Source organism: Proteus hauseri (assembly GCF_040139125.1).
Lineage (GTDB): Bacteria > Pseudomonadota > Gammaproteobacteria > Enterobacterales > Enterobacteriaceae > Proteus > Proteus hauseri_B.
The window spans coordinates 57,672-173,014 of record NZ_JBEEUB010000005.1 but is presented as its reverse complement, the minus strand read 5'-3'; the positions used below and the strand labels follow the sequence as shown (position 1 = coordinate 173,014).

Here is a 115,343-nt window from a genome sequence, read left to right as displayed (position 1 = left end):
TAGTTTCCTACGCCTGACAAATAAAGGTAAACAAAGACAAACAAAACTTAGTATTCTGAGTTGATAACAACTTCTTCACCAAACTGACCCGCTTTAGGCAGTGGTTGGTAAGATGAGTTAGCAGCACGTAAAATACGAATACCACGGATATTCAGTTCATCTGCTGCTGCGATATCAGCATCAGCATCACCATAGTAAATTTTCAGTTTATGATCACGCATCCAGCTTACTTTGTTATTTGCGCCAGGTTGGTCACCAGCAAAAATAACAGCCTGCATTTTATCAGCAGGAATATTCAAGCCTTCTTGAACATATTTGGTCACTGTCTCAGTTTTAGTTTGAGTACGACCAGTAATGAAATAAACAGTGTCGCCACGTTTTAAGTGCATCTGAACAAGATCGATACCGACTTGTTTAGGCATACTAAATTTATCCCACTCGTTGTTCATTTTTTCCCAGAATTCTGGGTTTTTCAGGTAGCTGAAATCGTTTGGAGAATATTCCAGTTTACCACGGAAGAAGCCTGGGCTTGAGAACAGAACGGTATCATCGATATCAAAACCAACAGCCATTGGTGGTTGACCTACTAAGCTTTTTTCGATATCTGCAACAGACACCCAATTAATTGGTTGTTGCTGTGCTAATTCAGTAACAGTAACACCTGGGCTTACTACTTCTGGCATATGAACTTTTGCCATTGCTGCGCCATTTAGGCTTAACGCTAAAGCAATCGCACTTAAAGTTAACGTGACTTTACGCATTCTCTTTCCTTTAAATTTTATGTTAATCACATACGGAAACAATCATAGACATCACTATTACATTTAAATGAGATGCAGCGCACGTTATGCCATTTAAGTTTTCGATTATTTGTTAATTTACTTTCATTTTTTGATCTATCTAACACTTTGAAAAAAGAAGGCGCTATTGGAATAACCCAGTAGCGCCTTTCTTATCATCACTTTTTATTCAATAACGAAGTTATTTTATTCTGCTGTTTCTGTTATTTCAGTAACATTTGATGATGCAATTTTATCTTTTTCACTCTGTTGACCAAAACCTTTCAGCCCAACAACATGTACGTGCTCAGTTCCATTAGAAACCTTACGTACTAATTTATAGGTTGTGCCTTTTTCAGGGCTAATATTTTCTGGTGCTGCAATGATAAGTTGCATATCTAATCTATCGCATAATTCAAACAGTGTAGCGATAGATTTCGCATCTAAACGAGCCGCTTCATCAAGGAATAATAGACGACAAGGTGAAATATCTTTGCCTCGTAAACGACGAGACTCCTCTTCCCAGCTCTGTACAACCATCACCAGAATCGACATACCTGTACCTATCGCTTCACCGGTAGATAAAGCACCACTTTCTGCTTTTAACCAACCTTCTGGTCCGCGATTAACTTCGACATCCATTTCAAGGTAGTTACGATAATCTAGTAGCTCTTCACCCACCGTTTGTGGCATACGTTGCCCAATATCTACTTGTGGATTTAAGCGCTGATAGAGTTTTGCCATCGCTTCTGAGAAGGTCAGATTTTGGTTTTTGAACAAGTCTTGGTATTGGTTATCTTCTTCTGATAACACATCAAGTAAAATTTGATGGCTTTCACGAATATTAACGTTTAAGCGAACACCGCGTACCTGACCAAATGACACCGCTTGTAACCCTTGGTTAAGCATACGAATTCGATTTTGTTCACGCTGAATAGTTTTACGAATAATATTCGCGACACTTCGTGAACTGATCGCCAGTTTTTGCTCGCGATTTGTCAATTCTTCAGTTAAACGTGCAAGCTCAATTTCCATTTGCTCAATGGCATCAATTGGATCATCCGTTTTGATAATATCTTGTCGGATACGTTCTCTTAGATGTTGATAGACAGCAATAAAGAACTGAACTTTGCGATCTGGGAATTTTGCATCCTCAGAGCGACGTAACGCATCACGCAAATATTCATTATCGGCAACCGCTTGACGCAACGCACCTAACGCTTTATCCGACATTGAACGCAACTCATCGGCAGAAAGATAAGCAAAATCTCGACGATGCAAACGTCGTTCCATGCCATTTTCTTTCACCAAACGCATTACCGCACACCAACCAGCTTTCGCACTAACAACCTGTTCGCGAATTTGCAGATAGTCACGTTCAAGCTTACGAATTTTCTTCGTCATATTATCGCGCTCAGCTTCACTCAAGGCGATATCACGCTCAAGTTGACTGATACGGGTGCGATTGATACTTACCGCAGAATAGCGTTGATCACGCAGCTCTTTCGCGCGAGTTTCAGCACTGGCATCAATATGAATGCCAGTTTCTTTCATCTCTTGCTCAAGCTCTCTTAATAATTCAGATTTGGTATCAAAAGAACTTTTTAATGATGCCAGAACTTGATTAAATTGCGCATATTGCGCTTGTTGCTGACGATACAACTCACGTGCTGTTGTACGCTCAGTTTCTGCCATCTCTAAACGATGACGCAGTTTTTCATTGAGATCACTATTTTCACTCACAATTTCGACGGCGTCGCTATAGCTAAAGTGTGCACGACGCTGCACAACTTCCACCAGCAAGAAAGCATGTTGTTGATACCGCTGTTGCTCTGCTTTAGCTTGTTCGTAATCTTTAGTTAGTTGCTCATGTTCTTGCGGATCACTTTGTAAAATAGCAGCTATCGGCTCTAATGTTGCCAAGGCTTTTTCATGACGTTGTAGATAACGCATTGACTCTTCAGCAACATAAAGCTCTTCACGTAGCTCTTCAACACGATCAATTAACGTCTCATCCATCAAGATATTGACTTGCGGGATCAGTTTATTCAGTAGTGTTAGTGACTCTTTCGCCTGTGCATAGTGCTGACGTTGTTGTTGAGTACTCTCTTCATATTGAGTGAGTGCTCTCTCTATTTCATTACGGCGTTGATTTAGCTGACGAATATCTTCTTCAGGATCCGCTTCAAATGCCACTGAAATATGTTGCCCAACAAATTGGCTAAAAGCGTGATGCGCACGTTGGATTTTTTGCACATCAAAAGCTTGTGTTGCATACAGCTCAGATAATTCATCACGTTGATGCGTTAAAATATCTAACTGGCTTTCACGAGCAGCACGACCAAAGAGTGGAATTTCAGGGTAACGTGAATAGCGCCATTGTCTGTCTGATGTTTTTATCAGAACCGCTTTATCCATCTCTTGTGCATTAAATACGCTATCATCAAAAGATTGTGGATCACCTTCAATAAAATAGAGATCTTCAGGGCAATCTTCTAATGTTGCTAACTGTTCCTGCACAGGAGCAAGATCTTGCACTACAATAGCATGACGAGCAGGACCATAAAGTGCAGAGAAATAAGGTGCATCTTCCAGTGTAATGTCATCATAAATCTCTGATAATAAAACACCGTTAAAACGTTCAGCTAATGTAATAAGTCGGCTATCTTCAGCACCACTTGGCTGACTTAAGCGCTCAATTTGTGCTTCAATTTGTTGTTTACGTGATGCAGTTTCATCTCGTAATACAGTAGCTTCACGTTCTTTTTCAAGTAACTGCTGCATATATTCAGTTACTTGGTGCCCAGTTTCAAAAGATTGATTTGTTTGTTCACATAATTGAGTTAATGCATCTTGTGCCGCAATCCAAGCTGGTGCTTGTTTGGTTAGCTTTTGGATTTGCTGTTTTAACTGATCAAGCTCTTGTCGCATTTGCATGCGTTGTTCGCCAGATTCATTTACGTAATCACTTAACTCTTCAATTTTTGCTTCTAATTCATCTTGTAAAATAAGTAAATCATCTGGCTCCATTGCTTTGCCATGATGTTTATTAAATTCTTCAAGTTGTCTTTGTGCATTATCTCGTTGCTGCAAGCGTTGTTCTAATTCTGCTAATTGCATTCTAATAGGATGAGCCCTATCAGCTTGGTGACGATGTGAAGACCATTCACGTAGGGCATTTTTTGCTGCACCCCATGCATCTTGACGATTAACTTCACCGACAATAGCGCTAATTAGCTTATAAGCTTGGTCAAACTGTGTTTTAGCTGCATCAGAAACATTAAGTTTCTGCTCCATAGAGAGCAGTTTATGAGTAATGGCTTGTATTTTTTCTTGAATACGATCAGCCCACTCTTGCGCATTTTTTTCATCTAAATCATCGATACCACACTGTGCTTTCGCTCGCTCTAATGCTTGCACAGCTTGGCGATATTGAATTGCTCGTGTTTGTTGTACATCTAGTGCTTGTTGATAATCTGCTAACTGATTTTTCAGTTCATCGACTTCTTCTTCTGCTGATTCAACTCTTGCTTCTAACTCTTCTTTTTTTGATGCTGCTTCTTCGACAACTTCACTTTGCTCTTCTAAACGGAATGTTATCTCTTCAACATCAGCAATATAGCGATCAATTTTTTCTTGTTGGCGAACCGCATTTTGCACCAAGTTTAACCTATCACTTGCCGCTTGATAGTCTGCTTCAAGATCAGAAGATAAGGCTTGCTGCTCTTCAAGCTCTTTTCCCATTTCAACAAAGCGATAATCTTCGCTATTGATCGATTTACGCTGACTCCACAGCTCTCGGCGAACATTAAGTGCTTCATCAAGGTGAACGCGTCTTTCATTAGCGTGGCGCATATAGTCAGCAGCAACATATGAGGTTGCTTCAGTGATTAAGTGCTTAAATAAATCACGATCTGACTGAGTGACGCGAATAGCTTCAAGTGTCATGCGGTTTTCACGCAGAGCCCCTTCCATATCTTGGAACGCTTTTCTAACACCACTATTTTCAGGTAATAAATAGTCACGTAAAGAACGGGTGATGGCACTAGAAATACCACCATATAAGGAAGCTTCAATTAAACGATAATATTTTGCACGATCGCTGGCTGATCGCAGACGTTTAGGAATAACCCCTAAATCAAACATTACCGCATGGAAATCTGTAATAGAGTTAAATTGTCTAAATACAACGCCATCTATTGCTTCGACTCTCTCTTTTAACTCATTTAACGGTAAAACACGTGCTTGGCGCTCAGCAACAACTTCAGTTAAGATTTCCGTTGGGTTCTCTGCCATTGGCAACCCTTGGATCATAAAGGGTTTTATATCAACTTTTTTATCTCGTCCTGCAATTTGCTGTAAACGTACACCCACAACAGCACGTAAATGACGAGAGTTAATGACATCTAATACCGCATAACAGACCCCAGGACGCAATTTACCGTATAAGCCTTTATCGCGAGAGCCACTAGTAGAGCCAGCTTCTGTGGTATTACGGAAATGAAGTAAGGTGAGATCTGGGATCATCGCAGTAATAAACGCTGCCATGGTGGTTGATTTTCCTGCACCATTACCACCTGATAGTGTGGTAACTAACTCATCTAAATCAAAAGTACGGGCAAAAAAACCATTCCAGTTGATTAGTGTTAATGAGCGAAATTTTCCCCGTTCAATCATTTATTTTCTTCCTCCGCATCATCCTCACTGGAGTGCAATTGCTCATCTTCATCTTCATTTTCGTCATCATCATTAGATAATTCTGGCTCACTCTCTAGCGCCATTGCCTCTCCATCACGGATCATGCGCATTTGAGCCTCAATAGGAGAGTCGCCACTACGAACATCGGCACCAAAACGAAACACTGATTCAGTAATTGAAAAACGTTGCAGATCATTTTGCAAAAACGCAATCATTCCTAAACGACGTAAGCGGTTTAGAGATGTTCTCATTTTTTCTTGTAATTTTTGCAAGTCTAAGTCAGAACCTGTAGAACGCTGGTTTACTAAACGAAGTAGTTTTGATTCATCAGCAAGCGTGCGCAATTCATCAAACAGCTCTTGTACCGTGAAAATACCCTGATTTGCTAATCGTTCAGGGCTAAGATAGAGGTAACACAAAATTTTACCCACTAGCATATCCATTTCAGAGAGTACTGAACGAGGGATAAGTGTGGTTGAACGTGGACGAAGATAGAAAAATCCTTCAGGTGCTCGAATTAGTTCGACGTTATAACGCGCATAAAAATCGGATAACTCATCTTGAAAATCCATCAAGAAAGCATGGTCATCCAGAGAGTCTATACCAATATGCCGACCTGCACGTAACTGACTATCCAGTTCAGGAAAAAGTGAGTTCGCTAACGCCTGTGCCAGTTTTGCTGGCATAAATTGCTCAGTATGTATCGATGACATGCGCCTGTACCTTAGCTCCATATTCGTTAATTTCTGACCATTTTGCAGGTAGTCCTGCAAGTTCAGCTTGTGCTACACCCAATCGTACTGCCTGATCAATGACAATACGCGCCACATCAAAATGTTTTTGTTGTGGATAATGGTGAAGAAATTCAACTAGCACTGAACCAAGATCTAATGCTCTTTGTTCTGATTTATAAGAGGCGAGCTCTTGTTCAACCCATTGGGTTATTTGCTCATTAACTTCACTGAACATTTGATATTCTAGTTCTTCAGGTAATTCACCGGTGACTTCTTCATCTCGCAATGTCAGTTCTTCATCACGCATATCAAAAAGTCTATCCGCGTTTGCATAAGTTAATGCCCACGGGCTATCAAAATAATTTTGTACTGATTGGCGTAATCGACGGGAGAAAATGCGATTTTTATCCATATCAATAGCTGTACGAATAAATTTATGGACATGCCTATCATAACCAATCCATAAATCAATAGATTGCTGACCCCAGCTGATGATTCGGTCTAGCTTACTTTGCAATTCAAAAATCAGGGTATCAATTTGCTCTACATGACCTGAATTCATATTTGCTTCTTGAATACGCAATAAGTTAGCTTGTAGTTTGTCACCTGCGGCTTCAAGGGTATCTTGTAACTCTCTTAACGTACCTGATGTTTCTGATAACAGTTGTTCACAACTTGAAATCGCTGCTTGCCAATCTTGATTTAATAGCTCGGCAATATCTTCTTTTACTGTGTTTTGCTGCTCATCCATAATACGTTGCGAAAGATCGATACTATCGAATATTTCAGCAACTGAATATTTTAATGGGGCGAATACATTACGGTGCCAATGATATTCATCACCACCTTCTTCTGCTGAACTTGCAGCAGAATCTAATTCTCCCGCAACGATAGAAAGCTGCATTGATAACCGTAATGATGAAAATTCACGTTGGCGAATATAATAATCACTAATACCAATGCCTAATGGTGTTAAACGATAAATCGCATTACCTTCTACCAGTTCACTGGTAAAACGGTTAAAGAGGCGCTGTTTAACCATATCATTAATGGCATTGTTAGCACGTACCTGAATAGCTTCTGCGGGTTGTTCAAAGCCTTTACAGACTTCTCTAAAGGCGTCAATCAACTCACCTTCACTCATCTCGCCATCAAGGCGTTCGCTGTTTAATACAGCAACTGCCATCAAAAAAGCTAATCTTTCAGGTGGCAGTGAAATCGAGAAATCATTTTTTCTCGCCCAAGACACTAACTCAGGAACGGTCTGGGTAAAATCACTCATAGTACATCCTTAATTTACACGCTTTTGTGCCATGACATGAATATAACGCCCCAGACTGATATAGGGCTCTTGCCTACAATAACGCTGCTCTAAAGCAAGCAACGCTGGGAAATCTTTAGTTTGTAACTGACGACTTTGCAAATAATCATGGAAGACACGCACACCCGTTTTCCCTAGTATGTTCATCGAAAACTCAGACAGCCATTGATAAACATCTTCAGGTTGTAATGGATTTTGGGGCGACAAAGAGCGTTTTCTTCTACGCGGAATTTCAGGGGCAGCTAAATGAAAATTCCCCAAAATAGCGTTTCTCATTACAATTGCGTTAGCATTGTAAAACATCAGCGATAAGATACCATTAGGCAGTAGTATATCGGTAAGAACATTTACGGCATCTTTCTGATCCGTGATCCATTCTAATACGGCATGGAATAAAATTAAGTCAAATTTTTCATCTACATGCTGTTTAATATCTTGAGCTGCACAACAAATAAATGTCATATTTTGCACAACGCCATCTTCCGTTGCCGCTTCTTCTGCTCGGTTAAGCATCTCTTGAGATAAATCACATAAAATGATTTGATGCCCAAGTTGGGCAAGCTTACGAGAAAAATAACCTTCTCCTCCACCAGCATCTAAAATGCGTAAAGGGCGATTAGGAAGTTGAGTCAGTAGTTGTTGTAAATCTTGCCAAATGACTGCCTGACGGATTTTACCCTTTGTTGTGCCATAGATATTGCGAGAGAATTTATCAGCAATATCGTCAAAATTACGATCTGACATTAAAACGCCTCATGATAACGACCTGTTACTTGCGCTCTTTGCATTCTGATAAATTCAAAAATATGAGACACTGTGCATAAAATGAAAGATAACAATTTTACCAGTGTTCTATGATACTGACTGTTTTCTATAAAGAAATAAGTCATGAATCAGACTATTCGCAAAGCGCTGTATAAATATAACGCTTATTAATGAAAAAATTAACGTTCAAACGTTTATCGTTTTATAAATTATTGACTGTTCTTTATTTCTATCGGTTCAGATTTTAGATAGATAAAGTGTTGTAGTCTATTTTGACACAGCGCTTCTGAAATCCCCTAGTTTTCACTAAATTTTTGCTATCAATTGCATGCATTTCACTCAACTCAGGATAATTTATGCTATTTTTGCTCAAAAAATATATTGGTGGCTTATTAATGCCTTTTCCTTTGCTACTAATTATTGCCTTTTTTGCCCTTGCTTTACTCTGGTTTACTCGTTGGCAAAAAACAGGAAAAAGTATGCTCACTATAGCATTATTTTTATTAGCTATTTTAGGGATACAACCTATTGCTGATACATTATTAATGCCAAGTGAAAAAAACTATCAAACACGTTATGAATTAAGAGAAACATCACCACAAGAGATTAACTATATTGTGGTTTTAGGTGGCGGATTTACTTATAACCCTGAGTGGTCACCAAGTTCTAACTTATTAAATAATAGCCTATTTCGTGTCGCAGAAGCGGTACGCCTTTATTATCGCAATCCTAACGTAACACTGATATTTACAGGTGGTACTGGCGCAAATAAGATAAGTAGCGCTGAAGTTGCCGCTCAAGTAGCGCAATCGTTAGGCGTTCCAGCAGAGAAAACTATTGCGTTATCAATACCGAAAGATACCGAAGAAGAGGCTTATGAAGTTGATAAATTAATTGGTAAGCAACCTTTTTTATTAGTCACTTCAGCTAACCATTTAGCTCGTGCTGAACGTTTCTTTTTAGCACGTGGCATGCAGCCAATTGCGGCTCCTGCAAATCAGTTAGCCATCACAACACCACTACATCCTTGGGAAAAATATATTCCTTCAGCGAGTTATTTTCAGCACACTGAACGTGCATGGTATGAGTTTTTAGGATCAATATGGCAATCAATAAAGCCAGATAGTCATCCTGAATTATTACCTGAGAATAAACAGAGTGAAGATACGATTAGCAATACAAAAAGCTAACGATATTTGCTGAGATAGATTTCAAAAAACAGATCAAAAAAGGCATGTAATTGACTTACATGCCTTTGAGATTTCAACGAATTTTAGCTGCGCGTAATGATAAGGTATTATTTTTATTTGCTTGATCGTAAGAGGACTTAAGCTGACGCATGGCTTCTATTTTACGTTCCATTACACCCATTTTTTTTAACTTAGAAATATCGTGTTTTAATAACATAACCACTCCCCATATCCCCCAGATCTCTCATAATGATAGATATTACGTCAATATGTAATTTCTGTAAAATTCGGTCATAATAACGCTTCAATTTATGATTTTCTGCAAAAAATAAGTATGCTTTGGATTTATAGGTCTTACAATGCAATTCAATTATTGTTTTTAGTGCCTCGGCTAATTCATTTTGAAAACAAAATTTACGAGAACATTCTCCTTTAAGAGGTCGCCTATAGTAAGTTTCATTGAAAAAACTTTCTTGCCTATCAAATTTTAAATCATAACACTGATCTATAATTTTAAATCCAACCTCTTCACTTCTATAACAAATATACTCTTCATCAGTAATATTTATTTGGCTAAAAAATAGAATAAATTTGAATTCATCTACAAAAAAATCGTAAGTATGTGCAGTAAAATTATGATTAGGAAATTCTTTAAATTCACCAGAGTATTGTATTGTCATATTAAACAGTAAGCCAATTAACCAGCTCAAATTTTAACATAAAAAATCACGAAAACGTCTTTCATCCTGTAATTTAAGATAAACTTTATTCATTACTATCATATAGTTAGCTTATTAATCATCAATACATACACATTAAAAAAGGCATGTAATTGACTTACATGCCTTTGAAATTTCAGTTTGTTTTTACTAAAGAATTAGAATTCTTGATTTAATGCTCTAAATGCCGCTCTCGCTGCAATTAAATCATCTTGTGTATCAACACCTACACCAGGCACTTCTAATGCTTTTGCAACGTGGATTTTTTCGCCATACCACAACACGCGCAGCTGCTCTAACATTTCGATAGATTCCAGCGGACTTGGTGCCCAATTGATATAACGACGCACAAAACCAGCACGATAAGCGTAAATACCAATATGGCGTAGATAATGCTCGCCAATTTCATCATGCGATAAATTGAAGCGATCACGCTCCCAAGGAATAGTGGCACGAGAAAAATAGAGGGCAAAACCTTTAGCGTCCATAACGACTTTAACCGCATTTGGATTAAAGGCTTCTTTTGAGTCAACGATAGGCACAGCAAGTGTCGCCATTCCTGCGCCACAGTTAGCTAAGTTCTCTGCAACTTGGCTAATAATCGCAGGGGGAATAAGAGGTTCATCACCCTGAACGTTAACAATTATTTCATCATCTGCAAATTGGTATTTTTCAATCACTTCAGCTAAGCGTTCTGTACCTGAATGGTGATCTTCACGGGTCATACACGCTTCACCACCCGCTTTTTCGACTGCGGCAACCACATCTAAATTATCTGTAGCCACAATCACACGCTGCGCGCCAGAGCGCTTTGCTTGTTCCATTACGCGCACAATCATGGGTTTACCATGAATATCTGCTAATGGTTTGCCGGGTAAACGAGTCGATGCATATCGACCAGGGATAATGACCGTAAACATGAAATTATCTTTCCTCTTCTAGTGACAATTCTCTTGCTTCATTTTCTAGAAGAACGGGGATATTGTCACGAACAGGATAAGCTAAATGATCAATTTTGCAGATAAGCTCTGAATTTTCTTTATCAAAGATAAGTTTGCCATGACAAACTGGGCAAGCGATTATTTCGAGTAAACGGTGATCCATGTGTCCCTCACAAGGGTTAATCATTTATATGCCAAAAGGATATCATAAGGAAGGATCTGCGTTAATACTCTAACTCGCTCGTTTAGTCATTATTATGCAATTATTTTTTGCTATTAATGATTTTATTATTTTCTTTTTCACTATCAGCAACAAAAAAGCCACATTAATGTGGCTTTTTATCGTTTAGTATACAATATCATTAATAAAGAATTACATTCAGCTTTTATTGATAATAATTTGACCATTTTATTATCTTTATTGCATTCTAATTAACTTAGCCGCTTTTATATTATCTTCTGAACATGCCGATGATGTTCCTCATTAAGCCTTGTTCAAAAGATAACGAGAACTATAATTTAAATAACAGCTCAAACAAGAAGTTAAACATACGCCAACTACTTGTTTTATATCTAGATTTAAAAAACCATTAATTAAAAGCCGATAACATCAGCAGCTTCTAGACCTGCTGCTGTTCTGATAACAGAAAATTCAACATGCTGACCTTCTGTTAAGGCTTTATTTTTTGTATTGGCTATCGCTTTTTTATTGACGTAAATTTCTTGTTCAATATCAGTTGAAACAATAAGGCCATAACCTTTATTATTATCGAACCATTTAACGCGACCCATAACTAATTGTAATGTCATGATAGATAAACTCCTTTTGTTCTTTGTATAGTTTTATTTCACTACACAAATGCATCCTACTTTTTATTAAGTCTTCTTATATAAAACCCCAATTAAATTCTGAACACATTAATTTAAGTAGTGCATTTTATTATTCATATATAAATGTTCAAAATCGTGATAGCTAGCTTAACGAGATATCTATAGGCTCAATGAAATATTTACAGCATCACCATGACAATTAGATGACATGATGAAAAATATTTCATTGCGTATCTATAAATAGAGTAACTCGAAGTAGAGTAACCCCAAATAAATGATTAATAGTATCTATATAAAATAGTTTCCATAACCAATAGTCCGCAAAGCCAACCAATATCTACAGCACAAAAGTATTAACCCAACACTAAAGATCCACAAATAACCCACACAAGGCTTTTGAGTAGATAGGGTATTAGCGAGTTAAATTGGACTACGACAAAAGCGATATGCGATTAGTGGGTAGGTAATCTTTTATGTAACGCTATCCTGATTTCCAATATAAATATCATTGTTTCAGATCAGATACAAGTTTTTTTCGAGCTGTAAATTAAATTAGTCACTTGTTTTAGCACAGTTTGACTATTTAAAGTGGCAGAGACTGGTAAATACCACCAATTATCTTGAGCAAAATGATGACATTTAACAGCATCTTTTTCTGTCATAATTAACGGTTCATTATGTGGGGTCAATTGTTGTAATTCTTGCGCACTATAATCGCTATGATCACTAAACGCTTTAGTTGCTATTAGTTGAATGCCTTTATCACTTAATGAATTAAAAAAGCGAGGAGGATGTCCTATTCCCGCCATAGCTACCGCTTTATTTAATTGATTTACAGGTTTTTTCTCACCTGTTTTTAGATTAATGGCGATTTCCCCCTCTAATGTCATGCCAATCTCATTGTCTTGGCTTATTCCACCATTAACAATTATGGCATCCACTGAGTCTAAACGCCCTGCACGTTCACGCATAGGACCCGCTGGTAACCACCAACCATTACCAAAGCGGCGTTGCCCATCAATAACAACGATTTCATAATCTCGCTGTAGTGCATAATGCTGTAAACCATCATCAGTAATAATGACATCTAGAGAGTGCTTATCTAACAGCGCTTTTACTGCATCTCGTCGAACTGGAGCTACAGCAACAGGCGCGCCAGTTCGATGATAAATTAATACAGGTTCATCACCCGCCATTGCGGGTGTGATTTTATCAGAAAGTAATAAAGGATAATGGTCTGATTTCCCGCCATAACCACGGGAAACAACGCCTGGTTTAAAACCTTGAGCAATGAGTTGCTCTACAAGCCAAATAACAACGGGTGTTTTTCCATTACCACCAGCGGTTAAGTTACCAACAACGACCACGGGAACAGGCGATTTCCATGATGGAAACCATCCTTTTTGATATGCGATACGCCTTAGCGTTGCTATAACACCATAGAGCCATGAAAATGGCAGTAAGAGAATATAACACCAAGATTTACCAGACCAAATCCGTTCAATCATTTGCCAAATTGCATCCTATGAAGCTGAGCATAGATACCTTCTTTCTCTAACAGATTAAGGTGGGCACCACGTTCAACAATTTCGCCATCTTCAATAACCAGAATTTCATCTGCTTTTTCAATCGTAGACAAACGGTGAGCAATAACCAAAGAGGTTCTATTTTTTTGTAGCTCATCAAGTGCAGATTGAATAGCTCGTTCTGATTCTGTATCAAGTGCTGATGTTGCTTCATCCAATATTAAAATGGGTGAATCACGTAATAGTGCCCTTGCGATAGCAATACGTTGACGTTGTCCACCAGAAAGAAGTACACCATTTTCGCCAATTTCAGTATCAAGCCCATTGTCTAACTTTTGAATGAAGTCCATGGCATGCGCCATTTTAGCGGCTTTCTCGACATCTTCTCGGCTATATTTATCTTCACAAGCATAAACAATATTATTCGCTACAGTTTCATTAAATAAATGAACATTTTGTGAAACCAATGCCACTTGGTTACGCAGTGATTTTAAGGTGTAGTCACGAATATCATGACCATTTATCAATATCTCACCTTCATTAATATCGTAAAAGCGTGTTAGCAGATTTGCTATCGTTGATTTACCTGAGCCAGAGCGTCCAACTAAAGCAACCGTTTTTCCAGCAGGAATAGTAAACGAGAGGTTCTTCAGTGCTGGCGTATCTTTAGTTGCGTATTGAAAAGTTACATTACGAAATTCAATATCACCAGTTGGTTTTTTCAGCTCTAATTTACCGTTGTCTTTTTCCTGTTCTAGATCCAATATCGCAAATAATGTTTGGCAAGCTGCCATACCACGTTGGAATTGAGCATTAACATTGGTTAATGATTTTAATGGGCGCATCAATGCAACCATTGAAGAGAAAACAACAGTAATAGTCCCTGCAGTTAATGTATCCATAATTTCAGGGAAACTTGCAGCATATAAAACAAAGGCTAACGCAAAAGAGGCAATCAGCTGAATAATGGGATCAGAAATTGAGGATGCAACCACCATACGCATGCCTTGACGGCGAATATGGTTACTTACATGATTAAAACGCTTATTTTCTACGTCTTGACCATTAAAAATAAGCACTTCTTTATGCCCTTTAAGCATCTGCTCTGCGCTGGTTGTTACTTGCCCCATACTATTTTGAATACGCTTACTTATTGTTCTAAACCGCGTAGACACGACTCGAATAACAATAGCCACAATAGGCGCGATAACGATCAAGATGAGAGAGAGATGCCAGCTATAATAGAACATCAGTGCAAACAGACCGATGATATAGGCACCTTCACGCACGACAGTAATTAAGGCACCAGAAGAAGATGAAGCGACTTGCTCTGAATCATAGGTGATACGAGAAAGCAGCGTTCCTGTTGATTGCTGATCAAAAAAGCTTACCGGCATTCCCATAATATGAGAAAACAACCGACGTCGCATATTCATAACGACCTTTCCTGAAACCCATGAAAGGCAGTAACTTGATATAAAGTTAGATATACCACGTAGAACTATCAATCCGATAATGGCAAAAGGCATCCATTTTAATACGTCATTGCTCGCCTTACCAAAACCCTCATCAAGCAGTGGTTTTAATAAAGAGATCATAAATGCATCAACGCCCGCATTTATAATCAATGCGACTGCTGCGACTAACAAACCAGCTTTAAAGACACGAATCATCGGCCATAAGCGTCGGAAAGTTTGCCACGTTGATAGGTCTATATCATTCATATGTATTACCAAACTTTTAATAAATAGCGGGTTATTCTACTCGTTAATAGGCAAAACACCAAACCACTGATGATACCAACGAGGCAATATATCTTGCCTATAGGTCAATACATCACGCTTATTTTGCTTAAACTCAATAGAAATCTGTCCACTAATAGGTGTAGTTAGCCAATTTATGGCTTCATTTTTATAACGGCGATGTACTTTACCAGAAGGTAAACGCCAAGGGCTATAACGAGCAGCAGAAACAAGTGCAATATTTGGTGAAACTGCTTGAATAAACGACAATGTTGAAGATGTTTGGCTGCCGTGATGCGGAACTTGTAAAATATCCGCCTTTAGTTGATTATTTTTTAACCTTACTAGTTGGGCTTCGCTCTCTTTTTCTATATCACCAGTAAGTAAGATACTCTGCCTTCCATCACTAACACTAATAACACATGATTCATTATTTTTTGGTGAGGTATGTAGATTAATTGGCCATAAAGCATGAAAAAAAAGCCCTTTCCACCGCCATGATTGCCCTTGTAAACAAGGCAAGTGATGAGATTGATTAAAGCTACTACGAACCGTCAATTGAGGATAAGCTGCTAATAAATCGCTAACTCCACCGGTATGATCCAGATGATCATGACTAATTATCAACGTGCTAGGGGTTATTTTACGGTTTTTTAGATAGGGAATAATGACACTTTTTGCAATAGAACCGCCGCTTTTCCAGCGCATTCCTGTATCATAAATAATCGCCTCCCCTTCTTTTTCAATGATAATAGCCAAGCCATGACCAACATCTAGCATTGTCATTCGCCATTGATAACGCTCTGAAAAATAGATTTCACAATATAAAATTACACCTACTGCAATTACTAATACAAAATGATGACACCACCATTTCATTTTAATGACGAGAATGCCCACAATACCGCTTAAGCTTAATAAAAAGGGTATTGCGCCACTATTATGCCAATAAGAGACAATATAAGGGAGAAATCCAAATGCATAACTAATAGAGAGATCTACCCAATGCCATAAAAAAGGCTGAAACAGTGGTATAAATGAAGTAAACAACCCAAGCATAATCAATGGGACAGTAATAAACGAAATAATAGGTACAGCCCATAAATTAGCAAAGAAACTAAAAAGATTACCGCCACCAAATAAATAGTACTGAAAAGGTAACAAAATAATCATTAGCCCAAGTTGTAAATGGATTAATCGAAGAATAAACCATCGTTTCTGGTAACTAAATTTTCCTGATAATGGATACATCCAGTACCAAAAAATAATCGCAAATACAGCAGAAAATGAAAGCCAAAAACTTGCGGATAAAATAGAAAGAGGCTCAAAAATTAAAATCAGTGCCGCACTCCAAAGTGCCCACTGCCAAGGTAAAAATAGTCGGCTACGCCAATGCAATAGAACCCATACACTTAGCCCAATGAGCGCTCTTGTTGCTGGGATCCCCCATCCTGATAAAGCTGCATAAGTAACCGCCGTGATCCATCCTATAATTAATGGAAATAGTGCTCCAATCCATTTAGCAGGAAGAAACAACTGAATACCTCTCGCAATAAACCAACCAAAAAATGCTGATAAACCAATATGTAGCCCAGAAATAACAATAAGGTGAGCGACACCTGTTTTCATATAGATCTCTTTCTGTTCTGCCTTTATCAGTCGTTTATCACCAAGAACTAATGCCGTGATTTCACCTTTATTTTTTGTGGCTTCCCAGTACGTTGATATATATTGAATAAATTGGCTACGTAGCGAAGTATTTGCATCAACTAAAGTTGCATGCATTACTTTTCCTGCAAGCGTCTCTTTTAGCGAGACACTATATTTTTGACTATCAAAGCCCCCTTCATTTAAATAACTATGCACAGCCCGAAACTGTATTTTAAATTGCCAATATTGCCCGATAACATTACTTTTAGGAGGGTTACGCCAATAGACATTGGCATAAATTGCAGATGAAAAGATGCTTTCTTTAGGAATGGCAATTTTTATAATAATATTGCCATCTTGTAGCTGACGATATTCAATAACTTTAGTTTGGATTGTTGCGATATTATCAACTAACTGGTCTGTTCTGGTAATTAATGACTGTGCAATACTATTTGAATATCCCCAAAATAATAATATGAGTGCTAAAAAGCGAATAGTAGCATGTGGAACAAGAAGTAATAACAAAGAGAGGATAATCACAACATATCCCCCTTTGCTATTAATAATATCTGATTGAACTAATAGCGGAAGAGATCCCAAGATTACTGCAAAAGCAGCTTTATCAATATTGAGTTGATTAAAATAGAGTAATTTTAAATGTCTTTGCAATAAGCAAATCAATTTTATATATGATGCTTTAAAACTATAAATATATCTTATTTTTTGTAGAAAAATCATCATTTCCCATCCATGGTATTAATTTATTTCTTTTAATATCATATCGTTAAATGACGTTTTAATATCTAATTCACTTGAATAGTTTTGAACTTCTTCGTAAGAAAAAAATGTATTCTTTTATGAGATACAATTTTTTGCGAGATCGTTCTAAATAAGAATACTTGATCAATATTTTAAAATTTTATTAAGGAAATAACTGAAAAAAACACTTAGAGTAATTACAAGAAAAAGTAAAAAGAGAAAAGAGAAAAGAGAAAATATGAATAGATAAGTAGAATCGGAAATAAGTAACCAAACTAAGGGTTGTTATGTTAAGCGTTAAATATGTAATGCTAAGAATTTAATAGATAAAAAAACTCAAATTAAAACATTATAAAATCTAGCAATAAAAAAACGGCACCGAAGTGCCGTTTTTGAGAAAGTTAACTAACTTTGTGCCTTTTCGACAGGAAGTTGTTTATTCCGTATAAATATTTACACGGTCACGTAACTCTTTACCTGGTTTAAAGTGTGGAACGTATTTACCTTCCAGATCTACTTTATCACCAGTTTTCGGGTTACGACCCGTACGCGGCGCACGGTAGTGTAGAGAAAAACTGCCGAATCCGCGGACTTCGATACGCTCACCATCAGCCAATGTGTCAGCCATATGATCAAGCATTTCTTTTACAGCATCTTCAACTGTTTTAGCCGAAAGATGAGATTGTAGGCCTGCAAGTCTCTCAATTAACTCAGACTTGGTCATATTACCTCCCTAGACTACCGATAAATAGGCAACGATAACGTTGCCTCTCGTTAATAACTTAAATTATTCGCCTTTAGCTGCTTTGAAAGCTTCAGCCATAGCGTTGTTTGAAAAACCAACTTCTTCTTTGTTGTTCACAGAAGCGATAGCGTCTTTCTCATCAGCTTCGTCTTTAGCGCGAACAGACAGATTGATAACGCGGTTTTTACGGTCAACACCAGTATATTTAGCTTCTACAGCTTCGCCAACATTTAGAACCAGAGTTGCATCTTCAACGCGGTCACGTGAAGCTTCTGAAGCACGCAGGTAACCTTCAACACCGTCAGCCAACTCTACAGTTGCGCCTTTAGTATCAACAGCAGTTACTTTACCAGAAACAATAGCACCTTTTTTGTGAGCAGACAGGTAATTATTGAATGGATCTTCTGATAATTGTTTAACGCCCAAAGAGATACGTTCACGTTCAGCATCAACTTGCAGAACTACAGCAGCGATTTCGTCGCCTTTTTTGTACTCACGAACAGCTTCTTCACCTGCAACATTCCAAGAAATGTCAGATAAGTGAACCAGACCGTCAATACCACCGTCTAAGCCGATGAAGATACCAAAGTCAGTAATAGACTTGATTTTACCTTCAACACGGTCGTTTTTGTTGTGAGTTTCTGCGAACTGCTGCCATGGGTTAGATTTACACTGTTTCAGACCCAGTGAAATACGGCGACGTTCTTCATCGATGTCAAGAACCATAACTTCAACAACATCACCAACGTTAACAACTTTAGATGGGTGAATGTTTTTGTTAGTCCAATCCATTTCAGAAACGTGTACTAAACCTTCAACGCCTTCTTCGATTTCTACGAAGCAGCCGTAATCAGTCAGGTTAGTTACACGACCAGTCAGTCTTGTACCTTCTGGATAACGTTTAGCGATAGCTACCCAAGGATCTTCGCCCAGTTGTTTCAGACCTAATGATACGCGAGTACGTTCACGGTCGAATTTCAGGACTTTAACAGTGATTTCGTCGCCAACATTGACAATTTCGCTTGGGTGTTTAACACGTTTCCAAGCCATATCAGTGATGTGCAGTAAACCGTCAACACCGCCCAGATCAACGAATGCACCGTAGTCAGTAAGGTTCTTAACGATACCTTTAACTTCCATGCCTTCTTGCAGGTTTTCTAATAACTGATCGCGTTCTGCGCTGTTTTCAGATTCAATAACCGCACGACGAGAGACAACAACGTTATTACGTTTTTGGTCTAATTTGATGACTTTGAACTCAAGCTCTTTGTTTTCCAGGTGAGTTGTGTCACGTACTGGACGAACGTCTACCAGTGAGCCTGGCAGGAAAGCACGAATGCCGTTCAATTCAACAGTGAAACCACCTTTAACTTTACCGTTGATGATACCAACAACAGTTTCGTTTTCTTCGTAAGCTTTTTCTAGCATCAGCCACGCTTCGTGACGTTTAGCTTTCTCACGAGACAGAACGGTTTCACCGAAGCCATCTTCAACCGCGTCCAGAGCAACGTCGATTTCGTCACCAACTTGGATTTCTAATTCGCCCTGAGCGTTTTTGAATTGTTCTACAGGAATAGCAGATTCTGATTTCAGACCTGCATCAACCAGAACAACGTCTTTATCGATAGCAACTACAACACCGCGAACGATAGCGCCTGGACGAGTTTCGATTGTTTTTAGGGATTCTTCAAAGAGTTGAGCAAAAGATTCTGTCATGTTAATGATCTTCAAGTAAATTTAATTAACGTCCATTTAGCATCCGGCCGAATGGGGTTGTTTCACATACCTCGTTACATCCTTTGTGACAAGGTCATCGGGCATTATTGTGTTTTCATTAACACGTAACCCGATTTTAATATTACCTAGTATAAACGATATAAAAATTAATTACGCTGATAATTGCAGATTTTTTTTAGCATAAGTCAACGATTTTTCAATGACTTCGTCGATAGACAAGCTTGTTGAATCGAGAATTAATGCGTCCTTTGCCGCAACTAATGGCGCAACAGCACGATTCCGGTCTCGGTAATCACGCTCTTTTATCTCGGATAAAAGGCGCTCAAAGTTAACATTAAAGCCCTTTTCCTGCAACTGTAACATGCGACGACGAGCTCGTTCTTCAGCGCTAGCATCGAGAAATATTTTTACTTGTGCATCAGGGAATACAATTGTACCCATATCTCTGCCATCAGCAATCAGCCCAGGAGCTGTACGAAATGCTCGTTGACGTCGTAATAAAGCTTCTCTTACTCGTGGAAATGTCGCTGCTTGTGATGCGGTATTTCCTACTGTTTCAGTACGAATTTCAGTTGAAACATCTTCACCTTCAAGGATAACACTTAACCCATTCTCATTAGGTACAAATCTAACATCAAGATTTGCTGCTAATGGAACAAGTGCATCTTCAGAACCAATATCCACATGATGATGTAATGCAGCTAATGCTAATACGCGGTAAATTGCGCCAGAATCAAGTAAGTGCCAACCAAAAGCCGTTGCTAAGGCTTGGCATAATGTTCCTTTACCCGCTCCGCTTGGCCCATCAACAGTAATAACAGGGACGATAACTGCCATGAGTTTCTCCTTTTTATGGGCACTGCATTTCTATGTTTTTCACTCTATCATATTGATATAATAGGTATAAACCTCAAACAGAGAAAAACAGTATTAATCATATTGCGCGCCATTATACGCATACAATGTATATGAAGGAATAAGCAGTTGAGTATCGGTCTAATTTATTGGTGAAAAATTTCGAGAAACAGCCAAATAGATAGAAATAATTGCTCTATAAAATAAAAAATCGACGGTATTATTCTTTATTAATAGAAATACCGTCGATTAAACCTAATAATGAAAAATAGAAAAGTTTGTATATGTCACTATATATTTATGCCAGCGTATTTAATTTATCAAAATAATCTGGGAATGTTTTTGCTGTACAACCCGGATCAAGAATAGTAATTGGGGTATCAGAGAGTGCAACCAACGAAAAACACATAGCAATACGATGATCGTTATAAGTCTCAATATCAGCTGTTCTTAACTGTTTAGGTGGCGTAACTTTTATGTAGTCATGCCCTTCTTCTACTATCGCGCCGACTTTTTGTAATTCTGTTGCCATTGCGGCTAATCTGTCTGTCTCTTTAACTCGCCAGTTATAGATATTACGGATCGTCGTTTCACCTTCAGCAAACAGTGCAGTGGTTGCAATAGTCATTGCTGCATCTGGGATAGTGTTCATATCCATATCGATGCCTTTAAGCGTACCACGCTCACATTCAATATAGTCATCACCCCAACGAACTTTTGCACCCATTTTTTCGAGTACAGAGGCAAAATGGATATCCCCTTGCAGGCTGTTTTTACCAATACCAGTTACACGTACTGTGCCACCTTTAATTGCCGCTGCGGCTAAGAAATAAGATGCCGATGAAGCGTCACCTTCAACAAGATATTTACCGGGTGATTGATATTGTTGCGCACCTTTTATCACAAAGTGCTGGTAGTTTTGATTTTCAATATCAACACCAAAAGTTTTAATAAGTGCCAAAGTAATATCAATATAAGGCTTGGAGACTAAATCACCTTTAATGGAAATAACGGTATCTTGTGGCGCTAAAGGTGCGGCCATTAATAATGCAGTAAGAAATTGACTAGAAACGCTACCATCAACCTCGACATTTCCACCTTGAAAACCACCTTGAAGTCGGATAGGTGGATAATCCGTTTGCTCAAGATAATCAATACTCGCACCACCTTGACGTAAAGCATCAACCAAATGCCCGATTGGTCGCTCCTTCATTCTAGGTTCACCCGTTAAAGTAATTTCATGATGACCTAAACTCAAAGCAGCCGCTAATGGACGCATTGCGGTACCTGCATTACCCAAAAAAAGCTCTAGTGGTGCGGATGTTTTAAATTCACCACCTAAACCTTCGATATCACATACCGTATTGTTATTAGATAACTGATAGTGAATACCTAATGCCTTTAATGCAGTTAACATATGACGAATATCGTCACTATCAAGTAGATTAGTTAACCGAGTTTTACCTTTTGCAAGCGCTGCCAGTAATAACGCTCGATTAGAGACGCTTTTAGACCCTGGTAAATTAATAGTGCCTTCAATATGGGCGATAGGTTGTAGTGTTAACGATTCCATAAACAGGTAGAAACTCCGATAAATCAATTAAATATGAAGGGATGCTGTTTAACCCATTAAAACTAGAATTATTTCTGCACTGGCATTATCTATTTATTATTTTGTACCGATATAACTCTATTTTAATTATCAACACCCTTAATTATAAGAAAACCTGCTTTATAGGCAGGTTTTCTTAGCCTATTTTAAAGCGATTAAGCGTGGCGACGCTCAAAATCGGCCATAAAATCAACCAATGCTTGCACACCCGCTAAAGGCATTGCGTTATAAATGGAAGCTCGCATACCGCCTGAAACGCGGTGACCTTTTAATGCCACCAGCCCTTGTGCTTCGGCTTCTTTTAGAAATACTGAATCTAAAGAAGGAGATGACATTTGGAAAGGCACATTCATTAATGAACGATTTTCTGTTGCAACACGATTGATATAGAAATCACTATTATCAATGGCACTATAAAGAAGCGCGGCTTTCTCATAGTTGCGTTTTGCCATCTCTTGCAATCCGCCTTGCTCTTTTAACCATTTGAAGACCATACCTGATAAATACCAAGCAAAAGTCGGTGGCGTATTAAACATAGAATCATTTTCAGCAAGTACCGTGTAATCAAACACCGATGGCGTCTCTTTACGCGCTTTACCTAACAAGTCATCACGAATAATAACGATGGTTAAACCAGCAGGTCCGATATTTTTTTGCGCTCCAGCATAAATAACGCCATAACGGCTAACATCGATTGGTTTAGATAAAATAGAAGAAGAGTAATCTGCGATAATAATTTTTTTATCATCAAAATCAGGTTCTTCATGAATAGCGATACCATCAATGGTTTCATTTGGGCAATAATGTACGTAAGCTGAATCATTGCTTAATTGCCACTCTTTCATTGGTTTTACACCAACTTTGCCATCAATTTCTGTTTTAATTTTAATGATATTTGGCGAGCAATATTTTTCTGCTTCTTCTGCTGCGCTTTCTGCCCAATAACCACCATCAATATAATCAGCAGTTTTCTTGTCACCTAATAAATTGAGTGGCAATGCAGCAAAATGTCCTCTAGCACCACCATGACAGAAAAGAATTTTGTAGTTTTCTGGCACATTTAATAGATCACGAAGATCTTGCTCTGCCTGATGTGCAACTTCGAGAAATTCTTTACTACGATGGCTGATTTCCATAACCGAGCGCCCTAGCTCGTGCCAGTTGCATAATTCTAATTCTGCACGACGAAGAACCTCTGCCGGTAACATAGCCGGACCCGCACTAAAGTTATATACCTGACTCATTCAAATTCACCCTATCTGAATATGTATTTACAAAACGACCTCTATCGGTTGTATCATTCTCATTAAATTGGCGCAATGATTATTGTGAGCTAACGCATAATATGCGATACATAAAAATAACGGTTAGGAGTGTTTTATGTCGGGGAGTATGCATAAAAAAGAAGAAGCTAGCTGGGGAATGCTTCTTAAAGGAAAAAATAGTCTGAAATCACTAGCGTTAGCAGGAGGTGTCGCATTACATGCAATAAATGTCTACATTACGATTACCACCTTACCTTCAATCGTTCGTGATATCGGTGGTCTTAATTTATACGCATGGAATACCACAGTTTTTATTTTAGCCTCAATACTCTCATCCGCACTTACTTCTCGCCTATTAAATAGATTTGCACCTCGTAATAGTTATTTGTTTGCTACGCTCTGTTTTTTACTCGGTTCAATCATTTGTGCAACCGCGCCATCAATGCCAATATTACTTTTTGGACGATTTGTTCAAGGCGCTGGCGGCGGTATGCTGCTCGCTTTAGCCTACTCTTTGGTTAGGGTAATGTTTCCACAACCTCTTTGGTCAAGAGCGATGGCACTAATGTCTAGCATGTGGGGAATATCTACCTTGTTAGGTCCTGCATTGGGCGGAATATTTGCAGAATATAATGTTTGGCGTGGCGCATTTTGGTCAATTTTAATTGTCGGCATTCCTTATATTATTTTATTGTTTACTATTCTTCCTACCGAAAATGCCACTGATATAGGAATAACTAAATCGCCTCTTCCTTATCAGCAATTAGCCTTATTAATTTTAGCTGTGTTATCTATTTCAATAGGTAGTCTATATAACGTTATTATCTATAATGTGTTATCTGTTATTTTTGCTGCTCTTTTTGTTTTATTACTTGTTTACATTGATAAAAAATCAAATGATGGGTTATTTCCTAAGGGAACATTCTCGTTTTCTGCCCCATTAGCGCCAATTTATTTAACTATGGCGCTATTAGGAATAAGTGTTCAAACCGAAGTTTTCGTGCCCTATTTTTTACAAATTATTCATAACATCACCCCTCTACTTTCAGGTTATTTAGCCGCATTAGTGGGTGCAGGTTGGTCTTTTTCTGCGATTATTTCTTCATCGCGTCAGCAATCGACAGCACAATGGTTAATGCGATTTGGCCCTGTAATTAATTTTATAGCTATTTTAATTCTTGGCTTGTTAATTTCTAATGTAATCACTTTACCTTATGGTCAAATCATTATTATTTGTATCGCGCTTTTCTTTACAGGTGCAGGAATAGGCATGGCATGGCCTCATTATCTCACTCGCGTATTGCAAGTTTCGCAAGGTCAAGAGGCACAAAAAGCAGCGACATCAATTACTACCATACAACTATTTTCTACTGCTGTTGGCGCATCTATTTCAGGTACTATTGTTAATATGGCGGGATTAACTGAACCGGGCGGTATTATTGGTGCTCAAAATGCAGCACATTGGCTATTTACTGTTTTTGCAGTTACACCTTTCATTGCCTTTTTTGCTGCGAATGTTGTGGTTACACGCAGCAAAAAAAATAGTTAATTTATAAATTGATTCTATTAAATCAGATAAAATGGTTATTTTAAATTAATCGCCATTTTATCATTTTATAAATAAAGACCCTTTTTATTTTATAAGGTTTATTCCCTTTAAAATTGTCTATAAATTAGACGAGAAACCAAGATGGAAGGAAATAGAAGGAAAAACCACATGAAATTAAAAATCGCAGCTATAGCAATAGGATTAATATCCACCACATCAATATGTCATGCTAATACCGCGAATTCTTATGCCGTTGATAAAGAATATGCTGAGTTTGAAAATGGCACCGAAATATTAATAAATGCAAGTTCACAAGCTACTGTTAAACCAAACAGCGACACTAACGACATTGCCGAAATATTTATTTCCCCAAGTGATGATAAAAATATTTCTCATAATAAATATGATACATTCCGCGTAGATAATTCGGGTATTATTTTAAACAATGTTAAATCAAAAGCAGACTATATTATTAATGAGGTTATTAATGGTCCAACATCCTTATTAGAAGGTAATATTGGTGTAAAGGGAAAAATAGCACATGTCATTATAGCCAATCCGAATGGGATCACTTGTGATAACTGTAGTTTTTCAAATACATTATCTGAAACACTTGTCAGCGGAAGCGTAGATAGAAGTAACAATTCTGTCGCTATTTATAACCTTGCTACATTAATTCCTAAGTCGCATTATTTATACCATAAATTTAATCCTGCACATGGCAAAGTCGCTATTATTAATTCGAAAAATATTGATAATGACGCTATGTATCGCCAATTAAATATTATAAGTAATGGAATAACCGTTAATACTCAGGTTGTTTCATCAAAAGATGTCATCTTATATAACAATGGCAATAGAGTTATACATGGTTTTGATAATAAATTTACAAGACACGTATCTTCAATTAGACCGCTCATTACACCAAATAAATATAGAAAGAATATTCCAAAAGTTAACTTTCTGACTATTGGTGACAGTAAAAATAGAGACAATCTTCCATCTGGTTTAAATGCTGGCATTCATACTGACCATAAAATAAATATTTATTCTAACAACGCAAAAGTTAATAACCATGGTTATTTAAGTAGTGAAGGAATGTATTTATCGCTCACTAATAATTCAACATTTAAAAACCATAATCAGATCTACACCAGTAATTTAGTATTAGATAGAGATAAAAATTCCTGGGTTATTAATGAAAGATCAGGATATATAAATCATTACTTGCCTTTTATATTTAGTTCTTCAGCCACTTATGAAGAAATAAATAGTAATGAAATAAATAACAATGAGGCAATAAGAATAAATAAGCTCATTGATGACCAAGAGATTATTAATCATGGAGTAGTTAAATTACTGACTCTGATGTATAACAATTGATATTATTATAAAAATAGAGAAGACCTCATAACGTGAGGTCTTCTCTTGTTACTGTATTACTATTTATTTAAATTAATATTATTTAAATTAATACTTTTCGAAATATGTTTGAATTTTTGCAGGATCTTGTGTTTCAGTTAGTGATAACTGTAATAACACTCTCGCTTTTTGTGGATTTAAGCGTTCTGATGCAACAAAACCATATTTAACATCATCAACTTCACCATTTTGAGTTGTAAATCCTACTGGTACACGGCTTGAACGCACGACAACAACGCCTTTTTTAGCGCCATCAGCTAGTGTATTCATAATATCTGTATATAAGTTACCATTACCAACACCTGCGCTAATAATGCCTTTGTAATTATTATCGATAAAGGCTTTTGCTGGTAAATCAGAAGCGTTGGAATAGTTATAAACAATACCAACTTTTGGTAATTCGGTTAATTTACTTACATCAAATGCGGCTTTATCTCCACGTGGTGCAGCTACAGAGTAATAGTGAACTTTTCCGTTATGAACATAACCTTGAGCACCCGCATTAACCGCTTGGAATGCTTGAACTTCAGTGGTGTTCATTTTCATAACATCTTTACCACCGATCACTGCATTATTCATGGTAACTAATACACCACGATTTTCTGAAGCTTTATCACTGGCAATAACCACGGCATTAAATAGGTTTAATGGTCCTTCTGCTCCTAATGCCGTTGCAGGACGCATTGCGCCAACCATAACAACAGGTTTCTTACAATGAGTTGTTAAATCAAGAAAATATGCCGTTTCTTCCATGGTGTCTGTACCATGGGTAATGACGAAGCCATCCGTTTTGTCACAATCAGCATTAATTTTATTAGCAAGTTTTAACCACACTTGGTCATTCATATCCTGAGAACCGATATTAACCACTTGCTCACCTTTTAAATTAGCAACGGTTTTAGCTTCAGGAACCGCATTGATTAATGTATCAATGCCTAATTTACCCGCAGTGTAACTTGACGTAGTCGCTGAATCACCACCACCCGCTATTGTGCCACCTGTTGCTAAAATAGTGACGTTTGGTAATGCAAATACGGAGCCACTAACTACTGCTAACAAACTGGCGAGCAATGTCTTCTTCATCATCGTATTGATCCCTTATGAGTATATAAATAAATCTTATTATGATGATTTATAATTATTAATTCCGTGATAAATGGAACGTATTTATTAAAAAAACTCATATATTAAAGAAATCGTTAGATTGAATATTGTTAGCAATAAAAGGAATGATAAATCGTTAGTGCATCACTGGAGATTTCAGTATCATGTGCCCCTAACTATCACCCGCAAAATATTGATGAAACCTGCCATGTCACAAACATTTATTCCCGGTAAAGATGCCGCACTGGAAGATTCTATCGCTAGCTTCCAGAAAAAATTAACCGACTTAGGCTTTAACATTGAAGAAGCTTCATGGTTAAATCCTGTTCCTAACGTCTGGTCTGTACATATTCGCGATAAAGAGTGCCCTTTATGTTTTACCAACGGTAAAGGAGCAAGTAAAAAAGCCGCATTAGCTTCTGCATTAGGCGAATATTTTGAACGTCTTTCTACTAACTACTTTTTTTCCGATTTTTGGTTAGGTAATGAAATTGCAGAAGGCGAGTTTGTTCACTACCCAAGTGAAAAATGGTTCCCTTTAACTGAAGATGACGCTGTGCCTGAAGGTCTATTAGATACACGTCTACGTGAATTTTATGATCCCGAAGGTGAATTATGCGGTAGCGAACTAGTTGATTTGCAATCAAGTAATCCTGACCGTGGCATCTGTGCTTTACCCTTTATTCGTCAATCAGACGAAAAACCGGTTTATATTCCAGTAAATATTATTGCTAATCTTTATGCCTCTAATGGTATGTCTGCGGGTAACACACAAAATGAAGCCCGTGTACAAGGTCTTTCAGAAGTATTTGAACGTTATGTGAAAAATCGCATTATTGTAGAACAAATTAGCTTACCTGAAATTCCTGAAGACGTATTAGCACGTTACCCTGCTGTCGTAGAAGCCATTGCAACCTTAGAAAAAGAAGGCTTCCCAATCTTTAGTTTTGATGCCTCACTTGGTGGTCAATTCCCTGTTATTTGTGTTGTATTATTTAACCCACAAAACGGAACTTGTTTTGCCTCTTTTGGTGCGCATCCTGATTTTGGCGTAGCATTAGAACGTACCGTTACTGAATTACTACAGGGTCGTAGTCTTAAAGACTTGGATGTGTTTAATCCACCAAGTTTTGACGATGAAGAAGTTGGCGATCACACCAATCTTGAAACGCATTTTATTGATTCTAGTGGTTTAATTAGCTGGGATTTATTTAAAAAAGATGCTGATTATGAATTTGTTGATTGGAATTTCAGTGGCACTACTGAAGAAGAGTTCCACACGTTAATGTCACTATGCCAGCAATGTGATGCTGAAGTTTATATCATGGATTACTCTCATTTGGGTGTTTATGCATGTCGTATCCTTGTTCCTGGTTTGTCAGATATTTATCCAGCTGAAGATTTACAGCTAGCGAATAATATCATGGGCGTTCATTGGCGTGATACGTTGATTTCCTTGCCAACAAGTCAAGGAAGTAAAGAAGAGTATTTATCATTAATTGGTCAATTTGATGAAGATGGATTAGATGACTTTACACGTGTAAGAGAAATGATTGGCATTGCACCGGGTAAAGATAATGGTTGGAGTCATCTGCGTGTTGGTGAATTAAAATCCATGCTAGCTTTAGCGGGTGGTGATCATGAACAAGCATTAGTGTGGGTTGAGTGGACACAAGATTTCAATGCGTCTCTATTTACCCCTGAACGCCAAAACTATTATCGCTGTTTGCACAATCTTTTATTATTAAAAGAAGAGACAGAACGCGAACCTGAGCAATATATGCATGCATTCTCTCGTATGTATGGCGCAGATACCCTTCTTGCTGCACAAAATGCAATGCAGGGTAAAAATGTATTTTATGGATTACAACCTATTGAGCCATCACTCGCTAATTTGCCTGTTCATCAGTCATTGCTTGCTGCTTATGAAAAACTACAAAAAGCGAAGCGCTAATCCATCAAATAACAATGTAATATTGAAGGTTATTGACTCATGGTAAATAGCCGTTAATTGAATAATGATTATCTTATTTTCATTAAAACACTCTACCTAAAAATAGAGTGTTTTCTTTTGCTTAAAATAAATAACGGCAATTTTGTCAGAATGACAAATATGCCGATTGTCAAAAGTGTCAAAATATGGCAAAAGTGACGATTATAGGATTTAAATATGACACTTAGATCTGAAATTGAAGTTATAAACTAAGAATTTGGCTTAATAGTAGTTTAAATTGCTATTTGTGTACATAGATCTCAAAAAATAAAAAACCTTATTTTTATAATGGATATATGCCTGGAGTAATCAATTAGATTATCCACAAATAAAGTAGTGTTTATATTTAAATCAAAAGTAAATGAGCCGTTAAATTTAGTTTTTAATTATTAACATTAAGAGGTGGGAATAATACGTTACATTTACTTTTTACTTTATTTATCCAGCTAGACTAAAATTTTTTGATAATTTTTAAAAAAAATTTTTACTTTATTAATCATATAATTATAGCCAAAATAGCGGGTTTTTACGCACTAAGATTGGGTTTCTAACCAGCGACCATGATCCATATCAATTTTAGAAGTAAGCCCCTTTGCTACTATTATTGCGTACTATAATTATTCCAACATATAAGAGAGTGTTAGTATGAAAGCTGACAGCCCTTTTAATTTATTATCACCTGCTGAAATGGCAAAAGTTGCCGATGATGCTTGTTGTTATAAAGCAACTAAACATATCCCAACGACTTACTTATCTGCATTTACTGCGGGAATGTTTATTTCAATTGCTTTTGTTTTTTATATTACTGCTACTACAGGCACTGCGTCTGTTCCTTTCGGACTAGCAAAACTAGTCGGTGGGATCTGTTTCTCCTTGGGGTTAATGCTCGTTGTCGTTTGTGGCGCGGACTTATTCACCTCAACTGTTCTTACTATTATTCCTAAAGCGACAGGACGTATATCTTGGGGCACTATGTTTGCCAACTGGATAAACGTTTATCTTGGCAACTTTGTTGGCGCACTCTTTTTTGTCGCCTTAATGTGGTTTGCTGGTCAACATATGGCAGCTAACGGATTATGGGGGCTGAATGTATTACAAACAGCACAACATAAACTTGAGCACACCTTTGTTGAAGCCGTTTGTTTAGGTATTTTAGCTAACTTGATGGTTTGTCTTGCAGTGTGGATGAGTTATGCTGGTCGTACTTTAATTGACAAACTTTTTGCACTGATTTTACCTATCGGCATGTTCGTTGCGAGTGGCTTTGAGCACAGTATCGCTAACATGTTTCTTATTCCTTTAGGTATCGTTATTAAGAATTTTGCACCAGCAGAATTCTGGTCTAAAGTAGGTGCATCACCCGAACAATTTTCACACTTAACAGTATCGAATTTCCTCTCTGATAATTTATTACCAGTCACTATCGGTAACATTATTGGCGGTGCAGTCCTAGTCGGTCTGGTATACTGGTTAATGCATCTGCGCGGTGAAAAACATTAATCCGTGCAGATCTGACTGATTTCTTAAGTTCCATTGTAAAAAGGTAGAAGTATCATGTCTGATTTAAATGAAAAATTTGCTCAAGCATGGAAAGGTTTTTCTGAAGGTGAATGGCAGAACGCAGTAAACGTTCGTGACTTCATCCAAAAGAACTACACTCCATATGAAGGCGACGAATCTTTCCTGGCTGGTTCCACTAAAGCAACTGATACACTTTGGGAACAAGTTATGGAAGGCATCAAAATCGAGAACCGCACTCATGCGCCGGTTGATTTTGATACTTCTGTTGCTGCAACAATCACTTCTCACGATGCAGGTTACATTGAGAAAGATTTAGAACAAGTCGTAGGTTTGCAGACTGATGCACCTTTAAAACGTGCAATCATCCCATTCGGTGGTATCCGTATGGTAGAAAGTTCTTGTCATGCTTATGATCGCGAACTAGATCCAGAACTGAAAAAAATCTTCACTACATATCGTAAAACCCATAACCAAGGTGTTTTCGATGTGTATACTCCAGACATTATCAAATGTCGTAAATCAGGTATCCTAACTGGTTTACCAGATGCGTATGGTCGTGGTCGTATTATCGGTGACTACCGTCGTGTTGCACTGTACGGTATCGAATACCTGCGCAAAGATAAATTCGCTCAATTCACCTCTTTACAAGAAAGAATGGAAAAAGGTGAAGATCTGGAAATGACTATCCAACTGCGTGAAGAAATCGCAGAGCAGCATGCTGCTTTAGGTCAAATCCAAGAAATGGCAGCAACTTATGGTTGTGATATTTCTCGCCCAGCACAAAATGCAAAAGAAGCAGTGCAATGGACTTACTTCGGTTACTTAGCCGCTGTTAAGTCTCAAAACGGTGCTGCAATGTCATTCGGTCGTGTTTCTACTTTCTTAGATATCTACATCCAACGTGATATCGATGCAGGTCTACTGACTGAAGAACAAGCTCAAGAATTAATCGACCATTTAGTAATGAAATTACGTATGGTTCGTTTCTTACGTACTCCTGAATATGATGAACTGTTCTCTGGTGACCCAATTTGGGCAACAGAATCATTAGCAGGTATGGGTTTAGATGGTCGTACTCTGGTAACTAAGAATACTTTCCGTTTCTTAAATACCCTGTACACAATGGGTCCATCACCAGAACCAAACATGACTATTCTGTGGTCAGAACAACTGCCTATCAACTTCAAAAAATACGCAGCTAAAGTCTCTATCGATACTTCTTCAATTCAGTACGAAAATGATGACTTAATGCGTCCTGACTTTGACAGTGATGACTATGCTATCGCATGTTGTGTTAGCCCAATGGTTGTTGGTAAACAAATGCAGTTCTTCGGTGCTCGTGCAAACTTAGCGAAAACCTTACTGTATACCATCAATGGTGGTGTTGACGAAAAACTGAAAATCCAAGTAGGTCCAAAACATGCGCCAATCATGGACGACGTCTTAGACTTCGATACCGTGATGAACCAAATGGATCACTTTATGGATTGGTTAGCAACTCAGTATGTAACCGCACTGAACGTTATCCACTTCATGCATGATAAATACAGCTATGAAGCAGCGTTGATGGCACTTCATGACCGTGATGTTTATCGTACAATGGCATGTGGTATCGCAGGTCTGTCTGTTGCTGCTGACTCACTGGCTGCAATCAAATATGCAAAAGTTTCTCCTATCCGTGATGAAAACGGCTTAGCGGTAGACTTTAAAATTGATGGCGAATACCCACAATTCGGTAACAACGATTCTCGTGTAGATGACATCGCTTGTGACTTAGTTGAACGCTTTATGAAGAAAATTCAGAAACTGCGTACTTACCGTAATGCGGTACCTACACAGTCTATCCTGACTATTACTTCAAACGTTGTTTACGGTAAGAAAACAGGTAATACCCCAGACGGTCGTCGTGCTGGTGCGCCATTCGGACCAGGTGCAAACCCAATGCATGGTCGTGACCAAAAAGGTGCTGTTGCTTCACTGACTTCAGTTGCGAAACTGCCATTTGCTTATGCAAAAGATGGTATTTCTTACACCTTCTCTATCGTACCTAACGCGTTAGGTAAAGATGATGATGTTCGTAAAGCGAACCTTGCTGGTCTGATGGATGGTTATTTCCACCACGAAGCTGGCATCGAAGGTGGTCAACATCTGAACGTAAACGTGATGAACCGTGAAATGCTATTAGAAGCAATGGAAGATCCTGAGAAATATCCTCAGTTAACTATCCGTGTTTCTGGTTATGCAGTTCGCTTTAACTCACTGACTAAAGAACAACAGCAAGACGTTATCACCCGTACATTTACAAAAACAATGTAATAAAGATAACTATATGAATTTATTTACTGAGAAAGTAAATAAAATCGCTTAGAATAAAGGCCCCTACATTGGGGCCTTTTTATCTAGACAGTTTTGGAGTAACCCTGTTATGTCCGTACTTGGTCGTATCCACTCATTTGAATCCTGCGGTACCGTTGATGGTCCGGGAATACGTTTCATTGTTTTCTTTCAAGGATGCCTAATGAGATGCCTCTATTGTCACAACCGTGACACATGGGATACTCATGGTGGGCAAATCGTCACTGTTGATGAACTAATGAAAGAGGCGGTCGCTTATCGCCATTTTATGAACGCTTCTGGTGGCGGTGTTACTGCTTCTGGTGGTGAAGCTATTTTACAAGCTGAATTTGTGCGTGATTGGTTCCGTGCTTGTCAAAAAGAGAATATCCATACCTGCTTAGATACCAACGGTTTTGTTCGCCGTTATGATCCGGTTATTGATGAACTAATGGATGCAACTGATCTGGTTATGTTAGATTTAAAACAGATCAATGATGATATCCACCAAAAATTAGTGGGTGTTTCTAACCAGCGCACACTGGAATTCGCACGTTACTTAGCAAAACGAGGACAAAAAACATGGGTTCGCTATGTTGTTGTTCCTGGTTGGTCTGATGATAATGATTCAGCCCATCGCCTAGGTGAATTTATTAAAGATATGAAAAACATCGAGAAAGTAGAGCTTCTCCCTTACCATGAATTAGGTAAGCATAAATGGGTTGCTTTAGGTGAAGAATATAAGCTAGATGGCATTCATCCACCGTCAAAAGAGACGATGGAAAACGTAAAATCCATTCTTGAGTCTTATGGACATAAAGTCATTTACTAAACTTTCTACCAATGATTTATATAAGAAGCAGCGTTTTTAAGCGCTGCTTTTCTATTATTAGTATTACTCTCTTTCAAACCAAAATAATTTTTCTTAATACTCTTTTTTAGATAAATTTAGCATCATTTTTATTTCACCAATACCGCAAAAATCGCTTATTTAATAAGTAAAATAAAAATATATTAAGATTATCCTTAATGTTTATTCAGTTTAATACTGTTGATTAATAACAAAACAAACAGATATTATAGTGATCTTATATTTATAAACAAAAGACGTCGAGATTAAGGTAAAAAAATGGAACAAGACAACAATTCATCGCTAACAGAGCCACAAGAGGTATTTACGCCTATTCCTCAAGCAAGGGGTTCTTCTGGTGGTACTCGTTGGTTAGGTCTAGGATGGGATTTAGTAAAAGAACGTTTCTGGATGTGGATTGGCGTTATCATCGTCTACTTTATGATTAGCTTAATTATATCTGGGTTCCTAGGTTTAATTCCGCTAATTGGTCCACTTATCTCTCCTTTTATTTCAGCAGTATTAGCAGCGGGTATTATCGGTATAGCCCATCAGCAATATGAAACTAAGCGCTTAGATCTTGATAATCTATTCTCAGGATTTTATAACAAACGCTATATCAGCTTAATGGGGGCTTATTGCATTAGCGCACTCATCCTTATTTTAGGCTTTATTATTGCTATACTCGTTAGTGGCTCCGCAATAATGGACCTCTTCTATGCCATAGAAGGTGGCTATGCTGATCCATATATTGAGAATTGGGTAGTATATAACTCTTCTTCATTTAGCTTATTTTTCATTATTATTGCTATATTTGGCATTATCAGTACAGCGGCTTACTGGTTTGCCCCAGCTTTAATTTTAGTTAATGGTTATAAAGCCATTCCAGCAGTTAAAGCCAGCTTGGCTGCGGTGAGAGCCAATCTATTTGGTGGTTTTCTGTTTTTCGTCCTACTGTTCTTTATTATTGCTATTAGTATGATCCCATTTGGTTTAGGGTTACTGATTACTATTCCACTCTCTTATACCGCAATGTACGCTTCATATCGTGATATTTTCTATCACCACAATATAAGTAATAATACTGAAGACAGTAATGGTGGCTCACCTATTTCATTAAATAAAACCGCTGAATCCAATATTGGAAAACTCGTTAGCTAATCCAAATCGACAAATAAAATAAAAAAAACAGTAGTGTATTTACCTACTGTTTTTTTTATTACTAAACTCAGCCAGCAAATGGATTTTTATTGTCATAAGATTGGTTAAATAACGCATCAGAAATTAAATAATTATAAATTTCATCCACAATCTCAATACCTTTTTGTTCCGTTCTTCTCTCTTCTATTTGGCTGTTCTCACCAGGATATAATACTTTATCAATACCCACAGCTGGCTTAATTTCATTAAGCTCACTCATTACTTGGGAAATATGTTCTCTAAATAATGAGGCATCTGTAAAAAATGCCGGATTAATAACAATATGTAATTGCCCTAATTCACGACCTTGCGTTAAATCATGATACATTGAGCTGACATGTTTACCAAAAGGTAAACCAAGTAAAATACCCGATAACACATCAACCATCATCATTAAACCGTAACCTTTAGGTCCTGCAATAGGTAATAAACCTTTTACAGAAAAAGGATCTGTTGTTGGTTTACCATTTTCATCCACAGCCCAAGTATCTGGAATAGCAGCTTGCCGTGAACGTGCATCAAGCACTTTACCCCATGCTTGTACTGTCGTTGCCATATCAAACGTAATATGTTTATCACCCACTCCTGGTGCTGAAAATGCGATAGGATTAGTGCCATAATAAACTTCTGAGCCACCAAATGGCACAACCATCGGATCGGACTGACAAAGAGATATACCTATCATTCCAGCATTAGATGCTTGTTCAACAAAATAAGAGAGGGCTCCGCTATGACCTATACGCCTTACACCAACCACAGCAACGCCCTTTTGTTTTGCCATTTCAATAGCACGTTCCATTGCTTCTTTAGCGGCAACATGACCAGCACCATTATCACCATCAAATACTGCGCTACAAGGACCCGTTTCAGTATAAGTAAAATTCGGGGTGGTATTAGTGCCACCTTTGCTAATACGCTCCGCATAATACTCTACACGTACTGCGCCATGAGAGTGAATTCCTTTAGCATTAGCATGTACCAATACATCAGCAACAGTATCAGCATGAGACTCACTCAATCCTGCATGATGTAATTTATTTTTTATTAATTGATGTAACTGCTGTTTAGAAATTATCATAGAATATGCTCTTTTGTAGGGTTCTAATTGAATAGAAATGCCATAAAATAACGGAGGTAAATTCGAGTGATAGGTCTAATTTAACAGCATAAATAGGATCTGCTGTGATCGGTTTAACCAATGGCGGATTGCGTTATATTTTTATTCAATCTCACTTTATTTAGTAAGATTTTTTTTATAATCATCTATTAACTCTACGCTTTATAACTATATTTAGATAATATTAAGAATATTTTTTATTAATCGTAATCTATGAGCAGCAATCTGTTATTTTTATTTTTGTAAAATATTATACTTTATCTCCTTATATTAAAGGTGCTACATTTTTATATATTCTTTTTGAACATTTAAACTTATTTCAGTAATCTATGGCAATAATTATAGTTTATGGAATAAACAAAATGATAAATAAAGAAACATTAAAGAATTTAAAGTATTTTGAAAAAACACCATTAATTCATCATATTAATTATTCTCTAACTGAAGATGCAGAAAGAAACATATTAAATGGTTGGCAGCCTGAATGTATGGAAGATAAATGGCTTTCTTATAGTATAGAAAACTGTGTCTATGTTCACCGTAGTTGGAGTGGACATTTAATGTATAAATTTACTATTTATAATAAAACTATTGGTTATATAGAAATTGCAATGGATGACTTTGTAAATATGACAAATGAAAGAAAAATAGAGACCTTTTTTGACCTATTACCGTTTTTATCAGTGTCTCATTAAACGAACATTCAAAATATATAGATCATTATTAATTAAGCCGTCTTGTCTCTTATCACCTTTAGGCCATTTAGACAAAAAACCCCCTGCCTAAGCAGGGGGTTAAATTATTAATACTCAATTAATTAGATAATAATTAACCGATATATTCTAAACCGTTCATATAAGGACGTAACGCCGCTGGAATTTCAATACGGCCATCAGCCATTTGATAGTTTTCCATTATAGCAACAAGAGTACGACCTACTGCTAATCCAGAACCATTTAGCGTGTGGACTAGCTGAATTTTCTTATCGCCTTTGGCACGGAAACGAGCTTGCATGCGACGTGATTGGAAATCCCAGCAGTTAGAGCATGAGGAGATTTCACGATAAGTATTTTGAGCTGGAACCCAAACTTCTAAGTCATACGTTTTACGTGCACCAAAACCGATATCACCCGTACAAAGTACAACTTTACGATAAGGTAGATTCAGTAACTGCAGTACTTTTTCAGCATGACCCGTTAACTCTTCTAATGCTTCCATTGATTTTTCAGGATGAACGATTTGAACCAGTTCAACTTTATCAAATTGGTGCATACGGATAAGACCACGAGTGTCACGTCCATAAGAGCCAGCTTCAGAACGGAAGCAAGGTGTATGTGCTGTCATTCGCAGTGGTAAGTCATCTTCTTCAAGAATGACGTCTCTTACCATATTTGTTACTGGTACTTCTGCTGTTGGGATCAGTGCGTACTGACTTTCAGACTCTTCTTCCAGAGGTTTAGTATGGAAGAGATCACCACTGAATTTAGGTAATTGACCAGTACCATACAGTGTTGCGTGGTTTACCAGATAAGGAACATACATCTCTTGGTAACCATGTTCTTCAGTATGAAGATTTAGCATGAACTGAGCAATAGCACGATGCAAACGCGCAATTTGACCTTTCATAACAACAAAGCGAGAACCAGTAATTTTAACTGCTGAAGCGAAATCTAGACCATCAGCAAGCTCACCTAGGGTTACATGATCTTTTAATTCAAAATCATAAGTTTTAGGTGTTCCCCAACGAGAAACTTCAACGTTTTCACTATCGTCTTTGCCGTTTGGTACAGCGTCATCAGGCATATTCGGGATAGTTAATGCATAATCACGAATTTCAGCTTGAAGAACGTCAAGTTCTGCTTTCGCAGCTTCAAGTTTTTCACCTAGCAGATTAACTTCCTGACGAAGTGGCTCAATATCTTCACCACGCGCTTTGGCAGCACCAATGGACTTCGATCGGGAATTACGTTCTGCTTGCAGGGATTCGGTTTCAACCTGTAACACCTTACGGCGTTCTTCTTGTTGACGGATTTTTTCCACATCGAGGGTGAACCCCCTGCGAGCCAGTTTTTCGGCGACCGCGTCTAGCTCATTACGCAGTAGATTTGGATCGAGCATGCTTATCCTGTGCTTATCGATAGATTAATAAAAACCTTTTCTATTTTTTACGTGAGAACACTAATTATGTGAAAAACACATAAAAGAAAAGGCATAGTTAAGAAATTAATGATATTTAAACAACCTTACCGCATCTTTACAATTTACGATAGCGTTTTGTCGCACTATTTTGATCTTGTTGAGTAAGCCAGTCTAATTTCTCAGCAACCTTGATCTCTAGCCCTCTTTTTGCCGGGTAATAATACTGAGTACTCGCCATTTCTTCAGGAAAATAGACCTCTCCTGCAGCATAAGCATTAGGTTCATCGTGAGCATAACGATATTCTGCACCCAGCCCCATTTCTTTCATTAATTTAGTTGGGGCATTACGTAAATGAGCTGGAACATCGTAATCAGGTCGATTTTTAGCATCTGCTAATGCAGCTTTATAAGCCGTATATACAGCGTTGCTTTTTGGTGCACATGCCAAGTAGACAATAGCTTGTGCTATTGCACGCTCGCCTTCAGCTGGACCTACGCGAGTAAAGCAATCCCACGCAGCAATAGCAACTTGCATTGCTCGTGGATCTGCATTACCCACATCTTCTGAAGCGATGGCAAGCAATCGACGAGCAACATAAAGAGGATCACCGCCAGCAGTAATAATTCTGGCATACCAATAGAGTGCGGCATCGGGTGCAGAGCCTCGTACTGATTTATGTAAAGCTGAAATCAGATCGTAAAACCTGTCACCTTTATTATCAAAACGAGCACTTCGTTCGCCGCTAATCTCTTTAAGTAGTTCAGGCGTTAAGGTACGCTTTCCTTGGCTGTCCATTTCAGCCATATCCGCCATCATTTCAAGCAGATTAAGTGAGCGTCTGGCATCCCCATTTACTAATTCAGCAATCATTCTACGTGTATCATTAGGTAGAATAATATTTCTACCACCTAAACCACGTGCTGTATCATCTAATGCTTGCTGTAATACCTGCTCAATATCTGCTTCTGTTAGCGATCTTAATAGATAAACACGTGCTCTAGAAAGAAGTGCTGAGTTAAGTTCAAATGAGGGATTTTCTGTCGTAGCGCCAATAAAAGTAATAGTGCCATCTTCAATATGAGGAAGAAAAGCATCCTGCTGACTTTTATTAAAACGATGGACTTCATCAACAAATAAAATGGTTCTACGCCCAGCATTTCTATTTTGCCGAGCGATTTCGATAGATTCTCTTATCTCTTTAATGCCCGACGTCACAGCAGAAAGTCGCTCAATGTCAGCTTGCGCATAACGTCCTATAATTTCCGCCAGTGTTGTTTTACCGGTTCCTGGTGGTCCCCATAAGATCATCGAATGCAATTGACCCGCTTTAATAGCTCGAGGAAGTGGTTTTCCTTCGGCAAGTAAATGAGTCTGACCGATATATTGCTCCAGCGTTTCTGGTCGCATTCTTGCGGCTAGAGGCTGGAATTCATTGTGTGAAAAATCGAGCGATAAATTACTCAAAACATCCTCACTGACGTTGGTCATCCACAGTTACACCCGCTGGTGGCGTAAAGCGAAAGGCTGATGCATCGATAGGTGCAACGGTTTGTGCAGTTAGTTGATAGTTACTTACTTGACCATCTTGTTCCGTGGCTGCAAATTGCTGTATTTGACCATTAGGTAATACTGTAATAGTGAAATGCTTTAAGTTATTTTCTGTTTTAGGTGTTAACTCAAAACGATCACCACTCTGTTTTACCTCATAGTGCTGCCACTCTTTGCTGTCATTACGCGCAATTAACATAAATGGGGTATTCGTTGTTGCACTTTCAAGCCAAGTTGCCGTTACTTGTTCCACAAAAGGGTTATAAAACCAAAGTGTTTTACCATCAGAAATCAATGTACTTTCATCTGGTGCCGTCATTTGCCAATTAAACAGATCAGGACGCTGTACTTTTAAGCTACCTTCACCTTTTTGGATCATTGCACCTTCGTTACTTGTTACTGTTTGACTAAAATTAGCTTGAAAACTATTCACTTTATTAAGGCGTTGTTGTAAATCTTGGCGAGCATCAGCCCAAGCAGCTTGGCTAGCAAATAACGTGATTGCACAAACTGATAGTAATACTTTTTTCATTCTACAAGCCCTCGGCATGAGACAACGCCGACATTATGTCGGCGCATGATTTATTAGTGATATAGCAGATTACCATGCTAATTAATTAGCTGATAACTGTGTTTTCAAGATATTACATATCTGAAGATGGTGGTGCCAGTACTTCTCTACTACCATTGTGTCCCGGTGAGCTAACGATATTTTGATTTTCCATTTGCTCAACAATTCTTGCTGCGCGGTTATAACCTATTCTAAATTGGCGCTGAACCCCAGAAATAGATACACGTTGTTTATCAACAACAAAGGCAACCGCTTGGTCAAACAGTGGATCAAGTTCTTCACCATCATCAAATCCACCGCTGCTTTCACCGTCTTCACCACATTTAGTGATAGCTTCAATATATTGGGGGCGGCCTCGCGCTTTCCAGTCTGTAGCGACAGCATGCACTTCATCATCACTGACAAAAGCACCATGTACACGGACAGGAACTGCGCCATTAGGGGCATAAAGCATATCCCCCATACCTAATAATGATTCGGCACCAGCTTGGTCTAAAATAGTCCGTGAGTCGATTTTACTCGATACAGTGAACGCAATACGGCTTGGAATGTTAGCTTTAATTAACCCAGTAATAATATCAACAGATGGACGCTGCGTTGCTAACACCAAATGAATACCTGCAGCACGCGCTTTTTGTGCTAAGCGAGCGATGAGTTCTTCTACTTTTTTACCTGCTGTCATCATTAAATCAGCAAACTCATCAACAACAACGACAATATAAGGCTCTTTGTCGAGCATCGGCATTGTTGTTTCCATGCTATCCGTCGGTTTCCAGAATGGATCAGGAATTGGGCGTCCCATTGCTTCGGCTTCTTTAATTTTTTCGTTATAACCTGCCAGATTACGTACCCCTAATCTTGACATCAATTTATAACGACGCTCCATTTCAGCCACACTCCAACGTAAGGCACTTGCAGCATCTTTCATATCAGTAACAACTTCAGTTAAAAGATGAGGAATACCTTCATACACCGAAAGCTCAAGCATTTTAGGGTCAATCATTATAAAGCGTACATCTTCTGGTTTCGCTTTATAAAGAATGCTAATAATCATTGAATTCACACCCACTGATTTACCTGAACCTGTTGTACCAGCAACCAGTAAGTGAGGCATTTTGGCTAAATTAGCAACCACGGGTTGCCCGCCAATATCTTTACCTAACACAACGGTTAGTGGCGAACTTGTATCACGAAATTTATCGCTATCAAGCAATTCACGCATATAAACGGTTTGGCGTTTTTTATTTGGTAATTCCAATCCAACATAAGGTTTTCCGGGAATAACCTCAACAATACGGACTGCAACAGCAGAGAGTGAGCGCGCCAAGTCTCGAGAAAGATTTGAGATCCTCGCCGCTTTTACACCTGGTGCTAACTCAAGTTCAAAACGGGTAATAACCGGTCCTGGAGAAATACCAACAACTTTGGCTTTAACACGATAATCGTTAAGCCGCGCTTCGATAAGTCTTGCGATACGTTCTAGTTCAAACATATCAACAGGCTCGTCTTCGACTGGGGGGGTTGTCAGTAGATCCAATGAAGGCATTGGCGTAGTTGATTTTGGCAGTGGCAAATCATTTCGCATCAGCAGTGGATGAATAAGAGACTGCTGTTGCTGTTGCTGTTGCTGTTGCTGTTGCTGTTGCTGTTGCTGTTGCTGTTGCTGTGCAAAATGTTGAGCCATATTAGATTGAGGCTCAATACGTGTTTGAGGGGCACTGTTTTGTGCTACAGGTTCAGTCACAATGGGAATAAACACTGGCTCAGCTGGCTCTTCATCTAACAAATCATCAATAGGTGAAAATGCCTCTAATGCTGAAAGATTCTCTTTTAACTCAATTGTTGGACTGTAATATTCTTCTTCATCATCGCGTGGTGAGATTTGTAAAAATGCATTACTGGTTGGGTAATCCATTTTTTTTACAAAATCATTTGTTTCTACTGCTGTAGGCGCTATTTTTGATGCAAAAGAGTGTTCAATATGAGGTTGATAACCTGTTGGTGTTGGTTGCGCTATTGGTGCAACAGCTGCTGCCACTGTAGATATTTGTGGCACCATTTCATCGTCGTCTTCAAATGAAACATCATCACCATAACGAGCCTGTAATTGTTGCTTAAATTGCTCTGCAAGTAACCGCTCTTCTTCATCAACTTCATTATCGCTATCATCCGTTGGTGAAAATGTATTTTCCGTGATGGTTGGTTCAAAATCATTGTGATTATTCTGTTGATAATCAGGCAAAACGGAAGATGTTACATCTGGTTCATGATGCGATTGCGTATCATCTTCGCCATAGCGCTCACGTTGCTGCTCAAGAAATTGCTGACGCAGTTCTTGTTCAAAATTAGCTTGTTCTTGAATATCTTCAAGCTCATTTTCAGACTCAGGCTGAATAGCTTCTTCTCGGCGTTTTAATTCCGCTTCTCGCAGAGAAGGAATATGAATGCCATATAATTCACGACGTGTAGGTAAACGCACAGGGTTAGGTCTAGGTAGCTCTGGTCCTAAGCCTTGTTTGACTTGAGCGGCATGTGCTAACGCAGTACCCGCAGCAATGCCCGCTGTTGTTGATGCAGTTTGTGCAAAAGAAGCACTTTCGTTTTCAGACGACAATGTGAAGGTCGGTTCTGTTCTCTCTGCATTAAATGCATTTTCTGGTGATCGTTGCGTTGATGTTGTTGATTTATCTTCAGAAAATGGTGAAAAAGAAGGCATTACTTCTTGTGTTAGAGTGGGTGTATCAACCGTTTCGGTTGGTATCTCTGTTTTTAAAAATGCCGCAGGTATATCAAAACGATAATGTTCAGGCTCTTCATTTAATTGTTCGATATTTTGTTGAGAATAAACAGATGGTTGAATATTATTTGCGTTTAATGGTGTTGCAACATTTGCACTAGATTGGATTTCTGGTTCTGAAGCTAATTCTGTACTTTCATTTGTTGCTGAGAATGAAGGTAAATCGAGTGTTTTCTCAGTCTCTTCTTGTAAAGCATTAAGATCTTGCTGACGAGCAAGTTCAAGTGCTGATGGTGTAGAAAATAGAATATCATCACTATCTTCAGTTATAGGTATCTGTTGTTCATCTTCTTTTGCCAAATCTTCGATAAAGTCATCAGGATTATCTGGTGTTTCATCTTCATCGTATTCAGCTTCATTTTGACCTCGGTTGGTAATAAAACCAACACTACCTAAAATGACAGCACCAATTTTTTCAGTAATGGTCAACCATGACCACCCTGTAAATAAGGTAAAACCAATTGCCCAAACAGATAATAGTGCCAGTGTTGCACCTAATAAATTAAACCATGGTAATAGGGCTTTACTAAATAGACTCCCAATAACACCGCCTGAACTGAAATTGTAAATATCATCAAAGTTAAGATCAGCTAATGCACAAGAGGTCAGTATCAGCGCCAAAGCGCCAATTGTGCGTAATGAAAGGGAAAAGAAATCAGTATATTCGCGGTCTTGTTGATAACGCAAAGAGTTCCAACAACCTAAGACCACCACAACAGGAATAGCATAGGCGAGTAAGCCAAAGGCAGAAAATAGAATATCAGCTAACCACGCTCCAATATTGCCACCTAAATTTTGAATAGGTTCATTCCAAGTGGTTTGTGACCAACTCGGATCAGAGGGGTTAAAACTAAATAAAGAAACCATTAAAAAGATAGCGCCAATGCCAATCAAGATGAGAATAGCTTCCCAAATACGACGGCGGTTGCTTATCTTGGTCAAACGAATATTTTTATCTTCTGTATATTCCTGGCTCAAAGAGGGCTCTCCAGGTTTAGCTTAGGGTTAAAACGGAACAACGCTGAGAAACCCCAGCGTTGAAACTGTATGCATAAACAGGAGTGTACCTAAATTTTTCCTATTTTGCACCAACCTATTAGTTGGCTTAACGAGTTTTAATAACTAGGCGGTTACTCTGTTTAACTTCTTCCATAACCACATAGGTACGAGTGTCATTGACACCTGGAAGACGTAACAGGGTTTCACCCAGTAATTTACGATAAGCGGACATATCAGGCACACGAGTTTTCAACAGATAGTCAAAATCACCAGAGACTAAATGACATTCTTGGATTTCTTCTAATTTTTGAACAGCCATATTGAATTGTTCAAAAACATCTGGAGCACCACGGTTCAGTGTGATTTCCACAAATACCAGTAATGATGCATCCAGGTAATGAGGATTTAACAACGCAGTATAGCCAGAAATAAATCCTTGGCGTTCTAAGCGACGTACACGCTCTAAACAGGGTGTTGGTGATAAACCTACACGTTTAGATAACTCAACGTTTGAAATACGGCCATCTTTTTGAAGCTCATTTAGAATATTCCGGTCTATTCTATCAAGATCTTTACCCGGACGTTTTTTATTATCAATCATCTCTATACTCTCTTTCTCTTTTTCTCTTACTTTATTTTCCTATACCCATACCTGTACACCATCAGAATCAATGTTGAAACTTCGGTATCGAACGGTCAGAGCAAACTACCAATCTATTTTCTTTTAATGCCAGATAAAATAACTGTTTTATCTAAATACTCATTAGCTAATATTGTAAAATAACTATCTCATACCCTGTCTGTCTATAAAATGATGCATATAACGCTTGAGGATAATTATCTTTTACAATTATGTTTTCGCAAATGTACAGCGGATTGTCAAAGCAAATGAGTAAAAATCAGAACAAGGCGCTATGTTATTCTCTATATATGCAAGATAAGCATCAATTGTAAAGCAAAAAGTGTCAGGTTAATTCGATGATGTCAACGCAATATAACTCTATAATTAATAACTATATTGCTAATGACTATTGCTAAAATAGCTAAAATATTATGTCTATTTCCCCTCATTGGCTTTTTTTAACCTCTTATTTCTCCTACAATCGCTCAATTCGCATCAAGCCTAATCAGAGATGAGGTATTCATGAGCACCATCAAACATAGCAAACTAATTATTTTAGGTTCGGGTCCTGCTGGCTATACAGCCGCCGTTTATGCCGCAAGAGCAAATTTGGAACCTGTACTAATTACTGGTGTTGAAAAAGGGGGACAGCTCACAACAACAACGGAAGTTGAAAACTGGCCAGGCGACCCAGAAGGGTTAACCGGACCCGGTTTAATGGATCGTATGCTTCAGCACGCTGAAAAGTTCCAGACAGAGATTATCTCTGACCACATTAATAAAGTCGATCTGAAAAACCGCCCTTTTCGCCTATTTGGTGATGAACAAGAATATACTTGTGATGCTTTAATCATCGCAACAGGTGCATCTGCTCGTTATATAGGCTTACCTTCAGAAGATGCCTTTAAAGGTCGTGGTGTTTCCGCTTGTGCAACTTGTGATGGTTTTTTCTATCGCAATCAAAAAGTCGCTGTTGTTGGCGGTGGTAATACTGCGGTAGAAGAAGCGCTTTACTTAGCAAATATCGCAGCCGAAGTTCATCTTATTCATCGTCGTGATTCTTTCCGTTCTGAAAAAATCTTAATTAATCGCTTAATGGATAAAGTTAACAACGGCAATATCATTTTACATACTGACCGTACTCTTGATGAAGTGCTTGGCGACGATATGGGCGTAACTCAAGTTCGCTTAAAAGACACTAAAAGTGATAATACTGAAGTATTAGATGTTATGGGTGTCTTTATCGCTATCGGTCATAGCCCAAATACGGCAATTTTTAATGATCAGCTTGAACTTGATAACGGCTACATTAAAGTACAATCAGGTACTCAAGGCAATGCAACTCAAACTTCTATTGAAGGCGTTTTTGCTGCCGGTGATGTTATGGATCATATTTATCGTCAAGCAATTACCTCTGCTGGCACCGGTTGTATGGCTGCTTTAGATGCAGAACGTTACTTAGACGCACTAAAAGACAATTAAAATCATCACTTCCTTTCAAGGCGCTATTTCAGTAGCGCCTTTTAACATGTAACATACTACGCTGGTTGCCAATAGTAAGAACTTTTACTTATGGCCTTTCTGATACTTTGTATCTCACCTGCAGATTTGAATCTTTTCTTATGGATAAAACTAAACAAAATGAATTGGTTCGATGGCTGAAACAGCAAAGTGCTCCAGCCCGCCGATGGCTACGGCTATCAATGTTTTTAGGTGTAGTAAGTGGTTTGTTAATTATTGCTCAAGCATGGTTACTCGCCATTTTACTTCAAGCATTTATCATGGATCATCTTAGCCGTGATACTCATATACCTACCTTTCTCACACTTATTGGTATTTTCTTCTTACGCGCTATCATTATGGCAGTACGCGAGCGAGTGGGTTATCGCTGTGGCATGGCAGTAAGACAACAAATTCGTAAAATGGTACTTGATAGGCTTCAAGAACTAGGTCCTGTTTGGGTTAAAGGTAAGCCAGCTGGTAGTTGGGCAACCATCATTCTTGAGCAAATAGAGGATATGCAAGATTACTATGCTCGCTATTTGCCACAAATGTATCTGGCTACGATTGTCCCTATTCTTATTTTAATGACTGTATTTCCGGTTAACTGGGTTGCAGGCTTAATTTTATTTATCACAGCACCGCTGATTCCTCTGTTTATGGCATTGGTCGGTTTAGGTGCGGCAGATGCTAACCGCCGAAACTTTTTAGCATTAGGCAGATTAAGTGGCAATTTTCTCGACAGATTAAGAGGTCTTGATACTTTACGCCTATTTAATCGTGGTGAAGCTGAAGTAAAACAGATAACAGAAGCGACAGAGGATTTTCGTAAGCGCACCATGGAAGTATTGAGAATGGCATTTCTCTCTTCTGGTGTACTGGAATTTTTTACCGCTGTATCAATTGCTGTCGTTGCCGTTTATTTCGGTTTTTCTTACTTAGGTGAGCTGAATTTTGGTAGTTATGGCTTAGGTGTAACGCTATTTTCTGGCTTTTTGGCATTGATCCTCGCTCCTGAATTTTTCCAACCTTTACGAGATTTAGGAACCTATTACCATGCCAAAGCACAAGCAGTAGGTGCAGCCGAGTCTTTAGTGGAATTTCTTGAATCGGATGGCGAAACACCACAATTTCAAGGAAAAGCATCAATTAATGCCACAGAAAGCATTGAAATTACAGCTCATGAACTCGAGATTTTATCTCATCAAGGCGTAAAATTAGCAGGACCATTAAATTTTACTATTAACCAAAATCAACGCGTTGCGATAGTAGGACAAAGTGGGGCTGGTAAAAGCTCGTTGCTAAATGCCCTACTCGGCTTTTTACCTTATCGTGGTTCATTGAAAGTAAATGGTATTGAATTAACAGCGCTTTCTCCCGACTTATGGCGTAAATGTTTAAGTTGGGTTGGTCAAAATCCTAACTTACCTGAGCAAACCTTACTTGATAACATTCGCTTAAGTGATCCTAACGCTAGCGAAGCTGAAATCAATCAAGCAATAGAAAAAGCTTATGTTAGTGACTTTATCAATGAACTGCCTGATGGTTTAAATACCGTAATTGGTGATAATGCTGCACGTCTTTCTGTTGGGCAAGCACAACGTATTGCTGTTGCCCGAGCACTACTATCCCCTTGTCAGTTTTTATTGTTAGATGAACCCGCAGCAAGCCTTGACTCTCATAGTGAACAGCGAGTGATGCAAGCACTGAATAACGCCTCTTTAAACCAAACAACTCTGCTAATCACCCATTTATTGGAAGAGACGCTAAGTTATGATCAAATCTGGGTTATGGAAAAAGGCAAAATTATTCAAACGGGTACTTATGAGTCACTAAGCCATCAGCAAGGTGCCTTTGCTCGTCTTCTTGCTCACCGTAAAGAGGAACTTTAATCATGAGAGTATTGCTTCCTTTTCTCGCGCTCTATCGCCGTCACTGGTTTATGTTGTTACTTGGTATTGTACTTGCCATTTTAACATTACTGGCAAGCATTGGGCTTTTAACCTTGTCGGGTTGGTTTCTAGCAGGAACGTCTATCGCAGGTTTTGCGGGTATTTATAGTTTTAACTATATGCTGCCAGCAGCTGGTGTTCGTGGTGCTGCGATATTTCGTACCGCTGGTCGCTATTTTGAGCGCTTAGTAAGCCATGATGCGACGTTTCGTGTGCTGTCTCACTTGCGGGTATTTACCTTTAAGAAAATATTACCGCTGTCACCAGGTGGTATTGCACGTTTTCGCCAAGGTGAACTGTTAAACCGCTTAGTCGCTGATGTCGAAACATTAGATCACCTCTATATTCGGGTAATTTCACCAATTATTGCTGCTTTTGTTGTGATCATGACCATTATGTTTGGTCTTGGTTTAATTGATGCACGTTTGGCAAATATCTTAGGCGGCATCATGCTTGCCTTACTGATTATTTTACCCTTTATTTTCTATTATGCAGGAAAACCGATAGGTCGCGATTTAACTGATTTACGAGGTCAATATCGCACAGTGCTTACCAGCATGTTGCAAGGACAAGCTGAGTTAACGGTTTTTGGCGCATTACCGCGGTTTAGACAAAATCTCGCGCAGCTAGAAGATAAGTGGCTACGTAGACAAGCTCAACAAGCTAATCTGACTGGATTATCTCAATCTTTCATGATCCTAGCATCCGGGCTGACTGCAACGCTTATTTTATGGTTAGCTGCAGAAGGTATTGAACACAGCTTTATGCCAGAAGCCTTAATTGCGCTATTTACCTTTTGTGCATTAGCCGCATTTGAGTCTTTAGCACCTGTTACTGTTGCTTTTCAGCATTTAGGACAAGTGATGACATCAGCAACACGTCTTTCTCATTTGATTGATCAAAAACCTGATGTTATTTTCCCTGAAAAAGGGGGTGAGAAACAAAATAGTGCAGCACTAATTTTAACTAATGTGTGCTTTACTTATGCAGGTCAGCCGATGCAAGTTATCAATAATATTAACTTAAACATTGTTGCTGGCGAACATATTGCACTGTTAGGCAAAACAGGTTGTGGTAAATCAACACTTCTGCAATTGATAAACCGGGCTTTTGATTGCACTCAAGGTCAAGTTGTACTCAATAACTTGCCACTATCTGATTACGATGAATCAACATTGCGTACAATGATGTCTGTTGTTCCTCAACGTGTGCATGTATTTAGCCATACATTAAGAGAAAACTTAGTGATGGCAAAAGAGGATGCCACCGATGAAGAACTCGCTCATGTACTTCACCAAGTGGGTCTTGAACAACTTCTTGAGAACGACGAAGGCTTAAACGCATGGATGGGCGATGGCGGTAGACAGCTCTCTGGTGGCGAGCAGCGCCGTTTAGGTCTTGCTCGTGCGTTATTACATAATGCCCCTTTTGTTTTGCTTGATGAGCCTACAGAAGGGCTTGATGCTGATACTGAACAGCAGATCCTTGCTTTACTTCACCAGCATTGCAAAGAAAAAACAGTGTTGATGATTACCCATCGACTTTATGGTTTAGATAAAATGGATAGAATTTGCGTTATGGATGGCGGTGAAATCGTTGAAACAGGTACGCATCACGCCTTGTTACAACAACAAGGTCAATATGCAAAATTTCATCAAAGACAAGCATTGTTAACATCGACCCACGAGGCATAATATGCCGTTGTTTCAATTAGATGATAGTGATTTTGATTTTCCTGAACCACATTTAGCATTGAAAGAGCCAAATGGTTTATTAGCAATAGGGGGAGATATCTCCCCTTCTCGATTAAAAGTTGCTTACCAATTAGGGATCTTTCCTTGGTATTTTCCATCTGAGGCACCTTTATGGTGGTCACCGGATCCAAGAGCTGTATTGCCCGCGGGATCGCTTCATATTGGGCGTACTTTGCAAAAATTTTTGCGACGACATCCTTATAAGATAACGCTAAATCATGCATTCTCATCTGTTATTGAAGCTTGCTCTATTCGTGAAGAAGGAACATGGATAGGCGCCGATATTAAAAGGGGTTATGAAGGGTTATATCAAGAAGGACTAGCTCATTCGGTCGAAGTGTGGGAAGCTGATGAATTGGTTGGTGGGTTATATGGTGTTAACGTAGGTGCGGTTTTTTGTGGTGAATCAATGTTTAGCCGCAAAGATAATGCCTCAAAATGCGCCTTTATTGCTTTTTATAACCATTTTCTTCGTTATGGGGGTCAACTATTTGATTGTCAGGTGTTAAACTCTCATACTTCGGCGTTAGGTGCTACTGAGATATCTCGAGAAAGCTATTTAGCCTCTCTATCTCGCTGGAAAAAAGTGATTATTGATAAAAAGTGTTGGTATCAACAATCGTTGGAATTATAATCACCGCTCATTTTTGTAAAACCCCTTCTTGTTTAAGACAAAATTGGCGCAGCCATTTTGCGGTTGATACAAAAATTTAATATTACTACACCCATTACGTGGTTAGGGTGAGCTACTTTATTGCTATAAATACCACGACACTCAGAATTATTGCTTCTGTTATTACGATAGCTTTAGGCTAGTAAAACGCAAGCAACGGTAAGGAAGTTAAACAAATTAGCAAGATTAATGCACTTGCTATCCAATAACATTCCTTTACATAGGTCAATATTTTCGGCATTATCTTGCCGTTTAAAAAATATGGTTATTAAAACTTAGAGGATTAGATGGCCAAAGAAGACAACATTGAAATGCAAGGCACTGTACTGGATACTCTGCCAAACACGATGTTCCGCGTAGAATTAGAAAACGGACACGTCGTTACCGCTCATATTTCAGGAAAAATGCGTAAAAACTATATTCGTATCCTGACAGGCGACAAGGTTACCGTTGAGCTGACCCCATATGACCTGAGCAAAGGCCGTATCATCTTCCGTAGCCGTTGATCCCAATCTGTTCTCTCCCAATATTGTTCTATTCTAAATGAACAAATAATTAGGGTGAAAAAAAACACCACAGGCAAAGCATTTATTTATGCCCAACCTGTGGTGTATGCTTTTCACTTGAGTTAGTGAACTGCCACCTCTTAGATGACAGTATCTTCCTTTCTATTTGCCGACTTCTCTTGGCTTAAAAATTCATAACTTAACTTATTAGACTGGCTGTTTAAGGTTACTGAAACCGAGCCACCACTGACTAACGAACCAAATAAAATTTCATTAGCTAATGGCTTTTTCAGGTTTTCCTGAATAACACGCGCCATTGGTCTTGCACCCATCGCTTTATCATAGCCTTTATCGCACAGCCATTGGCGTGCCTCTTGGCTTACTTCTAAAGAAACACCTTTATCATCTAGCTGAGCTTGAAGCTCAACAATAAATTTATCGACTACCATCGAGATAATTTCTGGTGATAAGGCATTAAACCAAATGATGCTGTCTAAACGGTTACGAAACTCTGGTGAGAAGGCTTTTTTGATTTCAACCATCGCATCAGTACTGTTATCTTGCTCAGTAAAGCCAATTGATTTACGTTGTGTTTCTCGCACACCCGCATTGGTTGTCATCACTAAAATAACATTTCTAAAATCAGCCTTACGGCCGTTATTATCCGTCAATGTTCCGTTATCCATAACTTGTAATAAAATATTGAACACATCAGGATGTGCTTTTTCTATTTCATCAAGCAATACGACGGAATACGGATTTTTAATCACCGCATCAGTTAGCAGTCCACCTTGGTCAAAACCGACATAACCAGGAGGAGCACCAATTAATCGGCTAACTGTATGGCGTTCCATATATTCAGACATATCAAAGCGCAGTAACTTAATATTTAACGCTTTTGCCAATTGAACAGTAACTTCTGTTTTACCAACACCAGTAGGACCCGCAAATAAGAAAGAACCCACGGGTTTATTGTCTTGGCTTAATCCTGCTCTGCTCATTTTTATTGATTCAGATAATGCATGAATCGCTTCATCCTGCCCAAATACCAACATTTTCAGTTGGTTATCAAGATTTCTCAGTGTCGATTTATCACTACTAGACACTGTTTTCTCAGGAATACGGGCAATTTTTGCAACAACAGACTCAATATCAGAGACATTAATCGTTTTTTTACGCTTACTTGGTGCAACCAAACGTGTTCTTGCACCAGCCTCATCGATTACATCAATAGCTTTATCAGGAAGATGTCTATCAGTAATGTATTTAACCGATAAATCGACGGCTGCCTGAATTGCTTTATTGGTATAACGCACATCATGATGCGCTTCATACTTCTGACGTAATCCTTTAATAATTAAAACGGTTTCGTCAGCAGAGGGTTCTGTAACATCAATTTTTTGGAATCGACGAGCAAGGGCTCTGTCTTTTTCAAAAATATTACTAAATTCTTGATAAGTCGTAGAGCCAATCACGCGAATACGACCACTTGATAGTAATGGTTTAATCAAGTTTGCCGCATCGACTTGTCCACCAGATGCTGCACCGGCACCGATAATGGTATGAATTTCATCAATAAATAAGATACTTTTTTCATCTTTCTCTAACGTTTTAAGTAGTGCTTTAAAACGTTTTTCGAAATCACCACGATATTTTGTACCCGCTAATAGCGAACCAATATCAAGTGAATAGAGGGTATAACCTTTCATTACATCAGGAACATCATCTTGCTCGATACGCCATGCAAGCCCTTCAGCAATAGCGGTTTTACCAACACCTGATTCACCCACCAGCAGAGGATTATTTTTACGGCGGCGACAAAGTACCTGAATTGTGCGTTCTAATTCAGCCTGACGACCAATAAGCGGATCAATTTTACCTTGGCGCGCTAACTGATTTAAGTTAGTGGTAAAGTTATCCATATGATCATCGCTTTGTGGCATCTCTTGTTGAGATTGGGTGTTCATATCACTCATATCAGAAGGATCATCATTTTGTTGATCATCTTTCAAAATACCGTGAGAGATAAAATTAACCACATCAAGACGGCTAACATCGTGTTTACGTAATAGGTAAGCTGCGTGAGATTCTTGCTCACTAAAAATAGCCACTAGCACATTTGCACCAGAGACTTCATTTTTACCCGATGATTGAACGTGAAAAACAGCACGTTGCAAAACGCGTTGAAAACTGAGTGTAGGCTGAGTTTCTCGTTCTACATTCTCAGGTAGAATTGGGGTTGTTTTACGAATAAAGACTTCGAGTTCTTCACGTAAAGCGGCTAAATCGACTTTACAAGCTTCCAATGCTTCACGCGCTGATTTATTACTCAATAGCGCCAGCAACAGGTGCTCTACAGTCATAAATTCGTGTCTGTTATCACGGGCTTTCGCGAATGCAACATTAAGACTAAGCTCTAATTCGTGATTAAGCATAAGCACCTCCTCCTTAAAAGACTAACCGGATTATGCCTTTTCAAGTGTACACAAAAGTGGATGACCATTTTCTTTGGCATACAAATTAACTTGTGTCACCTTAGTTTCAGCGATATCCGCACTATAAACCCCACAAACTCCCTTTCCTTTATGGTGAACGTCCAACATAATTTGTGTGGCTTTTTCCTCATTGAGGAAAAAATAGATCGTAAGCACATCTACAACAAAATCCATGGGGGTGTAGTCGTCATTATTCAAGATCACCTTGTACATTGATGGTGGTTCGTTAAGCTGACTAACTTCATCCCTTAGTATGGTTTCTGTTAAAAAATCAAACTGGCCCATTATTTTGCACTACTCATTTATTTGTTAAAACGTTTTATCTACATAACGTCTAGTTTACCATCTCACAGGAAACTCTGCCTATCAACGGTTTTTTATTACCTCTTTTTACACTTAAATAAATAACAAAGCGTTAGCTACATCAAAATTTCACTTATTTGAAACAGCTTCTACCACCCTAGCCCCTTGACGACAGAAACAATAAATTAGAGTATGTTTTATGAACAGCTCAGTAAATATACTGAAGGTAATGTTAAGTAAATAAATACAAGTACAAGTATATGAGAGATGCTAAGTATGGAGACAGGTACAGTTAAGTGGTTCAATAATGCTAAGGGTTTCGGTTTCATTACCCCAGCAGAAGGCGGTGAAGATATTTTCGCCCACTATTCATCAATTCGAATGGAAGGCTATCGCACGCTAAAAGCGGGGCAAAGAGTTAATTATAGTACGATAAAAGGACCCAAAGGTGATCATGCTGATCTTATCATTCCTATTATTGAATGAAAGGCAGCATAAAACGAGTATGACGGGTCTCTCTTTTATCAACCTTTTTGTGATTCAAGCTCGCTAAGTACTCAAGTAATAAAACCGTATTTTATCTATTCAATAAGTGCACCCTTTAGATAATAAAGGGTGCACTATTAATTTCATCTCTCTTTATAATACTAGCTCAAACTATTATAGGAGTGAGCATATCTAGTACATAAAATTATTCTCTTGCTAAGGCATCAATAGGATTCATTCTTGCGGCACTTCTTGCAGGCAGAAAACCAAAGATAACGCCAATTGCTGTTGAGCAGGCAAAAGCACTAATTAGTGCGATTGGCTGAAAGACAAAATCCCAATTAGGTAACAAATAACTGGCAATCATTGCGATACCAAATGAAAGCCCAATACCGATTAAGCCACCGACTAAACAAACTAATACCGACTCAATTAAAAATTGCTGCATTACATCCGTTGCTCTGGCACCTACTGCCATTCGGATACCAATTTCTCTCGTTCTTTCAGTTACAGAAACCAACATGATATTCATAACACCAATACCACCAACAACCAAAGAGATAACCGCAACCAACGTTAAAAAGAGTTGCATAGTCTGTGTCGTTTTTTCTGCTGCTTTAAGCAAGCTATCGATGTTATAAGTGAAGATATCTTTCTTGCCATGTCTTACGGTAAGTAAGCGGATAATTTGTTGCTCTGCAATATTAGCATCGTAGCCTTCTTTGGCTTTTACTGTAATGCTGTCAAGATAGGCTCTGTTCAAAATACGGCTATTTAATGTGCTATAAGGCACCCAGACTCTTAAAGATTTACTATTGCCAAATGCCGATTTTTGTTCAGAAATAACACCAATAATAGTGGTTGGAATATTACGAATAATAATCTGCTCACCAATAACTTGCTTTTTATTACCGAAAAAACGACGTCGCGTATTTTCATCAATAACCACAACCTGTGCTTGACGCTGGATCATATCCGTTGAAAAAGTACGACCTTGTGCAAATTTCATCGCATAAACAGTAAAATAATCGTCACTAACACCCGCAACTTGGGCTGGAGAGTCCTGATTACCTTTACGCAATCTGGTGCTAAAACTCACTTCAGGCGTTACTGCTTGTATATACGATTGCTGTTTTAATGCATACACATCTTGAAGGGTTAGAGATTGCCTATCTTCCGGAGAATCACTGCCGAAGTCTTTTCCAGGATAAATATCGATAGTGTTTGAACCTATCGCTTTAATATCCGCCAGCACCATACTTTTCGCCGCATCACCAATAACAATGATTGTTACAACAGAAGCGATACCAATGATTATTCCTAGCATAGTTAAAAGTGTACGGGTTTTATTTACCACCATAGCACGCCAAGCCATATCTAATGCCTGAGTAAAACGACCTATCACTTGAGCAATATATGAAGAATTTGAAGGGGGTGGCGTTAATACTTCTTTTGTTATTCTATTGATATCCGTTTGATGGTGATTATCACTAATAATTTTACCATCTTGAATTTCAATTATTCGTGATGCTTGCTTAGCAATTAAAGGGTCATGGGTGACAATAATGACAGTATGCCCCTGCTCATTTAATTGCTTAAGGATTGACATCACCTCTTTACCTGAATGGCTATCTAACGCGCCTGTAGGCTCATCAGCAAGAATAACCTCACCGCCATTCATTAGTGCCCTTGCAATACTGACGCGCTGCTGCTGACCGCCTGAAAGCTGATTTGGACGATAATCAACTTTCTCACCAAGCCCCAGTCGTGTTAATAACGCCTTTGCTCGCGCTTTACGCTGTATTTTATTTTTATCCGCATAAATAGCAGGGATCTCAACATTCTGCTCAGCACTAAGATGAGCCATTAGATGATAGCGTTGGAAAATAAAACCAAAATGCTCTCGGCGCAATGCAGCAAGTTGATCGCTTTGCATTTTTGCGACACTTAAACCTGCAACTTTATATTCCCCGCTACTTGGTTTATCTAAGCAACCGAGAATATTCATTAACGTCGATTTGCCAGAACCTGAAGCACCAATAATCGCCACCATTTCACCGGCATTAATTGTTAGTGAGACTTTATCTAGAACAACCGTCTCTTGTTCGCCATTGGTATATAACCGGCTAACGTTATCGAGTTCTAATAATGCAGACATTATGACTCCTCTGAGGTTTCACCTAAAATAACCTTATCGTTTTCATTTAATCCGCTGAGAACTTCTGCATAAACATCGGTACGCATACCAATTTTTACAACACGTTTTTCTGGTTTTCCTTCAACCAATACATCAACGTTATATTGATTTGCACTTTTTTCGTCACCTAATGCTGATAAAGGGATCAATAGTACATTCGCTTTATTCTCAAGTAAGATTTTCACTTGAGCCGTCATTTGTAAACGCAACAGATGCTGATCGTTAGGCACTTCAAAACGAGCATAATAAAAAATAGCGTCATTAATTTTTTCAGGCGTTGGCAGGATATCTTTTAATTTACCACTAAAGGCTTTATCTGGCGCACCTAACACCGTAAAAGAAGCGCTAAGATCTGGTTTTAAATAGATAACATCAGCCTCAGACACTTCAGCTTTCACTAACATGGTGTCTAAATCAGCTAAAGTTAAAATAGTGGGTGCTTCTTGCGCTGCAATAACCGTTTGCCCTTCAAGGGTTTTAATAAAGGTGACAACACCATCCATCGGTGCAGTTATCCGTGTATATTGCAGATTTGTTTTTGCGGTATCTAGCGTAGCTTGGTTTTTCTTTATTTGAGCTTCATAAGTAATAATACGCGCTTTTTTAACATCAACATCCGTTTTAGCGCGATCTAGCTCTTCTTGTGCTATTGCATAAGTACCAATCAATTTGAGTTGACGTTGATAAGTTAACTGCGCTAAACGTAATTCAGCTTTAGCTTGTTGTAAATTAGCCCTTAGTTCGTTGTCTGTTTCTTGCGATTCGGTGACATCGTTCTGTGCTTTTTTAGGATCGATAATCGCCAATAAATCGCCTTTTTTAACCGCATCACCTTCTTTTACAAACAGAGTTTGTAGCTGTCCACTAACCTGAGCACCTACATCTACTTTTCTTACTGCATCAAGCTTACCTGTTGCCGTTACCTCTTTAGAAAGTTCTCCGCGGGTGATAGTTTCAGTGTGGTAAGTGGGCAAATTCTCCCTTGGCACAAAAAAATATGCCGCGATAGCGACAATAACCAAAATAAGGGTAATGACTTTCCCTTGCTTTTTTAAAGGAAAAAAAGCCATAAAACATCCTTCTTAATCATTAAGATAAAATAAAAGAAAACAATAAGTGCCTAATATGACAATATATCGCCACACTAAGCACTAATAAAACCAGTATTTATAGCTACTGGTTTATAAATCAAAAATAGATTAAATAGTCACATTCTTTCTAGTTTGCTTTTCCTCTTGCTAACCAAGCAACGCGCGAGAACATACTTTTTAATAGCGAAGGAATTGAATCTACTCCTCGTTGAGCAGCATTGTTAGCCACCGTTAGTGCGAGATCCGGTTTTGAAGATCGCTGAATTGCTTTAATAATCACCCGTCGAGTTGGCCATTTTTCATTATCGGCGACGCCTGCGACATCATGATACACATTACGAAAGCCTTCTTTATATAAGAAGTGTTCCATATCTAAAGCAGGTAAACGAGTTAATCGGTCACGTTCAGCATCATTCATTCGTAAAGCAAAATCCTTTACTGTCGCTGCGTATTTTTTACCCGCATCATCACCATCAACCAAGGTATGCCATTCTATTCCCATTAATGTTGCATACTTTAATAATGGCTTAAGTCCACACTGTGCAAACTCAATAACTTTCACGCCCTCTGACTCAAAGAAATAACTACATTGCCTTGCTAATTCGTTCATCAACCAAATTTCAGTTTCACCTTCAACTAATAACCAACAACGAGCAAATAGTGCCGACGGGCGGTTATAACGAATATGAAAAGATATTCGGCGCTCTTCATCTGCTTGCAACTGCCGATTACCTAAACGATAAGCAGCCACTTTGTCAGTATCTCGCACTAAACGACAGACACTTTGCAAAGAAGCTAATGAAAGTAATTCGCCTGAGTTTGTTGTCGTAATTCGTTGTAAAGAAAATAGATTAAGTAATCCCCATGCAACAGATAGCATAATCGGATGTAAACGTGTTTCTGGGTTTTCGACGATAACAATAGGTCTGGCGTAAGGATCAAGTGCAGCGCTACCACGCGACTGTAAAATAGATGAAAACATGCCTAAAATAATCAATCGAATATTGCGCTGATTAGGCTTTGCCAAAATCTTATTAATGTTTTCTAAAGCGTGCCATCCTCGAACATGAGGTTCATTGGCTTTATGGTTATGTCGATTAAATTTAAATAATAAAGAGCCATGATCAGCAAAATAGTGCCCCAACAACTGTTGCATTGCATCCAGCCCTTCTCTTAAATCTTCATCAGAAAGATTGTAAGGGTTGTTAACTAATGCCTTGGTAAGATCACTCATCTTACTATTAAACGCTTCACGCTGAGGTTTGTTGTGAGATTCAATCACATCTGTGGTTAACTTATGCATAAAACGCGCATCTTGTAGACGAAGAACTGGATAAAGCCGCACAATTTCAGCAATAATTTCGCTTGTCTGTCCATTGGGTAAACGAATTTGTTTTCCTTCTTTATCAAGAAAATAGCGAAACGTTTTTACATTTTGTTCTTCATCAAGTTCAGCGCTAATACGAAAATAGATATGCTTAAGCTCATCACCATTTTCTACCCAAATGGGTGCTAATTTACGAAAACGATAAGAACGATGACGACCAGGACGGATTTCTGTAAATGTTAAAATAATTTGCAGACTTTTTTTGCTATTTTCAGGTTCATCGGGTAAACGATGAAAATCTTCTGGCGTAAAAGCGTATTGGTAGGACTCAATTCCTAAACTTAGAGTTAGCGCATCTAATAATGAGGTTTTGCCCCATGCATTTTCGCCTACTAAAACAGTATTCATATCAAGGGGGAGCGATAGGCGATTTAGCCCCCGAAATCCTGCTATTTCCACTCGTTCTAAATACATATTATCCTCGCAGGTAACGACTAAGTTATGGTTCTATTTTCTGCCCTATTTTATCAACTCGTTTTATTGTTATATCAATAATTTCACTTAATAATATTGCCATTAATATCATAGTTAACATAAGCCGTAATAAAATTTACTCAACTATTCGATAACCATCGAAATAGTTTAATTTTCTAGCAATCTACGTTTCTTTTTAATAATCGTGTTAGGCTCTTGCTCTTCCAATAAAAATTTTGAACTTATTCGTCGTTTTTGTATCCACAACATCATTAGTAAATGTTATAATGCAAGTCACGTTATTAGTTTATTTTATAATTTGAGACCGCTCAGTAAGGAATAGCAATGTTATCAGGGTTATTAATTATCCTACTTCCTCTTTTTGTAGGGTATTTGATTAAGCTAAACCATCGTCCACTTCTTCAATTAGCTAATCGCCTGCTCAGCGCGATGGTTTACGTTATCCTATTTATCATGGGCGTTAGTTTAGCTATGTTAGATAATATTGGTGAAAACTTAGTCTCTATTTTATCTTATGCCAGTGTCTTCTTTTTTTGTACTTTTGGCGCCAATTTACTGTTTTTATGGCTATTAGATAAAAAAGATCCGTGGCATGTTCCTGCTCATAAGCAATCCAAACCCCCATCACGCATAAAAATGATACTTGAGTCACTACAATTATGTGGTGTCGTAGTTTTAGGCTTTTTAGTGGGTTTAACGGGTTGGTCTATTTTTAATTATGCTGCTCACGCAAGTCAGGGCGCACTTATTTTCTTATTGTGGTTAGTCGGACTACAACTGCGTAATAGCGGCATGAGTCCAAAACAGATTTTAATTAACCGCCGAGGCACAACAGTCGCGGTTGTAATGGGAATTAGTGCCCTTGCTGGTGGTGCATTAGCCGCTTATTTACTTGGGTTACCAATGAAAATGGGATTAGCCATTGCCTCGGGTTATGGTTGGTACTCATTATCAGGTATTGTTTTAACCGATGCTTTTGGTCCTGTTATTGGTAGTACTGCCTTTTTTAACGACTTAATGCGTGAGCTGGCAGCTATTATGCTTATTCCTATTATTGTTAATCGATATAGAAATACAGCATTAGGTATTTGTGGTTCTACTTCTATGGACTTTACCCTACCTGTTTTACAACGTAGTGGTGGTGTAAGTATTGTCCCAGCGGCTATTGTCCATGGTTTCGTTTTAAGTTTAATCACACCAATATTAATGGCTTTCTTTACTTCATAGAAAAATCAGTAACAATAGAAGTTACTAAGTCATTTTTTACAGTGGGTTAACAATGAATCAACAGCGTGTATTGGTACTTGGTGCAAGTGGGCACATAGGTCAAAATCTTATACCAGAATTAATTCGCCAAGGGCATCAGGTTACTGCGGGTGCTCGCCGAATAGACTGGATGATGTCTCAAGGCTGGGAAAATACTCGCTGCATTTTTGTCGATTTACATAAACCTGATACCTTAAAGCAGGTAATGCACAACACTGATATTGTCTATTACCTTGTACATAGTATGGGTGATGCGCATAACTTAGTTGAGCAAGAGCGCCAAGCTGCACTAAATGTTGTAGATGCATTAGAAGATTCCGACGTCAAACAGATAATCTTTTTAAGTGCGTTGCAGCATAAAGATCAACAGTATTCACCTCATTTAATTGCCAGAAAACTCACAGGTGAAGTATTAAGAACCAGCACCATTCCCGTTACAGAAATTCGCACCTCGATGATTGTGGGTCCGGGTTCTGCGGCTTTTGAGATTATGCGTGATATGGTTTACAACCTGCTAGTATTAACACCACCACGTTGGGTTCGTTCAAAATCATCCCCTATTGCGTTAAAAAACTTAATTCATTATTTAACTGAAATTATCGCGCACCCAACGCACCAACATCGTATTTTTGATGCTGGTGGTCCTGAATATATTAGTTATCAAACGCTTTTTGAGCGTTTCATCAAGATCTCAGGGAAAAAACGCCTGTTAATTCCATTACCCATTCCCGAAAGCATCATCTCTGCTGGTTTTATCAGCATGATAACGTCTGTTCCCACCTCTATTGCTAAAGAGCTTATTCAAGGATTAAAGCACGATCTTCCCGCGAAAGACGAGCCATTACGCAAACTTATTCCTCAAGCTCTTATTTCATTTGATGACGCCGTCAAAGAAACCCTTGCTGATGAAGAAGCAGCAATTGATAACCAAGATTGGGGTTACTCTCCTGTTGTTCGTAATCGTTGGAAACCTGGCTATGGTTATTACCCTAAAAATGCGGGCTATACGATTTCGACATCAGCCAGTGCGGGATCGCTGTGGCATACAGTGCAACAAATTGGTGGTGAACAAGGTTATTTCTATGCCAATTCTTTATGGAAAATTAGAGCTATTATGGATGATATTGCAGGTAATAAAGTCACTTATGGCAGACCTGATCATGAAACGCTCAAACTTGGCGATATGATTGATGGCTGGCGAGTGATTAAAATTCAACCAGAAAAGCAGCTTACCTTACTTTTTGGTATGAAAGCCCCGGGGTTGGGTCGTCTCTCTTTTACTATTCATGATAGCGGTAACCTTCGTTCATTAGATGTTCGAGCTTGGTGGCACCCTGCTGGTTTTAGTGGACTACTTTATTGGTTTGCCATGATGCCTGCTCACTTATTTATTTTTAAAGGTATGGCACAATCAATCAGTAATAATGCGTATAAACTGGATAAAAATTCACCTACCAGTGAAGAGAAATAGCCAAAATATCCATTTTTAAGTAAAAAAATCACTTTATTATGCAGTTTTAGTTGCATAATTATTCTCACCGTTTTATTATTCGAAACAGTTAATGACTATTCAGAAAAAACGCATGAGTATTCAATTAAAAAATATAAATTGTTTCTACGGTTCGCACCAAGCACTCTATGATATTAATCTAGAATGCTCTGCCGGTGAAACAATGGTCCTGTTAGGACCAAGTGGTGCAGGCAAGAGTTCTTTAATGAGAGTTCTTAATTTATTGGAAATGCCTCGCTCTGGCGAATTAGAGATTGCTGGCTTAAATTTTGACTTTAGCCAACAACCTAATGCAAAGGCTATTCGTACTTTACGCCAAAATGTCGGTATGGTGTTCCAACAATATAATTTATGGCCACACCTGACGGTTCTTGATAATTTAATTGAAGCACCTTGTCGTGTATTAGGTTTATCAAAACCGCAAGCCAAAGAGAAAGCCATGAAATTACTTGAACGTTTACGTTTAAGTGATTATGCAGGACGCTTCCCTTTGCATTTATCAGGTGGTCAGCAGCAACGTGTCGCAATAGCAAGAGCACTCATGATGGAACCACAAGTTCTGTTGTTTGATGAACCTACTGCGGCATTAGATCCTGAAATTACAGCTCAGGTTGTTGATATTATTCGTGAGTTATCTGAAACAGGTATTACTCAAGTTATTGTTACTCATGAAGTCGAAATTGCGCGCAAAGCCGCGAGCAAAGTTGTATATATGGAAAACGGCCGTATTATAGAGCAAGGTGATAATCATCATTTTATCGCTCCACAAACGGAAGCTTTTGCTAATTATTTGTCACACTAAATCGGGATCTGACAATGAAAAAGATATTATTTGCAGCACTTCTGACCAGTATTACACTTTCTGCAACCGCGGCTGATAAAGAGACAATCCGTTTTGCAACAGAAGCAACTTATCCTCCATTTGAAATGATTGATGCGAATAACCAAATTGTGGGATTTGATGTCGATTTAGCAAATGCAATGTGCGAAAAAATTAATGCTGAATGTACATTTACTAATCAGTCATTTGATAGCTTAATTCCTAGCCTGAAGTTTCGTCGTTTTGAAGCATTAATGGCGGGTATCGATATTACGCCAGAGCGTCAAAAACAAGTTGATTTTACAGACTCTTACTATGATAACTCTGCTGTATTTATTACAGTAATAGGTAAAATCTCTGACGTTGCGGGCTTGAAAGGCAAACAAATTGGTGTTCAAAACGGAACAACGCATCAGAAATTCATCAATGAAGAACATAAAGAGATGAAAACAGTTCCTTATGATAGCTACCAAAATGCAGTATTAGACCTTAAAAATGGTCGTATTGAGGCTATCTTCGGTGATACTGCCGTTGTTAATGAATGGCTGAAGAAAAATCCTGAATTAGGTATTGTAGGCGATAAAGTTGCAGATCCTAACTACTTCGGTACAGGTCTTGCAATCGCGGTAAGAAAAGGCAATGCAGATTTACAAGATAAATTAAATAAAGCATTAGCTGAAGTAAAAGCCGACGGTACTTATGATGTCATTTATAAAAAATGGTTTGAATAATAATATTTAAATAACAACAATAGCTTAATAAATGAATGAAATAACAACTCTAGCAGGTGCGGCCGTTACAACGGTCTCACTTGCTATTTCCGCTCTTATTATCGGATTAGTTCTTGCCATGCTGTTTACCGCTTGGGAATCCGCAAGATGGAAAGCCTTTGCTTTTCTAGGAACATGTTGGGTAACGCTGATTAGAGGACTACCAGAAATGCTGGTGGTTCTCTTTGTCTATTATGGCACCTTACAAGGTGTCATGATGCTAATGGACGGTATTGAAATCGGCTCACTCACTCTTCAAATCGACTTTAACGATACCGATTCGTTACCATTTTATTGTGGTGTGATCGCGCTTTCGTTGCTCTATGCTTCTTATGCATCTCAAACATTACGTGGTGCATTAAAAGCAGTACCTTCAGGGCAATGGGAAGCAGGTCAAGCACTTGGAATGGGACGCGCGAGTATCTTCTTTCGCTTTATCATGCCTCAAATGTGGCGTCATGCATTACCCGGATTAGGAAATCAGTGGTTAGTATTGCTCAAAGATACTGCACTCGTTTCATTGATTAGTGTAAATGACTTGATGTTACAGACACAAAGTATTGCCAATAGAACTCAAGAACCATTTACATGGTATAGCATTGTTGCTCTTATTTATCTGGCAATTACTTTAGTCAGCCAATATATCCTTAAGTGGTTAGAGATGAGAACGACCCGATTTGAACGGAGAGCCTCATAATGTGGGATTATATTGTTGCTATTCTGCCGGGGTTACCGACTAGTTTATCCTTAACTTTTGTTGCCTTATTGGTGGCATTTACTTTATCCGTACTAATGACGTTTATACTTTCACTAAAAACGCCGATTATTACGCCTATAGTAAAAGCTTATATTACCTTATTTACTGGTACACCTTTATTGGTACAGTTTTTCTTAATCTATTATGGTCCTGGGCAATTTCCAGCATTAAAAAACTATCCATTCATTTGGGAGTTATTTTCAACACCTTGGTTTTGTGCAATGGTCACTCTAGCACTTAATAGTGCTGCATATTCAACCTTGCTGTTCCATGGTGCAGTACGCGCAATACCTGAAGGACAATGGCAATCTTGCCAAGCGTTAGGAATGTCACCGCTGCAAACATCGAGAGTGATTTTGCCTTATGCCTTTAAACGTGCGCTTTCTTCTTATTCAAATGAAGTTGTACTAATATTTAAGAGTACCTCATTAGCAAGCACGATTACTTTACTTGAATTAACGGGCTATAGCCGACAAGTCTTTGGACAAAGCTATGATGTCATGGTGTTTGTCGCTGCGGGTATTATTTATCTGTGCATTAATGGCTTATTAACGCTTATCATGCGACTGATAGAGAAAAAAGCATTAGAGTTTGAACATCGCAACTAAAGATTATCAAACGAAATGCTAGATTTAAAAACACCCCAAAATAAAATATTGCGGGGTGTTTTTTTATGATAAAAAAATGATAAAGCTATTTTTATCGGGTCTGTTTTTCTATTAAAGCTTCTTTATGACTTACTCGATAAGCATTCCATGCTAATAAACTACCAATTAACATCACAACAGCTAACGCTAATTTAGGTTGTACTGGTGACGCTAATGCAGTTAAACCCAATACCGCGCCACCCGCCATTTGTATAAAACCAACTAAAGCGGATGCAATACCTGCGGTTTGCGAATAAGGTTCAAGTGCATAACTGGTTGCAGGTCCCATTATAAATGCTAATCCAGCACAAGCCATTGCCACGGGAAGCATATAAATAAGCCAATGATTCTGTATTTCAGTAGGAATAAAAATTAAGCTTAATAATAAACTGATACAACCTAATCCCATTAATCCACCACCTAAAATAAGGCAGATTGGTCTACCGACGCGGTGAATAATTCGATTAGCATAAAAGCTAACAAACATTATCCAAAATCCATTAACACCAAAGACAATTGAGAATATCAGTGGCGTTAACTCTGCATCATGCATTAATACGATAGGGGCAAAAGAAACATAAGTTAAAGCCATTCCCATTGTACCTGCATTGACCAACGCAAAAGTTAAAAATCGTTTACTGCATAAAATCTCAAGATATATTTTACCTAATTTTTGTTGTGATTGAGCAATATTTTCAGGTTTTGTTTCAGGTAAAAACCGTGCAATCAAAATTAAAACGAATACAGAGTAGAAAATTAAAAAGCCAAAAGGCGCTCGCCATCCCCAATATTCGGCTAATAGTCCACCTAATAGTGGCGCTAATGCAGGAATAATATTTAAGGTGCCATTTAAAAAGCCGAAAACACGAGCAGAATCATTTCCATTAAAACAGTCACGCACACAAGTAAAGGCAACCACAGAAGTACAGCAAACAGCTGAAGCTTGTAATAGTCGCGAAATAATAAAAAGCGTTGAGTCTGTCGAAATTGTTGCGATAATCGAACCTAGGATATAAATCACGATACCGAGAATGGCAATAGGCTTACGACCAAATCTATCTACCAATGGTCCTGAAATAAGTTGCCCTACACCTAGTACCAAAATAAATAGAGCGATAGTCGATTGAATAAGAGATTCACTGCTACCTAAATCTTGAGCAATTGCGGGTATTGTTGGTAAATAAAGATCTATTCCTAAGGGTCCCAGCAATACCATAACTAACAATAACGCTTTTAAATTTCGCATAAAATAGAATGCCCATTTAATAAAAAAGAAAACGCCCGATGTTATCCATCGAGCGTTAAATACTAGTTTATACTAACACTCATTATCTCTTTTGTAATGAATATCTTAACTGTCTTGTAATACCAATAATGTCAGCACTTCATAGTGCGAAGTATGTGGAAACATATCAAACAACTGCACTCTATCAATCTGATAATGAAATAAACGCTCAATATCTTTAGCCATAGTCTGAGCATTACAACTAGAATAAAGAATATAGCGTGGTTTCATCTTATTAAGGTATTCACATAATGCCTCGCCAATCCCTCTTCTAGGTGGATTAACCAGAACTAATTCAGGAACACCCTCTTTAGCCAGCGCATAACCTGTTGAATCAAGCGCTTGAAATTCAACATGTTCAAGCCCCAATTCACGGGCTGATAACCTAGCACACTCTATCGCTTCAGGACTGATTTCAATGCCGGTTAATTCAGTAGATTTATCGGCACAATGCAAACCAAAGCCACCAGAACCACAAAATAGATCCCATAACCGTGAGATTTTTAATTCTCGTACCCAATTGCCAGCAGTTGCATAAAGCGTAGCAGCAACATTGGGGTTGGTTTGAAAAAAGCCACGAGGACGAATATGAAGAGGGATCTGATTAAAAGATTCATCTAAAAAAGATTTTTCAGTTAATACTATCTCTTGTTCGCCTTCTAATATCGCCATATGCACAGGCTGAATATTCACTGAAATAACCGCTAATTGTGTAAGTTGTACTAGCAACCAAGGTAAGGCAGCGCGTAGTTGTTCAAGTTTTTTTTCTGAACGCAAAACAAAGCGCAACATCATTGCACCATCAACACGGCTTTCTGTTAGTAAAATAAATTTCAGTTCACCACGACGACGTTCGATGTCATAAGGCACTAATCCAGCTTTAGCGATAAAGGTTTTTATTATTTGGAAAACGGGCTCAAAAGAGCGTGGATAAAGTGGACATTGACATAAATCGACAGCAGTTCCATCACGCTGTTTTAAACCTAAAATAGGTTTTTCTACGCTACCACTAACCACCATTTTAGCTTTATTCCTAAACTGAATTTGTTGGCTTTCAACTGGTGTCAGTTTATTAAAAGAATAATCTTTTGGGAGCCGTTCTAATAAATCGTATTGTTTTTTCTTAATTTGTTCGGGATAAGCAAGAGAGAGCCATTCACAAGAATGACACTCACCCGCACTAAATCGTGCGCATTGCATAAGAGTTTGTGACCGTTATAAGGATTAATGTACAGTATAGGCAGCGTCGGTAGATGAAATACTGATATCGACTTCTTCGTCTTCACCCTCATCTTCATCACCTTCTTCAGTTTCTTGTTTTTCACCATATAAGAAACCATTGTTAAATATTTCACTAATCACCTCAGCTGATTGCTCTTCTGCTTTTTGCAAAAAGAGATCAAACTGATTAAATGAAATACCAACAGCGACAGAAAGTGATTGGCACAAAACGAGTTTGGGTAAATTGTCATCACTGATTTCTAAAAAAGTCTTAATAAATAAAGAACTTGCATTGATTTGACTAAGATTTGCCATCAATGGCACTATGGCTGATGGTTTTAATTCAGCGATAGCGGTAAAAACGAGCACATCTTCAAGAATATCAATTTTTGCATCAAAAATGCCATTGATATATTGAAGATGAGGTAAATGCAACGCCTGACAAGAGTCACATTCATAATAAGCAATCTGTAATTCGTCCAGCCAAGATTTTAGCTGATCCAGATCTGTAGTAACAACAGCGTCCATTAAAATAACCTTTAAGCGCTAAAAAAAGAGAGCCTTTTGCATTGGCACTATTTTGCCACTTTTTCTAGCATGAAGGCAGTAATAAATAAAAAATCTAAAAAATTAAGTTAATCTACCGAGCTATTTTATTAGCTAAACAACACACTCTCTACCAATAAAACAAGAGTACTATTTTTCAGGATGATCGCTTTTCTTTTTGTTATCAGCAGGTTTTTGATCAATACCTAAAAAAGTTAGCCGATGAAAAGCCCGCCAAACGATATGGATCGCAGGTGGGATCATACAGATAACACCCAATGCAACCAAAGTAAGTTGCCCGGTGTAAGTACCAAACCATTGAGGCGAAGTAATATATTGGTTGATATAAAGATAAGCCATAACTAATAGAACAATACCAATCACCTCAATAATTATGATAGGTTTTGGCATATCTGATAGTGTTCGCATATCCCGATTTGAAGGCTTTCCCATATTTTCTCCACAAATTGCGTTAAAGCAGTCCTATCTCATTATTTATCAAATTGGTATAATTTATCACACTAAAAGGCAATAACTGTTTTTGTTTAACCGAATTAAAAGGCATAGTGTTAAACAATAAACCTATTATGCCTGAATTTTATTTTCTCAATAAGGAGTGTCGTATGTTTGTTGTTATTTTTGGTCGCCCTGGTTGCCCATACTGTGTACGTGCAAAACAATTGGCTGATACCCTGACTGAAAAACGTGATGATTTTGATTATCGCTATGTCGATATCCAAGCTGAAGGTATTTCAAAAGCAGATTTATCTAAAACAGTAGGTAAACCCGTTGAAACTGTTCCTCAAATTTTTATTGATGAGAAACACATCGGTGGTTGTACTGATTTTGAAGCTTATGCTAAAGAGCATTTAGGCATCTACAACTAATTTAAAAAACGCTAAAGTAGCTTATTTATCAACCTATTTTAGCGTTTCTTTCTCTGTGCTCACTCTTATTTTTTTTACTTACCCCATTTTCTAAAAAATATTTCTATTTTTTTTGATTAGTCAGCGAACTTTCTTTCTATACCGTAGTCTGAGTTAGTGCCACTGCTTTTCTTTGATGTCCCCAAATATTGAGGAGCCCGATAGTTTCAACCCCTTTGGTGAAATAACTGTCGGGTTTTTTATTACCTAAAAATCAGTAACACTCTCCTTGTAATGTTGCAATAATAGTACGACGCCCACCATTATTACGGTGCTCTCCAAGATAAATACCTTGCCATATCCCCATATTCAATTCACCTTGAGAAATAGGAATTGTTGCACTTTGTCCTAATAGACTGCTTTTTATATGAGCAGGCATATCATCACTTCCTTCATAGGTATGAAGGTAATAATCTTCCTCTTCTTTAACATTTTTATTAAAGAAATTCTCAAAATCACTACGCACCGTGGGATCTGCATTTTCATTAATCGTTAATGAAGCTGAAGTATGTTGAATAAAAAAGTGAGCAATTCCGATTTTATATTGTCTCAGTTCCGGTAGCTCTTGAATCAAAGCTTGTGTAATTAAATGAAATCCTCTTGGTCTAGTATTAAGTATGATTTTTTTCTGGATCCACATTATTTACACCTCATGAGTATTAGAAGAGAGAGAACGAGAGAGCAAGATAGTGATAACCGTAATTTCTTATTTTTAACTGTAATGAGATGGTCTGATAAAAAAACTGACATATCTTTGAAAAAAGCACAATTAAATAAGAAAAATACTCTTTACCCCTATTACTGGCTCATTTACCCTTACAGACTTGCGTATTATGTATCATAAACATCGCTTATCAGCACGACATGTATGGAGCTTACCTTGCTGGAACAACTTAATTTAGCCGTTTTTTCGATAATAAATGCGACACCGGCATCCTCTCCTTTAGAGGTTAACCTAGCAATCATTATTGCTAAGTATCTCGTATACCTTTTCCCATTATCATTATTATTTTATTGGCTTTGGGGAAGTGAAAAACACCTTAAACAACAACGCGCTTTAGTTTGTAAGACTGCGATTTCATTGGCTATTGCGCTCACCATCTCTTGGCTAATTGGTGTAATTGCTCCACATGACCGCCCTTTTGTTGCCAACATTGGCTATAACTTCCTAGATCACAACCCAACGCCATCATTTCCAAGTAATCATGGCACGTTTGTCTTCACCATTGCTTTAGCCTACTTATTTTGGCACCAAAGCAAGCGGATCGGCTGTATCCTGCTAGGTTTAAGCATTGCGATAGCTTGGTCACGCATCTATCTCGGTGTGCATTGGCCAATAGATATGGTTGGTGGTTTTATTGTTGGTCTGCTCTCATGCGGTTTAAGCCAGATTTTCTGGTCTAAAGGTGGTGAAAAGCTTCAACAATGGGTACAAAAACTCTATCAGCTCTGTTTTGCTTATCCTATTCGTAAAGGATGGACCAAAGCTTAAATGAGATTAAGTAGAAAAAGACCACACTTATTGTGGTCTTTTTCTATATTTAATTTAGCTTAACGGCATCTACTCATATATTAATATATAAATAAAATTATTTTCTATTATTATATTTTTTATCCAAAAAATATTTTGTTGTTATTTTAATCAACCAGAAATTATTATATTCGTTATATAACAAATTATCATACTAATTTATTAACATTATATTTGTATCAAATATAAGCAATATTCTATTCTCTTATAGTAAATTGGTATATTAATTTTATAAAACAACTTGAGTTCATTAATAAATAATCATATTTAGTGAGTTTTTTATTTCATCCTCCCTCTTTAAACACAATCAGCCTAAAATAAAAAACCGTTAAATATCATATTGATGCAAAGTTAAAATAATGTTTAAATTGTGAACAAAAATAACCTTATTGATTTTAATCATTTATTTTATAAAAAACAAAAAAGGATAAAAAATATCATTAATATATTAATAATAAGCTATTTGGGTTTATTATTTTGTCTAACCAAAATTAGAAATATATTTCAAAATGTTTTAAAAAAGACCAATAAAAACACAAAATATAAAAAATGTTACAATTCCCAGTTTTTTAGTTATATTTAGCATTTGAGATGACGATCACGGTAGTTTATCCTGAAAAACACTATATTCTGCACCTCTTAAGTCTGGTTATAAACTTATTGAATATTTTTTCAAATTTCAGAAGAGCATAATTCTTTTGAAGTTTAATGATTTATCTAGTGTGGTAATTGAATATATTGAGATAACACCAGATACTCAATGCACTCATTTATTCATTATTAAATTTATGCAGCAATTTGTTTCTTTATAAAAGGAAACTTATTACTCACTTATTTTTTCATTATTTTTTTACCGCGTTATTTCGGAGAGTATTATGGATACAACCCAAGCTGGTTCTATCACATCAGGTAACACCAAAGGTGATTACAAAACATGGCGTAAATCAGACACCGTGTGGATGTTAGGTTTATACGGTACTGCTATCGGTGCTGGTGTTTTATTTTTACCTATTAACGCAGGGATTGGCGGTTTAATTCCTCTGCTTATTATGTTAGTTCTTGCATTCCCAATGACATTCTTCGCGCACCGTGGTATGTGCCGATTTGTATTATCAGGTAAGAACCCTGGCGAAGATATTACTGAAGTTGTAGAAGAACACTTTGGTAAAACCGCAGGTAAGCTGATTACCCTACTCTATTTCTTCGCAATTTATCCTATTTTGCTTGTTTATAGTGTGGCAATCACCAATACCGTTGAAAGCTTTATTGTTAACCAAATGCATATGTCAGCGCCACCGCGTGCGATTTTATCACTAGTACTGATCGTCGGTATTATGTCTATTATTCGCTTTGGTGAACAAGCTATTGTTAAAGCAATGAGCGTGCTGGTGTTCCCATTTGTTGCCGTATTGATGGTGTTAGCCCTGTATCTTATTCCTGAGTGGAATGGCGCAGTTCTTGATACTCTCTCTTTTGACCACGCAACGACTTCAGGCATGGGTCAAGGTCTATTAGTTACTCTGTGGTTAGCAATCCCTGTAATGGTGTTCTCATTCAACCACTCACCAATCATCTCTGCGTTTGCTGTAGCAAAACGTGAAGAGTACGGTGAAAATGCTGAGAAAAAATGTTCACGCATTTTAGCTTACGCTCATATTATGATGGTTGTTACTGTAATGTTCTTCGTGTTTAGCTGCGTATTTAGCTTAACGCCTGAAAACTTAGCAGAAGCAAAAGCACAGAACATTAGTATCCTGTCTTACCTTGCTAACCACTTTGAAACACCAGTTATCGCTTATATTGCACCTTTCATTGCATTCGTTGCGATTACTAAATCATTCTTAGGTCACTATCTTGGTGCTCGTGAAGGTTTCAATGGTTTAATTATCAAATCACTGCGTGATAAAGGTAAAACTATTGAGAAAGATCGTTTAAACAAAATCACTGCTCTGTTCATGCTAGTAACAACTTGGATCGTAGCAACATTAAATCCAAGTATCCTTGGTATGATTGAAACATTAGGTGGCCCAGTTATCGCAATGTTACTGTTCCTGATGCCAATGTATGCAATCCGTAAAGTACCAGCGATGAAGAAATATGAAGGTCATATCAGCAACGTATTCGTTGTAATCATGGGTCTTATCGCAATCTCAGCAGTTTTCTATAGCTTAGCTAGCTCTTTCATGGGCTAATGAAGTATCCGATGGTTACTTTCAATAATGAGAGTAACCATCATCAAGTTTTAGTTTTCAAGACTGACTCTTATCACTCTAATAATCACACAGTTGCGCCTTTAAATTAAATTAGGGAGGCGAATATTATGGTTAGCGTCTTTGATATTTTTAAAATTGGTATTGGCCCTTCAAGCTCACACACTGTAGGCCCGATGAAAGCGGGTAAAGAATTCGTTGATTTACTTGCTGAAAAAAACCTTCTATCTTCTGTTTCCCGCGTTATCGTTGATGTTTATGGCTCTTTATCGTTAACAGGTAAAGGACATGCCACCGACATTGCTATTATTATGGGATTAGCCGGAAATTTACCTGATACAGTTGATATTGATGCCATTGCACCATTTATGAAGCAAGTGGCAACAACAGGTCGCTTAATGCTTGCTAATGGCGCCAAAGAGGTTGATTTCCCCGTTAATGGTGGCATGAACTTCCATACAACAAATCTACCGTTACATGAAAATGGTATGACTATCACCGCGTTTAATGGTGATCTCACCTTATTGAAAAAAACCTATTATTCAATTGGTGGTGGCTTTATCGTTGATGAAGAACATTTTGGTCAACCAGAAGAGAATAGCGCTCAAGTACCTTACCCTTATCAATATGCAGCAGATTTACGCCGCCATTGTAAAGAAACAGGACTCTCGCTATCGGCATTAGTAATGCAAAACGAGTTAGCATTACGCAGTAAAGAAGAGATTTCAGCACACTTTGCTGCGATATGGGATGTGATGAAATCAGGCATTGAACGCGGTGTTAACACCGAAGGTTTATTACCTGGACCATTGCGTGTACCACGTCGAGCCTCTGCATTACGTCGTATGTTAGTCACTGAAGATAAAACAACGACTGATCCAATGACTGTTGTCGATTGGATTAATATGTATGCGCTTGCCGTGAATGAAGAAAATGCAGCAGGGGGTCGTGTAGTTACTGCGCCAACCAATGGTGCTTGTGGCATTATCCCCGCAGTACTCTCTTACTATGATAAATTTATTCGCCCTGTAAATGAAAACTCTTATAGCCGCTTTTTCTTAGTCGCTGGTGTTATTGGTTCATTATATAAAATGAATGCATCCATTTCAGGTGCCGAAGTCGGTTGTCAAGGTGAGGTGGGCGTTGCTTGCTCAATGGCAGCGGGTGCTTTAACAGAACTACTTGGTGGTAGCCCAGAGCAAGTCTGTATCGCGGCTGAAATCGCAATGGAACACAACTTAGGATTAACTTGCGACCCTGTTGCAGGACAAGTTCAAGTTCCTTGCATTGAGCGTAACGCTATTGCAGCAGTACAAGCAGTTAACTCATCACGAATGGCTTTACGTCGTGTGAGTGATCCACGTATCTGTTTAGATAAAGTTATTGAAACAATGTATGAAACAGGAAAAGACATTAATTCTAAGTATCGTGAAACCTCTCAAGGTGGATTAGCAATTAAAGTCTCTTGTGATTAATTCTGACGTTTAGTACATCAATAGAATCAAATATGGCGCTGATATCAGCGCCTTTTTTTATAACTAAAAATAGTTTTATTTATTGCACTTGGCATATTGAAAAAAGGTGGTTGAATGGTTTAATAGTAAACTGATTATCGAAAGCTAAATATTTACATGCATATCAATATATTGGTCATATTTATATTATTAGCTAAAGTTGATTCATCAAGTATTTGTCTCGCACTACGAAGAAAAAATGGGCATTAATTACATACTTTCTAACGTAGATTAACAAAAATCATTAGACACATATCAACGGGATAAAAAGAGAGCTAAAATGAAATCAGATATTCAAATCTCCCATGACGCACACCTTTTACCTATTCAAAATATTGCTAAAAAATTAAATGTTGATCAAGAAGATATTGAGTTTTACGGTAAGTACAAAGCAAAGTTTAGTAACAGCATTTGGTCTAAAATAGCCGCCCAAAAACGTGGCAAATTAGTGCTCGTCACCGCAATAAACCCAACGCCCGCAGGAGAAGGAAAAACAACCGTCACGATAGGATTAGGACAAGCGCTCAACCATATTGGTGAGAATGCGATTATCGCATTACGCGAGCCCTCTCTTGGTCCCTGCTTTGGTATTAAAGGCGGAGCAACAGGTGGTGGATATGCACAAGTAGTACCAATGGAAGATCTCAATCTCCATTTTACGGGTGATTTTCATGCTATTACATCTGCTAATAATTTACTCGCAGCAATGCTTGATAACCATATTTATCAAGGAAATGAATTAAATATCGATCCCAAAAAAATCTCATTTAAACGCTGTATGGACATGAATGACCGAGCTTTACGTCACACCGTTGTAGGATTAGGTGGAGCCAAAGATGGCGTAACGAGAGAAGACAATTTTGTGATTACCGTTGCCTCTGAAGTGATGTCTATTCTCTGTTTAGCTCAAGATATTGATGATTTGAAACAGCGCCTTTCTCGCATTATTGTTGCTTATTCTTATGATGGAAACCCCATAACCGCTGAAGATCTTAACGCTGTTGGTGCAATGGCGAGTCTACTTAAAGATGCTATTAATCCCAATTTAGTGCAAACATTAGAAAATACCCCTGCTATTGTCCATGGTGGTCCTTTTGCCAATATAGCTCATGGATGTAATAGTGTCAGAGCGACAAAATTAGCACTTGGTTTAGCTGATATTGTCGTTACAGAAGCTGGTTTCGGCGCAGATTTAGGCGCTGAAAAATTCTTCGATATTAAATGCCGAATCAGTGGATTACAGCCAGATTGTGCCGTTATCGTTGTCACAACCAAAGCATTAAAATATAACGGTGGTTTAGGCAAAAACGAGTGGAATAAAGAAGATCTTATCGCCCTTGAAAAAGGGATTGTGAATCTCGAAAAACATATAGAAAACCTTAAAAAGTATGGCTTACCCGTTATTGTCTCTCTTAATGCTTATATCACTGATAGCGCAGCAGAGCATCAACTTATAGAGCAATTTTGCCAAGCTAGAGGTTGCCGCTTCGCTATCACCAAAGTGTGGGAAAAAGGGGGGGCTGGTGGTATTGAATTAGCAAATCAAGTTGTTGATACGCTTAAGAATGAGCAAGGACAATTTCAATTACTCTATCCTAATAATGCCCCATTAAACGAAAAAATAGCTATTATTGCTAAAGAGATTTATGGTGCTAACGGCGTAACTTACAGCGCTAACACTCGTAGTATGCTAGATAACATAGAGAAAATGGGTTTTGGTGATTTACCAATATGTATGGCTAAAACGCAATACTCGTTTTCAGATGATGCAACATTACTTGGTCGCCCTACTGATTTTTCTATCAATGTACGTGACGCTTATGTCTGCGCGGGTGCTGGTTTTGTCGTTGTATTAACAGGTTCTATCACGACGATGCCAGGTCTGCCTAAAACACCAGCAGCAACAGTGATTAATATTGATAATAATGGCATTATTGATGGGCTTTTTTAGCTTGCTATTTAACCCACACAATCATCAAAAATAGTGTTTCCCCTATTTAGCTTTATTATAAAAGTGAAAATAACATAAAAAATGCCAGCAATAGCTGGCACTTTTATTATGGGTGAAATTATCAGTAACACTTTAGTTATTAACCAAAAATAGCATTAAACCAACCAGATACTGTTTTAACCACAAAATCCCAGATACGACTAAAGAAGCCACCCTCTTCAACCGCTTCTTTTACGACTAATGGGCGCTGCTCAATAACTTCATCATTCAGTAAGAAGTTAACTGTACCCACAACTTGGTTTTTCGCTAATGGCGCTTCTAACACAGGGTTAGTTAACGTAAATGAAGCTTTCAGATTCTTTAACTCGCCTTTAGGAATAGTTATAGAGGCATCATTGGCAACCCCTAACGCCACTTCGCCTTTATCGCCATACCAGACTTTTTGTGTTGTTAATGGCGCATTCTCTTTAACGGGAGTGACGGTTTCATAAAAACGGAAACCCCAGCCTAATAATTTTTCGCTTTCAGAAAAGCGGACTTTATCTGACGGTGTTCCTAAAACAACCGCAATTAGACGCATATCGCCTTCAGTTGCTGAAGAAACTAAATTATAACCTGCACCACTTGTATGTCCGGTTTTTACGCCATCCACATTCATGTTTTTGTTCCACAATAAACGGTTGCGGTTTGGCTGACGAATATTATTGAACGTAAATTCTTTTTCTTTATGGATCTCATATTCCGAAGGTACATCACGGATCATTGCCGCTGTCAGCAATGCCATATCTTCTGCGGTAGTATATTGACCATCAGAATCTAATCCATGAACTGTTTTGAAATGCGTGTTTTTTAAGCCCAAGTTAGTTGCATAAGAGTTCATTAAATCTACAAATGTCTCTTGGCTTCCTGCAACATGCTCTGCTAATGCAATGCTGGCATCGTTACCAGATTGAATAACCATACCGCGATTAAGTTCAATAACTTTTACTTGATCGCCTGGCTTTAAAAACATCAGTGAAGAGCCTTTTAATACCGGATTTCCTGTCGCCCATGCATTACGACCTACAATAACAGTATCATCAGGTGACAACCGACCTTCTTTTATTGCTTGCCCAACCACATAACTACTCATAATTTTGGTTAAACTTGCCGGGTCTAAACGCTCTTCAGGTCGTTCTGAAGCTAAGATTTTGCCGCTGTTGTAATCCATTAAAACATAAGATTTCGCATCAATTTGAGGAGGCACAGGATTATTTACTGCAAACACAGGAGTAGAAATTATTAGCAGTAAACCCATTCCCGCGGTAACCTTACCGAGTACGGATGGAAGATTTTTTTTCATTACCGATCACCCTTTTATATCAATTTGTTAAAGCTTTCCTACTATAGGGCTTTCTGGAATAAGACGCCAACATTGATATATAGAGATTTATCTTATATTTATATTTAGCACCCTATAGAGTGAAATTTTGTTATTAATCGTGGTTTAGGAGACATTTATGTTAAAAGTCTGGGGTAGAAAGAATTCATCAAATGTTAAAAAAGTCCTTTGGTGCCTAAAAGAACTTAACGTCCCTTATGAACAAATTGATGTTGGTGGCCCTTTTGGTGGACTGACTGATGCACATTATTTAGCAATGAATCCCAACGCATCCATCCCCACATTACAAGATGATGACTTCTATTTATGGGAGTCTAATACCATTATTCGCTATCTTTGCTCAAAACAAGAAGATAACACACTCTATCCTGTTGATCCTAAACAGCGCGCAACAATAGAAAAATGGATGGATTGGTCAAATGGAACGCTCTTTTCTCCAATTCAACAAATGATGATTATGATAGTGCGTACACCAAAAGAGAAGCAAGATCCTCAGCAAGTTCAGATGTTAAAAGCAAAACTCAATAAACTGATGAAAATAGCAGATGATCAACTGGCGAAAACGCCTTATTTTGCTGGTAATAACTTCTCACTTGCCGATATTGCGATTGCACCTCTGGTCTATCCATGGCTTGAAGTGTGTAAAGATAGACCAAGCCTTTCTCATCTTGAACGCTGGTTTGCACAATTGAGCGAGCGCGCAATATTTCGTGATGTAGTCTTGCTGCCTGTAAGCTAATTTAGCTCATTGGCATTTTGTCGGGATCAGGATAGTGATAATGAAAACCTAGATCTCGACAGATCTCTTGCCCATCAATCTCTCGTTTTAACGGTTTCTCTTCTTCGGAAAACTCAGGTGGAGCTAACGCTAATTGTGTCGATAATCTGGAATAATACTCTTTTTTACTTGGATGAACCGGTGCACATAAATTATATAAATGCCCGCCTTCATTTTGTGCCAGCAGCTGTTCAACAGCAAAAATAACATCATCCAAATGCACTAAATTAACGCACTGTTGGGCACCCTTTACCTGTTTTTTACCTGATAAAAACCGTCCTGCATGACGACCAGGTCCAACTAACCCAGCTAATCGTAGAACATCAACCGTTGTTAAGGGTAAACGATGTAGCCAATTTTCAACTTCCGCCATCATTTTTGCCGATTGTGTTTCAGGTTTAATATCCATCTCTTCAGTTAACACGCCACTTTGGTTGCCATATACTGAAGTAGAACTAATATAAATAACCCTTGTGATATGACGTGACATTGCACTATCAACCAAAGCTTGAATACTTTCTACATAATCATATCCGCCACCAGCAGCGCTGGGTGGTAATGTAATAATAAGGACATCTGTCTCCATCAAATAGTCAAAATCATCTCTATCACATTCAATCGCTGGTGTTAAATTCATTAAACAGCAATCAATACCACTCATTCTTGCTGCTTCAACACCATCTTCTGTTGTTTTGGTACCTTTGACTTGATATCCCGCGTCACGTAATGCGCTTGCCAGTGGTAATCCTAACCAACCAAGTCCAACTATGGTTATCCGTCTCATGTTTCTCCCCTACGCAAATTGCCTATATGAATTATGCAACATATATCTAGCTTCACCACTACCAATAAATACTGCTTATGCTTTATTGTTTTTCTAAACTGACAATATACTCTCTTACTTGTGTATTTAAGTAAATAAGAGAAATATTAAAATAATATTAAAAACAAATAGTTATAAAATATTTAAATTATTATTAAAAAATAGGTTGCTTTTGGCTTTATAAATCATGTAGCTTGAAAGGCAGACAAATTCTGAACGCTGGTTAACTATAACGAGCATTCTTATTAGCTAGGAAAATAATCATGTATAGCATTCAATTAAACCACCATCATCACCATCACCCTGACTAGTCTTTCAGGCGATGAGTGCTGGAAGACGTTCAAGTAACGCTTCCGGTGGTCTGAATGCAGATAACAAATAAAACCCCGGAAGGCAGCTTCCGGGGTTTTTTTATAACTAATTTTCATAACAAAAATAGAATTCAAAGATAGGGTGACAATATGTTAGATAAAACAAGATTAAGAATTGCAATGCAGAAATCAGGTCGTTTAAGCGATGATTCTCGTGCCTTACTAGCCCGTTGTGGTATCAAAATCAATTTAAATCAACAACGCCTAATTGCTTATGCTGAAAATATGCCTATCGATATTTTACGTGTAAGAGATGACGATATCCCCGGTTTAGTTATGGATGGTGTTGTTGATTTAGGGATTATTGGTGAAAACGTTTTAGAAGAAGAGTTATTAAAACGCCAAGCTCAAGGTGAGACACCAAATTATATCACCTTACGCCGCCTTGATTTTGGTGCTTGTCGTTTATCACTTGCTGCACCTGTTGATTTCAATTATCAGGGGGTTGAATGTCTCAATAACACGCGTATTGCAACCTCTTATCCAAACCTTTTAAAGCGTTATTTAGACCAAAAAGGGATTAAATTTAAATCGTGCTTATTAAATGGTTCTGTTGAAGTCGCACCTCGTGCAGGACTTGCAGACTCCATCTGCGACTTAGTTTCTACCGGTGCAACACTAGAGGCAAATGGACTAAAAGAAGTTGAAGTTATCTATCGCTCAAAAGCCTGCCTTATTCAGCGTGATGGTGCAATGGATGCAGATAAACAAGCTTTAATCGACCGCTTATTAACCCGTATCCAAGGCGTTATTCAAGCTCGCGAATCAAAATATATCATGCTTCACGCACCAAGTGATTGCCTTGAAGATATTATCGCACTGCTACCTGGAGCTGAACGTCCAACTATTTTACCTCTCGCTGGCGACCAAAACCGTGTTGCTATGCACATGGTCAGCAGCGAAACATTATTTTGGGAAACAATGGAAAAACTAAAAGAGTTAGGTGCTAGCTCAATACTTGTTTTACCAATAGAAAAAATGATGGAGTAAGGTGAAATAATGAAAACGGCATTTAATACATTAACTTATTGGAATGAATGCACTAAAGAGCAACAACAAGTGCTATTAACCCGACCTGCTATATCAGCGTCGGGCGCTATTACAGAACAAGTTGCTGGCATTATTTCACAGGTGCGTAATGAAGGGGATAACGCGCTTAAAGCACTCAGCCAAAAATTCGATAAGGCAGCGCCAGAAAGTGTATTGGTTACAAAATCACAAGTCGATGCCGCATCAGCAAGACTTGATGACAAAGTGAAACAAGCTATTGCTCAAGCGATGGGAAATATCCGCCGCTTTCATGAAGCTCAGATCCCTGCAAATATTGAAGTAGAAACTCAAGCAGGTGTTTTTTGCCAACAAGTAAGCAGACCCATTAATGCGGTAGGACTTTATATTCCGGGTGGCTCAGCACCTTTATTATCAACAGTAATGATGCTAGGCATTCCAGCTCGAATTGCAGGTTGCCGTAAAGTAATTCTTTGTTCACCCCCACCTATTGCAGATGAAATTTTATATATCGCCAAAGAGATTGGTATTGATGAAATTTTTCAAGTTGGAGGCGCTCAAGCAATTGCAGCTATGGCATTTGGTACAGAGTCTATCCCTAAAGTTGATAAAATTTTTGGACCCGGAAATGCTTATGTCACTGAAGCTAAACGCCAAGCAAGCCAATCACTACAAGGCGCAGCTATTGATATGCCAGCAGGTCCTTCTGAAGTGTTAGTTATTGCCGATGCTAATGCAAATCCTGCATTTATTGCAGCCGATTTATTATCACAAGCAGAACATGGTCCTGATTCTCAAGTAGTTTTATTAACACCTGATGAAACCTTAGCAAATGCAGTAATTAAAGAAACAGAAACTCAACTCGCGCTTTTAAGTCGTGCAGAAATTGCTAAGCAAGCCCTAGCGGAAAGTCGGGTTGTTATTGCGCGAGATATCGAACAGTGTATTGAAATTAGTAATAATTATGGTCCTGAGCATTTAATTATTCAAACTGACGATGCAGAAAACTGGGTTGATAGCATTACCAGTGCAGGCTCTGTCTTTTTAGGCGCTTGGTCTCCTGAGTCTGCTGGAGATTACGCATCAGGAACCAATCACGTACTACCTACTTATGGTTACACCTCAACCTATTCCAGCTTAGGATTAGCTGATTTTATGAAGCGAATGACAGTGCAAAAATTAACGGCACAAGGATTATCAGATTTAGCACAAACAATAGAAACACTGGCTGAAGCTGAACAACTCACTGCTCACAAAAATGCTGTCACACTGCGCGTTAACGCATTAGCTCAGGGGAAAAAATAAGCCATGAAGAGTCCATTCGATATCACTGAATTAGCAAGAAAAAATGTCCGTGAATTAACACCTTATCAATCGGCTCGCCGTTTAGGCGGAAATGGGACAGTTTGGTTAAATGCAAATGAATATCCAATTGCACCCGAATTTTCATTCAATGAAAAAAACCTAAATCGCTACCCTGAATGCCAGCCTGTTAATGTGATTAACCGTTACGCTAAGTATGCAGGGGTTAACCCAAACCAAGTGTTAGTAAGCCGTGGTGCTGATGAAGCGATCGAATTACTTATTCGTGCGTTTTGTGAACCCGGTATAGATGCTGTGCTCTACTGCCCGCCAACTTATGGCATGTACAGTGTCAGTGCCGAAACATTTGGTATAGAGCAACGTGTTGTTCCTACCCTTTCGGATTGGAGCCCTGATATTAAAGCAATGGCATCACAGCTAGATAATGTAAAGCTTATCTATCTTTGCAGCCCAAATAATCCAACCGGTAATATTGTTGATCCAGTATTGATCCGTGAAGTGCTAGAAATGGCAGCAGATAAAGCCATTGTTGCAGTGGATGAAGCCTATATTGAGTTTTGCCCACAAGCGTCTATTGTTTCATGGTTAAAAAACTATCCTAATTTAGTGATATTGCGAACCTTATCGAAAGCTTTTGCTTTAGCTGGATTACGTTGTGGATTTACGCTTGCCAATCCCCCTATTATTGAATTATTACTTAAAGTAATCGCACCTTATCCACTTTCAACACCCGTTGCGGATATTGCAGCACAAGCATTAACTGAAAAAGGCATTGAGATAATGCAGCAACGTGTAGCCAAAATATCTCGTAACAGAAATGCGTTATCTGAAGCATTAAAAAAATTGCCTAATGTTAAACAGGTTTATAGCAGTGAAACTAACTATATTTTAGTGAAATTCACTGATGCTAATTTGGTTTTCCGTACTTTATGGGAACAAGGGATCATATTACGCGATCAACAACGCCAATACGGATTAAATGGTTGTTTACGTATCTCTATCGGAACAACTGAAGAGTGTGATAGCGTTATTAATGCCATAAAAAACATTCAGAACGCAAATGCATAACCACTAAAAATAATAATGAAAAAAATCGCAAATAAGGAATCGCAACCATGAGCCAGAAAATTCTTTTTATTGATCGTGATGGTACGCTTATTTCAGAGCCACCGACAGATTATCAAGTTGATAGACTCGATAAACTTGCTTTTGAACAAGGGGTTATACCTGCTCTTACGGCATTACAAAAAGCAGGTTATAAACTGATAATGATCACCAATCAAGATGGTTTGGGTACTGAAAGCTTTCCTCAAACTGATTTTGATCCACCACACAATTTGATGATGCAAGTTTTTTCATCCCAAGGTATTGAATTTGAAGATATCCTTATTTGCCCTCATAAACCTGAAGATAACTGCCCTTGTCGTAAGCCAGAAACAGGGTTAGTCACGCAATATCTCGTTGATGGTGTGTTAGATAAAGCAAATAGCTATGTAATTGGTGATAGACAAACTGATATTCAACTTGCTGAAAATATGGATATTCAGGGATTACGCTATAACCCAAGTGATTTAAATTGGGCAATGATTGCCGAACAATTAACAAAAAAAGATCGCTACTCGCATGTTGAACGAAAAACAAAAGAGACAAAAATTGCGATAGATATCTGGCTCGATAGAGAAGGCGATAGCCAAATTAGTACTGGTGTTGGCTTTTTTGATCATATGCTTGATCAAATCGCCACTCACGGTGGTTTTCGAATGAACATCGATGTAAAAGGTGATTTAGTGATTGATGATCACCACACCGTTGAAGATACTGGTCTAGCTTTGGGCGAAGCGCTACGCGAAGCCCTTGGCGATAAACGCGGCATAGCACGTTTTGGTTTTACACTCCCCATGGATGAATGCCTTGCAAGTTGTGCTTTAGATATTTCAGGTCGCCCTCACTTAGAGTACAAAGCCGAATTTAAATATCAGCGTGTTGGCGACTTAAGTACCGAGATGATTGAACACTTTTTCCGTTCTCTTTCTTACACAATGGGCTGCACATTACACTTAAAATCGAAAGGTAGAAACGATCACCACAAAGCAGAAAGTCTGTTTAAAGTTTTTGGTCGTACTTTACGCCAAGCAATTCGTGTTGAAGGCAATACTTTACCAAGCTCAAAGGGTGTTCTGTAATGAAAGTCGTCATATTAGATACAGGCTGCGCTAATTTAGCCTCTGTGGCTTACGCCGTAAAACGGCTGGGTTATGATCCGATAGTTTCTTATGAAAAGAATACGGTATTAAGTGCCGATAAACTTTTTTTACCCGGAGTTGGCACTGCCCGTGCGGCAATGGAGCAGCTTAAAGCTCGTGAGCTTATTCCTTTAATTAAAGCCTTAACTCAACCAGTTTTGGGTATCTGTTTAGGTATGCAAATTCTGGCGTCATTAAGTGAAGAAGGAAAAGATATTCCTTTATTAGGTTTAATTGATGGCTCCATTGATAAACTGGATACCGCAGGTTTACCGCTTCCTCATATGGGGTGGAATCAAGTTTTAGCAAAACCTGCACACCCATTATTTCGCAATCTTAATGATGATGCTTGGTTCTATTTTGTTCATAGTTATGGTTTAGCACTTAATGAATCCACTATCGCTGAAACAGAATATGGTTCTCGCTTTAGTAGTGCCATTCAAAAAGATAATTTTTATGGCGTACAATTTCATCCTGAGCGTTCAGGTGAATCAGGTGCTCAACTTATCAAGAACTTTTTGGAGATGTAACGCGTTATGATTATTCCAGCATTAGATTTGATTGATGGTAAAGTCGTTCGTCTTCACCAAGGTGATTACGCTAAACAGCGTGATTATAACGATGACCCTCTTACTCGTTATCAACAATATGAAAAAGAAGGCGCAACGCTTCTTCATTTAGTTGATTTAACAGGTGCAAAAGACCCTTCAGCACGCCAAATACCATTACTTAAAAAACTGGTTGCAGGGGTAAATATTCCCGTACAAGTTGGCGGTGGTATACGCACAGAAGATGATGTGAAATCACTATTAGATGCAGGAGCTAGCCGTGTTGTTATTGGTTCAACGGCAATTAGCCAACCTGAAATGGTGAAGTCTTGGTTTGAGCGTTATGGTGCTGACGCTATTGTTCTCGCTTTAGATGTACGCATTGATAACCAAGGTAAAAAATGGGTTGCGGTGAGTGGATGGCAAGAAAACTCGCCCTATACCTTAGAAGAGATAATTGAACTCTACCAAACCGTTGGTTTAAAACATGTTCTGTGTACCGATATTTCACGAGATGGCACATTAGCAGGTTCTAACGTTGAGCTATATAAAGAAATTAATCAGCGTTTCCCTGATATTTTATTTCAAGCATCTGGTGGTATCGGTGGTTTGCAAGATATCGCTGATCTTCCAGCATCAGGTGTTGTGGGTGTTATTGTTGGTAGAGCATTATTAGAAGGCAAATTTACATTAAAAGAGGCTATCACATGTTGGCAAAACGCATAATTCCTTGTCTTGATGTTCGTGACGGCCAAGTTGTAAAAGGTGTTCAATTTCGCAATCACGAAATCATTGGCGACATAGTCCCTCTTGCTGAACGTTATGCAAAAGAGGGTGCTGATGAATTAGTTTTCTATGATATCACCGCCTCTTCTGATGGACGTGTAGTTGATAAGAGCTGGGTATCTCGTGTTGCAGAAGTGATTGATATTCCCTTTTGTGTTGCTGGTGGAATACGCTCAGTAGAAGATGCCGGAAAAATTCTCTCTTTTGGTGCAGATAAAATATCCATAAACTCCCCTGCACTTTCTGATCCTAACCTTATTTCACGTTTAGCAGATCGCTATGGCGTACAATGTGTTGTTGTTGGTATTGATACATGGTTTGATGAAAAAACAGGTGAATATCTGGTTTATCAATTTACTGGTGATGAAAAAAGAACACAACAAACACAATGGAAAACCCTCGACTGGGTTCGTGAAATTCAAAAGTTAGGGGCTGGTGAAATCGTTCTTAATATGATGAATCAAGATGGCGTTCGCCAAGGCTATGATTTAAAACAACTCGCCTTGGTACGTCAAGCCGCTGAAGTACCATTAATTGCCTCTGGTGGCGCAGGTGAAATGTCACACTTTTTAGATGCATTTAAGCTAGCTAATGTTGACGGTGCACTTGCTGCTTCTGTTTTTCATAAAAAAATCATCAATATTAACGAGTTAAAACAGTATCTCACAGAAAACGGCATTAAGGTAAGATTATGATTAGCAAAGAAAAAATAGAAAGTTTAGATTGGAAAAAAGTGGATAATCTGATGCCAGTTGTTATTCAAAATGCTATATCTGGTGATGTATTAATGCTTGGTTATATGAATAAAGAAGCTTTAAATGTCACTATTGAAAGTGAAAATATCACATTTTACTCTAGAACTAAGCAGCGCTTATGGACTAAAGGTGAAAGCTCTGGCAACTTTCTTAAGCTAGTTAATATTTATCCTGATTGCGATAACGATACACTGCTAATATTAGCAAATCCAGTAGGTCCAACTTGTCATAATGGCACTGAAAGCTGTTTTGCTCCTGCACAAAGCCAGTGGGGTTTTCTCTACGAATTAGAAAATATCTTACGTGAACGTAAAAATGCCTCACCAGACAGCTCTTATACCGCTCGCCTTTATGCCAGTGGTACAAAACGTATTGCACAAAAAGTAGGTGAAGAAGGCGTAGAAACCGCGCTAGCCGCGACGGTAAATGATAGAGAAGAGCTAAAAAATGAAGCTTCTGATCTGCTTTATCACTTACTGGTATTACTGCAAGACCAATCATTATCGCTTTCCGATGTTATCGGTTGCCTACAAGAACGCCATAAAAAAGTTGAGTAATTAATTACAAACAATCCATATATAGAAATAAATAAAAACCGCCTCAATAAACTGAACTGGAGTCAGTTCAAACTTGAGGCGCTTTCTGTTACTTAGTCAAGAATAAGATGACAACTCTGAGTTATCATCTATTTTCTACATATTACATTGCTTGACGGAATAACTCGATAACATCACTTTCAGTACCCTGAACAGGGTTAGTGATAGCACAAGCATCTTTCAGTGCATTTTGAGCTAATGTTTGGAAATCTTCTTCCTTAACACCTAACTCTGTCAGGCCAGCTGGGATACCAACATCTTTTGCCATTTTACGAATTTCTTCGATACAGGCTTGAGCACCCTGCTCATCACTCATTGCAGAAACATCAACACCCATTGCTTGTGCGATATCTTTTAAACGACCCGCAGCTGCTTGGATGTTATAAGCTTGAACATGTGGCAGTAAAACAGCGTTACACACACCATGAGGTAAGTTATAGAAACCACCTAATTGGTGAGCCATTGCATGAACATAACCTAAAGAAGCGTTATTAAATGCCATGCCTGCTAAGAACTGAGCATAAGCCATATTTTCACGCGCTTGCTCATCACCGCCATTATCAACAACTTTACGTAAAGACTCGCTGATCATCGTTACGGCTTTTAATGCACAGGCATCAGTAATTGGGTTTGCAGCAATTGAGACATAAGCTTCAACAGCATGGGTTAACGCATCCATACCTGTTGCTGCGGTTAAGCCTTTAGGCATACCAATCATAAGCTCTGAATCATTTACTGATAAAATTGGCGTTACGTTTTTATCAACGATAGCCATTTTGATATGACGCGCAGTATCGGTAATGATACAAAAACGTGTCATTTCTGAAGCGGTACCTGCTGTGGTATTAATAGAAATTAACGGTAATTGAGGTTTAGCTGAACGGTCTACACCTTCGTAATCCGCAATTTTTCCGCCATTCGCTGCAACTAAAGCAATCCCTTTCGCACAATCGTGTGGTGAACCACCACCTAAAGAGATAACACAATCACATTGATTAGCAGTTAGCAAAGCTAAGCCTGCTTCAACGTTTTCAACGGTTGGATTTGGTGCTGTGCCATCATAAGTCACACTTGAAATACCTGATTCAGTAAGCAACTTGCTTACTTTATCAACAACGCCCAATTGATTTAAAATGCTATCAGTTACGATTAATGCTTTATGAAAGCCAAAATCTTTCATTGAACTCACAGCTTCTGCAAGACAACCAGAACCCAGTTTATTTACAGAGGGGATATAGAATGTTGAAACAGCCATCATTGACTTCCTTATAGTAATTAAATCTATGTTTTAATATGTTCTATTGTTTTTATTCTTAAATTGATCATTGTCAATATAACCAATTAATAGTAATTAATTTTATTAAATCGTGGCATTTATTGACAATACTAATCGAAAACGCTCTATTAATTCAATAGGATAAAACTATTAACATATTATTATTTGGCACAAAATAATTTGAAAAGCTTATCAAAAAAATCAAAACCATCTATTTACGTCAAAGCAGAAAATTTTTTTTAATAACGTATAATGATGATATTTAGAATTAATTAAATTTTAGGGATGACTAATGTCTTTGACTATTTTTGAACAATTAACCTCATTATTGGACGATAACCATGCCACTTATCGTGTTGTAGAACATAGCACTGCGGGACGTTCTGAAGAAGTAGCAAAAATAAGAGGTACACAATTAGGGCAAGGAGCAAAAGGATTAGTGTGTCATGTTAAAGGAAATGGTATTAAACAACATGTGCTAGCAATTTTACCCGCTGATAAACAAGCTGATTTAGCTAAGCTTGCAATACAAATTGGTGGTACAAGAGCGTCTTTAGCAAGTCCGAAAGAAGTTGATACCCTAACCCAATGTGTTTTTGGTGCTATTCCCCCTTTTAGTTTTCACCCCTCATTAAAATTAGTGGCGGATCCACTGCTTTTTGAACGCTTTGATGAGCTTGCTTTTAACGCTGGCACATTAGAACGCTCGATTATTTTAAATACTCAAGATTATAAGCGTATTGCTAAACCCGAATTAATTAACTTTATTCGCGAAGAAGAAAACCAATAAATATACTTTAGCAAAATCTGCCATAGCTAAAACCGTTACCTCATATGTTAAAATATGGGGTAATTATTAACATACTTAGTGCATTATATTTCTACTTTCACAAGTTAAAACAGTACCATTAGATAGTCTAACATTAACAACCTCCGATATTTAACACCAATAAAAAATCAAAAACCAGAATAAACGCTAATAGTTTTGCATTACCTTATCAATAACCCTAAAAATCGCACAATCTACATATTTCTAATATTTTTTTTCGATTCAGCACACAATAATTAAAGAAATCGATTTCCTCTTATTGACCCGATTTATTCATACATTTAAGTTAGCATCAATATAAATACAAAAATGTAAACTTTCGTTTACAACAAAAATATCTAACTTATAAATAAATATAAATGTGCCGCTCAGGCGCTGGGAAATCTTCATGCAAACATCCACAAAAAAACAACCACTTTATAAAGTGCTTTATGTGCAAGTTATCGTCGCAATTCTGCTTGGTATCTTACTTGGTCACTTTTACCCTGATGTAGGTGAATCCTTCAAACCATTAGGTGATGGATTTATCAAAATTGTAAAAATGATTATCGCCCCAGTGATCTTCTTAACGGTGGTTACTGGGATCGCTGGCATGAATAATATGAAAGCTGTCGGTACCGTTGCGGGTAAATCCATGGCGTACTTCCTAACATTCTCAACAATTGCCCTAATTATTGGTCTTATTGTTGCAAACGTTATTCGCCCTGGTGATGGGTTAAATATTTCTCCGGCTTCATTAGATGCAAGCAAAGTAGAAAGCTATGTTGCGAAAGCACATGACTCTTCTGTTGTCGGCTTCTTAATGAATATCATCCCTGATACTGTTATTAGCCCGCTGGTAAATGGCAATATTCTGCAAGTGCTATTTGTTTCTGTCGTTTTCGGTATTGCCTTAGCCTCTATTGGCGCTCGTGGTGAACCCGTACTGAAGTTCTTACAGAACTTCTCTGAGCCTGTTTTCAAAATGGTCGGTATGCTAATGAAATTAGCCCCTATCGGTGCATTTGGTGCAATGGCATTTACTATCGGTAAATATGGCATCTCCTCAATCAGTAACTTATTGCTACTGGTTATCACTTTCTACATTACCTCACTACTATTTGTGCTGGTTGTATTGGGTGCCGTTGCCAAATATAACGGTTTCTCTATTCTCTCTTTAATTAAATATATTAAAGACGAACTGTGGTTAGTATTAGGCACTTCCTCTTCAGAAGCAGCATTACCTAGCTTAATGCGCAAAATGGAAAATGTAGGCTGTAAAAAATCTGTTGTTGGCTTAGTTATTCCAACGGGTTACTCGTTTAATCTTGATGGCACCAATATCTATATGACGATGGCGGCACTCTTTATTGCTCAAGCAACCGGTATTGACCTATCGCTAACAGAACAAATCACCCTGCTATTAGTGGCGATGATTAGCTCAAAAGGTGCTGCGGGCGTAACTGGTGCGGGCTTTATTACCTTAGCCGCAACCTTATCGGTGGTACCAAGCGTGCCCGTTGCAGGCATGGCTTTAATCTTAGGTATTGACCGCTTTATGTCAGAATGTCGTGCTTTAACCAATCTTGTGGGTAATGCCTGTGCCTGTATTGTTGTCGCCCGTTGGGAAAATGCGCTTGATAAAGAGAGAATGAACGACGTGTTTAGTGGTAGAGCTTTAGGTGAGATGACCTTACAAGAAGATGTTTTAATGGCTGATGCAAACTTAGTACCAGTGGAAATAAACGAGTCTAATAGCTCAATAAAAATTCCAGTAAAATAGCCTACTAATTTATACAAGCAATTAAACAATAAAAGCACTCTAATTGGAGTGCTTTTTTATCACTTTATTTTTATCTACGTTTCGATAGAAATAGCGGTTTCAATAGAAATAGCGAATCAATGTATAAAAACCACCTACTCTTCCTGATAATTAAATCGTTTTATTCAACTACTTTTGTCTATTTTTATTTACATCTCTAATTTCTATTTCACATATAAACAAACCAAATACATACATTTTTCTAAAGAAATTAAATAAATAGAAACAAAATTAGATATCATTAAATTAAATTTTTCTTATCTTTAATTTCAATAAATACTCTTTTTTGAAATTAAATCTAATTTTTTAGATACAGACCACAATATTTAATAAAATGAATCTTATTTTATTGACCTGATTTACTCATAGCTTTAAGTTACCCAGCAAAACAAAAATGTGTAAATTTTTATTTACAACACAATAATTATTCAATTTATTAATATATCTTTTAGATACAGGGAATTTTTATGCAGACACCCCCTCAAAAGCTCCCCCTTTATAAAGTGCTTTATGTGCAAGTTATCGTTGCAATTATACTGGGTATTTTACTTGGTCACTTCTATCCTGATGTAGGTGAATCCTTTAAACCATTAGGTGATGGATTTATCAAAATTGTAAAAATGATTATCGCTCCAGTGATCTTCTTAACGGTGGTTACTGGGATCGCTGGCATGAATAATATGAAAGCGGTGGGAAAAGTTGCAGGTAAATCGATGATTTACTTTCTAACCTTCTCTAGCATTGCACTTGTTATTGGTCTTATTACTGCCAATGTTATTCGCCCTGGTGATGGCTTAAATATTTCACCTGAATCATTAGATAGCAGTAAAGTTGAGATGTATGTTACCCAAGCACATAACAGCTCGCTGGTTAGCTTTTTAATGAATATTATTCCTGACACCATTGTTAGCCCACTGGTTAATGGCAATATTCTACAAGTGCTGTTTGTTTCTATCGTTTTTGGTATTTCTTTAGCCTCTATTGGCACTCGTGGTGAACCCGTACTGAAGTTCTTACAAAACTTCTCTGAGCCTGTTTTCAAAATGGTCGGTATGCTAATGAAATTAGCCCCTATCGGTGCATTTGGTGCAATGGCATTTACTATCGGTAAATACGGCATTTCCTCAATCAGTAACTTATTGCTACTGGTTATCACTTTCTACATTACCTCACTACTATTTGTGCTGGTTGTATTGGGTGCCGTTGCCAAATATAACGGTTTCTCTATCCTCTCTTTAATTAAATATATTAAAGACGAACTGTGGTTAGTATTAGGCACTTCCTCTTCAGAAGCGGCATTACCTAGCTTAATGCGCAAAATGGAAAATGTAGGCTGTAAAAAATCTGTTGTTGGCTTAGTTATCCCAACGGGTTACTCGTTTAATCTTGATGGCACCAATATCTATATGACGATGGCGGCACTCTTTATTGCTCAAGCAACCGGTATTGACCTCTCGCTAACAGAACAAATCACCCTGCTATTAGTGGCGATGATTAGCTCAAAAGGTGCTGCGGGCGTAACTGGTGCGGGCTTTATTACCTTAGCCGCAACCTTATCGGTGGTACCAAGCGTGCCCGTTGCAGGCATGGCTTTAATCTTAGGTATCGATCGCTTTATGTCAGAATGTCGTGCTTTAACCAATCTTGTGGGTAATGCCTGTGCCTGTATCGTTGTCGCCCGTTGGGAAAATGCACTTGATAAAGAGAGAATGAACGAGGTATTTAGTGGTAATGCATCAATAGAGACTATTTTAAATACTGATTTAGTCGCAGAAACGACTCATGAAAAGATAGATTATGTGAAAATATCTGAGCAATAGTTTTTATATCTCTTTCACTAAACAATACAAAAAGGAGTGCTTATTTAAGCACTCCTTTTTTTTGACTAAAATGACATGAATTATTGCATTTAAAAATAAAACAGAGCGGCTAAAAAATTTATTTGTTGTTTTATTTATGTACAAAGAAATAAATTAGAAATATTTTCATGTCCTCAATACTTTCATGTATGCGAATAGGTGAAGTCTGCAAAATTTTATGGGCTGAAGTGGATCCATCGAAAATGAATAAGCCAGGATCAGATAATCACTTAAGAATCGTCTTATTTAAGTGATGTTTTATATATTAAGCTACGATTTATAGAAAAAATAACCCTTATTAAGAGTAAAATACACAATTCAAAATTGTACATATAATCTTATAAAGATAATATTTAGCTTTTTATATTTATATATACGTATAAATCAGAGAATTAATTCAATTATATAATAAATTTATTTTTAACTTACAGATGATAGTCATAATAAATTGTATTTATTGATATTTTTTTAAATTACAACTTTATAGAAATAAGCTATTGCTGAATAACATTCCATCAAGAGAACCAATTTAATTTAATTAATAAGAACTTATACACTGTCACCTAGTTATATTTAACTGCAAGTAATCGATAGTCATTCCTCAGTATTTGGAATAACAAAATCTAATTACTACTTTTGATTACAAATTAAAAATAGTTAGCTAAAGGTGTCTAATGAATAATACTCTTTTAAGTACATCACTTTTTGTCGCATTAAGTGTAATAACAGGCACAGTACTTGCTGCTGATAATACTGGGAATATAAATTTTAATGGGGAATTAACGGATACTACATGCAAAGTTGATATAGAAGGTCAAGGACCAAATGCACTTATAACATTGCCAACAGTAAGTACAAACACCCTATCTCAAGCAGGACAAGTCACTGGCCGCACTGCATTCAATATGAATCTTTATGATTGCAATTTCTACGATGATGTAGTTATTACTAGAGCTAATACTATTGCCACAGTGCATGGCAAAGTTTCGGCTTTCTTTGAAACAGGACCTACCGTTGACCAAGCTGCTGGCAGACTAATTAATATGGATGTATCAGCAACTGGTGCTACTTTTGTTCAATTACAATTATTAGATGGCAGTAATAACTTTACACCAATTAAAGTCGGTAATACTAAACAAGTTACTGATACCATTTATGTAAACTTAAAAGATCAGAAAGCTATACTGCCATACGCGGTTGAATATTACGCAACAGGCACAACAACAGCAGGTAAAGTTAATAGTAGTGTTGTTTATACTCTGCAATACAAATAACTAAGTAGCTATTGTATTAATAATAGAGGAGTCATTCTCCTCTATATTTGTATATAAAACTAACAATCAACGGAATGTATTTCCTTCCGCTTTCTGTGCTTCTTCCACCTCACGTATTTTCACATTATAAATTGATTGCTCTGGCATCTGTACACAAACGGAAATAAAGCGATCAGCTGGAATGTTAACCACGTCGCTATTCTTAAAGAATACAATTTCACTTCGTGCAAATAATACGATAAAGCTGTGATCGACTTTAATCGTTTAAAAACAAAAAAGGGCTGAATAATCAGCCCTTTTCAATTTCAATAATGTAATATCAATACGTTTTTATAGCTTAAAATTTAACACCTTATTCCATCCACTCGGTATGGAATACGCCATCTTTATCAGTGCGTTTATAAGTATGCGCACCAAAATAGTCACGTTGAGCTTGAATTAGGTTTGCTGGTAATACTTCTGCACGATAGCTATCGTAATAAGAAATTGCCGCTGAGAAAGTCGGTGTAGGAATACCCGCTTGAACACCATAACAAACAACGTCACGCAGTGCTTGTTGGTATTCGTCAGCAATATTTTTAAAATAAGGTGCTAATAACAGGTTTGCGATATTGGCGTCTTCGTTATAAGCATCCGTGATTTTTTGCAGGAATTGTGCACGAATAATACAGCCAGCGCGGAAAATTTTCGCGATTTCGCCGTAATTAAGATCCCAATTATATTCATCTGATGCTGCTTTCAGTTGTTGGAAACCTTGAGCATAAGAGACGATTTTACCTAAATAAAGTGCGCGACGAACATTTTCGATAAAGGCTTTTTTATCACCAGTAAAGGCTTTAGGTGCTGGACCTGATAACACTTTAGATGCGGCAACACGTTGATCTTTTAGTGAAGAGATATAACGTGCAAATACAGACTCAGTGATAAGTGTTACTGGAACACCTAAATCTAATGAACTTTGGCTAGTCCATTTACCTGTTCCTTTATTTGCCGCTTCATCAAGAATAACATCAACGAGGTATTTGCCTTCGTCATCTTTTTTACGGAAGATATCGGCCGTGATTTCAATTAAATAACTGCTTAATTCGCCCTGATTCCACTCAGTAAAAGCTTCTGCTAACTCTTCATTAGATAAACCTAAAGAGTGTTTCAGTACAGAGTAAGCTTCAGCAATCAGTTGCATATCACCATATTCGATACCGTTGTGAACCATTTTCACATAGTGACCAGCACCATCAGCACCAATATAAGTGACACAAGGTTCGCCATCAGCAACAGCAGCAATTTTTTCAAGAATTGGCGCAACTAATTCATAAGCTTCTTTTTGACCGCCAGGCATAATTGAAGGACCTTTTAATGCGCCCTCTTCACCACCTGAAACACCGGTACCAATAAAGTTAAAGCCTTGAGCAGATAATTCACGATTACGACGAATAGTATCTTTGAAGAAAGTATTTCCGCCATCAATAAGGATATCACCCTTATCTAAATGAGGTGTCAGTGCAGCAATTGTTTTGTCTGTAGCTTCACCCGCTTTTACCATTAACAAAATACGACGCGGTTTCTCTAATGAATCAACAAATTCTTCAATAGAGTAGTTAGCTACCAGTTTTTTACCTGGGTTTTCAGCGATAACTTCGTTCGTTTTATCACTTGAACGGTTGTAGATAGATACAGAATAACCACGGCTTTCAATATTTAGCGCAAGGTTACGTCCCATAACTGCCATACCAACCACGCCGATTTGCTGTTTTGACATGAAATAACTCCCGTCTGAAAATATACCTGCCAGTCTCTAAGTACTGACAATTTGTTAACCTGATCACATAGTAACTCACTCTCTCAATTGGTGGTAGTTATTGATGCAATCGATATCGCACTCTTTTGCATAAAATGAAATAATTACATCTATATTGATAATAAATTATTGAAAAATTCCTTCAAATTGCTCATTATTCTTAAGTCGGCATGAGCCGTCTTTATAGAAGGTAAAACAAACTGTATGGAATGGATCGTAGATCCGACGATATGGGCTGGACTGGCCACCCTTATTGTTCTTGAAATCGTACTCGGTATCGATAACCTTGTTTTCATTGCCATTCTGGCAGACAAACTTCCAGCAAAATTAAGAGATAAAGCTCGTATAACAGGTTTATTATGCGCGTTAGTCATGCGTGTTGTTCTGTTATTTAGTCTTTCGTGGCTAATTACACTAACCAAGCCAATTATCACTTTATTTGATCACCCCTTCAGTGCAAGAGATTTAATCATGCTTATTGGGGGGATATTCTTGCTGTTTAAAGCCACAATGGAGCTTAATGAACGGCTAGAAGGCAAAGATCACAATGAAGGAAAACAGCGTAAAACGACCCGTTTTTGGTCTGTAGTTGCGCAAATTATCGTGCTAGATGCAGTGTTCTCACTTGATTCAGTGATAACCGCTGTGGGTATGGTTGATCATTTGGGTGTCATGGTTGCAGCAGTGACTATTGCAATGTTCTTGATGATCCTTGCAAGTAAGCCATTAACTACCTTTGTTAACAATCACCCAACCATTGTTATTTTGTGTTTAAGCTTCTTACTGATGATTGGTTTCGCGCTGGTTGCCGAAGGTTTTGGTTATGCCATTCCAAAAGGTTATCTGTATGCTGCGATAGGTTTCTCTATCATGATAGAGGTATTTAATCAGCTTGCACAATTTAACCGCCGTCGCTTCTTAACAGCATCTCGTTCTTTACGTGAACGTACCGCTGATGCTGTTTTACGGATAATTAATGGTAAACCTGATTCTTCTGAATTAGATCCACACACCTCAGATTTAATTGCTAATACAGAAGAGGCTTTTGATCCTCAAGAGCGCCAAATGATTGTACGTGTGCTTGGATTAAGCCAGCGAAATGTAAACAGCATAATGACATCGCGCCATGATGTAGAATATGTTGATTTAAACGCGACTCAAGATGATATTCGTGAATTGTTAGAGAAAGATCCGCATTCACGCCTTGTGATTACTGATGAGCAACATAGCGATGAACCTGTTGGTGTTGTTAATGTAATCCAATTACTTAATCAACAGTTGCGAGATGAAGAGCTAAATCTACGTTTACTGGTAAAACAGCCGCTTATTTTCCCTGAAGGCTTATCACTACTGCAAGCATTAGAGCAATTCCGTAACGCACACACGCACTTTGCGTTTGTCGTCGATGAGTTTGGTTCTGTTGAAGGTATTGTGACGTTAACAGATGTAATGGAAACCATTGCTGGTAATTTACCGGTTAGCTCAGAAGAAAACGATTCTCGCCACGATATCTCACAAAATGAAGATGGCTCATGGACAGTTAATGGCTTCACTCCACTTGAAGATTTGGTGCTTTATATTCCAATCAAGTTGGATGAAAAGCGTGAGTATGAAACGCTAGCTGGATTACTTATGGAGCACTTACAACGTGTACCAAGAGTCGGCGAAAAAGTGATGATTGATGGCATTGAATTTGAGCCATTAGAAGTGAACAATCACCGTATTAACAAAGTACGCATTGTTGAGCCCGTTATTGATGACGATGAAAATGTTGATGAAGCATAATCTTGCTTAAAAAATTGTAATATCCGTCTTTATGGCGGATATTTTTTTATCTCAATTTTGTATCCAATTGCCTATGAATCATAAGATTAACGTCAAAATTGTTTGGCTAAACGTAAATGAAAAGGGGCGAGAATCGCCACCACCTTTTAACGGTTATTACTATCCCACCACCCTACTGCCTGATAGATCCAGTGCTTGGAGTTTATCCATTGAAATCATACAAACATTGAAAAAGAGAGATCATTGGGTAAGTGAAGGTTATTTACAGTTTTTAGTTGAACATGCTCCCCATCACTTATTAGAAGAATTAAGCGTTATTGAGATTTATGAAGGTCCGAGAAAAGTCGCGGATGCGTTTATTCAGTCAACTTAATAACTAAATCTATTTCCTATTTAGCATTGAATACATATAAAAAACGGACTTTGTTTATCACAAAGCCCGTTAATTTAGTGTACTGCTTTATTGAGTTATCTCATTGTTTTATGGGTAACTCGATACTGTTTAATACTTATCCTAATGTACTTGGTACTAAAATCTCGGTTGCAACAATAACGATCACTAAACCTACTAATACAGGAACAGAAACACGTTTCATTACTTCAAATGGTGAGATTTTTGCCATACCAGAAACTGCCACCACAACACCAGAAACCGGTGATAAGGTACGACCTAAGTTTGATGCTTGTAACATTGGAATAGTTAAGTAAGCAGGGTTAACACCCATATTGCTTGCTAAACGCGGAATTAATTCAACGAAAGCATAGAATGGTGCGTTACCAGAACCCGTTGTCATTGCTGCTAACATGGTGATAAGCACCAAGGCAATCATCATAACAATAGCACCAGAACCTAATGCCTGTGCACCATCGATAAGCGCATTAATAAAGCCAACGGTTGTTAAGCCTTGAGCAAATACGCCTGCTGCAACTAATAGCATAACGACTTGTGCAAAAGCATCAGCCATTCCACGATAAGCAACTTCTAAGCCTTCAAAAACTTGTTTAGCGCTAAAGCTACGAATAAATTCGATAACTGCCGCAAGGATCATACAGATAATAATAATAGCGACGATATGCAATTCTGGTAACCATTTACCATCAAAGACCAAAACACCGATAATTGGCGTGAAAGGCAAAATGGCATAAAACGAAGGTGCATGAGTTTTGATCTCATTTACATCAAGCATTTCTGTTTCAATGTGCTCTTTACGGTCAAGATAACGCTGCCAGAAGAAGTGAGCGATACACATACCGATAATAGCGGCAATTGAGATAGGTAATGTGGTTTTAAAAGCAAAATCAATCAGCGGCATTTTAGACGCTTCTGCGGCTAAAATAACATCACCTGATGTTGGGGCTAAAATGATAGAAGCGGGAGATGCACAGATAGCTGCTGCTGCACCACGACTTATTCCCATATTAACCATAACAGGGAACAGTGTTGCCATTAACAACACACCTAAACCTGTTGCAGAAGAAACGGCTAATGACATCAGACAAGCAACGATATAAGCCGCAACCATCAAAAGATAAGGTGAGTTGATCATTTTTAGTGGGCGAGAGGCTAATTTTACCACAACATCATTGGCACCAATATGTGTCATGTAAGCGGCAAAACCACAAAGTATCATGATCATCATACCTAAATCGCCACCACGGCTCATAAGTAGATTTTTCACATACTCAACGATATCAATTAAACCATATCCTGTTGCTGCTGCACTTGGTGGTAATACCGCTCTTCCCATTATTACACTGATAATCAGTAATAATAGGCCGCCTGTCATTAACACACCTGTTGGTGAATAGCCTTTCACAATATAGCGTCCGACGCCTACAGCGACTAGAGCACCAATAAGAATTTCGATCATTTACAGTTCCTGTCATACATAGTGATTAAGAAAATGAAGTGTTTTATTGTTATCATCATTTTTGCGTTTAATGCGATTGAGACACTCTGCCCAAAGCGAACAGTGCAGTGTATGACATATATCAAAAAAAACGACTATTTTTTCATATCCATATAGCACGAATGCTTACTATTTATTCAAAACATAAATTAAATGATAGATATAAAGCAAAAAGCACACGATTATCAAAATAGTGTGCTTTTGTTAAGAGTTAAGAGTGTGATGGAGTTAAAAATGGCGTGATTAAATTTTCTTCAATAACTGATTAAGCACTTTTACTTCAGGGCTTTCATCTTGCTTATTAAGCCAGTTATCGATAGCTTGTTTTGCTTTTTGCTGTAGTTGATCGCGCAGTAATTTTTCTACATCAAATTCATATTGAATTGCACTCCAATCACCATAAAGTCGAAGTGGAATAGCAATTTTAGTCAGCTGGCGAACAAATTCGTTCTCTTTTCCCCAACCCTTTTTAATATTAACCATCAACATAATATCCAGATTATGGCGCTGAAGGTTAATTTCACCCTGCCCTTTAATGCTTGCTGCATCGGCTTGAGCATCAAGAGCGGTTAAGGTCATACGCCCTTTTTGTCCTAATCTAAATTGGGCAATTACGCTGTCTGCTTGTGTATAACTTGCGATATCTTCTGGCGAAATCACCTTATCTGTGGCTTGAGCAATAGATTGTTGGATAACTTGAGGAATATTTAGACCTTGCATCTTAAATTGGGTCAAAGTGGTATCAATAGTACCTTGCCAACTATTAAGAAATGCATCGCGATTATATCCAGAGCCCTCTAAATTACCCTTTGCTGAAATTAATCCACTGAAATTTTCAGGCTGTTCAAAAGCTCGTAATAGCGGCTGTAGTGGAATATCTTTTAGCGTGATATCCATACTAATATGCGCAGGAATAATGCTAGTGGAAACCACGATAGGAAGAGAAAACTCACCGTTAAGAATTTGCCCTGCTAATGTCTGAATTTTTAATGCCTTTTGCATATTCACTGCATTAAATCTGAAGTTATTAATTTCTAAATCTTTATAAATCAGCTTATTAAACGCTAAATTCACAGTAAAGTCTGTATTCCCCCAATGCGTTAAATCATATTCTTTATTTTCGTTAATAACGGAGGTAATGACAGGACGTGTCATGATTGTGGCATTTGGTGCAGGCGCTGCATAAGCTGTATTAAATAACGTAAATGACGGTGATTTTTTATTATCTAATTTTGGGGTAACGAATGAAGTTTCAGATACTGTAGGTGGCGTTAAATTAGGTAATAACGTGTTGAGATTCAAAGATCCGCTGTTTAGTACCACTTCATAACGCGCTTTTTGTGCAAAATCGGCACTAATATGCCCCTGAAGTTGGCTTTCATTAGCAAGCAAAACTAGGTTATCAAATAAGATGCTATTTGATTTTCCATTTTTATAACTAAAGCGAGAGGTCAAGCTACCTTGAATACCATTTTCAGGGAATCCCATGCCAGATAAAACATAATCAAATTGTGTAATATTACCGCTGATTTGATATGGATATTCACTCATATCTGCATCAGCTTTTAAGCTAAAAGCAACTTCTCGACGATCACGATTTACTTTCGTGCTCATTTCCAGTTTTACTTGCTGCTGAGCATCTGTTTTAAGCGATAAATTGATATCACGCAGATTAAGTTGCTCGCCATTATCCGTTTGCCAAATTAGCAAGCTATCAGTAATGTTCACTTTAGCAATATTTAGCTGCCAACGGTTTGCTCTTGGCTCAATGCTTGAATGTGATTGGCTTTTAGGTATTGCCGGTGTCGAGATCTTAGGAAGGGCTCGGCTTTCTGGTGTTTGTCGAACCACTGCCCCTTTTAGCATAACTTCTTTTATTTCGAGTTGATGAGAAAGTAGCGGCCATAATTCAACATCAAGACGCATATTATCGGCAGTAACTAAAGGCTGCTCTGCATCAGGCGCAGAAAGTGACATTTTACCAGTAATGATGCTTAGTTTTGGCCACACATGCCAGCGCATATCATCTTGTAACGTCAGCTTATAACCGCTCTGTTTTTCAACTCTTTCGACTAAATATCCACGGAAATCATTTGGGTTAATGAGCAAAACTAATGCCGTTAAGCCAGCAATAATAACGACAAGCAAAATAGCCAGTGTTGTCAGCAACCTTTTCATATAATTACCCGCTTAATGAAATCTGATAATAATTATTATAAAGAATAGTTAATCTTCACTAATTCTACTACCAACAGCCCCTTGCTGATTTTTATATTTTGCATCTTGGCGGCGGTTGTAAGGTCTGTCCGCTGGACCGGACATTGGTTCAAAGCTTAATGCGCCAATCACCATACCTGGTCTTAATGCTAATGGTATTTTACCTGAATTAAAAAACTCTAATACGATTTGCCCATGCCAACCAGGATCAATACGATGAGCAGTAACATGCACCATTAAGCCTAAACGAGCTAATGATGAGCGTCCATCTAACCATCCTACAACATTATCGGGTAATGTAACGGATTCAAGTGTTACCGCTAACGCGAGTTCGCCTGGGTGCAAATAAAACGCTTCACCTTCAGGTAAAACAATTTCATCGCTCATGACACGCTCTAACGCTTCGTTGACTTCAGCTTTAGGACCACTAAGGTCGATATAAGCGGCAGTATGTCCTTGGAAAACACGAAATTGATTTCCTAAACGAACATCCGCTGTTGCGCCGTTAATTCGCTCGATAGGCGGACGTGGTTCAATGACTAACTTTCCGTCATCTAGCCACTGAATAATATCACGGTCGCATAATCGCATTTTATTTCCCTCTTCAAGTTAAATAGGCAGTTTCATCATGCATGAAAGCTGCCCACAAATGAAACTAATTATTCGCAAAACTGTCCGATTTTTGCTTTTAATATATCAATCGCAACGCGGTTTTTACCCCCTCTAGGAACAATAATATCGGCATATTGTTTAGAAGGTTCGATAAATTGAAAGAACATCGGACGAACGGTTTTATTATATTGTTCAATGACCGAATCTAAACTACGTCCACGTTCGTTAACATCACGTTTAATACGACGCATCAAGCAAATATCAAGTGGAGTATCGACAAAGATAGAAAAATCCATCTCTTCACGCAGGCGTTTATCTGTTAATAATAGAATACCTTCAATGATAATAACTTTTTTTGGTTTAAAATGAATGGTTTCTGATTTGCGAGTGTGAGCGACGTAGTCATATTGAGGGAGTTCGATGGCATTTCCTGCTTTGAGTTCACACAAATGTTGATACAAAAGTGAGTGATCCATCGAATTAGGGTGGTCATAATTGACCTTATATCGCTCTTCCATCGTTAAATCACTTTGGTCACGATAGTAGCAATCTTCTGGTATCACACCGATATTATGATCACCTACTTGCGCTCTTAATTCACGGTAAAGTGTGCTAGCAATAAGACTTTTACCTGAAGCAGAGGCTCCTGCGATACCTACAATTGTGCACTGATGTGCTGTGTCAGCCATAATAAAAAAACCTGGTTTGAAATAAAAAGAGGGATAACGTAATAATATGTAAACATTACGCTAACGCAGATTATAGTTTTGAAATCACTCGGGTTCCAGCGTAAAACCAGAAATCTATTTGTTTTTTATCAAAAACAGTCAGAAATGATAGATAAAAAAATGGAAAGCCAAATGACTTCCCATTTTAATCAATAAATAATTCATTGAATTATCTAAATTATAACTTAAACCGCACGGAAAGAGATTTCCGTAGGAATAGCATCGCCATCCCAGAACATTTGTGCTGATACATTAGAGGCAATTTCACGATAAATATCAGCGAACTCACCTTCTGGATCACGCATAACTGTTGGTTGACCGCGGTCTAAATCTTCACGTAAAGAGATATGAAGAGGTATTTGACCTAACAACAGACAGTTATATTTTTCAGCCAATTTTGCTGCGCCACCTGTACCAAAGATAGGTTCCAAATGACCACAGTTGCTACAAATATGCGCACTCATGTTTTCAATAATACCTAATACAGGCACATTGACTTTCTTGAACATGACAATACCTTTCATTGCATCCACCAGCGCGATATCTTGTGGCGTTGTAACCACAACCGCAGCTGTTACAGGGATGTTCTGAGATAAGGTTAATTGAATATCACCTGTTCCTGGTGGCATATCGATAACGAGGTAATCCAAATCAGGCCATAGCGTGTCTTGCAGCATCTGCATTAACGCTTTACTTGCCATAGGACCACGCCAAACCATTGCATTATCGTCTGTAACCAAATAGCCAATCGAGTTAGAAGCTAACCCATAAGCCATAATTGGTGCCATATGTTGACCGTCTGGAGACGTTGGACGCTCCATGGTGGTACCTAACATATTAGGAATAGAAGGTCCGTAAATATCAGCATCAAGAATACCGACTTTTGCGCCTTCTTGCGCTAACGCTAAAGCAAGATTAACCGCAGTACTTGATTTACCAACACCACCTTTACCAGAACTCACAGCAAGAATATTACGAACACCATTTACACCTGGCAAATCATTAGCGCGGCGTAAGGTGGAAATATTGTGCTTAAGTTTCCATTCGATGGCTTTTGCGCCCGTGATTTTGCGAAGTTCGGCGGTTTTTTCTTCAATTAAAGTCTGAAATGGTTTTTTCCAAACAAATGGCATTACCAGTTCAAGATGGAGAACATCGTCAATCATCGCACATTGATGTAACGCTTTTAGTGAAAGCAGATTACGTTTCAATGTCGGGTGTTCAAAAGTAGACAAGACACCTGAAACTTTTTCTTTCAGAATCTCAGGGGTGGTCTGCTCGGGGGATTTTTCACTCATCCCGGCTCCTCTCGTTTTCATTATTTATTAAATATATGAGTGCATCTATCATATCAGATAGTAGATGACTACGATAATGCCTTACCTCAATTTGCCAACGGAAATTTCTCTTGCAAAAACTCCATTATTGCCCTAGCGACATGGTGGCGGATAGGTTAACATCAAAGTCCCTTTTATTAATTTTATGGAAGTAAGATCCTTACTATGTCTCACGTCGCGAATAAATTATTGGTAACCTGCGCGTTACCTTATGCTAACGGTTCAATTCATCTCGGTCATATCCTTGAGCACATTCAGGCAGATATCTGGGTCCGTTACCACCGAATGCGCGGCAAAGAAGTTCATTTCATCTGCGCTGACGATGCTCACGGCACACCAATTATGCTGAAAGCTCAACAACTGGGTATCACTCCAGAAGCAATGATAGACGAAATGAGCCAAGAGCATCAGCAGGATTTTGCTGGCTTTAATATTAGCTATGATAACTATCACTCAACTCACAGTGATGAAAGTCGTGAACTATCGACTAACATTTATCTCGCGTTGAAAAAAAATGGCCATATTAAAAGCAAAACCATTTCACAGCTTTATGATGAAGAAAAAGGCATGTTCTTGCCTGACCGCTTTGTAAAAGGTACCTGCCCTAAATGTAAAGCTGAAGACCAATACGGCGATAACTGCGAAGTGTGCGGCTCTACTTATAGCCCAACCGAATTGATTAACCCACGCTCTGTTGTTTCAGGCTCAACGCCTGTAATGCGTCAAACTGAACACTACTTTTTTGACTTACCGGCATTTAGCAACATGCTACAAGCATGGATCCGTTCTGGCGCACTGCAAGAGCAAGTCGCTAACAAAATGCAAGAGTGGTTTGATAGTGGTTTACAACAGTGGGATATCACCCGTGATGCACCTTATTTTGGGTTTGAAATCCCAGATGCGCCGGGTAAATACTTCTACGTTTGGCTTGATGCCCCTATTGGTTATATGAGTTCATTCTTAAACCTATGTGAAAAACGTGGTGATTTAAGTTTTGATGAGTTTTGGAATAAAGAGAGCAAGACCGATCTTTATCACTTTATTGGTAAAGATATTGTCTATTTCCACAGCTTATTCTGGCCTGCAATGCTAGAAGGTAGCGAATACCGCAAACCGACAAACCTATTTGTTCACGGTTATGTCACCGTAAATGGTGCCAAAATGTCCAAATCTCGCGGTACATTTATTACTGCGCGTGCTTATCTTGACCATTTTGATGCTGATTGCTTGCGTTATTACTACGCTGCAAAACTTTCATCACGTATTGATGATATTGACCTAAACTTAGAAGACTTCGTACAACGCGTAAATAGCGATATCGTTAATAAAGTAGTTAACCTGGCTTCACGTACAGCAGGTTTTATCAGTAAACGTTTTGATGGCAAATTAGCAGATACACTTGATGATCCTAAGCTGTATCAGCATTTTGTTGACATGCAAACCACCATTGCACAGTCCTTTGAAAGCCGTGAATACGGTAAAGCGATTCGTGAAATTATGGCATTAGCGGATGAAGCTAACCGTTATATTGACGAAAAAGCGCCATGGGTTGTTGCAAAACAAGAAGGTAAAGATGCGGAGTTGCAGGCAATTTGTACAATGGGAATTAACTTATTCCGTGTACTAATGACTTACCTGAAACCAATTTTACCTTCATTAACAGAGCGTACTGAAGCATTCTTGCAAACAGAATTAACTTGGGATTCGCTAGCGCAGCCACTTTTAGGTCAAGAAATTACTAAATTTAAAGCACTATTTAACCGTATTGATATGGATAAAGCAGATGCCATGGTTGAAGCCTCTAGAAGCACAATAGCACCAATTAAAGAAGTGACAGGTCCATTAGCAGACGAGCCAATTCAAGAAACCATTAAGTTTGATGATTTTGCTAAAGTTGATATGCGTATTGCTGAAATTAAACAAGCAGATTTCGTAGAAGGTTCAGATAAACTGCTAAAATTAATTTTAGATTTAGGTGGCGAAACCCGCCAAGTATTCTCAGGTATTCGTACAGCATACCCAGATCCTAAAGTGTTAGAAGGTCGCTTAACCGTTATGGTAGCAAACTTAGCACCTCGTAAAATGCGTTTTGGTATTTCCGAAGGGATGGTAATGGCAGCAGGTCCTGGTGGTGAAGATATCTTTTTACTTAGCCCAGACAACGGTGCAAAACCAGGTCATCAAGTGAAATAACAACCAAAATTCATTGAGCCAATAAATATGTGGCGGGGTTCTATTAAGAGCCCCGCTCTTTTTTTATTGTGATCCATAGCACACTTTGAAGATTGGTTGTATCATGAATACGTCAGTTGATTTAGGACACTTATTTATGAAATCAAATCGGGCGCTGATTACGCTCTGGCATTATGTACGAGCATTCTTAGTTCTGTATCTTTGCCTTTTTGCCGGCAACTTAATTTCGGCTCTTCTACCTTTTTCAGTTCCAGGCAGTATCGTCGGATTACTTATTTTGTTTGGTTTACTTGCATTCCAACTTATTCCTTTACGTTGGGTTAAACCGGGTGCCAATATTCTATTGAAAAATATGTCATTACTCTTTATTCCTATCGGAGTAGGTGTAATGAGCTATTATGATTTATTGAGTCAACAACTCTTTCCTATCGTTTTAGCGTGCGTTGTTAGTACCTTTGGTGTGATGGCATTAGTCGCATATTGCTCACACTATGTTCATCGTGAACGCATCATTGTGGGTTCAAAACCTGACCAAGTAGACGATGTGATTGACGCTGAACAAGATGATAAAGATAAGGCCGTAAGTGAGAAGAAAAAATGTTAATGCTAATGAATATTTGGTGGTCATTACCCCTAAGCCTTATTGTTTTTTACTTAGCGCGTAAACTTGCGGTTCGATTCAAATTACCTATTTTAAATCCGCTTCTTATTGCGATAGTGGTTATTATTCCCATTTTATTAGTAACACACACGTCATATGAACAATACTTTGCGGGTAGCCGCATTTTAAATGACTTACTGCAACCTGCGGTTGTGGCTTTAGCCATTCCTCTTTATCAGCAATTACATCAAATTCGTGCTCAGTGGAAATCACTTATTAGTATCTGTTTTATTGGTAGTATTGCAGCCATGGCAAGTGGTACAGCGATTGCATTATGGGCAGGTGCAACGCCAGAAATTGCTGCATCTGTATTACCAAAGTCTGTTACAACACCTATTGCGATGGCAGTAGCGGATTCTATAGGTGGTATTCCTGCAATCAGTGCTGCATGTGTTATTGCAGTAGGTATTTTAGGTGCCATTTTTGGTCATACGCTATTTAGAATATTACGTATTCCTACCCATGCATCTCGTGGTTTGGCAATGGGGACAGTCTCTCACGCAGTAGGTACAGCAAGAGCGGCTGAAATTGATTATATCGAAGGGGCTTATAGCTCATTAGCGCTAATGACTTGTGGGATTATTACTTCACTCACTGCACCTTTTATTTTCCCTTTTATACTTCATCTTTTTGGTTAATTTAACGCCTTCGTCTCTTTGAGCGAAGGCGTTAATCTATTTTAGAAATACGCGATATTTATCATGTCAACACTTGTAGACACTCATTTAATGAAAGAATTTGCTATAAAATTTGAGATGCATCTCTCAATTAGCTAACTTGTTGCAATAGTTTCATTGAAAGTATGATTTTAATCACATATAAGAATGGATAAAGATGCCTAAAATCTTATAATAAAGAAAGGTTAATGGGAGATTTATATATGCATACTCGCTTTCAAGCAATTTGGTCAGATTTATCCCCTCAGCTACAACAAGCACTTGCTCCTTATATTGAGCAGGCTGAATTCCCGGCTATGTTTACCGCGCAGCAGGCAAATGAGATAAAAAAACAGTTACAATGTAATGATGACTATCTTGCACTAGCACTTCTTCCTGTCGCAGCCGCTTGTGCGGTAGCGCCTATTTCACATTTTAATGTTGGTGCAGTTGCTCGTGGCGAAAGTGGTAATCTCTATTTTGGCGCTAATATGGAATTTGCGGGTGCGCCATTGCAACAAACCGTTCACGCTGAACAAAGTGCTATTACTCATGCATGGCTAAAAGGTGAAACACGTTTATCTGCAATTACCGTTAACTACACACCTTGTGGTCACTGTCGCCAATTTATGAATGAGCTAAATAGCGGCACACAGATTCAAATTCATCTACCTGGTAGAAAAGCAGCAACACTGGGTGACTATCTGCCTGATAGTTTTGGTCCTAAAGATCTCAATATCACCACGCTTTTAATGGATAAAGTCAATCACGGTTACCAAATTGATAACCCAAGTGAATTAGCACAACAAGCATTGCTTGCCGCTAATCGCAGTCATGCTCCTTATAGCCAATCTCATAGTGGTATTGCGGTTCAAATGAAAGATGGCAGAATTTTCCAAGGCAGTTATGCCGAAAATGCAGCGTTCAATCCGAGTATGCCACCACTTCAAGCGGCTTTAATTGCATTAAATATGGCGGGTGAAAGTGTGATGGATATTGAATCTGCGGTTTTAGTTGAAAAAGCAGACACAATATTAACACAATGGGATGCAACACAAGCAACATTAACCGCTTTAGGTTGCCGTCAGATGCAACGCATCACTTTGTAAAAATTTTTAACTTATTCCTCGAAAAATAGCTCCTAAAAAAGCATCAGCATGTAAATTTTGCTGATGCTTACCAGAAAAAGTCGTAACAACTGTATCTATCTCTCATTTCCAAGCATAAAAATCATAAAAAAATAACATAAGCTGTACATATTTTTATTATTTTGTAGGATCTACAATTGTCATGTGACTAACTGCCTTACAAGAGTATTTTTCATGGAACTGGAACACGAAAGTAAACGCCCTCTCTATATCCCGTATGCAGGACCAATCCTGCTTGAATTTCCCCTGTTAAATAAAGGTAGTGCTTTCAGCGAAGAAGAACGCAACACCTTTAACTTACATGGTTTACTACCAGAAGCAGTAGAAACCATTGAAGAACAGGTAGAACGTGCTTATCGCCAATATCTTGATTTCAAGAACGATAACGATAAACATATCTATCTTAGAAATATCCAAGATACCAATGAAACCCTATTTTATCGTTTATTGGAATCACATCTGACTGAAATGATGCCTATCATTTATACACCAACAGTCGGTGAAGCTTGTGAACACTTCTCTGATATTTACCGTCGTGCGCGTGGACTTTTTATCTCTTATCCTAATCGCGCAAATATTGATGACATGCTACAAAACGCCACCAAACAAAACGTAAAAGTGATTGTTGTTACTGATGGTGAACGTATCCTTGGTTTAGGCGATCAGGGTATCGGTGGTATGGGTATTCCTATCGGTAAACTTTCGTTATACACCGCTTGTGGTGGTATTAGCCCCGCTTATACCTTACCTGTTGTGTTAGATGTTGGTACCAATAACCCACAACGCTTAAACGACCCTCTTTATATGGGATGGCGTCATCCTCGTATTACAGGTGACGAATATAACGAATTTGTTGATGAATTTATCCAAGCGGTTAAACGTCGCTGGCCAAATGTTTTACTGCAATTTGAAGACTTTGCTCAGAAAAATGCGATGCCATTATTAAACCGTTATCGTGATGAATTATGTTGCTTTAACGATGATATTCAAGGTACTGCTGCTGTCACATTAGGGAGCTTAATTGCTGCTAGCCGTGCTGCTGGTCGTCAATTAAAAGATCAAACCGTAACTTTCTTAGGCGCAGGTTCTGCTGGTTGTGGTATTGCAGAGCAAATTATTGCCCAAATGAAATCTGAAGGTTTAAGTGACGAGCAAGCCCGTGAACGTATTTTCATGGTTGACCGTTTCGGCTTATTAACAGATAAACTGCCAAATCTCCTCGATTTTCAAAGCAAGTTAATTCAAAAAACGGAAACTATTGCTAATTGGGAAAACGAAAGTGATGCAATTTCTCTATTAGAAGTGGTTAAGAATGCAAAACCAACCATTCTAATTGGTGTTTCCGGACAAGCTGGCTTATTCACTGAAGAGATCATTCGTGAAATGCATAAGCATTGCGAGCGCCCTATTGTTATGCCTTTATCAAATCCAACTTCACGCGTTGAAGCACGCCCTGAAGACATTATCAATTGGACTGATGGACACGCACTGGTTGCTACTGGTAGCCCATTTGCACCTGTAACATATAAAGATAACGTGTATCAAATTGCACAATGCAATAACTCTTATATCTTCCCAGGAATTGGCTTAGGTGCTATCGCAAGTGGTGCAAAACGTGTGACTGATGCCATGCTGATGGTTGCAAGCCGAGCATTAGCTGACTGCTCACCAATGGCAAAAGATGGTAATGGTTCATTGCTACCTTTACTTGCTGATATTCAACAAGTTTCGCGTTATATCGCCAAACAAGTTGCCAAAGAAGCTCAAGTGCAAGGTGTTGCAACAGTCACTTCAGACTCAGCATTAGATGAAGCGATAGAACAAAACTATTGGGAACCGAAATACCGTATCTATAAACGTACTTCATTCTAATCTTAGTTAGAATACTGAGTACCATTCTGAAAAGCGTGCCATTAGCCAATATGACACGCTTTTTTCTTGCTTCCCTATGCTTGCTCAAGTAGCCTTTAGTGTAATTGTGTTATTAAAATCATGCGTCACTAAGGCAAGGAAATGCTAAAACGCCTCATCTATCTATTTTTTACACTATTCACGATACTGGCTATTGCGCTTATTGCTTGTGATCGCTGGATCGGTTGGAAAACTAATCAATATATTTTTGATGATATCGACAAGCTCCCCGCTAAAAAGGTGGGTATGGTTTTAGGTACGTCTAAATATTATACCAGTGGTTATATTAATCAGTTTTATCAATATCGTATTCAGGGCGCGGTAAACGCTTATAACAGCGGAAAAGTGCAATATTTACTATTAAGCGGTGATAACTCTCAACATAGTTATAACGAACCCAATACGATGCGCAAAGACCTTATTAAAGCAGGTGTGCCAGCGTCTCGTATTGTGATGGATTTTGCTGGCTTTAGAACACTCGATTCTGTTGTTCGTACCAAAGAGGTTTTTGGTACAGATGGCTTTACTATAATTACTCAGCGTTTTCATTGTGAACGAGCCGTGTTTATTGCCTTAGAAAAAGGCATTGATGCACAATGTTTCGCTGTTGCATCACCAAAGAGTATGTTTAAAGTGCGTGTTCGCGAAATACTGGCTAGAACAGGGGCAATAATCGATCTTTATATTCTTAAACGTGAACCTCGTTTTTTGGGACCACCAGAAGCAATTCCTCCCGTTCACACGATCCCTGAAGGTACAAAAGGTTACCCAGCGGTATCACCAGAGGAAGTTGAATCACTTCCTCTCGCTGATAGCAAAAGTAATTAAAAGCAGTTAGCCAACCATGTTGATGATTTACGCCAAAGCCACTCCATTGGACCTTGTTGAAAATAACGTAACCAAAAAATAGCAAATGTAATGTTAATCAGCCAAATAACCGCGACAAAAGGCATTAGCTCAGGCAAGGTAAATTGATTAAACAGCCCCATATGCTGAAAAATGACGACACCTATAATGCTTTGCGTTAAATAGATAGTCAGTGCCATTTTTCCGACACAACGTAGCGCGTAAGCAAAAAACGAGTGTTGTATTAATGGCCAGCTCCAATATAGCAACGCAATATATCCTAAGCTTTGTATCACCTGAATAAGCATGGTAAGTGGCTGAGCTATTATTGCAGACCAATGGTAATTCCAATTTAAATAATAATCCGTCAGCACAATACCTGTTTGTAATAGCAAGCTGGTGGTTAGGAAATAGAGAGCAACATAACCATAATGTGTTCGACTATATTTTTGTTGTAACCAACCCGATGCCATTAATGCAGACCCCATCAGCATCGCACCCAATAAAAACCAGCTATATTGACGCACTAAATTAAATAAAAATAGGCTTAATTCCTGCCAACGAAAATAGATACTGGTAATGTAATCACCCGTTTTCCAACTTGATTCACTGAGTTGAGAATAAGGCGTGCTATACCAAACAAAATCGGCAAAATCGCGATAGTAATAAAACAGCAAACCAAGAATAACCGCGCCTAAAAAATAGAGCATAGCGCCTAAAAAGAGCTGCTGTTTTATTGTGGTCGATTTAATAAAAGAGAGAGCAAATAACCCACATATCGCATAAGGAAATAGGATGTCACCTTCCCAAATAAAGAGAGTATGGAATAGACCAATTAAGATAAGAATAATAAGGCGAGAAATATTCCAGCGTGAGCCTCTATGCAAAAGTAAATAGAGCGTACCACCAAACAAGAGAGCAAAAATAAACAGGAACTTGCCCTGTGCAAATAAATTCAACACCATCCATGTTATACGCTCACTAAAAGATGCCTCGCCACCATGAACCGGATTAAACGAGGCAATTCTCAGTAGCGCAAAGCCAGAAATATTGAGTAATAAAATGCCAAGGATTGCCATTCCTCTCAACGCATCTAGAGCTTCAATGCGTTGATTTGACGAATTATTCATTCATTATTCTCAAAGATGACGAACGGCGCGTAAAAATTCCTGACGCGTATTCTGACTGGATTTAAACAATCCACCTAGCGAGGTTGTTGTTGTTGCACTCGTAGCATCGCGGATGCCACGTGCTTTTACACAATAGTGAACAGCATCGATAGATACTGCTACATTTTTAGTACCAAGTAAGGTTTGTAATGCAAGTAAAATTTGCTGGGTTAAACGCTCTTGCACTTGAGGCCGTTGTGCAAAAAACTGCACAATACGATTAATTTTTGATAAGCCAATCACTTTATCTTTAGGGATATAAGCCACTGTGGCTTTGCCATCTATGGTCACAAAATGGTGTTCACAAGTACTGGTTAAGGTGATATCACGGACCGTTACCATCTCATCCACTTGCATTTTATTTTCGATAAGTGTGATTTTTGGGAAGTTGTGATAGTCCAGCCCTGAGAATATTTCATCAACATACATTTTAGCTATGCGACGTGGTGTTTCAGCCAAACTGTCATCACTTAAATCAAGGTTTAACAGTTTCATCACTTCAGTCATGTGATGTTCAATTTGCTGTTTACTCTCACTTGGAGAGAATTTTGGCTCACGTAGAGGCGTTTCCAAACCACGTTCAACTAACGCAGCATGTACCCATTGCGCCTCTTTACTTAATGATGACATTGGACTCTCCGATAAATACATTAAATAAGTATCTGTTTCGTTGTCTGCGATAACAACCTACACTTTAGATGACCTGAATCACATTATCCAGCAATACAGCACTTTTCGTTATGAAATTATTGCATTTTTGTATGAACAATTTTTATTTCAGATATTACTTTTATCTTTTATACAAACCAGAAAACCACCCACAATCAAGACGATAAATGCCACATATAATGCAGGCTCTAATTTTCCCGTTAATGCGGTAGAAAGTGATGAAATAACGGGTCCTACTAACTGCCCTATCGCATAAAACGTGGTGAGTAATCCAGCAATATAGCGCCCATGATTTGGCGCCAACGCTTTACCACGTAAAAAAGCGAGTTGAACCGCACACATTAAGCCACCACCAATTAAAAATGCCCCTATTGCTAGCCCTGTAATAGATGACACCCATAGTGCAATAATAATTCCTAATGCTTGTAACCAAAGCGTTATCGCTAATCGTAACTGTGTATTTAATAGATTACGCGTTAAAATCGCAATACCAATACACAACGCCGCTGATGCACCAAAAATAGGCCAAACAAACTGAGCAACTAAGCTTCCGGGAAAGCGTTCTGCCGCCATTTGAGAAAGAAAGGTCGCAGGTAAAATATAGCCAAAGCCGGCAAAGGTATAACCCAAAATCAATTTTTTCATTGGTGCGGTAAGCGTTAAAGGCTCAACGTTAACTTCAT

The 115,343-nt window shown here is 38.2% G+C and carries 95 protein-coding genes and 1 other annotated feature (1 of these 96 only partly in view); of the genes, 47 read left to right on the top strand and 48 right to left on the bottom strand.

Going from position 1 to position 115,343, the window contains the following annotated elements; translation table 11 throughout:
- Positions 1-47 precede the first annotated feature (47 nt).
- The 5 genes from aphA to cmoM form a co-directional block, all read right to left on the bottom strand.
- The gene (aphA, locus tag ABN099_RS10495; RefSeq protein WP_349463697.1) at positions 48-761 is read right to left on the bottom strand and encodes an acid phosphatase AphA; all 714 of its coding nucleotides are present in this window, start codon (positions 759-761) and stop codon (positions 48-50) included.
- A 225-nt stretch (positions 762-986) separates the two neighbouring features.
- Positions 987-5,456 carry a chromosome partition protein MukB gene (gene mukB / locus ABN099_RS10490; RefSeq protein WP_349463695.1) on the bottom strand — a complete coding sequence of 1,490 codons (4,470 nt, stop codon included), beginning with the start codon at positions 5,454-5,456 and terminating at the stop codon, positions 987-989.
- On the bottom strand, positions 5,453-6,190 hold the full coding sequence (mukE, locus tag ABN099_RS10485) for a chromosome partition protein MukE (protein WP_349463693.1): 738 nt from the start codon (positions 6,188-6,190) through the stop codon (positions 5,453-5,455). The genes mukB and mukE overlap by 4 nt, the downstream gene beginning before the upstream one ends.
- A complete protein-coding gene (gene mukF, locus ABN099_RS10480) occupies positions 6,171-7,493 on the bottom strand; it encodes a chromosome partition protein MukF (protein WP_349463691.1) in 1,323 nt (440 codons plus the stop codon). Before mukF ends, mukE begins: the two co-directional genes overlap by 20 nt.
- A gap of 9 nt (positions 7,494-7,502) precedes the next feature.
- Positions 7,503-8,276 (bottom strand): tRNA uridine 5-oxyacetic acid(34) methyltransferase CmoM, encoded by a 774-nt coding sequence (cmoM, locus tag ABN099_RS10475; protein WP_349463689.1) that lies wholly within the window; start codon positions 8,274-8,276, stop codon positions 7,503-7,505.
- A 377-nt stretch (positions 8,277-8,653) separates the two neighbouring features.
- Here cmoM and elyC point away from each other — a divergent pair, with 377 nt between their 5' ends.
- Positions 8,654-9,487 (top strand): envelope biogenesis factor ElyC, encoded by an 834-nt coding sequence (gene elyC / locus ABN099_RS10470; RefSeq protein WP_349463688.1) that lies wholly within the window; start codon positions 8,654-8,656, stop codon positions 9,485-9,487.
- A 73-nt stretch (positions 9,488-9,560) separates the two neighbouring features.
- Here the strand turns inward: elyC and ABN099_RS10465 are convergent, their stop codons facing one another.
- From ABN099_RS10465 to serC, 13 genes are all read right to left on the bottom strand, one after another.
- Entirely contained in the window at positions 9,561-9,704 is a 144-nt protein-coding gene (locus ABN099_RS10465; protein WP_349463687.1) for a hypothetical protein, read from the bottom strand.
- The gene (locus ABN099_RS10460; protein WP_349463685.1) at positions 9,679-10,167 is read right to left on the bottom strand and encodes a hypothetical protein; all 489 of its coding nucleotides are present in this window, start codon (positions 10,165-10,167) and stop codon (positions 9,679-9,681) included. Before ABN099_RS10460 ends, ABN099_RS10465 begins: the two co-directional genes overlap by 26 nt.
- A 197-nt stretch (positions 10,168-10,364) precedes the next feature.
- Entirely contained in the window at positions 10,365-11,126 is a 762-nt protein-coding gene (gene kdsB / locus ABN099_RS10455; protein WP_349463683.1) for a 3-deoxy-manno-octulosonate cytidylyltransferase, read from the bottom strand.
- A 4-nt stretch (positions 11,127-11,130) separates the two neighbouring features.
- Positions 11,131-11,310, bottom strand: a complete 180-nt coding sequence (locus ABN099_RS10450; protein ID WP_064719509.1) for a Trm112 family protein — start codon at positions 11,308-11,310, stop codon at positions 11,131-11,133.
- 431 nt (positions 11,311-11,741) lie between these two features.
- Entirely contained in the window at positions 11,742-11,957 is a 216-nt protein-coding gene (locus tag ABN099_RS10445; RefSeq protein WP_349463681.1) for a cold shock domain-containing protein, read from the bottom strand.
- A 539-nt stretch (positions 11,958-12,496) separates the two neighbouring features.
- On the bottom strand, positions 12,497-13,486 hold the full coding sequence (gene lpxK / locus ABN099_RS10440) for a tetraacyldisaccharide 4'-kinase (RefSeq protein WP_432807504.1): 990 nt from the start codon (positions 13,484-13,486) through the stop codon (positions 12,497-12,499).
- Complete coding sequence (gene msbA / locus ABN099_RS10435; RefSeq protein WP_432807503.1) at positions 13,483-15,228, bottom strand: lipid A ABC transporter ATP-binding protein/permease MsbA; 1,746 nt, start codon at positions 15,226-15,228, stop codon at positions 13,483-13,485. The genes lpxK and msbA overlap by 4 nt, the downstream gene beginning before the upstream one ends.
- 36 nt (positions 15,229-15,264) lie before the next feature.
- Positions 15,265-17,565 carry a DNA internalization-related competence protein ComEC/Rec2 gene (locus ABN099_RS10430; protein WP_349463680.1) on the bottom strand — a complete coding sequence of 767 codons (2,301 nt, stop codon included), beginning with the start codon at positions 17,563-17,565 and terminating at the stop codon, positions 15,265-15,267.
- Between the two features lie 526 nt (positions 17,566-18,091).
- On the bottom strand, positions 18,092-18,379 hold the full coding sequence (ihfB, locus tag ABN099_RS10425; RefSeq protein WP_064719504.1) for an integration host factor subunit beta: 288 nt from the start codon (positions 18,377-18,379) through the stop codon (positions 18,092-18,094).
- Positions 18,380-18,442: 63 nt separating this feature from the next.
- A complete protein-coding gene (rpsA, locus tag ABN099_RS10420; RefSeq protein WP_349463679.1) occupies positions 18,443-20,116 on the bottom strand; it encodes a 30S ribosomal protein S1 in 1,674 nt (557 codons plus the stop codon).
- Between the two features lie 171 nt (positions 20,117-20,287).
- A complete protein-coding gene (cmk, locus tag ABN099_RS10415) occupies positions 20,288-20,974 on the bottom strand; it encodes a (d)CMP kinase (protein WP_349463678.1) in 687 nt (228 codons plus the stop codon).
- A gap of 316 nt (positions 20,975-21,290) precedes the next feature.
- Positions 21,291-22,565 (bottom strand): 3-phosphoshikimate 1-carboxyvinyltransferase, encoded by a 1,275-nt coding sequence (aroA, locus tag ABN099_RS10410; protein ID WP_349463676.1) that lies wholly within the window; start codon positions 22,563-22,565, stop codon positions 21,291-21,293.
- 194 nt (positions 22,566-22,759) lie between these two features.
- The gene (serC, locus tag ABN099_RS10405; RefSeq protein WP_349463675.1) at positions 22,760-23,848 is read right to left on the bottom strand and encodes a 3-phosphoserine/phosphohydroxythreonine transaminase; all 1,089 of its coding nucleotides are present in this window, start codon (positions 23,846-23,848) and stop codon (positions 22,760-22,762) included.
- 136 nt (positions 23,849-23,984) lie between these two features.
- Between serC and ABN099_RS10400 the strand changes: the two genes are divergently transcribed.
- Positions 23,985-25,418, top strand: a complete 1,434-nt coding sequence (locus tag ABN099_RS10400) for an MFS transporter (protein ID WP_349463674.1) — start codon at positions 23,985-23,987, stop codon at positions 25,416-25,418.
- Positions 25,419-25,586: 168 nt separating this feature from the next.
- On the top strand, positions 25,587-26,801 hold the full coding sequence (locus ABN099_RS10395) for a filamentous hemagglutinin N-terminal domain-containing protein (protein WP_349463672.1): 1,215 nt from the start codon (positions 25,587-25,589) through the stop codon (positions 26,799-26,801).
- Between the two features lie 87 nt (positions 26,802-26,888).
- Here ABN099_RS10395 and ansB read toward each other — a convergent pair whose 3' ends face one another.
- A complete protein-coding gene (gene ansB / locus ABN099_RS10390; protein WP_349463671.1) occupies positions 26,889-27,926 on the bottom strand; it encodes an L-asparaginase 2 in 1,038 nt (345 codons plus the stop codon).
- A 226-nt stretch (positions 27,927-28,152) separates the two neighbouring features.
- Between ansB and ycaO the strand changes: the two genes are divergently transcribed.
- The 5 genes from ycaO (at position 28,153) to ABN099_RS10365 (ending at position 35,803) form a co-directional block, all read left to right on the top strand.
- Positions 28,153-29,898 (top strand): 30S ribosomal protein S12 methylthiotransferase accessory factor YcaO, encoded by a 1,746-nt coding sequence (gene ycaO / locus ABN099_RS10385; RefSeq protein WP_349463670.1) that lies wholly within the window; start codon positions 28,153-28,155, stop codon positions 29,896-29,898.
- Between the two features lie 684 nt (positions 29,899-30,582).
- Positions 30,583-31,437 carry a formate transporter FocA gene (gene focA, locus ABN099_RS10380; RefSeq protein ID WP_349463669.1) on the top strand — a complete coding sequence of 285 codons (855 nt, stop codon included), beginning with the start codon at positions 30,583-30,585 and terminating at the stop codon, positions 31,435-31,437.
- A 54-nt stretch (positions 31,438-31,491) separates the two neighbouring features.
- Entirely contained in the window at positions 31,492-33,774 is a 2,283-nt protein-coding gene (gene pflB / locus ABN099_RS10375; protein ID WP_349463668.1) for a formate C-acetyltransferase, read from the top strand.
- 109 nt (positions 33,775-33,883) lie between these two features.
- Positions 33,884-34,624: a pyruvate formate lyase 1-activating protein gene (gene pflA, locus ABN099_RS10370; protein WP_349463667.1), complete on the top strand. Its 741-nt coding sequence runs from the start codon at positions 33,884-33,886 to the stop codon at positions 34,622-34,624.
- 297 nt (positions 34,625-34,921) lie between these two features.
- Entirely contained in the window at positions 34,922-35,803 is an 882-nt protein-coding gene (locus ABN099_RS10365; protein WP_349463666.1) for a BPSS1780 family membrane protein, read from the top strand.
- A 67-nt stretch (positions 35,804-35,870) separates the two neighbouring features.
- Here ABN099_RS10365 and allD read toward each other — a convergent pair whose 3' ends face one another.
- The gene (gene allD, locus ABN099_RS10360; protein ID WP_349463665.1) at positions 35,871-36,920 is read right to left on the bottom strand and encodes an ureidoglycolate dehydrogenase; all 1,050 of its coding nucleotides are present in this window, start codon (positions 36,918-36,920) and stop codon (positions 35,871-35,873) included.
- A 401-nt stretch (positions 36,921-37,321) separates the two neighbouring features.
- On the opposite strand from allD, the gene ABN099_RS10355 reads away from it, so the two are divergent.
- On the top strand, positions 37,322-37,654 hold the full coding sequence (locus ABN099_RS10355; protein WP_349463664.1) for a hypothetical protein: 333 nt from the start codon (positions 37,322-37,324) through the stop codon (positions 37,652-37,654).
- Between the two features lie 133 nt (positions 37,655-37,787).
- On the opposite strand, the gene serS is transcribed toward ABN099_RS10355, so the two are convergent.
- The 5 genes from serS to lrp form a co-directional block, all read right to left on the bottom strand.
- On the bottom strand, positions 37,788-39,077 hold the full coding sequence (gene serS, locus ABN099_RS10350; protein ID WP_349463662.1) for a serine--tRNA ligase: 1,290 nt from the start codon (positions 39,075-39,077) through the stop codon (positions 37,788-37,790).
- Positions 39,078-39,213: 136 nt separating this feature from the next.
- Complete coding sequence (locus ABN099_RS10345) at positions 39,214-40,563, bottom strand: replication-associated recombination protein A (RefSeq protein WP_349463809.1); 1,350 nt, start codon at positions 40,561-40,563, stop codon at positions 39,214-39,216.
- A gap of 7 nt (positions 40,564-40,570) precedes the next feature.
- Complete coding sequence (gene lolA / locus ABN099_RS10340) at positions 40,571-41,179, bottom strand: outer membrane lipoprotein chaperone LolA (protein WP_349463661.1); 609 nt, start codon at positions 41,177-41,179, stop codon at positions 40,571-40,573.
- Between the two features lie 112 nt (positions 41,180-41,291).
- Positions 41,292-44,993, bottom strand: a complete 3,702-nt coding sequence (locus tag ABN099_RS10335; RefSeq protein WP_349463659.1) for a DNA translocase FtsK 4TM domain-containing protein — start codon at positions 44,991-44,993, stop codon at positions 41,292-41,294.
- A 127-nt stretch (positions 44,994-45,120) separates the two neighbouring features.
- A complete protein-coding gene (gene lrp, locus ABN099_RS10330) occupies positions 45,121-45,615 on the bottom strand; it encodes a leucine-responsive transcriptional regulator Lrp (protein ID WP_004244566.1) in 495 nt (164 codons plus the stop codon).
- A gap of 543 nt (positions 45,616-46,158) precedes the next feature.
- On the opposite strand from lrp, the gene trxB reads away from it, so the two are divergent.
- The 5 genes from trxB (at position 46,159) to infA (ending at position 52,021) form a co-directional block, all read left to right on the top strand.
- Positions 46,159-47,118, top strand: a complete 960-nt coding sequence (trxB, locus tag ABN099_RS10325) for a thioredoxin-disulfide reductase (RefSeq protein ID WP_349463657.1) — start codon at positions 46,159-46,161, stop codon at positions 47,116-47,118.
- A gap of 140 nt (positions 47,119-47,258) precedes the next feature.
- Positions 47,259-49,028 (top strand): heme ABC transporter permease/ATP-binding protein CydD, encoded by a 1,770-nt coding sequence (gene cydD / locus ABN099_RS10320; RefSeq protein WP_349463656.1) that lies wholly within the window; start codon positions 47,259-47,261, stop codon positions 49,026-49,028.
- 2 nt (positions 49,029-49,030) lie between these two features.
- Positions 49,031-50,782: a heme ABC transporter ATP-binding protein/permease CydC gene (gene cydC / locus ABN099_RS10315; protein WP_349463655.1), complete on the top strand. Its 1,752-nt coding sequence runs from the start codon at positions 49,031-49,033 to the stop codon at positions 50,780-50,782.
- A 1-nt stretch (position 50,783) separates the two neighbouring features.
- Entirely contained in the window at positions 50,784-51,476 is a 693-nt protein-coding gene (gene aat / locus ABN099_RS10310) for a leucyl/phenylalanyl-tRNA--protein transferase (RefSeq protein ID WP_349463654.1), read from the top strand.
- 326 nt (positions 51,477-51,802) lie between these two features.
- Complete coding sequence (gene infA / locus ABN099_RS10305; RefSeq protein ID WP_004244560.1) at positions 51,803-52,021, top strand: translation initiation factor IF-1; 219 nt, start codon at positions 51,803-51,805, stop codon at positions 52,019-52,021.
- Positions 52,022-52,161: 140 nt separating this feature from the next.
- Here infA and clpA read toward each other — a convergent pair whose 3' ends face one another.
- The gene (gene clpA / locus ABN099_RS10300; protein ID WP_349463653.1) at positions 52,162-54,456 is read right to left on the bottom strand and encodes an ATP-dependent Clp protease ATP-binding subunit ClpA; all 2,295 of its coding nucleotides are present in this window, start codon (positions 54,454-54,456) and stop codon (positions 52,162-52,164) included.
- A 30-nt stretch (positions 54,457-54,486) separates the two neighbouring features.
- Positions 54,487-54,801, bottom strand: a complete 315-nt coding sequence (gene clpS / locus ABN099_RS10295) for an ATP-dependent Clp protease adapter ClpS (RefSeq protein WP_349463652.1) — start codon at positions 54,799-54,801, stop codon at positions 54,487-54,489.
- A gap of 294 nt (positions 54,802-55,095) precedes the next feature.
- On the opposite strand from clpS, the gene cspD reads away from it, so the two are divergent.
- The gene (cspD, locus tag ABN099_RS10290; protein WP_349463651.1) at positions 55,096-55,305 is read left to right on the top strand and encodes a cold shock domain-containing protein CspD; all 210 of its coding nucleotides are present in this window, start codon (positions 55,096-55,098) and stop codon (positions 55,303-55,305) included.
- Between the two features lie 205 nt (positions 55,306-55,510).
- On the opposite strand, the gene macB is transcribed toward cspD, so the two are convergent.
- The 3 genes from macB to ABN099_RS10275 all read right to left on the bottom strand — a co-directional run bounded on the left by macB (position 55,511) and on the right by ABN099_RS10275 (position 60,394).
- Positions 55,511-57,463: a macrolide ABC transporter ATP-binding protein/permease MacB gene (macB, locus tag ABN099_RS10285; protein WP_349463650.1), complete on the bottom strand. Its 1,953-nt coding sequence runs from the start codon at positions 57,461-57,463 to the stop codon at positions 55,511-55,513.
- Positions 57,463-58,572: a macrolide transporter subunit MacA gene (gene macA, locus ABN099_RS10280; protein WP_349463649.1), complete on the bottom strand. Its 1,110-nt coding sequence runs from the start codon at positions 58,570-58,572 to the stop codon at positions 57,463-57,465. The genes macB and macA overlap by 1 nt, the downstream gene beginning before the upstream one ends.
- A 148-nt stretch (positions 58,573-58,720) precedes the next feature.
- A complete protein-coding gene (locus tag ABN099_RS10275) occupies positions 58,721-60,394 on the bottom strand; it encodes an ATP-dependent endonuclease (protein WP_349463647.1) in 1,674 nt (557 codons plus the stop codon).
- 345 nt (positions 60,395-60,739) lie between these two features.
- Between ABN099_RS10275 and ABN099_RS10270 the strand changes: the two genes are divergently transcribed.
- The 6 genes from ABN099_RS10270 to artM all read left to right on the top strand — a co-directional run bounded on the left by ABN099_RS10270 (position 60,740) and on the right by artM (position 66,146).
- On the top strand, positions 60,740-61,642 hold the full coding sequence (locus ABN099_RS10270) for a lysine exporter LysO family protein (protein WP_349463646.1): 903 nt from the start codon (positions 60,740-60,742) through the stop codon (positions 61,640-61,642).
- A 52-nt stretch (positions 61,643-61,694) separates the two neighbouring features.
- The gene (locus ABN099_RS10265) at positions 61,695-63,152 is read left to right on the top strand and encodes a DUF2867 domain-containing protein (protein ID WP_349463645.1); all 1,458 of its coding nucleotides are present in this window, start codon (positions 61,695-61,697) and stop codon (positions 63,150-63,152) included.
- A gap of 112 nt (positions 63,153-63,264) precedes the next feature.
- Positions 63,265-63,993 (top strand): arginine ABC transporter ATP-binding protein ArtP, encoded by a 729-nt coding sequence (artP, locus tag ABN099_RS10260; RefSeq protein ID WP_064719474.1) that lies wholly within the window; start codon positions 63,265-63,267, stop codon positions 63,991-63,993.
- A 14-nt stretch (positions 63,994-64,007) separates the two neighbouring features.
- Positions 64,008-64,742: an arginine ABC transporter substrate-binding protein gene (gene artJ, locus ABN099_RS10255; RefSeq protein ID WP_349463643.1), complete on the top strand. Its 735-nt coding sequence runs from the start codon at positions 64,008-64,010 to the stop codon at positions 64,740-64,742.
- Between the two features lie 31 nt (positions 64,743-64,773).
- Complete coding sequence (gene artQ, locus ABN099_RS10250) at positions 64,774-65,478, top strand: arginine ABC transporter permease ArtQ (RefSeq protein ID WP_349463642.1); 705 nt, start codon at positions 64,774-64,776, stop codon at positions 65,476-65,478.
- Positions 65,478-66,146, top strand: coding sequence for an arginine ABC transporter permease ArtM (artM, locus tag ABN099_RS10245; RefSeq protein WP_349463640.1), 669 nt, complete (start codon positions 65,478-65,480; stop codon positions 66,144-66,146). The genes artQ and artM overlap by 1 nt, the downstream gene beginning before the upstream one ends.
- Before the next feature lie 91 nt (positions 66,147-66,237).
- Here the strand turns inward: artM and ABN099_RS10240 are convergent, their stop codons facing one another.
- The 4 genes from ABN099_RS10240 to ABN099_RS10225 form a co-directional block, all read right to left on the bottom strand.
- A complete protein-coding gene (locus tag ABN099_RS10240; RefSeq protein ID WP_349463639.1) occupies positions 66,238-67,431 on the bottom strand; it encodes a multidrug effflux MFS transporter in 1,194 nt (397 codons plus the stop codon).
- A 105-nt stretch (positions 67,432-67,536) separates the two neighbouring features.
- Complete coding sequence (gene rlmC, locus ABN099_RS10235) at positions 67,537-68,670, bottom strand: 23S rRNA (uracil(747)-C(5))-methyltransferase RlmC (protein WP_349463637.1); 1,134 nt, start codon at positions 68,668-68,670, stop codon at positions 67,537-67,539.
- A 24-nt stretch (positions 68,671-68,694) separates the two neighbouring features.
- Positions 68,695-69,219: a YbjN domain-containing protein gene (locus ABN099_RS10230; RefSeq protein WP_349463636.1), complete on the bottom strand. Its 525-nt coding sequence runs from the start codon at positions 69,217-69,219 to the stop codon at positions 68,695-68,697.
- A gap of 168 nt (positions 69,220-69,387) precedes the next feature.
- Complete coding sequence (locus ABN099_RS10225; protein ID WP_349463635.1) at positions 69,388-69,690, bottom strand: YbjC family protein; 303 nt, start codon at positions 69,688-69,690, stop codon at positions 69,388-69,390.
- Between the two features lie 170 nt (positions 69,691-69,860).
- On the opposite strand from ABN099_RS10225, the gene ABN099_RS10220 reads away from it, so the two are divergent.
- Entirely contained in the window at positions 69,861-70,124 is a 264-nt protein-coding gene (locus ABN099_RS10220; protein WP_349463634.1) for a GrxA family glutaredoxin, read from the top strand.
- Between the two features lie 253 nt (positions 70,125-70,377).
- Here the strand turns inward: ABN099_RS10220 and ABN099_RS10215 are convergent, their stop codons facing one another.
- Positions 70,378-70,803, bottom strand: a complete 426-nt coding sequence (locus tag ABN099_RS10215) for a secondary thiamine-phosphate synthase enzyme YjbQ (protein WP_349463633.1) — start codon at positions 70,801-70,803, stop codon at positions 70,378-70,380.
- Between the two features lie 240 nt (positions 70,804-71,043).
- On the opposite strand from ABN099_RS10215, the gene ybjG reads away from it, so the two are divergent.
- From ybjG to ABN099_RS10195, 4 genes are all read left to right on the top strand, one after another.
- Positions 71,044-71,655: an undecaprenyl-diphosphate phosphatase gene (gene ybjG / locus ABN099_RS10210; RefSeq protein ID WP_349463632.1), complete on the top strand. Its 612-nt coding sequence runs from the start codon at positions 71,044-71,046 to the stop codon at positions 71,653-71,655.
- A 914-nt stretch (positions 71,656-72,569) separates the two neighbouring features.
- A complete protein-coding gene (locus ABN099_RS10205) occupies positions 72,570-73,886 on the top strand; it encodes an HAAAP family serine/threonine permease (RefSeq protein ID WP_349463631.1) in 1,317 nt (438 codons plus the stop codon).
- A 128-nt stretch (positions 73,887-74,014) separates the two neighbouring features.
- The gene (locus ABN099_RS10200) at positions 74,015-75,379 is read left to right on the top strand and encodes an L-serine ammonia-lyase (RefSeq protein ID WP_349463630.1); all 1,365 of its coding nucleotides are present in this window, start codon (positions 74,015-74,017) and stop codon (positions 75,377-75,379) included.
- Positions 75,380-75,698: 319 nt separating this feature from the next.
- Positions 75,699-77,369: a formate--tetrahydrofolate ligase gene (locus ABN099_RS10195; RefSeq protein WP_349463629.1), complete on the top strand. Its 1,671-nt coding sequence runs from the start codon at positions 75,699-75,701 to the stop codon at positions 77,367-77,369.
- Between the two features lie 139 nt (positions 77,370-77,508).
- Here the strand turns inward: ABN099_RS10195 and ABN099_RS10190 are convergent, their stop codons facing one another.
- Complete coding sequence (locus tag ABN099_RS10190) at positions 77,509-78,711, bottom strand: serine hydrolase (RefSeq protein WP_349463628.1); 1,203 nt, start codon at positions 78,709-78,711, stop codon at positions 77,509-77,511.
- Positions 78,712-78,868: 157 nt separating this feature from the next.
- On the opposite strand from ABN099_RS10190, the gene ABN099_RS10185 reads away from it, so the two are divergent.
- The gene (locus ABN099_RS10185; RefSeq protein ID WP_349463627.1) at positions 78,869-79,489 is read left to right on the top strand and encodes a glutathione S-transferase family protein; all 621 of its coding nucleotides are present in this window, start codon (positions 78,869-78,871) and stop codon (positions 79,487-79,489) included.
- A gap of 1 nt (position 79,490) precedes the next feature.
- On the opposite strand, the gene ABN099_RS10180 is transcribed toward ABN099_RS10185, so the two are convergent.
- Positions 79,491-80,312, bottom strand: coding sequence for an SDR family oxidoreductase (locus ABN099_RS10180; protein ID WP_349463625.1), 822 nt, complete (start codon positions 80,310-80,312; stop codon positions 79,491-79,493).
- Positions 80,313-80,637: 325 nt separating this feature from the next.
- Positions 80,638-80,767, top strand: a sequence feature (His leader region).
- Between the two features lie 45 nt (positions 80,768-80,812).
- Here ABN099_RS10180 and hisG point away from each other — a divergent pair.
- The 8 genes from hisG to hisIE are packed head-to-tail and all read left to right on the top strand — an operon-like array spanning position 80,813 to position 87,942.
- On the top strand, positions 80,813-81,712 hold the full coding sequence (gene hisG / locus ABN099_RS10175; RefSeq protein ID WP_349463624.1) for an ATP phosphoribosyltransferase: 900 nt from the start codon (positions 80,813-80,815) through the stop codon (positions 81,710-81,712).
- A 9-nt stretch (positions 81,713-81,721) separates the two neighbouring features.
- The gene (hisD, locus tag ABN099_RS10170; RefSeq protein WP_349463622.1) at positions 81,722-83,035 is read left to right on the top strand and encodes a histidinol dehydrogenase; all 1,314 of its coding nucleotides are present in this window, start codon (positions 81,722-81,724) and stop codon (positions 83,033-83,035) included.
- 3 nt (positions 83,036-83,038) lie between these two features.
- The gene (hisC, locus tag ABN099_RS10165) at positions 83,039-84,121 is read left to right on the top strand and encodes a histidinol-phosphate transaminase (RefSeq protein ID WP_349463620.1); all 1,083 of its coding nucleotides are present in this window, start codon (positions 83,039-83,041) and stop codon (positions 84,119-84,121) included.
- 47 nt (positions 84,122-84,168) lie between these two features.
- On the top strand, positions 84,169-85,236 hold the full coding sequence (gene hisB / locus ABN099_RS10160) for a bifunctional histidinol-phosphatase/imidazoleglycerol-phosphate dehydratase HisB (protein WP_349463619.1): 1,068 nt from the start codon (positions 84,169-84,171) through the stop codon (positions 85,234-85,236).
- A complete protein-coding gene (gene hisH / locus ABN099_RS10155) occupies positions 85,236-85,826 on the top strand; it encodes an imidazole glycerol phosphate synthase subunit HisH (RefSeq protein ID WP_349463618.1) in 591 nt (196 codons plus the stop codon). Before hisB ends, hisH begins: the two co-directional genes overlap by 1 nt.
- 6 nt (positions 85,827-85,832) lie before the next feature.
- Positions 85,833-86,570: a 1-(5-phosphoribosyl)-5-[(5-phosphoribosylamino)methylideneamino]imidazole-4-carboxamide isomerase gene (hisA, locus tag ABN099_RS10150; RefSeq protein ID WP_349463617.1), complete on the top strand. Its 738-nt coding sequence runs from the start codon at positions 85,833-85,835 to the stop codon at positions 86,568-86,570.
- Positions 86,552-87,325, top strand: coding sequence for an imidazole glycerol phosphate synthase subunit HisF (hisF, locus tag ABN099_RS10145; RefSeq protein WP_349463616.1), 774 nt, complete (start codon positions 86,552-86,554; stop codon positions 87,323-87,325). The genes hisA and hisF overlap by 19 nt, the downstream gene beginning before the upstream one ends.
- Entirely contained in the window at positions 87,322-87,942 is a 621-nt protein-coding gene (hisIE, locus tag ABN099_RS10140; protein ID WP_349463614.1) for a bifunctional phosphoribosyl-AMP cyclohydrolase/phosphoribosyl-ATP diphosphatase HisIE, read from the top strand. Before hisF ends, hisIE begins: the two co-directional genes overlap by 4 nt.
- A 142-nt stretch (positions 87,943-88,084) precedes the next feature.
- On the opposite strand, the gene yiaY is transcribed toward hisIE, so the two are convergent.
- A complete protein-coding gene (yiaY, locus tag ABN099_RS10135; protein ID WP_349463808.1) occupies positions 88,085-89,236 on the bottom strand; it encodes an L-threonine dehydrogenase in 1,152 nt (383 codons plus the stop codon).
- A gap of 313 nt (positions 89,237-89,549) precedes the next feature.
- On the opposite strand from yiaY, the gene ABN099_RS10130 reads away from it, so the two are divergent.
- The 4 genes from ABN099_RS10130 to ABN099_RS10115 all read left to right on the top strand — a co-directional run bounded on the left by ABN099_RS10130 (position 89,550) and on the right by ABN099_RS10115 (position 95,020).
- A complete protein-coding gene (locus ABN099_RS10130) occupies positions 89,550-90,047 on the top strand; it encodes a YbaK/prolyl-tRNA synthetase associated domain-containing protein (RefSeq protein WP_349463612.1) in 498 nt (165 codons plus the stop codon).
- Between the two features lie 427 nt (positions 90,048-90,474).
- Complete coding sequence (locus ABN099_RS10125; protein WP_349463611.1) at positions 90,475-91,848, top strand: dicarboxylate/amino acid:cation symporter; 1,374 nt, start codon at positions 90,475-90,477, stop codon at positions 91,846-91,848.
- A 506-nt stretch (positions 91,849-92,354) separates the two neighbouring features.
- On the top strand, positions 92,355-93,707 hold the full coding sequence (locus ABN099_RS10120) for a dicarboxylate/amino acid:cation symporter (protein ID WP_349463609.1): 1,353 nt from the start codon (positions 92,355-92,357) through the stop codon (positions 93,705-93,707).
- Positions 93,708-94,420: 713 nt separating this feature from the next.
- Entirely contained in the window at positions 94,421-95,020 is a 600-nt protein-coding gene (locus ABN099_RS10115; protein WP_349463608.1) for a fimbrial protein, read from the top strand.
- 66 nt (positions 95,021-95,086) lie between these two features.
- On the opposite strand, the gene ABN099_RS10110 is transcribed toward ABN099_RS10115, so the two are convergent.
- Together ABN099_RS10110 and gndA are read right to left on the bottom strand one after the other, a co-directional pair.
- Entirely contained in the window at positions 95,087-95,212 is a 126-nt protein-coding gene (locus ABN099_RS10110) for a hypothetical protein (protein ID WP_349463607.1), read from the bottom strand.
- A 160-nt stretch (positions 95,213-95,372) separates the two neighbouring features.
- Positions 95,373-96,779, bottom strand: a complete 1,407-nt coding sequence (gene gndA, locus ABN099_RS10105) for an NADP-dependent phosphogluconate dehydrogenase (protein WP_349463606.1) — start codon at positions 96,777-96,779, stop codon at positions 95,373-95,375.
- A 243-nt stretch (positions 96,780-97,022) separates the two neighbouring features.
- On the opposite strand from gndA, the gene ABN099_RS10100 reads away from it, so the two are divergent.
- Positions 97,023-98,603 (top strand): TerC family protein, encoded by a 1,581-nt coding sequence (locus ABN099_RS10100; RefSeq protein ID WP_349463605.1) that lies wholly within the window; start codon positions 97,023-97,025, stop codon positions 98,601-98,603.
- 73 nt (positions 98,604-98,676) lie between these two features.
- Positions 98,677-98,976, top strand: coding sequence for a hypothetical protein (locus ABN099_RS10095; RefSeq protein WP_349463604.1), 300 nt, complete (start codon positions 98,677-98,679; stop codon positions 98,974-98,976).
- Positions 98,977-99,112: 136 nt separating this feature from the next.
- Here the strand turns inward: ABN099_RS10095 and dcuC are convergent, their stop codons facing one another.
- The 5 genes from dcuC to apbC form a co-directional block, all read right to left on the bottom strand.
- Positions 99,113-100,474, bottom strand: coding sequence for an anaerobic C4-dicarboxylate transporter DcuC (gene dcuC, locus ABN099_RS10090; protein ID WP_349463603.1), 1,362 nt, complete (start codon positions 100,472-100,474; stop codon positions 99,113-99,115).
- 282 nt (positions 100,475-100,756) lie between these two features.
- Positions 100,757-102,691, bottom strand: coding sequence for an outer membrane assembly protein AsmA (gene asmA / locus ABN099_RS10085; RefSeq protein ID WP_349463602.1), 1,935 nt, complete (start codon positions 102,689-102,691; stop codon positions 100,757-100,759).
- A gap of 48 nt (positions 102,692-102,739) precedes the next feature.
- The gene (dcd, locus tag ABN099_RS10080; RefSeq protein WP_349463600.1) at positions 102,740-103,321 is read right to left on the bottom strand and encodes a dCTP deaminase; all 582 of its coding nucleotides are present in this window, start codon (positions 103,319-103,321) and stop codon (positions 102,740-102,742) included.
- Positions 103,322-103,389: 68 nt separating this feature from the next.
- On the bottom strand, positions 103,390-104,031 hold the full coding sequence (udk, locus tag ABN099_RS10075) for a uridine kinase (protein WP_349463598.1): 642 nt from the start codon (positions 104,029-104,031) through the stop codon (positions 103,390-103,392).
- A 224-nt stretch (positions 104,032-104,255) separates the two neighbouring features.
- On the bottom strand, positions 104,256-105,368 hold the full coding sequence (gene apbC / locus ABN099_RS10070; RefSeq protein ID WP_349463597.1) for an iron-sulfur cluster carrier protein ApbC: 1,113 nt from the start codon (positions 105,366-105,368) through the stop codon (positions 104,256-104,258).
- Between the two features lie 204 nt (positions 105,369-105,572).
- Between apbC and metG the strand changes: the two genes are divergently transcribed.
- The 6 genes from metG (at position 105,573) to sanA (ending at position 112,804) form a co-directional block, all read left to right on the top strand.
- A complete protein-coding gene (gene metG / locus ABN099_RS10065; protein ID WP_349463596.1) occupies positions 105,573-107,600 on the top strand; it encodes a methionine--tRNA ligase in 2,028 nt (675 codons plus the stop codon).
- Between the two features lie 136 nt (positions 107,601-107,736).
- Entirely contained in the window at positions 107,737-108,204 is a 468-nt protein-coding gene (locus ABN099_RS10060) for a CidA/LrgA family protein (protein WP_349463595.1), read from the top strand.
- Positions 108,204-108,899, top strand: coding sequence for a CidB/LrgB family autolysis modulator (locus ABN099_RS10055; protein WP_349463807.1), 696 nt, complete (start codon positions 108,204-108,206; stop codon positions 108,897-108,899). The genes ABN099_RS10060 and ABN099_RS10055 overlap by 1 nt, the downstream gene beginning before the upstream one ends.
- A gap of 242 nt (positions 108,900-109,141) precedes the next feature.
- Positions 109,142-110,026 carry a cytidine deaminase gene (gene cdd, locus ABN099_RS10050; RefSeq protein ID WP_349463594.1) on the top strand — a complete coding sequence of 295 codons (885 nt, stop codon included), beginning with the start codon at positions 109,142-109,144 and terminating at the stop codon, positions 110,024-110,026.
- Between the two features lie 213 nt (positions 110,027-110,239).
- The gene (locus ABN099_RS10045; RefSeq protein ID WP_349463593.1) at positions 110,240-111,937 is read left to right on the top strand and encodes an NAD-dependent malic enzyme; all 1,698 of its coding nucleotides are present in this window, start codon (positions 110,240-110,242) and stop codon (positions 111,935-111,937) included.
- 141 nt (positions 111,938-112,078) lie between these two features.
- The gene (gene sanA, locus ABN099_RS10040) at positions 112,079-112,804 is read left to right on the top strand and encodes an outer membrane permeability protein SanA (protein WP_349463592.1); all 726 of its coding nucleotides are present in this window, start codon (positions 112,079-112,081) and stop codon (positions 112,802-112,804) included.
- On the opposite strand, the gene yeiB is transcribed toward sanA, so the two are convergent.
- From yeiB to ABN099_RS10025, 3 genes are all read right to left on the bottom strand, one after another.
- Complete coding sequence (yeiB, locus tag ABN099_RS10035) at positions 112,801-113,952, bottom strand: DUF418 domain-containing protein YeiB (protein ID WP_349463591.1); 1,152 nt, start codon at positions 113,950-113,952, stop codon at positions 112,801-112,803. The genes sanA and yeiB overlap by 4 nt on opposite strands.
- 9 nt (positions 113,953-113,961) lie before the next feature.
- Positions 113,962-114,621, bottom strand: a complete 660-nt coding sequence (folE, locus tag ABN099_RS10030) for a GTP cyclohydrolase I FolE (protein WP_349463590.1) — start codon at positions 114,619-114,621, stop codon at positions 113,962-113,964.
- 147 nt (positions 114,622-114,768) lie between these two features.
- A protein-coding gene (locus ABN099_RS10025) for a YbfB/YjiJ family MFS transporter (protein ID WP_349463589.1) crosses the window boundary here: on the bottom strand, positions 114,769-115,343 show its final stretch. It continues 595 nt past the right edge of the window; the window shows 575 of its 1,170 coding nt (coding positions 596-1,170); its start codon lies beyond the right edge, outside the window; the stop codon is at positions 114,769-114,771.

What these genes read in the sequence shown, in the direction of transcription:
- aphA (WP_349463697.1), bottom strand. Translation starts at nt 761, where the DNA reads ATGCGTAAAGTCACGTTAACTTTAAGTGCGATTGCTTTAGCGTTAAGC.
- mukB (WP_349463695.1), bottom strand. Translation starts at nt 5,456, where the DNA reads ATGATTGAACGGGGAAAATTTCGCTCATTAACACTAATCAACTGGAAT.
- mukE (WP_349463693.1), bottom strand. Translation starts at nt 6,190, where the DNA reads ATGTCATCGATACATACTGAGCAATTTATGCCAGCAAAACTGGCACAG.
- mukF (WP_349463691.1), bottom strand. Translation starts at nt 7,493, where the DNA reads ATGAGTGATTTTACCCAGACCGTTCCTGAGTTAGTGTCTTGGGCGAGA.
- cmoM (WP_349463689.1), bottom strand. Translation starts at nt 8,276, where the DNA reads ATGTCAGATCGTAATTTTGACGATATTGCTGATAAATTCTCTCGCAAT.
- elyC (WP_349463688.1), top strand. Translation starts at nt 8,654, where the DNA reads ATGCTATTTTTGCTCAAAAAATATATTGGTGGCTTATTAATGCCTTTT.
- ABN099_RS10465 (WP_349463687.1), bottom strand. Translation starts at nt 9,704, where the DNA reads ATGTTATTAAAACACGATATTTCTAAGTTAAAAAAAATGGGTGTAATG.
- ABN099_RS10460 (WP_349463685.1), bottom strand. Translation starts at nt 10,167, where the DNA reads ATGACAATACAATACTCTGGTGAATTTAAAGAATTTCCTAATCATAAT.
- kdsB (WP_349463683.1), bottom strand. Translation starts at nt 11,126, where the DNA reads ATGTTTACGGTCATTATCCCTGGTCGATATGCATCGACTCGTTTACCC.
- ABN099_RS10450 (WP_064719509.1), bottom strand. Translation starts at nt 11,310, where the DNA reads ATGGATCACCGTTTACTCGAAATAATCGCTTGCCCAGTTTGTCATGGC.
- ABN099_RS10445 (WP_349463681.1), bottom strand. Translation starts at nt 11,957, where the DNA reads ATGACATTACAATTAGTTATGGGTCGCGTTAAATGGTTCGATAATAAT.
- lpxK (WP_432807504.1), bottom strand. Translation starts at nt 13,486, where the DNA reads ATGATTGAACGGATTTGGTCTGGTAAATCTTGGTGTTATATTCTCTTA.
- msbA (WP_432807503.1), bottom strand. Translation starts at nt 15,228, where the DNA reads ATGAATGATATAGACCTATCAACGTGGCAAACTTTCCGACGCTTATGG.
- ihfB (WP_064719504.1), bottom strand. Translation starts at nt 18,379, where the DNA reads ATGACCAAGTCTGAGTTAATTGAGAGACTTGCAGGCCTACAATCTCAT.
- rpsA (WP_349463679.1), bottom strand. Translation starts at nt 20,116, where the DNA reads ATGACAGAATCTTTTGCTCAACTCTTTGAAGAATCCCTAAAAACAATC.
- cmk (WP_349463678.1), bottom strand. Translation starts at nt 20,974, where the DNA reads ATGGCAGTTATCGTCCCTGTTATTACTGTTGATGGGCCAAGCGGAGCG.
- aroA (WP_349463676.1), bottom strand. Translation starts at nt 22,565, where the DNA reads ATGGAATCGTTAACACTACAACCTATCGCCCATATTGAAGGCACTATT.
- serC (WP_349463675.1), bottom strand. Translation starts at nt 23,848, where the DNA reads ATGAGTCAGGTATATAACTTTAGTGCGGGTCCGGCTATGTTACCGGCA.
- ABN099_RS10400 (WP_349463674.1), top strand. Translation starts at nt 23,985, where the DNA reads ATGTCGGGGAGTATGCATAAAAAAGAAGAAGCTAGCTGGGGAATGCTT.
- ABN099_RS10395 (WP_349463672.1), top strand. Translation starts at nt 25,587, where the DNA reads ATGAAATTAAAAATCGCAGCTATAGCAATAGGATTAATATCCACCACA.
- ansB (WP_349463671.1), bottom strand. Translation starts at nt 27,926, where the DNA reads ATGATGAAGAAGACATTGCTCGCCAGTTTGTTAGCAGTAGTTAGTGGC.
- ycaO (WP_349463670.1), top strand. Translation starts at nt 28,153, where the DNA reads ATGTCACAAACATTTATTCCCGGTAAAGATGCCGCACTGGAAGATTCT.
- focA (WP_349463669.1), top strand. Translation starts at nt 30,583, where the DNA reads ATGAAAGCTGACAGCCCTTTTAATTTATTATCACCTGCTGAAATGGCA.
- pflB (WP_349463668.1), top strand. Translation starts at nt 31,492, where the DNA reads ATGTCTGATTTAAATGAAAAATTTGCTCAAGCATGGAAAGGTTTTTCT.
- pflA (WP_349463667.1), top strand. Translation starts at nt 33,884, where the DNA reads ATGTCCGTACTTGGTCGTATCCACTCATTTGAATCCTGCGGTACCGTT.
- ABN099_RS10365 (WP_349463666.1), top strand. Translation starts at nt 34,922, where the DNA reads ATGGAACAAGACAACAATTCATCGCTAACAGAGCCACAAGAGGTATTT.
- allD (WP_349463665.1), bottom strand. Translation starts at nt 36,920, where the DNA reads ATGATAATTTCTAAACAGCAGTTACATCAATTAATAAAAAATAAATTA.
- ABN099_RS10355 (WP_349463664.1), top strand. Translation starts at nt 37,322, where the DNA reads ATGATAAATAAAGAAACATTAAAGAATTTAAAGTATTTTGAAAAAACA.
- serS (WP_349463662.1), bottom strand. Translation starts at nt 39,077, where the DNA reads ATGCTCGATCCAAATCTACTGCGTAATGAGCTAGACGCGGTCGCCGAA.
- lolA (WP_349463661.1), bottom strand. Translation starts at nt 41,179, where the DNA reads ATGAAAAAAGTATTACTATCAGTTTGTGCAATCACGTTATTTGCTAGC.
- lrp (WP_004244566.1), bottom strand. Translation starts at nt 45,615, where the DNA reads ATGATTGATAATAAAAAACGTCCGGGTAAAGATCTTGATAGAATAGAC.
- trxB (WP_349463657.1), top strand. Translation starts at nt 46,159, where the DNA reads ATGAGCACCATCAAACATAGCAAACTAATTATTTTAGGTTCGGGTCCT.
- cydD (WP_349463656.1), top strand. Translation starts at nt 47,259, where the DNA reads ATGGATAAAACTAAACAAAATGAATTGGTTCGATGGCTGAAACAGCAA.
- cydC (WP_349463655.1), top strand. Translation starts at nt 49,031, where the DNA reads ATGAGAGTATTGCTTCCTTTTCTCGCGCTCTATCGCCGTCACTGGTTT.
- aat (WP_349463654.1), top strand. Translation starts at nt 50,784, where the DNA reads ATGCCGTTGTTTCAATTAGATGATAGTGATTTTGATTTTCCTGAACCA.
- infA (WP_004244560.1), top strand. Translation starts at nt 51,803, where the DNA reads ATGGCCAAAGAAGACAACATTGAAATGCAAGGCACTGTACTGGATACT.
- clpA (WP_349463653.1), bottom strand. Translation starts at nt 54,456, where the DNA reads ATGCTTAATCACGAATTAGAGCTTAGTCTTAATGTTGCATTCGCGAAA.
- clpS (WP_349463652.1), bottom strand. Translation starts at nt 54,801, where the DNA reads ATGGGCCAGTTTGATTTTTTAACAGAAACCATACTAAGGGATGAAGTT.
- cspD (WP_349463651.1), top strand. Translation starts at nt 55,096, where the DNA reads ATGGAGACAGGTACAGTTAAGTGGTTCAATAATGCTAAGGGTTTCGGT.
- macB (WP_349463650.1), bottom strand. Translation starts at nt 57,463, where the DNA reads ATGTCTGCATTATTAGAACTCGATAACGTTAGCCGGTTATATACCAAT.
- macA (WP_349463649.1), bottom strand. Translation starts at nt 58,572, where the DNA reads ATGGCTTTTTTTCCTTTAAAAAAGCAAGGGAAAGTCATTACCCTTATT.
- ABN099_RS10275 (WP_349463647.1), bottom strand. Translation starts at nt 60,394, where the DNA reads ATGTATTTAGAACGAGTGGAAATAGCAGGATTTCGGGGGCTAAATCGC.
- ABN099_RS10270 (WP_349463646.1), top strand. Translation starts at nt 60,740, where the DNA reads ATGTTATCAGGGTTATTAATTATCCTACTTCCTCTTTTTGTAGGGTAT.
- ABN099_RS10265 (WP_349463645.1), top strand. Translation starts at nt 61,695, where the DNA reads ATGAATCAACAGCGTGTATTGGTACTTGGTGCAAGTGGGCACATAGGT.
- artP (WP_064719474.1), top strand. Translation starts at nt 63,265, where the DNA reads ATGAGTATTCAATTAAAAAATATAAATTGTTTCTACGGTTCGCACCAA.
- artJ (WP_349463643.1), top strand. Translation starts at nt 64,008, where the DNA reads ATGAAAAAGATATTATTTGCAGCACTTCTGACCAGTATTACACTTTCT.
- artQ (WP_349463642.1), top strand. Translation starts at nt 64,774, where the DNA reads ATGAATGAAATAACAACTCTAGCAGGTGCGGCCGTTACAACGGTCTCA.
- artM (WP_349463640.1), top strand. Translation starts at nt 65,478, where the DNA reads ATGTGGGATTATATTGTTGCTATTCTGCCGGGGTTACCGACTAGTTTA.
- ABN099_RS10240 (WP_349463639.1), bottom strand. Translation starts at nt 67,431, where the DNA reads ATGCGAAATTTAAAAGCGTTATTGTTAGTTATGGTATTGCTGGGACCC.
- rlmC (WP_349463637.1), bottom strand. Translation starts at nt 68,670, where the DNA reads ATGCAATGCGCACGATTTAGTGCGGGTGAGTGTCATTCTTGTGAATGG.
- ABN099_RS10230 (WP_349463636.1), bottom strand. Translation starts at nt 69,219, where the DNA reads ATGGACGCTGTTGTTACTACAGATCTGGATCAGCTAAAATCTTGGCTG.
- ABN099_RS10225 (WP_349463635.1), bottom strand. Translation starts at nt 69,690, where the DNA reads ATGGGAAAGCCTTCAAATCGGGATATGCGAACACTATCAGATATGCCA.
- ABN099_RS10220 (WP_349463634.1), top strand. Translation starts at nt 69,861, where the DNA reads ATGTTTGTTGTTATTTTTGGTCGCCCTGGTTGCCCATACTGTGTACGT.
- ABN099_RS10215 (WP_349463633.1), bottom strand. Translation starts at nt 70,803, where the DNA reads ATGTGGATCCAGAAAAAAATCATACTTAATACTAGACCAAGAGGATTT.
- ABN099_RS10205 (WP_349463631.1), top strand. Translation starts at nt 72,570, where the DNA reads ATGGATACAACCCAAGCTGGTTCTATCACATCAGGTAACACCAAAGGT.
- ABN099_RS10200 (WP_349463630.1), top strand. Translation starts at nt 74,015, where the DNA reads ATGGTTAGCGTCTTTGATATTTTTAAAATTGGTATTGGCCCTTCAAGC.
- ABN099_RS10195 (WP_349463629.1), top strand. Translation starts at nt 75,699, where the DNA reads ATGAAATCAGATATTCAAATCTCCCATGACGCACACCTTTTACCTATT.
- ABN099_RS10190 (WP_349463628.1), bottom strand. Translation starts at nt 78,711, where the DNA reads ATGAAAAAAAATCTTCCATCCGTACTCGGTAAGGTTACCGCGGGAATG.
- ABN099_RS10185 (WP_349463627.1), top strand. Translation starts at nt 78,869, where the DNA reads ATGTTAAAAGTCTGGGGTAGAAAGAATTCATCAAATGTTAAAAAAGTC.
- ABN099_RS10180 (WP_349463625.1), bottom strand. Translation starts at nt 80,312, where the DNA reads ATGAGACGGATAACCATAGTTGGACTTGGTTGGTTAGGATTACCACTG.
- hisG (WP_349463624.1), top strand. Translation starts at nt 80,813, where the DNA reads ATGTTAGATAAAACAAGATTAAGAATTGCAATGCAGAAATCAGGTCGT.
- hisD (WP_349463622.1), top strand. Translation starts at nt 81,722, where the DNA reads ATGAAAACGGCATTTAATACATTAACTTATTGGAATGAATGCACTAAA.
- hisC (WP_349463620.1), top strand. Translation starts at nt 83,039, where the DNA reads ATGAAGAGTCCATTCGATATCACTGAATTAGCAAGAAAAAATGTCCGT.
- hisB (WP_349463619.1), top strand. Translation starts at nt 84,169, where the DNA reads ATGAGCCAGAAAATTCTTTTTATTGATCGTGATGGTACGCTTATTTCA.
- hisH (WP_349463618.1), top strand. Translation starts at nt 85,236, where the DNA reads ATGAAAGTCGTCATATTAGATACAGGCTGCGCTAATTTAGCCTCTGTG.
- hisA (WP_349463617.1), top strand. Translation starts at nt 85,833, where the DNA reads ATGATTATTCCAGCATTAGATTTGATTGATGGTAAAGTCGTTCGTCTT.
- hisF (WP_349463616.1), top strand. Translation starts at nt 86,552, where the DNA reads ATGTTGGCAAAACGCATAATTCCTTGTCTTGATGTTCGTGACGGCCAA.
- hisIE (WP_349463614.1), top strand. Translation starts at nt 87,322, where the DNA reads ATGATTAGCAAAGAAAAAATAGAAAGTTTAGATTGGAAAAAAGTGGAT.
- yiaY (WP_349463808.1), bottom strand. Translation starts at nt 89,236, where the DNA reads ATGGCTGTTTCAACATTCTATATCCCCTCTGTAAATAAACTGGGTTCT.
- ABN099_RS10130 (WP_349463612.1), top strand. Translation starts at nt 89,550, where the DNA reads ATGTCTTTGACTATTTTTGAACAATTAACCTCATTATTGGACGATAAC.
- ABN099_RS10125 (WP_349463611.1), top strand. Translation starts at nt 90,475, where the DNA reads ATGCAAACATCCACAAAAAAACAACCACTTTATAAAGTGCTTTATGTG.
- ABN099_RS10120 (WP_349463609.1), top strand. Translation starts at nt 92,355, where the DNA reads ATGCAGACACCCCCTCAAAAGCTCCCCCTTTATAAAGTGCTTTATGTG.
- ABN099_RS10115 (WP_349463608.1), top strand. Translation starts at nt 94,421, where the DNA reads ATGAATAATACTCTTTTAAGTACATCACTTTTTGTCGCATTAAGTGTA.
- gndA (WP_349463606.1), bottom strand. Translation starts at nt 96,779, where the DNA reads ATGTCAAAACAGCAAATCGGCGTGGTTGGTATGGCAGTTATGGGACGT.
- ABN099_RS10100 (WP_349463605.1), top strand. Translation starts at nt 97,023, where the DNA reads ATGGAATGGATCGTAGATCCGACGATATGGGCTGGACTGGCCACCCTT.
- ABN099_RS10095 (WP_349463604.1), top strand. Translation starts at nt 98,677, where the DNA reads ATGAATCATAAGATTAACGTCAAAATTGTTTGGCTAAACGTAAATGAA.
- dcuC (WP_349463603.1), bottom strand. Translation starts at nt 100,474, where the DNA reads ATGATCGAAATTCTTATTGGTGCTCTAGTCGCTGTAGGCGTCGGACGC.
- asmA (WP_349463602.1), bottom strand. Translation starts at nt 102,691, where the DNA reads ATGAAAAGGTTGCTGACAACACTGGCTATTTTGCTTGTCGTTATTATT.
- dcd (WP_349463600.1), bottom strand. Translation starts at nt 103,321, where the DNA reads ATGCGATTATGCGACCGTGATATTATTCAGTGGCTAGATGACGGAAAG.
- udk (WP_349463598.1), bottom strand. Translation starts at nt 104,031, where the DNA reads ATGGCTGACACAGCACATCAGTGCACAATTGTAGGTATCGCAGGAGCC.
- apbC (WP_349463597.1), bottom strand. Translation starts at nt 105,368, where the DNA reads ATGAGTGAAAAATCCCCCGAGCAGACCACCCCTGAGATTCTGAAAGAA.
- metG (WP_349463596.1), top strand. Translation starts at nt 105,573, where the DNA reads ATGTCTCACGTCGCGAATAAATTATTGGTAACCTGCGCGTTACCTTAT.
- ABN099_RS10060 (WP_349463595.1), top strand. Translation starts at nt 107,737, where the DNA reads ATGAAATCAAATCGGGCGCTGATTACGCTCTGGCATTATGTACGAGCA.
- ABN099_RS10055 (WP_349463807.1), top strand. Translation starts at nt 108,204, where the DNA reads ATGCTAATGAATATTTGGTGGTCATTACCCCTAAGCCTTATTGTTTTT.
- cdd (WP_349463594.1), top strand. Translation starts at nt 109,142, where the DNA reads ATGCATACTCGCTTTCAAGCAATTTGGTCAGATTTATCCCCTCAGCTA.
- ABN099_RS10045 (WP_349463593.1), top strand. Translation starts at nt 110,240, where the DNA reads ATGGAACTGGAACACGAAAGTAAACGCCCTCTCTATATCCCGTATGCA.
- sanA (WP_349463592.1), top strand. Translation starts at nt 112,079, where the DNA reads ATGCTAAAACGCCTCATCTATCTATTTTTTACACTATTCACGATACTG.
- yeiB (WP_349463591.1), bottom strand. Translation starts at nt 113,952, where the DNA reads ATGAATAATTCGTCAAATCAACGCATTGAAGCTCTAGATGCGTTGAGA.
- folE (WP_349463590.1), bottom strand. Translation starts at nt 114,621, where the DNA reads ATGTCATCATTAAGTAAAGAGGCGCAATGGGTACATGCTGCGTTAGTT.